Consider the following 113,474-nt stretch of genomic DNA (forward strand, 5'->3'; position numbering starts at 1 on the left):
ATCGTAATGCTCCCGGATTTGCTCACACTGGACTCCAAACGATTCGGAGTCGACAGCATGAGTCATCTAGCAAAAAGCGGACATTTCAACTTTGCTAGATCCGGACATTACAACTTTGCCCTAACAGGGTGGGCGGCTCCACTCGAACCGACATGATCCTGCGGCTCTTGTGCCGCCCACGCGTTCAACAGGCGTCCGCGTACCAAGCTGCCTCGCTGGTCCGCCGGCCTGGCTTGAACGCGTGGGCGGCGGACCAGCCGGCGGCTGATCGGGGCTCAGGGTGGAGCCGCCCACCCTACGGGTCATTCAAAGGTGGCGGGTGTCGGCGGGCGGCGCCACCCAGTTGTCGTTGCGGCCGTCCAGGTAGCGTACCGGGGCAGCCAGCAGTTCCTCGACCGGCAGGTCGTCCAGGCTGGCCAGCACCACCGCGTGGAAGGCGCCCAGCGCCGGCGAGTCGCCGGTCGAGAAGGTGTTGATGCCGCAGTGCCTGCAGAAGTAATGCGCATCGCGGCGCGTGTGGTAGCGGTATTCGCGCAAGGTATCGCTACCGGCGAGCAGCCGGAATGCCGAGGAAGGCACCTGCGCCGCCCAGAAGCGCATCTTGCTGCAGATCGTGCAGTTGCACTTGCTGGTGCCGGCACCCAGGTCGATGTCGGCTTCGAAGCGTACGCTGCCGCAGTGGCAGCTGCCGTGGTAGGTCTTCATGCTGTGGCCAGAAAGCTCACGTCGTATGGCCGATCTGGTCGCAGAACTCCTGCAGCAGGCGCTCGCCCTCGGGCCAGGGACCGTGGCCGGAATCCGCGTTCACGTGGCCGGCCTCGCCGATGTGCACTAGGCGGCTGCCCCAGGCGTGGGCGAAGGCGGTGGCGCGTGCCAAGCTGAGGTAGGGATCGTTGTCGCTCGCGAGCACCATGCTGGGAAAGGGCAGGGGAGCAAACGGAATCGGCGCGAAGCCGTTGCTCGGTGCCGGATAGCTCGGCGCCTCGACGTCGCTCGGGGCCACCAGGAAGGCGCCGGCCACCTTCAGCGGCGAACGGCTGGCCGCCCAATGCGCCACCAGCATGCAGCCGAGGCTGTGCGCGACCAGGATCGGCGCGCCTTTGCAGGCGGCGATGGCGGCGTCCAGCTCGGCCACCCATTCGTCGCGCTCCGGGCAGTTCCAGTCGCGGTGCTGGGCCTTGATCCAGGCGGGATAGCGCTCCTGCCACTGGCTCTGCCAATGCTCGGGACCGGAATTCCACAGGCCCGCCAGGATCAGTACGTCGCACTTCATCGCGCCTCCGCCATTAGGAAAAGATGAACGGCGATTGTACGTCGAAAGCGGCAGGCCGGTTTCAGGCTCCGGTTTTTTCGGCCGCGACCAAGGGCCTGCGCGGCGCCAGCAGCCGCGCGAACAGGGCCTGGAACAGGTGGCGGCGGTGTTCGGTGAGCGCGCCGAGGGCGAAGGTCGTCGCCACGATCGCTGCGCCGAGGCCCAGCAGGGCCGCACCAGAGCTGCGCTCGTGCGGGTAGGCCGCCAGCCACAGCCCGATGACGATCGCATGCGACAGGTAGAGCGTGAAGGTGTACGAGGCCAGCAGCCGCACCGCCGGTGCGATGCGCTCAAGCGCCGTGAAGCCGGCATCGCGCGCGCAGGCGAAGTTGAGCAGGACGATGGCGCAGACCACATAGTCGCCGAGGAAGCGGTCGGCACTGCCAAGTGGCAGCCCGGAGAAGGGCCACCAGGCGATGCCGGCCATGCGCAGCGGCTCTTCCAGGCGCAGGCCTACCCAGGTGGCGAGCAGCGCCAGGCTGGCCAGCCATCCGGCCCGGGCCGCATTGCGGCCGAGCCAGGGACCATGGCTGCGCCGGTACAGCCAGGCGCCGGCCAGCCATACCGGCAGCAGCAGCCACAGCTTGTAGCCCATGACAAGCAGCGCCAGTCCCACAAGGGCGATGCGGCGGCGGCCCTGCAGGTAGCAGGCCAGCCCGAACAGCAGGTAGTACCAGGCCTCGTAGTTGAGCGACCAGTAGGGCTCCATGTAGGGAGGCACTTCGCCCAGGGTCCAGTGCTGGCCGAGAAAGAGCAGGTGGAATGGTACGTACACGTACAACTTGTCGAGCGCGTAGCCATGGGGCGGGACCAGGTCGGTGAAGGCGCGCACGGCCAATGCACAGGCCAGTCCCAGCAGCAGGACCGGCAGCGCCACCGAATACAGGCGCGACAGGCGCGCCACTGCGTACGCGCGCGCGGACGGCCGGCGCTGCGCCGTCGTCGCCGCGATCACGAAGCCGGACAGGACGAAGAACACGATCACCGCCTCGCGCCCCATCTCCGGCACCAGGCCCCAGGCGCCCTTCGGGATGACCCTGAAGTACTCGACATGGGCGAGCACCACCATGACCGCGGCGAGGAAGCGGGTCAGGTCGAGATAGACGGAAAAGGGCTGCGCGAGCGCAGGCGGCGCGGATTGCATTGTTTCTTTAGATTATGGAAACAATGCGATCATACACCGCTCGGCCCGCCTGGCTCAAAGTGCGGTTCGGAGGGCAAACAATTCAGGGAACAGCACCACGTCGAGCATCTTGCGCAGGTAACTGGCGCCCGAGGTGCCGCCGGTGCCGGTCTTGAAGCCGATGATGCGCTCGACCGTGCTCACATGGCGGAAGCGCCAGAAGCGGAAGGCGGTCTCCAGGTCGACCAGCTTCTCGGCCAGTTCGTACAGCGCCCAGTGGTGTTCGGTGTCCTGGTAAACCGCCAGCCAGGCCGCTTTCACGCTCTCGTCGCCCACGGTCGGCCGGGTCCAGTCGGCGGCCAGGCGCTCAGGGGCGATGGTGAAGCCGCTGCGCGCCAGCAGCATCACCGCCTCGTCGTAGACCGAAGGCGCGTGCAGCTCGCGTTCCAGGATGGCATGCGCCTCGGGCGACTTCTCGTGCACGCCCAAGAGGTTCGGGTTCTTGTTCCCGAGGATGAATTCGAGCTCGCGGTACTGGAAGGACTGGAAGCCCGAGGACGCGCCAAGGTAGGGGCGGATCGCCGTGTATTCGGGCGGGGTCATGGTCGCCAGCACGTCCCAGGCATGCACCAGCTGGTCCATGATGCGGGCCACGCGCGCCAGCATCTTGAAGGCCGGCGGCAGGTTGTCCTCGCGAATGTGGCGGCGCACCGCCTGCAGCTCGTGCAGCATCAGCTTGATCCACAGCTCGCTGGTCTGGTGCTGGATGATGAACAGCATCTCGTTGTGGTTCGGCGAGAGCGGATGCTGGGCGGCCAGGATCTGGTCGAGGCCCAGGTAGTCGCCGTAGCTCATCGATTCCTTGAAATCGAGCTTGGCGCCGTGCCACTCGGCCGGCTTGGTATTCGCTTTGTCGTCCATGTCGGCCTCAGGTCACTGCGCTGCGTTCGGCCCGGGTATCGTAGGCTTCGCGGTCGAGGATGTCCTTCAGGATCGCCACCGCATCCCAGACGTCGGCGAAGCTGGTGTAGAGCGGGGTGAAGCCGAAGCGCATGATCTCGGGCTCGCGGTAGTCGCCGATCACGCCGCGGGCAATCAATGCCGCCATCACCGCGTAGCCGTGCGGATGGGTAAAGCTGGCCTGGCTGCCGCGCCGCGCGTGTTCGCGCGGCGTCACCAGGCCGAGCGGATGGTCGCCGCAGGTCGATTCGACCAGCTCGATGAAGAGGTCGGTCAGCCCCAAGGACTTCTCGCGGATGGCCGCCATGGTGGTCTCCTCGAACACCTCCAGCCCGCACTCGACCAGCGCCAGCGACAGCACCGGCTGGGTGCCGCACAGCGCGCGCCCGATACCTTCGCAAGCCGCAAAGCCGTGCGACATGGCGAAGGGCTTCGCATGGCTCCACCAGCCCGTGAGCGGATGGGCAAACGCCGCCTGGTGGCGCTGCGGCACCCAGATGAAGGCCGGGGCCCCGGGACCGCCGTTCAGGTATTTGTAGGTGCAGCCGACCGCGAAGTCGGCTTTGGCCGCATGCAGGTCGACCGGCACCGCGCCGGCCGAGTGGGCCAGGTCCCAGACGGCGAGCGCGCCGGCGGCGTGCGCGTGGCGGGTCAGCTCCGCCATGTCGTGCAGGTAGCCGGTGCGGTAGTTGACGTGGGTGAGCATCAGCACCGCGCAGTCGGCGTCCACCGCCGCCGGGATCTCGTCCACCGAATCGACCAGGCGCACGCGGTAGCCGCGATCCAGCCACTGGGTCAGGCCTTCGGCCATGTAGATGTCGGTGGGGAAGTTGCTGCGTTCGGTAACGATGGTGCGGCGTCCGGCTCCCGCTCCTTCAGCCTGCAGCTTCAGGGCCGCGGCCAGCGCCTTGAACAGGTTGAGCGAGGTGGTGTCGGTGACCACGACTTCGCCCTCGTTGGCGCCAATCAGCGGCGCCAGGCGATTGCCGAGGCGCTTGGGCAGGTCGAACCAGCCGGCCGTGTTCCAGCTCTTGATCAGGTCCTGGCCCCATTCGCGGCTGACGACTTCCTGGGCGCGCGCCAGGGCGGCCTTCGGGCGGGCGCCGAGCGAATTCCCGTCCAGGTAGATGATGCCGTCGGGCAGGTCGAAGCGCTCGCGCAGGGTGCGCAGCGGGTCGCGTTGGTCGCTCGTGACGCAGTCGGCGCGTGTCGTTACAGCGGTCATGCAGCTTCCTTCATGGGTAATTGACGCAGGATGGCGCGCACCGGGCTGGCGTCCATGCCGGCGAATTTCAGGGGCAGGGCGACCAGCTCATAGTCGCCCTCGGGGACCTCGTCCAGCACGATGCCCTCCAGGATCGCCATCCCGCCGGCGCGCACCGCATGGTGGGCGTCCAGGGTCTTCGAATCCTGCGGGTCGAGCGAGGGGGCGTCGGTGCCGACCAGGATCGCGCCGCGGCTGGCCAGCAAGGCGATCGCGGCCGGGCTGATGGCGGGGAAGGCCGGGTCCCAGGCCTGCCGGGGCGCCCTGGCGTAGGTACGCAGCAGCACGCGCGGCGGGACGCCATCCAGCTTGCCCTCGAGGTGGGTCGGCTCGACCGTGCTCACGCCGGTGCAGTGGATCACGCGGCAGGCGCCGATGTAGGGCAGCAGGTCGACCTGGTCGATCGACTTGCCGGCCGGGTCATAGTGGCTGGGGGCGTCGGTATGCGCGCCGAGATGGGTGGTCATGGTCATGCGGCTGACGCGCACCGGGCAGCCATCCTTGATCGCCCAGGTCGGGGCGGCCTCGAACGGGGTGTCGCCTGGCCAGACGGGAATGCCGTTCGATATCGTCGGGCTGATGTCCCAGATGCGTAAAGATTCCATGCTTGCCTTGGATTAGTTGAGGCTTGAAGCTTTTGTTAGTCTCGCAGTGTAGCAAGTTCCCCGGCCTGCCGCCTGCCTTTGTTGGCTTGCCGATAACTTTTTGGCGCACAAAAAAATTTTCAAAAAATTTTCTCAAGAACCCTAAAGTTCTCCAAACCGCTGCCGTTACCCGTACCAGAAGCGCGGTAAAGGGTTTTGAAAAATATTTTCGACAAACCCTCAAGTTCTCACTAGGCGCTCCGTTAATGAAGTGGAGAAGGGCAGCAAGATTTGAAAAAATATTTTGCGAAAACCCTAAAGTTCTCCGAAAGCTTGACGTAAACCGTATCAAGCGCACGACAGAAGCAGTCTCGAGCGCGCACAATTCGGCGGATTTTCCGCAGCTCCCCCAGCCCCCGTTTTCATAGGGGCGCCAGAGTGATCCAGCAGGGTTTGTCAGACAAACTCCTACGGGTCATGCCGTCATTTCGCGGACGAAAAATACAGAGTTCGTCCAATACCGAAAAAGTTTCCTCACAGTCAGAATCTATCTCAACGGCAACACCTCAGTAGCAACTGAGTCGCCGATCAACGGATACGGAGAGATAGAAAAATGACGATGAACGACATGATGGCTGAAATCCGCGACGCCAACCTGAGCTACCTGATGCTGGCCCAGCAGATGATCCGCGCCGACAAAGTCACCGCCATTTTCCGTCTCGGCATCTCCGCCGACATCGCCGAGCTGATCGAAGGCATGAGCAATGCCCAGATCCTGAAGCTGGCAAGCGGCAACATGATGCTGGCCCGTTTCCGCTTCGACGACACCGCCATCCTGTCGATGCTGACCAGCCACACCAAGGAGCGCAGCCTGGCCCAGTCGCACGCCGCCATCCTGATGGCTGGCCAGCCAGTTGAAGAGATCGTATAAAATCCCGCTGACGCGGTCCCGTCGGGGCTGCATGGCAAGTTACACGGGCGGGAGTGGCAATGAGCAAGAAGAGTGTCGTATCGGAAGCGCAGGAAATCCAGCTTGCGATCGAACTGATCAACCTGGGGGCGCGCCTCCAGCTGCTCGAAACCGAAGTCTCGCTGTCGCGCGAGCGCCTGCTCAAGCTGTATAAGGAACTGAAGGGCGTCTCTCCGCCCAAGGGCATGTTGCCGTTCTCGACCGACTGGTTCCTGACCTGGCAGCCCAACATCCATTCCTCGCTGTTCATCAACATCCATAACTTCCTGGTCGAACATGCCGGCGCCAGCGGCGTCCAGGCGGTGATGAAGGCTTACCAACTCTACCTCGAACAGATGCCGCCCGAGCCGGGCGAAGAGCCGCTGCTGTCGCTCACCCGCGCCTGGACCCTGGTGCGCTTCTTCCAGAGCGGCATGCTGGTGCTGGCCCCGTGCCAGAAATGCCAGGGCAAGTTCGTCGTCAATGCCCTCGACCTGAACGCCGGCTACCTGTGCGGCCTGTGCCACATGCCTTCGCGCGCCGGCAAGACGCGCAAGGCCAAGGATGCCAAGGACGCGGCCGCTGCTGCGGCCAAGCAGGGCGAATAACATGGTTCTTCGTAGGGTGGGCGGGTTTCCCGCCCACGCGGCGATCGTTATCGGCCAGTTTATCGCGCCGCATGATCTTGCTACCAGCTATCACCGCGTGGGCGGCAGAGCCGCCCACCCTACATGAAGCCCGCGGTGGCGGCACTGCTGTTGCAGGTCGCCGCTTTCCCGCTGACCCTGGCACTTACCTGGTTGCTGGCCACTGCCGGCATCCCCATGTCCTACCTCTCCGTGGCCGTGATCCAGGGACTGGCCGCCGCAGGCCTGAGCTGGTGGCGCGGCCTGGCGAGCTGGTGGCACGCGATCCAGCTGCTGTTCCCGGTCGCGCTGTTCGGCGCCGTTCAACTGGCGATCCCGCCGCTGGTCTTCCTGGCCGTCTTCCTGTTCCTGCTCCTGCTCTATTGGTCCACCTACCGTACCCAGGTGCCGTATTACCCGTCCAACCGGCGCGTCTGGGAGGCGGTGGCCGGACTCCTGCCGGACAAGCAGCCGGTGCGCGTGATCGACATCGGCAGCGGCCTGGGTGGCCTGGTGCTGGACCTGGCGCGCCGCGGCCCGGCGGTCGAGGCCATTGGCATCGAGCTGGCGCCGCTGCCCTGGCTGGTGAGCCGGCTGCGCGCGCGCCTGGCGCGTAGCCGCGCCCGTTTCATCCGCGGCGACTACGATGCCCTCAATTTCGGCGAATTCGACCTGGTGTTCGCCTACCTGTCGCCGGCCGCGATGCCCGCCCTGTGGCGCAAGGCCGCGCGCGAAATGCGGCCCGGTTCGCTGCTTCTCAGCTACGAATTCATCATTGACGATCGTCTACCTAACCGTATCGTCTATCCCACAGAGGGCGGCCCGGCCCTTCATATCTGGCACTTTTAGACGACAAAACCGGCCTTTCTGCTTGCCGGTGAGCCATTCTCCCGCTAGAGTGGTTCCCTGCGTCAACTTTGCCTGAAATCACTATTATTGAGTCGCCCGGACGAAACATTCCCGGCATTTCTGGAGCGGAATTCCCTTGTTAGTCATTCTTGGTTACATCGTCGTCTGCCTCTGCGTCTTCGGCGGCTTCGCCCTGGCCGGCGGCCACCTGGCCTCGCTGTGGCAGCCGATCGAACTGCTGATGATCGGCGGCGCCGCCCTGGGCGCCTTCTTCGTCGGTAACACCATGAAGTCGGTCAAGGCGACCATGAAAGCCCTCCCGGGTGTGTTCAAGGGCTCGCAGTACACCAAGGACATGTACATGGAGCTGATGGCGCTGCAGTTCGACGTGCTGTCGAAGGTGCGCAAGGAAGGCCTGATGTCGATCGAAGGCGACATCGAGGCGCCGGAAGCCTCGCCGCTGTTCTCGAAGTACCCGGCGGTGCTGGCCGACCACCACATCGTCGAATTCATGACCGACTACCTGCGCCTGATGGTGTCGGGGAACATGGACGCGATGCAGATCGAAAACCTGATGGACAACGAGATCGAGACCCACCACCACGAGGGCGCGATCCCGGCCCACGTGATCGCCAAGGTCGGCGACGGCCTGCCGGCCTTCGGTATCGTGGCGGCGGTGATGGGGGTGGTCCACACCATGGAATCGGTGGGCCTGCCACCGGCCGAGCTGGGCATCCTGATCGCCAAGGCGCTGGTCGGCACCTTCCTCGGCATCCTGCTGGCCTACGCCTTCGTCACCCCGCTGGCCAGCGTGCTGGAGCAGAAGCTGGAAGAATCGACCAAGATGTTCCAGTGCGTGAAGGTCACGCTGCTGGCGAGCCTGAACGGCTATGCGCCGGCGCTGGCCGTCGAATTCGGCCGCAAGGTGCTGTACTCGACCGAGCGTCCGAGCTTCGCCGAACTCGAAGAGCACATCAAGAAGAAGAAGTAGAGCGTGATGCTGCTTTCAGATCAACTGCAGGAATCGAGACGAGGAGGGGACCATGGCTGACGACAACATGCGTCCCATCGTCGTCAAGCGCATCAAGAAGGTCCAGGGCGGCCACCATGGCGGCGCCTGGAAGATCGCCTACGCCGACTTCGTGACCGCGATGATGGCCTTCTTCCTGCTCATGTGGCTGCTCGGCTCGACCGCCAAGGGCGACCTGGAAGGCATCTCAGAATACTTCAAGACGCCGCTCAAGGTGGCGATGGCGGGCGGCTCGGGCGCCGGCGACTCCTCGTCGGTGATCAAGGGCGGCGGCACCGACCTGTCCCGCCGCAACGGCCAGGTCAAGAAGGGCGACATCGACCCGACCTCGAAGACCTACAACCTGGAGGCGGCCAAGGCCCAGATCGCGCGCGCCGAGGCCGAGCGCCTGCAGTCCCTCAAAATGAAGATCGAATCGGTCATCGAGGTCAATCCGCTGCTCAAGAAGTACAAGAACCAGCTGCTGCTCGACCTCACCAGCGAAGGCCTGCGCATCCAGATCGTGGACGAGCAGAACCGCCCGATGTTCGAGCTGGCCAAGGCCGAGCTGCAGCCGTACACGAAAGAGATCCTGAATATCATCGGCATGGTGCTCAACGAGGTGCCGAACAAGATCGGCCTGTCGGGCCATACCGACGCCACCCCGTATTTCAGCCATGCCGGCTACAGCAACTGGGAGCTGTCGGCCGACCGCGCCAACGCCTCGCGCCGCGAACTGGTGCGCGGCGGCCTGGGCGACGACAAGGTGCTGCGCGTGGTCGGGCTGGCCTCGGCCGCCAACCTCGATCGCAAGGACCCGTTCAACCCGATCAACCGGCGCATCAGCATCATCGTCATGAACAAGAAGACCGAGGAAGCCGTGCAGCGCGACGCCGCCTCGCTCGAGGTGCCGGCGCAGCAGCCCGCGGCGGCGGCCGAAGCGGTCGCGGCGAACGCCGGTATGCCGGCCGCAGGCAAGTAGTCCAGCAGGAGACTCGAATGAAAAGAAAAAAGATTCTCGGATCACACGTCAAGCGCCTGCTGTCCGGTGTGGCCATCCACGGACGCCGCCACCTGACCGAGGTCGAGACCGACCTGCTGCAGACCGAGCTGCTGCTGGAAGAAGCCATCGACAAGCTGACCAGCAGCTTCATGGCCATCCACACGGCGGTCGGGGCGCGCCAGGAAGCGATCAACCGCCTGCTGGCCGGCGAGACGCCGAGCGCCGAAGACAGCGCGAACCTGGCGGACATGTCCGGCGAGATCGGCCAGCACGTGAACTCGGCCATCACCAGCATGCAGTTCCAGGACATGACCAGCCAGCTGATCGACCGCACGCTGCGGCGCGTGACCGGCCTGCGCGATTTCCTCGGCACGCTCAGCGAGCATGGCGCCGAGATCGCACCGGAAACCGACAGCGACGAGATCGTCGAACGCCTGGGCAAGGTCAGCATGGCGCTGGCGATCCAGTCGCTCGAGCTGCGCAGCATGCTGCGCAAGTCGGTCGACCAGCAGCACCTCGAGAGCGGGGACATCGAACTCTTCTGAGTGCGCCGCCGGTACTGAACAACACGACACTTCGCCACTTAACATTCAACCGGAACATACCGGATAAAACAGCAGGAGCAAAACATGGCAAAAACGATTCTCGCGGTCGACGATTCCAGTTCGCTGCGCCAGATGGTGGCCTTCAGCCTGAAGGCGGCTGGCTACAACGTGGTGGAAGCCGTGGACGGCCAGGATGGCCTCGACAAGGCAAAGCTGCAGAGCGTGGACCTGGTCCTGACCGACCAGAACATGCCGCGCATGGACGGCCTGGCGCTGATCAAGACCCTGCGCACGCTGCCGACCTACGCCAAGCCCCCGATCCTGATGCTGACCACCGAGTCGTCCGACGAGATGAAGGCCAAGGGTCGCGCCGCCGGCGCCAACGGCTGGCTGGTCAAGCCTTTCGATCCGCAGCGCCTCATCGAGGTCGTGAAAAAAGTCATCGGTTGAACCGATGATGCGCCCGGTAATCGAGGAAACAGCACCATGACGATCGACATCAGCCAGTTCTACCAGGTCTTTTTCGACGAGGCAGAGGAACTGCTCGCCGAAATGGAGCGGCTGCTGCTGGCAGTCGACGTGGCCGCGCCCGACCCGGAAGACCTGAACGCGATCTTCCGCACCGCCCATTCCGTCAAGGGCGGCGCCTCGACCTTCGGCCTGTCCGACATGAGCGAGGTCACGCACGTGCTCGAGTCGCTGCTGGACCGCATCCGCAAGGGCGAGATGGCGCTGACCTCGAACCACGTGGACGCCTTCCTGGCGGCCAAGGACAGCCTCAAGATGCAGCTCGACGGCCACCGCCACGGCGCAGCCGTCGACCAGGAAGCGGTCGCCAACGTGCGCATGGTGCTGCACGACCTGGCCGAAGGCCTGGTGCCGCACGCACCCGTGGTGGCGCCGTCGTATCTCACCGCCGAGGCGAAGGTACACCAGCCGACTGAGGGAGCGCACCGCTACAAGATCGAGCTGCCCCCGGTCGAGCAGCGCGACATCAGCGCCCTGGTCGACGAGCTGGGCCTGATGGGGCGCGCCAAGGTGACGCCGCTGGAGGGCGGGCGCAGCGCTATCATCATCACCACGCACGAGAGCCTGGATGACATCATCGCGATCTGCTCCTTCGTGCTCAATCCGGAAGACCTGAAGATCTTCGAGGCCCCGGCCTTGACGCCCGAACAGCGCGCCATCGAGGCCGCCGAGCGCAAGCGCATCGAGGACCAGCAGGGCTACGGCTTCTTCGACGCCGACGACGAGGGCGCGGCCGCGGCAAGCGGCGGCGACGAGCTGTCGGACGACGAGCGCGGCTACGGCTTCTTCCAGCCGATCGAACAGATCCGCGCCGCGGCCGGCATCACGGGTGAACCGAAGCCGGCTGCCGCGCCGAAGGGCCCGGAACCGCTCGAGCTGTCCGAAACGGCAAGCGAGCTGGCGCTTGAAAAGAAGGCCGCCGCCAAGAAGGACCCGCACGCGGAATCGTCCTCGATCCGGGTGTCGGTCGAGAAGGTCGACCAGCTGATCAACCTGATCGGCGAACTGGTGATCACCAACGCCATGCTCGAGCAAAGGAGCGGCGGGCTGGATCCGATGACCCACGAGCGCCTGCTCAATTCCATCAGCCAGCTGGGCCGCAACACCCGCGAGCTGCAGGAAGCGGTGATGTCGATCCGCATGATGCCGATGGACTTCGTGTTTTCGCGCTTCCCGCGCATGGTGCGCGACCTGGCCAGCAAGCTTGGCAAGAAGGTCGACTTCATCACCAACGGCGCCGCCACGGAGCTCGACAAGGGCCTGATCGAGCGCATCGTCGATCCGCTGACCCACCTGGTGCGCAACTCGATCGACCACGGCATCGAGATGCCGGCCGCACGTGTTGCCAGCGGCAAGTCGGAGGCGGGGCGCCTGTTCCTGTCGGCCGGCCACCAGGGCGGCAATATCGTCATCGAAGTCTCGGACGACGGCGCCGGCCTGAACCGCGAACGGATCCTCGCCAAAGCCAGCCAGAACGGGCTTTCGGTGAGCGAGAACATGAGCGACGAGGAAGTCTGGCAGCTGATCTTCGCGCCGGGCTTCTCGACCGCCGAGCAGGTGACCGACGTGTCGGGCCGCGGCGTCGGCATGGACGTCGTCAAGCGCAACATCGCCTCGATGGGCGGCAGCGTCGACATCCGCTCTGCGCGCGGCTTCGGCACCACGATCTCGATCTCGCTGCCCCTGACGCTGGCCATCCTGGACGGCATGTCGATCCGCAGCGGCGAAGAGGTCTACATCCTGCCTCTGTCCTTTGTCGTCGAGTCGCTGCAGCCGGCGCTTGCCGACATCCGCGAGATCGCGGGACGCGGCCGCGTGCTGAAGGTGCGCGGCGAATACCTGCCCCTGATCCCGCTGTACCAGATGTTCGAGATCCAGCCGCGCATCACCGACCCCTCCGAGGGGATCGTGGTGATCCTCGAGACCGAGGGCAAGAAGGCCGCGCTGTTCGTGGACGAACTGGTAGGCCAGCAGCAGGTGGTGGTGAAGAACCTGGAAGCGAATTACCGCAAGGTGGCCGGCATCTCGGGCGCCACCATCCTGGGCGACGGCGGCGTCGCCCTGATCCTCGACGTAGCCGCGCTGGTGCGCTCCTCGCGCCAGCTGCTGGGCGACACCGTCGTATCGTGAAGCTTTTTACAAAACATTAACCCCAAGAGGACGTGAACATGTCTACTGTACAGAACAACAAACCGGCCGACGGCGCCATCGAAGGCGCCGGCAGCGAGTTCCTGGCCTTCACCCTGGGCTCCGAGGAATACGGCATCGATATCCTCAAGGTGCAGGAGATCCGCGGCTACGAAGCGGTGACCCGCATCGCCAACGCACCGGAATTCATCAAGGGCGTCATCAACCTGCGTGGCATCATCATCCCGGTGGTGGACATGCGCATCAAGTTCAAGCTGGGCACCCCGGTGTACGACCAGTTCACCGTCGTGATCATCCTGAACATCGGCGGGCGCATCATGGGCATGGTGGTGGACAGCGTGTCGGACGTGACCACGCTCACCCCGGACCAGATCAAGCCGGCGCCGGAAATGGGTACCGCCTTCAATTCGGACTACATGATCGGCCTGGGCACGGTGGACGAGCGCATGCTGATCCTGGTCGACATCGACAAGCTGATGTCGTCCAGCGAGATGGGCCTGATGGACAAGCTGGCAGCGTGATTTTGTATGGTGGGCGGGAAAACGCCTACCCTACAACAGCCGGCACAAGCAACACTGATAGCAACGAAGAGGCAATAACGTGCCGCAGCAACGAACCGATACGGCCAAGGAATTCGATTTCACGCGCAGTGATTTCGAGCGGGTCCGCGCGCTGATCTACCAGCGCGCCGGGATATCCCTGGCCGACAGCAAGCAGGAGATGGTCTACAGCCGCCTGGCGCGGCGCCTGCGCGCCACCGGCATCCAGTCCTTCGTGCGCTACCTCGACGACCTGGAAGCAGGCCGGATGGCGACCGAATGGGAAGCCTTCACCAATGCGCTGACCACCAACCTGACCTCGTTCTTCCGCGAAGCCCACCACTTCCCGCTGCTGGCCGAGCACCTGGCCGGGCTGCAGCGCCGCGACGGCAAGCCGCTCACCATCTGGTGTTCGGCCGCGTCCACCGGCGAGGAACCGTATTCGATCGCGATGATCGCCTGCGAGGCCTTCAACAGCTTGAGCCCGCCGGTACAGATCGTCGCGACCGATATCGACACCAATGTGCTGGCGGTCGGCGCCACCGGGGTCTATCCGATGGAGCGCGTCGACAAGGTGGGCGCGGAGCGCTTGAAGCGCTTCTTCCTGAAGGGGAAGGGCGCCAACGAGGGCATGGCGCGGGTGCGTCCGGAACTGCGCCAGCTGGTGAGTTTCCGCCAGCTGAACCTGCTGGCGAACGAATGGCCGGTGGAAGGGCAGTTCGACGCGATCTTCTGCCGCAACGTGATGATCTACTTCGACAAGGACACCCAGCGCAAGATCCTGGCGCGCTTCGTGCCCCTGATGAAGCCCCATGCCCTGCTGTTCGCCGGGCATTCCGAAAACTTCCTGTACGTGTCGGATTCGCTGCGCCTGCGCGGCAAGACGGTGTACGAACTCGATCAGGCCGCGCGCCGCCACCCGTTCTAAAACACCGACATGAACAACCAGTTCGCCACCAACGTCTACTACGACCGCACCTTCGACTGCGACGCCGCCAAGATCCTGCCGGGCGAGTACTACTACACCGGCAAGAACATGCTGATCGTGACCGTGCTCGGTTCCTGCGTGTCGGCCTGCATCCGCGACCGCATCACCGGCCTGGGCGGCATGAACCATTTCATGCTGCCCGACGGCGGCGACGCCGGCAGCCCGGTGTCGGCCTCGATGCGCTACGGGAGCTTCGCCATGGAGATCCTGATCAACGACCTGCTCAAGGCGGGCGCGCGCCGCGAGAACCTGGAAGCCAAGGTGTTCGGCGGCGGCGCCGTGCTGCGCGGCTTCACCGCCATGAACGTGGGCGAACGCAATGCCTCCTTCGTGGTGGACTTCCTGAAGACCGAACGCATCCCGGTGCTGGCCTCGGACCTGAACGACGTCTATCCGCGCAAGGTGTACTTCTTCCCCAAGACCGGCAAGGTGCTGGTGAAGAAGCTGATGCAGACCCAGAACGATACGCTGGCAAAACGCGAGCTCGATTACGCCAAACGACTCAAGGTCGAACCGGTCGGCGGCGACATCGACCTGTTTTGACCAGGGAAGAACAAGACCTGAAAGGACGACACATGACAATCAAGGTGTTGATCGTCGACGACTCGGCGCTGATCCGCAGCGTGATGAGCGAAATCGTCAACTCCCAGCCCGACATGGAAGTCGTGGCCACGGCCCCCGACCCCCTGGTCGCGCGCGAGCTGATCAAGCGCCACAACCCGGACGTGCTGACCCTCGACGTCGAGATGCCGAAGATGGACGGCCTCGATTTCCTGGAAAAGCTGATGCGCCTGCGCCCGATGCCGGTGCTGATGGTGTCCTCGCTGACCGAGCGCGGCTCGGAGATCACGATGCGCGCGCTGGAACTGGGCGCGGTCGACTTCGTGACCAAGCCGAAGCTGTCGATCCAGACCGGAATGCGCGAATACACCGAACTCATCGCCGACAAGATTCGCGCGGCAAGCCGCGCGCGCATCAAGCGCATGGTCCCGGGCAGCAGCCCGGCGCCGCAGCTGTCGGCCCTGCGCAGCCCCCTGATCTCGTCGGAAAAGCTGATCATCATCGGCGCCTCCACCGGCGGCACCGAGGCGATCCGCGAATTCCTGATGCAGATGCCCTCGGACTGCCCGGGCATCCTGATCGCCCAGCACATGCCGGAAGGCTTCACCAGCTCCTTCGCCAAACGCCTCGATTCGCTGTGCAAGATCAGTGTGAGCGAATCGCAGGGCAACGAGCGGGTGCTGCCCGGCCACGCCTACATCGCGCCGGGCCATTCGCACCTCCTGCTCACCCGTTCCGGCGCCAACTACATGACGAAGATCGAGCAGAGCCCGCCGGTCAACCGGCACCGTCCCTCGGTGGACGTGCTGTTCCGCAGCGCCGCGCAGGCGGCGGGCAAGAACGCTGTCGGTGTTATCCTGACCGGCATGGGCAAGGACGGGGCCGCCGGCATGCTGGACATGCGCACTGCGGGCGCGCACAATTTTGCCCAGGACGAGGCAAGCTGCGTCGTGTTCGGCATGCCGCGCGAAGCGATCGCGCTCGGCGCTGCCCACGAAGTAGGCAGTTTGCAGGCCTTGCCGGGCATGGTGCTCGAGCACCTGGCCTCGCAGGGCAGCCGGGCGTTGCGTGTTTGATCCGGATGCGCTTGTATTGATGCCATTTTATCGCCGTACGGCAACAAAAATGCTATTCTTGAGGCTGATCCCACGGTCGCGCGGTTTTGTTCAGCGCTCACCTACTAAACCAAAGCAAAAGATTCAAAACGGAGTAATTCATGGCTGATCCAAAGTTGCGTTTTCTGGTTGTTGACGATTTCTCGACGATGCGCCGCATCGTCCGGAATCTGTTGAAGGAACTGGGTTATGCCAATGTCGACGAAGCAGAAGACGGCGTGATGGCGCTGGCCAAGCTGCGCAGCGAACCCTTCGACTTCGTGGTGTCGGACTGGAACATGCCGAACATGGACGGCCTGACCATGCTGCAGAACATCCGTGCCGATCCCGCGCTGGCCAAGCTGCCGGTGCTGATGGTGACCGCCGAAGCCAAGAAGGAAAACATCATCGCGGCCGCGCAGGCAGGCGCCAGCGGCTACGTGGTCAAGCCGTTCACGGCCGCCACGCTGGACGAGAAGCTCAACAAGATCTTCGAAAAGATGGACAAGGCGGGCTGACATGAGCGAGCAGACCGTGGCGCAGGTCGAGACCTCCCATGAGGAGGTCCTGAGCCGGATCGGGCACATGACGCGCGCGCTGCACGAAAGCCTGCGCGGCCTCGGGCTCGACAAGCTGATCGAGAAGGCGGCGAGCGATATCCCCGATGCGCGCGACCGCCTCGACTACGTGGCGCGCCTGTCCGAACAGGCTGCCAAGCGCGTGCTGGACGCCACCGACGCCGCCGGCCCGGTGCAGGATGCGATCGAGACCCGCTCCGGCGAGCTCGCCGGCGCCTGGCAGGCCTTGCTGGACCAGGGTGCTTCGGAACAGGACTGGCGCGCGCTGGCGCAGCGCACCATCGCCGGCCTCGACGAGTCCCGTGCCGGGGCCTGCGCGACGCGTGCCCAGCTGATGGACATCATGATGGCCCAGGACTTCCAGGACCTGACCGGCCAGGTGATCGGCCGCATCACGGGTATCGCCCAGAACCTCGAGAAGCAGCTGGTGCAGGTGCTGATCGACTTCGCGCCGAGCGAGATTCGGCGCGAGATCGACAATGGCTTGCTCAACGGCCCGCAGATCAAGCCGGAAGGCAAGAGCGAAGTGGTTGCCGACCAGGGCCAGGTCGACGACCTGCTCGACAGCCTCGGTTTCTAAGGCGCGCGGGCCACGGGGCCGCCCGCGCACCGTCACACGTTTCATCACGCGCCACATGCATCAAACTAACTTCATCGTCCGCGAACCGCTGCTCGACCCCAGGCAGCGCGTCATCGGCTACGAGCTGTCGTGGCAGCATCACGACGGCAAGGTCCCGAGCGACCAGGAACTGGAAGACCTGGTCGCCTTCGTCGCCGAGCACGTCAACCATGCCGAGCACGGCTGGCTGCTGCGCGACAAGGTCCTGTTCCTCGATGCCGTGCCGGAGATGCTCTCCCTCGATGCGCTGCACGCGCTGCCGCCGGAGCGCACCGTCCTGACCCTGAATATCCGCAAGCTGACCGACCCTGACGTGCGCGCGGCGGTGCAGGCAGTGCGCGTGGGCGGGGTAGGGGTGTCGATCCGCGGCGCCGACCTCAAGCTGCTGGGCCGGAACTTGGCGCCCTATGCCTCCTACGTCGAGGTGCAGTTCGCCGGCAGCGACGTCGCCACCCAGGCCCGCACCTATGCCGCCGCCAGGCATGCCGCGGTGCGCATGGTGGGCCGTCCGGTGGCCACCTGGGCCGACTTCGACGCCTGCGCCACCCTCGGCCTGGATGCCTTTGTCGGCAAGCTGCACCTGACCCCGCGGCCGGGCAACCCGGTCAAGGGCATGAACCCGACCCAGAGCACCATCCTGCAGCTGATGCAGCTGGTGCAGAACAACGAGGACCTGCCCAAGCTCGAGAACATCCTGAAGCGCGATCCGGCGCTCACCTACAAGTTGCTCAGCTACATCAATTCCGCGGGCTTCGGGGCTGCGCGCAGGGTAGAGTCGCTGCGCCAGGCGATAGCCCTGATGGGCTATGCGCCGCTGTACCGCTGGCTGGTGCTGCTGCTTGCGACGGCCAGTTCGAGCGGTTATTCGCCGGTGCTGATGGAGACCGCAGTGGTGCGCGGCCGCCTGGCCGAGCTGCTCGGACAAAAGGCGCTGCGCGGCGAGGGCGAGCACCTGTTCGTGGCCGGCATGTTCTCGCTGCTGGACCGGCTGCTGGGCCTGCCGATGCAGGAGGTGCTGGAGACGGTGCCGCTGCCCGAGGAAGTGGTCAGGGCGCTGGTGTCGCGCGAAGGCAGATATGGGCCTTACCTGGCCCTGGCCGAGGCTTGCGAACTCAATTCGAAGCTGGTGGCGGGGCTGGCGGAGTCGCTCGACATCTCCCCGCTGGAAGTCAACAAGGCGCACCTGTCGGCGCTGGCCTGGGCGCAGTCGGTGGCCGCCTAAAAGCGAACGTCGACTTGGGTCCCGGCCTTCGCCGGAACGACGGTCTCCGAGCTAACAGAACGTTGTTGAGGCACGCGACTTTAGTACGTCGTTCCGGCGAAGGCCGGAACCCAATTTCGTAGCAAACCGCTTGCGCTCAGCGCGCAACCGCCCGCCGCTCCGGCGTCCCGGTGGTCACGAAGCGTTCCAGGGTCTGCTGCATCTGCATCGAGATGCTCGCGAAGCTGCAACCGATCTGCACCTGCTCCCCCAGCAGGAAGGTGCGGAAGGGCCGCAGCAGGCGCACTTCGAGGTCGGCGGTGATCGCCAGGCTCGGCCCCAGTTGCAGGCGCACGCCTTCCAGCTTCTTCCCCACGTGCAGCCCGAAGCATTGCTCGGGCGTCGCACGCAGCCCCACGCCGCCTTGCGAGAAGTCGTACAGGGGCAGTTCCATCTCGGCGCCCTTGATGCGGAAGCTCGCCAGGTAATGGACGCCCACCGGCGTCTCGACCCGGCGCGCGGCGCGGCGGTTCAGTACCAGGCAGGAGGGCGGGAATTCGGCCTGGACGTGCAGCTTGTTGGCGGGCGCCGGTTTCCAGGACTGGTCGAGTTCGAACTGCAGCTTGGCATTGCCGCCCAGCGAAGCGACCAGGGTGGCCTTGCCGGCCGGCGGGCGCTCGCTGCCGGTGAAGTCGATCACGAAATGCGGCAGCTCCGGGTCGACTGATTCGATGCGCGCCAGCAGCGGCTCGATCCAGCCTGCCGGGAACACCGTGATCGGCTCGCCGGACAGGGACAGCGCGGTCAAGGCCTCGCCGATATCGAAAGGATCGCGCATTTCATGCGGCTCGGCGGTGCTGCCGATGCGGCTGAGCGCGTCCGACTGCCGCGGCGGGCCCTTGCGGTCGATGGGAGTGGAGGTTTCGTTCACGGCAACTTTCCTTGCGAGATTCCTTCATGCCGCGCGAAAACCGGCTGGTTTCCGCGCACGTCAAGTATAAGGCTAGTCCGACTGGTATTGCAATTTAGCAAGCAAAGATAGCTGTTTGTTACTTCTAGATTTCCAGGTTGTCGATCAGGCGCGTGTTGCCGAGCTTGGCTGCGGCCAGCACGACCAGCGGCGCGCCCGCTTCCAGGTCGGCCATGCCGGGCGCCTGCAGGTCGATGCGCTTGCGGATCGAGACATAGTCCGGCTTCCAGCCGCGCGCGGCCAGGAAATCCATGGCCTGGCGCTCGACGGCGGCGACGTCGCGGCTGCCCGCGCGCATCGCCTCGGCGACGGCATTGAGCTGCTGGTACAGCGCCGGGGCCTCGCGCCGCTCCTCGCTCGAGAGGTAGCCGTTGCGCGAGGACAGGGCCAGGCCGTCCTCGGCACGGAAGGTCTCGGCGCCGATGATCTCGGTCGGCAAGGCGAACTGGCGCGCCATGTTACGGACGATCATCAGCTGCTGGTAATCCTTCTTGCCGAACACGGCCACGCGCGGCTGCACGCAGGAGAACAGCTTGGTCACCACGGTGCAGACGCCGTCGAAGAAACCGGGGCGGAACTCGCCTTCCAGCGTATTGCCCAGGCCCTCGGGCGGACGCACGCGGTATTCCTGCGGTTCCGGGTACATGTCCTTCTCGGTCGGCGCGAACAGCACGTAGACGCCTTCCTTTTCCAGCTTGGCCACGTCGTCCTGGAAGGTACGCGGGTACTTGTCGAAATCCTCGTTCGGGCCGAACTGCAGACGGTTGACGAAGATGGACGCCACCACCGGGTCGCCGTGCCGGCGCGCCAGGCGCATCAGCGACAAATGGCCTTCATGCAGGTTGCCCATCGTCGGCACAAAGGCGGTGCGCAGCTGGCCGCGCAGCTGGTCGCGCAGTTCGTCGATGGAGGAAATGATTTTCATGGGGGTAACGGAATAGGAATAAAGTAACCGGCTCTTCAAGCCGGGGAATAGGCCAGGCGCACATAGATCGGCGCAAAGGGTTCGGCCTGCGTGATCTCGATCAAGGTTTCCTTCGCCAGTTCGAGCATGGCGACAAAGTGTACAACCACGATCGGAATCGTGTGCTGGCCGGCGAACAATTCGGAAAATTCGACGAAGCGCTGCGACCGCAGGGTGCGCAGGATGGCGGACATGTGCTCGCGCACCGAGAGCTCCTGGCGGCTGATCCGGTGGTGCTGGGTCAGTTTGGCGCGGCGCATCACATCCAGCCAGGCGCGCTGCAGGTCCCAAGGATCGACGTCGGGCAGGCTGGGGGCCAGGCCCTGTTCGACGAACAGCTGCGGGCGCACGAAGTCGCGGCCTTCCTGGGGCAGGGCGCCGAGCGCCACCGCCGCCGCCTTGATCTGCTCGTAGTCCAGCAGGCGGCGCACCAGTTCGGCGCGCGGGTCGCCGACGTCCTCGACCAGGTCCTCGTGCCTCTTGGGGAGCAGCATCCTCGACTTGATCTCGATCAGCATCGCCGCCATGAGCAGGTACTCGGCGGCCAGTTCCAGGTTGCGCTGGCGAATCTGCTCGACGTATTCCAGGTATTGCAGGGTCACCTGCGCCATCGGGATGTCGAGGATGTTGAAGTTCTGCTTGCGGATCAGGTACAGCAGCAGGTCGAGCGGACCTTCGAAGGCGTCGAGGAAGACCTCGAGCGCGTCCGGCGGAATGTACAGGTCGTTGGGCAGGCGCGTCAAAGGCTCGCCGTACAGGCGAGCGATGGCCGCCTCGGCCGCATCGGCCGCTGCGTTCAGGTGCTCGTCGTGGATAGTCGGAGGAGCCCCATCCTGCGGGGGATCGGCCGCGTTTGGCGCGGCCTGCTCGGGCAGCATGGGGCTTACCTCAGCCTCAGACCTTGGACTGGTACGGGTAGGCTTGCTGGCGCAGGCGCGACGCGTTGATGCGCTCCTGTTCGTCCAGCGACAGCGGGGCCTTGTCCCACAGCAGGGCGCGGCCTTCCACCTGGCGCTCTTCCATGCCCGGGGTCTTGGCTTTCAGTTCCTTGATGAACTTGGTGTGCTCGGATTCGTACAGCGAGTGTTGTTTCTTGAAGAACATGATTTCCAGAATGAAGTAGCAAACAGACGGGGCAGATTCTTCAGCCCCGGCCCGTTCGCGTCAAGTTTACTTGTGCAGTTCGTTCAGCTGGCGGGCGATGATGTCGTGGTTGAGCCACAGCACCGGGGCGATCTTTTCCGATGCGCCATGGAACATCAGCGGGCCGGCGCCTTCCAATACAAGGCTCGACAGGTGGTCGGTGATCAGCGCCTTCTTGTCCTTGTGCAGGTTGGTGATGGCTTCCGAGGTGCCGATCATGACTTCGGCCAGTTCCGGGGTGTTGTCCATCGGCCAGGCTTCGAAGTTGCGGAAGTGGGCGCTGGTCGCGTCGTTGTTGTAGTGCTCGATGGTGTCGAGCAGCGACTGCAGCGAGATGCCGTCGCCCAGCAGGTCCTGGCAGATTTGCCATTGCTGGTCGGCCCATGCTCCGCCGCCTTCCTTCTTCAGCGCGACCAGCAGCGGGAACAGCGACAGCTCGACGCCCACGAAGATGTCCGAGGAGTTGGTGCGGATTTCCGGGCAGTTGAACACGGTGGCGTAGATGCCATGGTTCCAGGCCGCCTGGGCGATCGACTCCAGGCGCATCTTGGCGTAGCCCTGGGTGTAGTTGGTGTAGGTCTGCCAGGTATACTCGCCGCCGATCAGGATCTCGGTGCCGTGGTAGCCGTAGGCGGTATAGCGCACTTCGCCGCCGGCCTTGGTGACGCGCTCGCGGATCGTGCTTGACGCATCGATCAGGTACTTGAGCGTGTTGGCGGTGACTTCGTCGAAGTTCATCAGGATCAGCTTGCCCAGGTCGCTGTCGAGCAGGGCGCGCGAGGATTCGAAGCGCTCGCCGCGGCCCTTGTAGATGCGGTTGGCGATGGCCAGGAAGGCCTTGATCTTCGGGATGCCGCCGGCCATGGTGTGGGCGAAGAAGACGTTGGCGCCTTCCGGGATCAGCTTGTCGATCTCAGCCATCGCCTGGGCGGCGCTGGTGGTGAAGCGGCGCACGCCGGCTTCGCGGCAGCGCTCGATCTTGTCCCAGTCCAGCTTGTCGTCCTGCCAGGTCTTGAGCTTGACGTCCGCCAGCAGTTCGGTCGGGTTCTGCTCGCCTTCCGGGGCGTCCATGTCGAAACCGGCCATCAGCGGCACGTTGACGATCTTGCCGCCGAGCTTCTCTTCCGCCTCGGCGTGTTCTTCCGCGGTGAGCGCGCGCAGGGCGCCGGACTCGTCGCGGCGGCCGACGGTGATGCCGACGATGCTCATGCCGGCAGCGCGCGCCTCGTCGATCAGGCCGTTCACATAGCCGCGGCCGAACAGCTCGCCGAACAGGACGAACACGTCGCCCTTGCGGAACACGTTGGCTTGCGGGATATGGCGGAGAGGAGTGAATTCGGTCATCTTATTATCTACCTATCTTGTATGGTCTGAAGAAGGCCTGCCGGCAAGGGCCGGTGGAAGCACGAGTTTCAGAAAAATAACACGTCATTATAACGCCGCGGATGGGCGTGGGCGTTGATTTTGGCGGTGGGGAAGAGGGCGGGAATGCCGGGCTCCCTCGTGTCGGGAACCCGGCGCGGGTGTGGCTTAGCGAATACGCATGCCCGGCTGCGCGCCCGGCATCGGATCGAGCAGGTACAGGCCCGGATTGGCCTTTTCGTCGGCAGCGGACGCGCACAGCACCATGCCCTCCGACACGCCGAACTTCATCTTGCGCGGCGCCAGGTTGGCGACCATCACGGTCAGCTTGCCGATCAGGTCTTCCGGCTTGTAGGCCGACTTGATGCCCGAGAACACGTTGCGGTAGCGGCCTTCGCCCACGTCCAGCGTCAGGCGCAGCAGCTTGCCGGCGCCTTCGACGTGTTCGCAGTTGACGATCTTCGCCACGCGCAGGTCGACCTTCAGGAAATCGTCGATCGAGATTTCCGGCGCCAGTTCCTCGATGTCGCCGGCCGGCGCGGCTTGCGTGCTCGGGGCGGCGGCTTCCGCGGCTGGAGCGGCAGCTGCTGCAGGAGCGGCTGCCGGTGCGGCCGGCTTGTCGAACAGGTTCTCGACCATCTTCGCATCGACGCGCTGCATCAGGTGGCTGTAGGCGCCGATCGTGCGGCCCAGCATGGTTTCGTAGACGGCCGCGCCGTGGGTGTCGAGCCAGCTCAGCTCGCTATCGCCCAGGAACTCGGTGACGCGCGCGGCCACCTGCGGCAGCACCGGCGACAGCATGATGGTGAGCTGGCGGAACAGGATCAGCGCGGTGGTGCAGACGTCGTGCAGTTCAGCAAGCTTCGACTCATCCTTGGCCAGCAGCCAGGGCTTGTTCTCGTCCACGTACTGATTGACGATGTCGGTGATCTCCATGATCTCGCGCATCGCGCGGCCGTACTCGCGCGCTTCGAACGCGGCCGCGATGCTGGCCTGGCGCTCGGCGCCGTCGATCATCAGGGCCTTGCAGATCCAGCCCTTGGCGTTATCGGACAGGCTGTCGGCCAGCTTGCCGTCGAATTTCTTGGCGATGAAGCCGGCGCAGCGGCTGGCGATGTTGATGTATTTACCGATCAGGTCGCTGTTCACGCGGGCCACGAAGTCGTCGCCGTTGAAGTCGAGGTCTTCGACTTTCGCATTCAACTTGAACGCCAGGTAGTAGCGCAGCCATTCCGGGTTCATGCCCAGCTCCAGGTAGCGCAGCGGAGAGATGCCGGTGCCGCGCGACTTCGACATCTTTTCGTTGTTGACCGTGAGGTGGCCGTGCACCGCGACCTTCAGCTTGTCGATGATCGGGTGCTGCGAGAAGTTCAGCATCGCCGGCCAGAACAGCAGGTGGAAGGACACGATGTCCTTGCCGATGAAGTGGACCTGCTCGGCGGCCGGGTCGTTCAGGAAAGCGTCGTAGTCGATGCCCTGTTTGCTGAAGTAGTTCTTCAGCGAGGCCAGGTAGCCGACCGGCGCGTCCAGCCACACATAGAAAAACTTGCCCGGCGCGTCAGGAATCGGGATGCCGAAATAGGGCGCGTCACGCGAGATGTCCCAGTCGGCCAGCTTTTCGCCGGACTCGCCCAGCCATTCCGAGACCTTGTTGACCATTTCCGGCTGCAGGCGGCCCGGGGTGTTCAGCCATTCCTTCAGGAAGGCGAAGCAGCGCGGGTCGGACAGCTTGAAGAAGTACTGTTCCGAGGGCTTGAGGATCGGGGTCGAGCCGGTGAAGACCGAGAACGGATTGATCAGTTCGGTCGGCTGGTAGGCGGCGCCGCAGACTTCGCAGTTGTCGCCGTACTGGTCCTTGGCGTGGCAGACCGGGCACTCGCCCTTGATGTTGCGGTCGGCCAGGAACATGCCCTTGACCGGGTCGTAGAAGCGGTCGACGGTCTTGGTGACGATCAGGCCGGCGTCGCGCAGCTTGCGGTAGATGCCCTGCGAGAGTTCGACGTTTTCCGGCGAATCGGTCGAGTACCAGTTGTCGAAGGCGATGTGGAAGCCGTTCAGGTACTGCGGGCGGCCGGCGGCGATCTTGGCCACGAATTCCTGCGGCGTGATGCCTTCTTTTTCGGCAGCGATCATGATCGGGGTGCCGTGGGTGTCGTCGGCGCAGACGAAATGCACCTGGCGCTGGATACCATTATCGCGCTGCATTCGCTGGAACCGGACCCAGATGTCGGCCTGGATGTATTCCATCATGTGGCCGATATGGAAGGCAGCGTTGGCGTAGGGCAGGGCAGTGGTGACGAACAGCTTGCGGGTCATGGTGGTCGAAGCGCTTTGGTTATATGGAAAGAAGCATTTTACCAGCGGAAGGCGGCACCTGCGCAGCGGCCGGCGCCGGGTTTGCCAAAGCAACAAGAAGCGAGCGGCATTTTGCGCTACACTTCGCCCCTATAACCTGGAGAAACACATGAGCATCACTGAGAACGATGTCAAGGCAGCATTGTCGGCAGTCATCGATCCGAATACCGGGAAGGATTTCGTTTCTTCCAAATCCATCAAGAACATCAAACTCAGCGGCGCGGACGTCTCCTTCGACGTCGAGCTGGGTTATCCGGCGGCCAGCCAGGTCGCCGGCATCCGCGACAGCGTCGTGGCTGGCGTGAAGGCGCTGCCCGGCGTCGGCAACGTGACGGCCAGGGTCTATACCAAGATCCTGTCGCACGCGGTCCAGCGCGGCCTGAAGGTCATGCCGAACGTGAAGAACATCATCGCGGTCGCCTCGGGCAAGGGCGGCGTGGGCAAGTCGACCACCGCCGTCAACCTGGCCCTGGCACTGTCGCTTGAGGGCGCCAGCGTCGGCATCCTGGACGCGGATATTTACGGTCCGTCGCAGCCGATGATGTTGGGCATTAACGCCCGCCCCGAAAGCACGGATGGCAAGACCATGGAACCGCTCGAGAACCACGGCGTGCAGGTGTCCTCGATCGGCTTCATGATCGATCCGGACGAGCCGATGGTCTGGCGCGGCCCGATGGTCACCGGCGCGCTGCAGCAGCTGCTGGAGCAGACCAACTGGCGCGATCTCGACTACCTGATCGTCGACATGCCCCCGGGCACCGGCGACATCCAGCTGACCCTGTCGCAGAAGGTGCCGGTGACGGGCGCCGTCATCGTCACCACCCCGCAGGACATCGCCCTGCTGGACGCGCGCAAGGGCCTCAAGATGTTCGAGAAGGTCGGCATCCCGATCATCGGCGTGGTCGAGAACATGAGCACCCACATCTGCTCCAACTGCGGTCACCATGAAGAAATCTTCGGGGCGGGCGGCGGCGAGAAGATGTGCCGCGACTTCGGCGTCGACTTCCTCGGCAAGCTGCCGCTGAACCTGTCGATCCGCGAGCAGACCGATTCCGGCCGCCCGACCGTGGTGGCTGATCCGGAAGGCCCGGTCGCGAGCGTATACAAGGAGATCGCGCGCAAGGTCGCCGTCAAGGTCGCCGAGAAGGCGAAGGACATGACCAGCAAGTTCCCGAGCATCGTCGTCAAGAACGACTGATTTTTTTACCATCTGGTAAAAAACGATGCGCGTTTCTAGCATCCGCGAGCGCCTGGCCCTGCTGGGCGCGCTGCCGCTGCACCAGGAGCGCGTGCTGCGCGACTGGGTGCAGGGCGCCGCGCACGAGCGCGGACGGCGTCCCGCCTCCGACTTCCTTCCTAAATCCGTACGCGAGGCCTTGCCCGCGCTGGATGCCGAACTGGCCGGCCTGGTGCGGCTGGTCTCCAGCCACCCGGGCGAGGATGGTTCCGAACGCCTGCTGGTGGGCTTGGGCGATGGCCAGATGGTCGAGTCGGTGCTGCTGCCGCGCGACGGTGTGTGCTTCTCGAGCCAGGTCGGCTGCGCAGTCGGCTGTACGTTTTGCATGACCGGCCGCGAAGGCCTGCTGCGCCAGGTGACGAGCGGCGAGATCGTGGCCCAGGTGGTGCTGGCGCGCCGCCGCCGGCCGGTGAAGAAGGTCGTCTTCATGGGCATGGGCGAGCCGGCCCACAACCTCGACAATGTGCTGGAAGCGATCGAGCTGCTCGGCATCGAGGCCGGCATCGCGCACAAGAACCTGGTGTTTTCCACCGTGGGTGATCCGCGCGCCTTCGAGCGCCTGCATGACGCGCGCGTGAAACCGGCGCTGGCGCTGTCGCTGCACACCACCAAGCCGCTGCTGCGCGCCGAGCTGCTGCCGCGCGCGCCGCGCCTGACTCCCTCGGCACTGGTCGAGCATGGCGAGCGCTATGCGCGCCTGAGCGGCTATCCGATCCAGTACCAGTGGACGCTCTTGGCAGGCGTGAACGACGGCGCGGACGAGATGGACGGCATCGTGTCCCTCCTGCGCGGCAAGTACGCCATCCTCAACATGATTCCCTATAACATGGTGCCCGACCTGGCGTACCAAAGGCCGAGCTGGGAACGCGCCCGCGCGCTCGCGGCCGGCCTGCACGCGCGCGGCGTGCTGACCAAGCTGCGCGATTCGGCCGGGCAGGACGTCGACGGCGGCTGCGGCCAGCTGCGCGCGCGGGCCGGGCGCACGATCGCCTTGCGGCGGGATTGACACCGGACGCCGGCCGGCGCGCTGCGCCGGCGGAGTCGGAAATGGCGAACCCCGTTCGGCACCGAACATCTTTCCAGCAACTTTCTGTTCGAAAATAAAGCTCACAGGAATCTTCCTGCCTACACTCGGAGTTTGGAGCGTGGTGCATGGGATGCTTGATGAGCGATAACAGCAGACAGCGGTGGCGCGGGCGTTACCTGGACGCGGCGCACCTGTTCGTACCGGGCAGGCTGCGGCAGGATGCGACCGCGCTCGCGCGTGCCGAGAACGTGGTCAACGCGGCCCTGATGGCGGCCACCGCCGGTCCGCTGTACGCGCTGGCCTACTGGATGCTGGGCCTGCGGCTGGCGGCCGCCGAGATCCTGGCCTGCTGCCTGGTGATGCTGATGGCGCCCCCGGTGTTGCGCCTGACCGGCAGCATCGCGCTGGCGCGCGAACTGTTCCTGTGCGCGCTGTTCTTCAATTTCACCTGGCTGACCTGGCACCTGGGCGGCATCCATGCGCCCACGGCCAGTTGGCTGATCACCGCGCCGGTGGTGGCCATGTTCCTGGGCGGGGTGGCCAGCGGCGTGTTCTGGCTGATGGTGAGCTGCGCCGCCGCCGCCGCGATCTGGGGCGTGAGCGCCTTCGGCCTGGCGGCGCTGCACACCCCGAGCCTCGACATGCCGCTGCTGCACCTGATCTGCAACCTCGGCCTGTACGTGGTGGTGCTGGTGTTCGTGCTGCTGTTCGAACTGACCAAGACCGAGGGCTTCGTCAAGCTGCAGCGCGCCCTGGCCACCATCAATGAACTTGCGATCCGCGACGAGCTCACGGGCAGCCACAACCGCCGCTTCCTGCTCGGCCTGATCGACCGCGAAAAGGAGCGCGCCGACCGCAATGGCCGCCCGTTCTGCCTGTGCCTGTTCGACATCGACTTCTTCAAGCGCATCAACGACACCTATGGGCATGCGGCCGGCGACCTGGTGCTGCGCCGCTTCGCCGAGGCGGTGCAGGGACAGGTGCGCGGCACCGACGCCTTCGGGCGCTACGGCGGCGAGGAGTTCCTCCTGATGCTGCCCGAGACCCCGGCGCCGGACGCGCTGGTGCTGGCCGAGCGGGTGCGGCGCGTGATCGCCGGCCTGCGCTGCAGCGGGCAGGAAACCGGCGGCAGCGAGATCAGCTTGACGGTATCGGTCGGGGTGGTCGAATACCGTCTCGGCGAGGTCGTGGCCCAGGCCATCGCGCGCGCCGACGAGGCGCTGTACGTGGCCAAGTCCCTGGGGCGCAACCGGGTCCAGTGCCATGACGACGACGAGCGCCTGCCGGTGCTGCCCAAGCTGGCGGTCGAGCAGGCCGGGGCGGAGGGCCCCGGCAGCGGCCCGCGGGTGAGCGCCGGACGCCTGCAGGGTGGCGCCCAGTGCGACCAGCTCACCGGGCTGCTCAACCGGAACCTGCTGCGCGACCGCCTGCGCCACGCCATGGACCGCGCCAACCGCAACCGCCGCCTGGTGGCGCTGCTGCTCCTGAACATCAACGGCTTCAAGGAGATCAACGACGAATTCGGCTACGAGGCCGGCGACGAGCTCCTGGCCCAGGCCGGCGCCGCGATCCGACGCTGCCTGCGCGATTCCGACACGGTGGCGCGCTGGGGCGGCGACGAATTCATCGCGCTGCTGGAAGACCTGAGCTTCGAGTCCGACGCCCAGGTGGTGGCCGAAAAGGTCCTCGACCGCTTCGGCCTGCCCCTGAGCGTGGCGGGACGCGAATGCTTCGTCACGCTGGCGGTGGGCGTGGCCCTGTATCCGGCAGCCGACTGCGACCTCGACGCCCTGCTCAAGCGCGCCGACATCGCGATGCGCGGCGCCAAGCGCGGGGGCGAGCACAGCGTCCGGGTGTATTCCGGCGACACGGTGCAGCCGCAGAGCGAGCGCCTGGCCCTCAAGAACGGCCTGCGCGACGCCCTCGCGCAAGGCCAGCTGTTCCTGGAATACCAGCCGCAGATCGACCTGGCCTCCCGGTGCGTGGTCGGCGTCGAGGCCCTGCTGCGCTGGCAGCATCCGGTGTACGGGCGGGTCGACCCCGGCCGCTTCATTCCGCTGGCCGAGGAGACCAGCATGATCGTCCCGATCGGCGACTGGGCGCTGCGCACCGCCTGCCTGCAGAACCGCGCCTGGCGCGCCAGCGGCCTCCCCGAGATCAAGACCGCGGTCAACCTGTCGGCGCGCCAGCTCAAGGAGCCAGGGCTGCCGGCGCGGGTGCTGGCGATCCTGCATGAAACCGGGATGCCGGCGCGCTGCCTCGACCTCGAGATCACCGAGGGCATGCTGATCGAAGACCTGGCCGGCAACTGCGCCCTGATGAGCGGGCTGCGCCAGGCCGGCGTGCTGGTCTCGATCGACGACTTCGGCACCGGCTACTCGAGCCTGAACTACCTGTCCGAGCTGCCGATCGACATCCTCAAGATGGACGGCCTGTTCGTGCGCCGCCTGGGCGCGGCCGGGGCGGGTGCGGGCAGGTCCTGCGGGCGCTCGTTCGCGATCGCCGAGGCCATCGTGTCGATGGCGCACCGCCTCGGCCTGAACGTGATCGCCGAGGCGGTCGAGACGCCCGAGCAGTTGGCCGACCTGTGCGCGATGGGATGCGATTGCGCCCAGGGTTATTACTTCGCCCGCCCGCTGCCGCCCGCCGAGGTGGCGGCGATGCTGGCGCGCCAGGTCGAGGCCGCGCCCCTCGTCCCGGCCTGAATTCCCGTCCATGTCGCTTGTCTGCTCATCTCTTGTACCGGAGGATGCCGTGCTGAATGAACCGATTCCCTTTGATCCCGCCCACGACCTCGACGCGCTGGCCGCGTCGGGCGCGCTGGGCGGCAACGTCGCCCTGTTCCGCCAGCCGCGCGGACGCGACCTGCTGCGCCGCGCCGCGCCGCTCGACGACTGGTGCGCGCTGCGCGCCCGCCACGGCGTCTGGCCCTATGGCCGCACCCTGGACGGCCCGCCGGCGCCGCTGGCCACCGTCGAGCGCCGCCAGGGCATCAACTTCGCTTCGCAAGATTACCTGTCGCTGTCCGCGCACCCGGCCGTCATCGACGCGGCCATGCGCGTGATGGCCGAATGCGGGCCGCACAGCGCCGGCTCGGCCATCCTGCTCGGCAACAGCCGCTATTCGGGTGCGCTGGAGGAGGCGATCGGCCAGCTGCTGGACTGCAGCCATGTCGTGCTGTTCCCGACCGGCTGGGGCGCGGCCTTCGGCGCCGTGACCGCCCTGGTGCACGGCAGCGACCACGTGCTGATCGACGCCCTGGCCCATGCCTCGCTGCGCCAGGGCGCGCACGCGGCCACCCGCAACGTCGCAGCGTTCCGCCACAACGACTGCGACCACCTGCGCGAACTGCTGGCCAGCCTGCGGGCGGTGGATGCCAACGGTGCGATCCTGGTCATTACCGAAGGCCTGTTCAGCATGGATGCGGACAGTCCCGACCTGCCGCTGATGCAGTACCTGTGCCGCGAGTACGGCGCCACCCTGCTGGTGGACGTGGCGCACGACCTCGGGGCCGTGGGGCCGGGCGGTAGCGGCGTAGTCGGCGCCCAGGGGATGCTGGGCAAGATCGACATCGTGATGGGTGCCTTTTCCAAGACCTTCGCTTCGAACGGCGGCTTCGTGGCCTGCCTTGAACCCAGCGTGCGGCGCCAGCTGCAGCTGTTCGCGGGGCCGCACATGTTCTCGAATGCGCTGTCGCCGGTGCAGGCCGCCACCGTGCTGGAGTGCCTGCGCATCGCGACCGGCGAGGAAGGCGAGCGCCTGCGCGCCGACCTGATGCGCAACGCGGTCGAGCTGCGCGCCCTGTTGCAGGAGGAGGGCTTGCGCTGCCTGGGCAACCCATCGCCGATCGTCCCGCTGTTGCTGGGCCCCGAATCCGCCACGCGGATCGCCGGCATGCTGCTGGCGCGCCGGCAGGTGTTCGTCAATCCGATGGAATTCCCAGGCGTGCCCCTCGGCGCGGCGCGCCTGCGCCTGCAACTGATGGCCCGGCATACGCCGGCCCAGGTCCGGCGCGCCGCGCGCCAGCTGGCCGAGGCGGTACGGCGCGCCCTGGCGGCGCCGCGGCCGCTGCTGCAGCCGTCCACGCAGGCCTGAAGCAGGGCGGGTGCGCGCATGGGTGCGTGAGCCAAGGACGGCGGGGTAAAATAACTCCTTTACCTTTCTTGCATCCAGACATGACCGTCCGCACCCGTTTTGCACCTAGCCCGACCGGCTACCTCCACCTGGGCGGCGCCCGCACCGCGCTGTATTCCTGGGCCTATGCACGCCACTTCGGCGGCACCTTCATCCTGCGCATCGAAGACACCGACCTCGAACGCTCGACGCCGGAAGCCGTGCAGGCGATCCTGGACGGCATGCAGTGGCTCGGCCTGTCGCACGACGAAGGCCCGTTCTACCAGATGCAGCGCATGGACCGCTACCGCGAGGTGGTGGCCTCGATGCTGGAGCAGGGCACTGCCTACCTGTGCTACTGCTCGCCGGAAGAAGTCGAGGCGATGCGCGAGCGCATGCGCGCAGCCGGCGAGAAGCCGCGCTACGACGGCACCTGGCGTCCGGAGCCGGGCAAGACCCTGCCGCCGGTCCCTGAAGGCGTCAAGCCGGTGGTGCGCTTCAAGAATCCGCTGGATGGCGAAGTCACCTGGAACGACGTGGTCAAGGGCCCGATCACGATCGCCAACAAGGAGCTCGACGACCTGATCATCGCGCGCCCGGACGGCACCCCGACCTACAACTTCTGCGTGTCGGTGGATGACTGGGACATGAAGATCACCCACGTGCTGCGCGGCGACGACCACGTGAACAACACGCCGCGCCAGATCAACATCCTGCGCGCGCTCGGCGCCGAGCTGCCGCAGTACGGCCACCTGCCGATGATCCTGGGCGCGGACGGCCAGAAGCTGTCCAAGCGCCACGGCGCGGTCAGCGTCATGCAGTATCCGGAGCAGGGCTACCTGCCGGAAGCGATGCTCAACTACCTGGCGCGCCTGGGCTGGAGCCACGGCGACGACGAGATCTTCTCGATGGAGCAGTTCACCGAGTGGTTCAACCTCGAGCACCTGACCGCGTCGGCGGCCCAGTTCAACCCGGAGAAGCTGGCCTGGCTGAACAACCATTACATCAAGCAGGCCAACAACGAGCGCCTGGCCGGCCTGGCTCGCCCGGTGCTGCAGCAGCAGGGCGCGCAATTCGAGAACGCACCGGCGCTGCCGACCGTGATCGCGCTGGTGAAGGACCGCACCAATACCATCAACGAGCTGGCCGATACCGCCATGTTGTTCTACCGCGAACCGCAGCCCGATGCCGCGCTGCTGGCCCAGCACCTGACCGATGCGGTGCGCCCGGCGCTGGCCGCTTTCGCGGAGCGCTGCAAGGATGTGGAATGGAACAAGGCTGCGATCGCCGCCATGTTCAAGGAGGTGCTGGGCGCACACGGCCTGAAGATGCCGCAGATCGCCATGCCGCTGCGCCTGATCGTCACCGGTCAGCTGCAGACGCCGGCCATCGATGCGGTGCTGGAACTGTTCGGCCGCGACGTGGTGTTAACCCGTATCGCAAAGTACCTCTAAATTGTTTTTTTGCGGAGCGCGCATTTTCTCGAAATGGGTATTTGCGAAATGCAAGGCGCTCCGCTATAATGCTCGCACTTCAGCAGCACACGGTAGCAAACAGGCAGTACGAAGTAGTTTGCGATAGTGTGAAAAGAGGGGGTATAGCTCAGCTGGGAGAGCGCTTGCATGGCATGCAAGAGGTCAGCGGTTCGATCCCGCTTACCTCCACCACTCTGGAGTGCGGCAGTAATCAGGTCGCGGTAGTAAAGTAGTACGGTAGTTCAAGGTCCCCATCGTCTAGAGGCCTAGGACATCACCCTTTCACGGTGAGTACCGGGGTTCGAATCCCCGTGGGGACGCCAGCGTGCAACCAGCGGCACGCAGTAGTAGATGTAGTAGCAGTATGTTAGAATGTTGTTTTCCCGTAGGGGGTATAGCTCAGCTGGGAGAGCGCTTGCATGGCATGCAAGAGGTCAGCGGTTCGATCCCGCTTACCTCCACCACGTAGGAAAAACAACAGTTCTGACAGTCCGGGTCCCCATCGTCTAGAGGCCTAGGACATCACCCTTTCACGGTGAGTACCGGGGTTCGAATCCCCGTGGGGACGCCAAGAATTTGGCAGCAAGATTGACACCGCGGTGTGGTGCAATTCGTAGTAAACAGCAGCAAGTACAGTTCAAGGTCCCCATCGTCTAGAGGCCTAGGACATCACCCTTTCACGGTGAGTACCGGGGTTCGAATCCCCGTGGGGACGCCAGCATAAAACCGGAGTAGACCAACGCGCTTGCGCGGAGAGGTGCTCCGGTTTTTCATTTTGTCCAACGCTTTCGCGTATCGACATGCCATTCACTCCAGCTCTTACCCTCGCCCTGTTCTGCAAGGTCGTCGACAACTACGGCGACATCGGCATTTGCTGGCGCCTGGCGCGCCAGCTGTGGCGCGAACACGGCGTCCACGTCAGCCTCTGGGTCGACGATCTCCACAGTTTCCGCCGCATCTGCCCGGAGGTCGACGTCGCCGCCGCCGCGCAGACGGTGCAGGGCGTGCTCGTTCGTCACTGGCGCGACCAGGAGGGCAGCTTCGCGCCGGAAGAGGTCGCGGACATCGTGATCGAATTCTTTGCGGTCGACATTCCGCCCGGCTACGTCGCGGCCATGGCGCAGCGCACGCCGCGACCGGTGTGGTTCAACCTCGAAGGCCTGACGGCGGAAGAGTGGGTGGAGGGCTGCCACCGCCTGCCGTCCATGCATCCGCGCCTGAAACTGACCAAGCATTTCTTCTTCCCGGGTTTTACCGCGAAGACCGGCGGCGTGCTGCACGAAGCCGGGCTCGACGAGGAACGCTTGGCCTTCCAGGCCGACCCTGCCGCGATGGCGGCCTTCCTCGGCGGCCTCGGCCTGAGTGCGGCCGAGATGCAAGCCCTGAAGGTCTCGCTGTTCTGCTATCCGCATGCGCCGGTCGCCGAGCTGCTGCGCGCCTGGTCGGAAGGCTCCCGGCCGGTGACTTGCCTGGTGCCGGAAGGTGTTGCCGCCGAGGCGGTCCAGGCATGCATGGGGAGCGGCGCGCGTGCCGGCGACAGCGCGACGGCCGGCGCGCTCACCGTGCGGGTGCTGCCTTTTGTGCCCCAGCCCGACTACGACCGGCTGCTGTGGGCCTGCGACCTGAATTTCGTGCGCGGCGAAGATTCTTTTGTCCGCGCCCAGTGGGCAGGGCGGCCTTTTGTCTGGCACATCTATCCGCAGGACGAGAACCTGCATCACAAAAAACTGCGCGCCTTCCTCGCCCGCTATGCGGGCACGTTGCCGGCGCTCGAACGCTTTTCGCTCGGATGGAATGGCGCGATCGATATCGATCCGATGCCGGTCGCGTGGCAGGACTTGCAAGGCGAATTGCCCCGCATTGCCATTCGTGCAGAAGAATGGCGGAGGGAAGTGCTCGCCCATGGCGATTTGACGACGAAGCTGCTCCAATTCGCCCGTGAACTGAGGCTCGCTGCGCAAAATCCGGTATAATGCGCGGTTAGTTTGTAACGAATACCACAGGATCAAACGTAGGCTCCCAAGCTTTCTTCGCTCATAGCCACCGCTGATTTAATGCAACTTACTTTTTACGTAAAACTACTATGAAATTCGCTAAAGAAATCCGTGTTGGCAACATCATTATGGTCGAAGACAAGCCATTCATCGTGCTGCGTTCGGACGTGAACGGTTCGAGCCGCACGGGCTTCACCTACAAGTGGAAGATGAAGAATCTTCTGACCAACGCCCCGCTGGAAAACGTGTTCCGCGGCGACGACAAGTTCGACGTGGTCGTGCTGGACAAGAAGCCGGTGACCTACTCGTACTTCGCCGACCCGCTGTACGTCTTCATGGACGAAGAGTACAACCAGTACGAAATCGAAGAAGAGAACATGGGCGACGCCATCAACTACCTGAAAGACGGTATGGAATGCGAAGCCGTGTTCTACGACGGCAAGGCCATCTCGGTCGAACTGCCGACCACCATCGCACGCCTGGTCGTGTACTCGGAGCCGGCCGTCAAGGGCAACACCTCGGGCAACGTCCTGAAGGAAGCCAAGATCGAGAATGCCATCGAAGCCAAGCAGCACACCGTGATGGTGCCGCTGTTCGTCAGCACCGATGACGTCATCGAAATCGACACCCGTACCAACGAGTACAAGAAAGTCGTTCGTAACTAAGCGTCGAACGCCCAAGGAAAAACGCTGCTTCGGCAGCGTTTTTTTTCGCCCGTACGCGGCAGGGTGATATCACCGGCGACGTGTCACATGAGTAATTTTTACTGCTATGCTCATGCATTATTTGACATGGAGACGTGTATGAAACGCAGGGATTTCGTTCGGCTCGGAGTAAGCGCAGGCATGGCGGCGGGCGCCACCGCGGCAAGCGCACCGGCGCTCGCCGCGACCAAGGCACCGGGCGGGGCGGCAGCGGGCATCCTGGATGCCGGCATGCACGAACAGCAGGCCCAGATGGCGACCGGCAAGCTCACGTCAAGCTCCCTGGTGCAGCAATACCTGGCGCGCATCGCCGCCGTCGACAAGGCCGGCCCGCGCCTGAATTCGGTGATCGAAACCAATCCGGATGCCCTCAGGATCGCGGCCGAGATGGACCGCGAACGCGCTGGCGGCCGGCTGCGCGGTCCGCTGCACGGTATCCCGGTCCTGTTGAAGGACAACATCGCCACTGCCGACCGCATGAGCACCAGCGCCGGTTCGCTCGCCCTCGACGGCGTGCGCGCGGTGAAGGACGCGCACATCGTCACGCTGCTGCGCAATGCCGGCGCCGTCATCATCGGCAAGACCAACCTGTCCGAATGGGCCAACATGCGCTCCACCAAGTCGGTGAGCGGCTGGAGCGGCCGAGGCGGGCAGACCAAGAATCCCTACGCGCTCGACCGCAATACCAGCGGCTCCAGCTCGGGCTCGGGCGCCGCCGCCGCCGCCAGCCTGGCCACCCTGACCGTCGGCACCGAGACCGACGGCTCGATCGTCTCGCCGTCCTCGTCCTGCGGCATCGTCGGCATCAAGCCGACCCTGGGCCTGCTCAGCCGTAGCGGCATCATCCCGATCGCCCATTCGCAGGACACGGCCGGCCCGATGACCCGCAGCGTGGCGGACGCGGCCCTGATGCTGGCCGCCATGGCCGGCTCCGATCCCGACGACAAGGCGACCGCCGACAGCAAGAACCGCGTGGCCGACTATGCGGCGGCCCTGCGCCTTGACGGCCTGAAGGGTAAGCGCATCGGCGTGGCGCGGAACTTCTTCGGCAGCAATGACGCGGTCGACGCGATCATCGAGAAGGAACTGGCGGTCTTGAGGTCGCAAGGCGCCACCCTGGTCGACGTGAAAGTGCCGAACGTCGACAAGTACAACGAGAGCGAGCTGCAGGTGCTGCTGTACGAATTCGCGCCGGGCCTGGAGGCTTGGCTCAAGAATTACGCGCCGCACGCGCCGGTCAAGAACATGGCCGACGTGATCGCGTTCAACGACAAGAACGCGGCGCGCGAGATGCCGTACTTCAAGCAGGAACACCTGGTCGCGGCCCAGGCCAAGCCGGGGCTGGACGCGCGCGAATACCGCGAAGCCCTGGCCAACGACCTGCGCTATTCGCGCGACGAAGGCATCGACCAGGTGATGAAGGAGCACAAGCTCGACGCCCTGGTGGCGCCGACTGGCGGTCCGGCCTGGCTCACCGACTACGTCAACGGCGACCACTACGGCGGCAGCTTCTCGAGCCCGGCCGCGGTGGCGGGCTATCCGCACATCACGGTGCCGGCCGGCTTTACGCGCGGCCTGCCGGTGGGGATCTCGTTTGTCGGCGGGGCGTGGAGCGAAGCGTCCCTGATCGGGATGGCCTATGCCTACGAACAGGCATCGAAGCGCCGCCGCGCGCCGGTGTATCCCGCGACTATCAACGTGAAGCTGTGATCAGCGTACGTTCTGCCTGGCCTTGGCGAATTGCGGCCCCCACAGCGGGTGGCCCTGTTCGCCGGGGCTGAGGTCGAAGGACGCATCCAGCCGCAGCGCCCGTTCGAAGGCCTGGCGGCATGGGGTGGGGCGGTTGGTCACGCAATAGCTGAACGCGGTGTACTTGAGCGCGCTGACGCGGTTGCGCACCGAGCCGCTGTTCATGTCGTTCGAGCTCAAGCGCTTGATCGCGCCGTTGAAGTCGCCGTCGTGGTACAGGGCGATGCCTTCGCGCAGGGCGGCGTCGTCGCGGTTCGAGGCCGGGCGCTCCGGACGCGGGGCCGGGCGCTCGTTGCGCTCGGCACGCTCGGCGCGCGGGTGGGAGCGGTCGTCCACGCGCGCGCGGGTGCGCGGCGGATCGTTCTTGCCCATGATGGAATTGAGCTGCGAATTCAATTCGGCGCAGCCGCCGAGCAGCATCACGGCGCCGAGCAGGCAGGCACGCAAGCCATGGTTCGGGATGCGCAGGTTCACTCCACCTCCTCTTCAGTAAAATCCAGTTCGATGGTCGCCGATGCGCCCTTGACGGCGTTGACCATCACGGTGTGCTCGGGGAAATTCGGGTTGACGATGCGGATCGTGTGCTGGCCGGGCGCCAGCGTCAGGCGCTTGAGCGGCGGACTGGCGCCGTGGTCGACGCCGTCGACCTGCACCATGGCCCAGGGTTTGATCACCAGTTTATAGGTAGCGCCTGCCGCGGCTGCTACCGGGCGCGCCGTGGCCGGCTGGCCAGTCGCCGCTGGGGTCTCGGTGGCCGGCGCCGCCGGGGTGGGAAGTGCGGCAGGATCGCTTGCGGCGAGGATGGGCGGATCGGACAGGCCGGCGTCCGCTCCCGCCAATGCCGGGGCAGGTGTTTCAGGCGCCGCGGCTGCCGTGTCGCCGTCGCCCGGCAGGGCCAGCGTGACGGTGTCGCGCGAGTCGGCCCCGTGCAGCAGGGCGAACAGGGCGCCGAGGGCAGCCAGCAGGACGGTGGCCGCGGCAACCAGCAGCAGCCAGCGCTTCAGTCCGCTGCTTTCGCTGACGGGCGCGGGTTCGCTGAGGAAGGACACCGTCGGCTCCGGCGGCACCGGGGACAGCGCCTGCGCGGGAACGGGCGGACCGAGCGGCACGATGCCGAGCAGGTTGCGCAATTGTTCGATGCTGTGGGGGCGCTGTTGCGGATCGGGCGACAGGCAGCGGTCGACGGCGGTCACGAAGCTGTCGCTGTACTGGTCCCCGCTGTTGCCGGACAGCCGCCCCTGTAGCGGCGCCGCGGGCGGATATTCCCGGGTGATGGCGTAATGGACCACGGCGGCCAGGTCGTGCATGTCGCCCGCCTCCGACCAGGCACTGCCCACGTCCGGCGAGGGCAGGAGCATCGGGTCGCCGGAGTCGAGCACCAGCACCGTGTCGGGGCTGATGGGGCGGTGCGGCATCTGCATCGCGTATTGCAGTTCGAGCGACTGCAGGATCTGGCGGAAGATGCGCCGGCACCAGACTTCGTTGACGAGTTCATGGTTGAACTCGACGACTTCGCGCACGGTCCGGCCGTCGGTCTGCTGTTGCTGGGTTACGGGAGTGCTGGTCATCATGGCGTCGAGCCGCGCCCTGACACGCAGGAAGCTGTCCGGAATGTGTCCCGGCGCGGTATTTGTATTTTGACAAATAATGCCAGATTTGCCGCGCCGGTGGCGCTGCTGAGCCAACCGTGCGCGGCTGTTACAACTTCGTTACAACTCTGCCGTAAAGCCTTATACGTCGAGGAAGCGCATCTTGAAGTAGCGGCCCTTGATCACGCCGAATTCCGGACCCGGCGCCTGGCGGTCGTTCAGCTTGGCGACTGCCGCGTGGGCGGCATGGCGGTCGAGCGCCACGTAGCTGGCGAACTCGCCGACGTTGATCTTGCCGACCTGTTCCTTGGTCAATCCGGCGTCGCCGGTGAGCGCGCCGAGGATGTCGCCCGGGCGCAGCTTGGCCTTCTTGCCGCCGGCGATGTGCAGGGTCAGCATCGGGGCCGGCGCGGCAGCTTCGGGGTGTTCGCCCAGCTCGTCGAGCTTGTGCCATTCGGCCGGCGCGTCCTGGTATTCCTCGATCAGGCGCACCCATTTCTTTTCGTTCGGCGCGGCCAGGGTCAGCGCCAGGCCGCTTTCACCGCCGCGGCCGGTGCGGCCGATGCGGTGCACGTGCACTTCCGGGTCCTTCGAGACGTCGGCATTGATCACGGTGTCGAGGTTGGCGATGTCGAGGCCGCGCGCGGCGACGTCGGTTGCTACCAGTACCGAGCAGCTGCGGTTGGCGAACAGCACCAGGATCTCGTCGCGCTCCCACTGTTCCAGTTCGCCGTACAAGGCCAGTGCCGAGAAGCCCTGCTCGCGCAGGTGATCGGCCAGCTCGCGGCAATGGGCCTTGGTGTTGCAGAAGGCGAGGGTGGAAACCGGCTGGTAGTGCTTGAGCAGCTGCGCCACCGCTTCGTCGCGGCCTTCGAAGCCGATCTCGTAGAAGCGCTGTTCGATCTTTTCCGCGCTGTGCTGGCTCTCGACCGCCACTTCGAGCGGATCGACCAGGAAGCCGGCGGTGGCGAAGCGGATGTCGTCCGGATAGGTGGCCGAGAACAGCAGGGTCTGGCGGCGCTGCGGGCAGGCAGAAACGATGCCTTCGATCTCGTCGTAGAAACCCATGTCGGTCATGCGGTCGGCCTCGTCCAGCACCAGGGTCTGGACTTTCGACAGGTCGAGGGTGTGGCGGCCCAGGTGGTCGCGGATGCGCCCCGGGGTGCCGACCACGATGTGGGCGCCGTGCTCGAGCGAGGCGATCTGCGGGCGCATGGCGACGCCGCCGGTCAGGGTCAGGATCTTGACGTTGCCGACGCCGCGCGCCAGGCGGCGCAGCTCGTTCGCGACCTGGTCGGCCAGTTCGCGTGTCGGGCACAGCACCAGGCCCTGCACCGCGAACCAGGCCGGGTTGAGCTTGTGCAGTACGCCGATGCCGAAGGCGGCGGTCTTGCCGCTGCCGGTCTTGGCCTGGGCGATCAGGTCGCGTCCTTCCAGCACCGCCGGCAGCGAGGCGGCCTGGATCGGCGTCATCCCGTGGTAGCCCAGGGTGGCAAGGTTGGCGAGGAAGCGCGGCGCCAGTGGCAGCGAAGTGAAGGGTTGCGTGTTCATGGGTGTCCTGCCAGGGTTTGGCCAAGTGTAGCCATATGGCGGACTACGCCGAGGCCGGCGCCCACACCGGCAGGCCGGTCAGGTCGAGGTTCTCGTCGCGGCGCCAGACGGGCAGGCCGGTGGTGTCGGTTTCTTCGAGCAGTTCCAGCTGCTCCTGTTTCAGCGAGGCGCGACGCGCACGGGGAGCGGTGCGCTTCGGTTCGACAACGGGGTCAAGCGGTGCGGCCGGCTCGAAGCCCGGCAGGTCGATTGTCGCGTTGTCTTTCTTGTCTCTCATCTGCCTGGATGCTGCGCTGCGTCGTTTTTGCTGCCGCAGAAAACAAAAGCCCGGCTACAAGAGTCGGGCTTTTATCGGTATTTGGTTGCGGGGACAGGATTTGAACCTGTGACCTTCGGGTTATGAGCCCGACGAGCTGCCAGACTGCTCCACCCCGCGTCTGAGAAAAAGATTATAGCGCGGATCGGCGGCTTGTGCAATCTTCGATTGCTCGCAGGCGCCACAGCGATGTCACTTCGCGCGAGCGGGCCGCGTGCAGCGGATCGTCGGGGTCGCTTGCCTTGCCGTGGGTCGGGCGGACGTCGTGGCGGGCAACAACGTCGAGCCCGGCATCCCTTATCCAGCCCAGCAATTGTTCGCGCGTGCGCAGCCCGAGATGCTCGGCCAGGTCCGACAGGATCAGCCAGCCTTCGCCGCCGGGTTCCAGGTGCTGCGCTAGGCCGCCCAGGAAACCCTTGAGCATGCGGCTGTCGGGATCGTAGATCGCATATTCGATGGCCGAGCTGGGCTTGCCGGGCAGCCAGGGCGGATTGCACACCACCAGGGGAGCACGACCTTCGGGGAACAGGTCGGCCTGGATCACCTCGACCTGGGCGGCCAGGCCGAGCCGGGCGATGTTCTCGCGCGCGCAGCCGAGTGCCCGCGCATCCATGTCGGTGGCGAGCACGCGCTCGACGCCGCGCCGCGCCAGCACCGCCGACAGCACGCCGGTGCCGGCGCCGATGTCGAAGGCCAGCTTTGCAGCCTTGGGCAGCGGAGCCTGGGCCACCAGCTCGACGTATTCCCCGCGCACCGGCGAAAACACGCCGTACCACGGGTGGATGTTCGCATCGAGCGCGGGGATGCGCACGCCCTTGCGGCGCCATTCGTGGGCGCCGATCACGCCCAGCAGCTCGCGCAACGATGAGACATAGGGAGTCTCCGCCGGACCGTAGGCCTCGAGGCAGGCCTCGCGCACGTCGGGTGCGCGGCGCAGCGGAATCACGTGGCCGGCCTCGAAGGGGATCAGGAGCATGGCGAGCGTGCGGGCACGCTGCAGCTGCTGCAGGCGGTGGCGGTGGAACTGTTCGCTTGGTGTCGCCGGCGCCTTGCCCGCCTTGGCGCGGCGCGCACGATCGCTCTTGTGCTCGATGCGGCGCACCAGGGCGCTCAGGAGCTGGCGCGCGTTCTGGAAGTCGCCGCGCCACAGCAGGGCGGTGCCTTCGAGCGCCAGCCGGTAGGCGGTGTCGGCGTTCATGGTGTCGTCGGCGACGACCACCTTCTTCGGCGCCGGCCAGCCGCTTTCCGAGCGCCAGGACGCCGAGCGCGCGGCGCCGCCTTCCTGCCAGTTCAGTTGCCCCATCGTGTCGCTCATCGATGGCCGATCAGTGATGGTGGTGCCAGTTGCCGTCGGCCGATTCGAGATAGGACTTGACCGCGTCCGGGCTGCCGGTGGCGTGGCGCTTGGGCTCGCCGCATTCGCAGACGCCCAGGTAAGGCTGGATGTGCGAGCAGGCCGAGACCTTCTGCAGGGTGACCTTGACCGGTTTGGCGCACTTGGCGCACTTGAAAGTAAGGAAGCGAGCTGGCTTCATGGGAGTGTCTGTGTGAGTTTCGGGAAGAGCGGCATTCTACACCCGCACCGGCTACTCGACCACGACCGCGCTGCTGCCGCCTCCCGCCGGGCGCACCAGCACCTTGGTGGCGATGCGCTCGGTCATCTCCTGCACGTGCGAGATCACGCCCACCTTGCGGCCCAGCGATTGCAGCGCGTCCAGCGCATCCATCGCCACGCCCAGGGTGTCGGTGTCGAGGCTGCCGAAGCCCTCGTCGATGAAGAGCGACTCGACCCGCACCCGGTTCGAGGACAGCGAGGCCAGGCCGAGCGCCAGGGCCAGCGACACCAGGAAGGATTCGCCGCCGGATAGGGAGTTTACCGAGCGCACTTCGCCGCCCATGTCCTGGTCGCGCACCATCAGGGCCAGCGAGGGCGCGCCGTTGTGGCTGACGCGCTCGAGGCGGTAGCGCCGCGCCAGTTGTCCGAGGTGGGCATTGGCGTAGCCGAGCAGCACGTCGAGGGTGAATTGCTGGGCGTAATTGCGGAACTTCTTGCCGTCGCTGGAACCGATCAGCTCGGACAGCTTGCCCCAGCGCTGCTCTTCGAGCTGCTGGCGCTCGATCTCGGCCAGCACCGCCTGCGCCTGCACGCGCCGGGTGTCGTCCTGGCCGATGCGCATGCGCAGTTCGGTGGCCAGGTCGTGGGCCGCGCGGCGCTCGCTTGTCAGGGCTTCGACGGCGGCGGCCACGGTTTCAAGGCTCAGGCCGCTTTCGGGCGCGCCTTCGGCGTGCAGCCCGCGCTGGGCGCGGCGCTCCGCCAGCACGGCGGTGGCGCTGGCGACCTGGGCGTCGAGCGCCCCCAGTGCGCTACGTTCCTGCGCCAGCCAGGTGCCGCCGACCGCCAGCAGGCGGCCGAGTTCGGCCGAGTCCTCGATCGGATCGAGGCCCTTGATGAAGGCCGATTTGCGGTAGTCCTCCAGCCAGTCGGCCAGCGCGGCAGCAGCCTTGACACCGGCGGCGTCCAGATGGGCGATATGCTCGGCCAGCTGGGCCAGCGCGCTGCGGGCGCTGGCTTCGCGCTGCGCGGTTTCGGTGGCGGCCGCCTGGCGTGCAGCCAGGTGATTGCGGGCGGCGCCGACGGCGGCCTGCAGTTCCTGTTCCACCTCCGCCACCGGCCGGCCGCTCCACAGGGCGAGGCGCTGGGCGCGCTTGTCCTTCAGTTCGGCGTCGATCCGGTTGAACTCGGCGGCCACCCCGGCGCCGTGGCGATCGGCCTGGGCGATGCGATCGAGCGCGCCGGCAAGCTCGGCCTCGAGCGTGGCGAGGGCGGCGCTGCTGCGGGTCTGCAGTTCGGTCTGCTGCTGCCATTGCGCGGCCTCCTGGGCGCGGCTTTCGCGCCAGGCGGTGCTCTGGCGGCGCCAGGCCTCCTGCCAGCCGTCGCCGCAGGCATGCGACAGGACCGGGTCGAGCTCGGCCAGCAATCCTGCCAGCTGGGCGGCGACGGCGTCGCGCTGGACCGCCGCGGCCCGCAGCTCGGCCTGCAGGCGTGCGCCGGCCTCGCGGGCGCTATCGAGGGCCTGGCGCAGGCCGGCATGTTCCTGCTGCGCCTTGTCGTAGGCGGCCTGGGCGGCGTCGCGCGCCTGTGCGGCGCGGCGCAGGGCGGCGACGCGGCCGTCCAGCGCCGCCGCGGCGGCGCGCGACGCCTCGCGGGCGTCGGCGAACCAGGCCCGGCGCAACGTATCGTCCTGGCCCTCGGCGGCGGGGACCTCGGCCGCGAGGGGCTGCGCGGCCCACTCTGCCTCGAGCTCGTCGAGCAGCTTGCGCAGGGTGCCGCGCTCGTGCTGCAGTCCGGCGAGCCGGTCGCTAGAGGCGGCCAGGGTGGCGGCCTGCGCCGCCTGCACGGCTTCGTTGTCGCGCAGGCGAGCCCGGCAGTTGCCGACTTCGGCGCGCAGGTTCGCCAGCATGGCGTGCAGCATGTCCTCGCGGCCATCGTCGCGGTAGGGATGCTGGTGCGAACCGCAGACCGGGCAGGGCGCCTCGTCGTGCAAGCTCGCGCGCAATTGCTCCACGTTGGCGGCGCAGGCCAGCTCCGCCGCCGCCAGCGATTTCTCGGCCTGCTGCAGCGCCGCCGTGAGGACGGGGCCGGCGCCGCGTGCTTCCTCGAGCAGGCGGCCGGCGGCGGCGCGGGCCGTATCCACCCGGTCGAGTTCGCCCGCGGTGTCGGCATATTCCTGCCGTGTCGTGACCAGCGCCGTCCAGGCTTTTTCGGCAGCGGCGAGGCGTTCGCGGCGCGCATCCAGGGCCTGGCGTTCGCTGTCCAGCGCCTGCGGATCGACGGCCTCGAGGACCGCCATCGCTTCGCGCCGCGCCGTGTCGAGGGCATCGAGGCGCTGGGTGGCGCCCGTCAGCGCCTGGACGGCGGCCTGTTCGTGCGCGCCGGCTTGCTGGGCCTGACGGCTCACCGTCTCCAGCGCGGTTGCGGCGCCGGCATCGAGCGCGACCGATTGCGCGGCCTGGGCCAGCAGCTTGTCCCAGCGCGGCCACTGGGCCGCCATCGGTTCCAGCCGTGCGTGCAGCGCCAGCCAGCCGGCGGCGCGCTCGCGCTGGCCTTTCGCGGTCTCGTGTTCGGCGGCCTTGGCAGCGTGCACGCTGCGCGCCTGGCGCGCCTCGGCACGGGCCGCTTCCAGTGCGTTGGACGCCTGGCCGTGCGCGGGCGCAAGGGCGGCAATCGCGGCATCGAGCGCCTTGGCAGTGTCGAGCTGGGGCGCCGCGGCACGCAAGGCGCTCTCGGCGGCATCAAGGGCAGACAGGGCGGCGTCGACGTCCAGCACCGCCTGGCGGCGTGCATCCAGCGCCGTCGCAAGCGCACTTTCCAGCTTGCCGGTCGATTCGGCCGCCGCCTTGTGTTCTTCCTGCAGGCGCTGGACTTCCGCGACCTGCGGCCGGGCCGGCTGCACCGCATCGAGGGTGGCGAGGCGCTGGCGCCGCCCGGCCGCCTCCTGCTGCGCGGCCTGCGCCGTCGCCAGGCTTTCCACGGCCTGGGCTTCGCTGCGCTCCAGCTTGGCGGCTTCCTGGTGCCAGCGCAGTTCGCCTTCGAGGGCCGCGCGGCGCGCATCGACCGCTTCCAGCGCCAGCTCGGCATTCACGCGCTCGGCTTCGAGCTTGTCGCGTTCGTCGGGCGCCATCGGGGCCTGGTTGGCCAGCTTCGCGGACAGGGTCCGGGTGCGTTCCTGCTCGGCTCGGTAGCGCTCGAAGGCGCGCCGGGAAATGTCGCTGTAGATCGTGGTGCCGGTGAGGGTTTCCAGCAGCTCGCCGCGTTCGTTCTCGTCGGTCTTGAGGAAGGCCGAGAATTCGTTCTGCGCCAGCAGCACGGCGCGCGTGAACTGTTCGAAGGACAGACCGATGCGCTGGACGATTTCAGCCGCCACTTCGGTCTTGGTGCCGCCCAGCGGATCGAGCTCGGGCAGGCGGTGCAGGGTCATCTTGGACGGCTGCAGCGCGCCGCTCGGCTTGCCGTAGGCGCGGCGCACGCTCCAGCGGGCGCGGTAGCGGATGTCGTCGTTGCCGGCGAAGTCGACCTCGGCCCAGGCTTCGGCGGCGCCGCGCCGCAGCAGGGTGCGCGGGTCGAGCGCCGAGACGGTGTCGCCGCCGACGTCCGGCAGTTGGCTGCCGGCGCGCTTGAGCAGGCGCGGCGTGGCGTCGTACAGCGCCAGGCACAGGGCGTCGAGCAGGGTGCTTTTTCCCGCGCCGGTGGGGCCGCTGATGGCGAACAGGCCGCTCGAGGCGAGCGGCTCGATTTCGAAGTCGACCAGGAATTCGCCGGCCAGCGAAGCCAGGTTCTTGCCGCTGATGCGCAGGATCCTCATGCCGCGTCTCCACCCAGGGCCGTGGTGAGCTCGGCGAAGGCGGCCAGCTGCTCGGGAGGGGCTTCGTCTCCGTAGCGCTGTGTCCACAGGCGCCGGAAGATGTCGTCCGGCTGCAGCTGGGCCAGCTGGTCGAGGCTGAGGGCTTCTTCGACGCTGTCCGGCGCGGCGTGGCGGCGCGTCGGTTCGATCTTGGCCAGGCGCACCGGCTTGCCGCTGAGCGCCGCTTCGACCCGCGCGCGCAGGCCCGGCTCCGGACCTTCGAGCAGCACGCGCACCTCGAGGAAGGGCTGCTGGTGCGGCGGCGCCTCGGGAAGTTCGAGCGCGTCGAGCGCGGCCAGCACCTCGTCGATCGGCGCCGGCTGGCTCGGTACGCGCAGCAATTGCACCGCGCGCGGCACGGGCAGCGGCGTCACCGACTTCGCGGCTGGGCCGTCGAGCTCGATGCGCAGCACCTGGTGCTGGTAGCCGACCTCGGAGAAGGACAGCGGCAGCGGGCTGCCGCAATAGCGCCGGTGCTCGTGGCCGCCGACGCGCTGCGCCAGGTGCAGGTGGCCCAGCGCCACGTAGGCGACCGCCGGATCGAACATCGAGGCCGGCAGCGCCTCGGTGCCGCCGATCACGATGCGGCGCTCGGAATCCTGGGACGACTGGCCGTCCACCATGTGGCAGTGGCCCATGGCGACGATCGCTTCATTCCCCGTGCAGCGCGACTGCGCCAGCGCGAAGGCTTGCCGGTAGAGCAAGGCGGTGCCGTGCAGGTAGGGATCCAGCGCCGTCGATGCATCCTCGGCCGCCGCGCGCGGCACGTCGCCCGGGCGCAGGAAGGGAACGGCCAGGCACCATGCCGCCACCGTCCCGTCGCGCCGGCGCAGGGGCACCAGCAGGCGCTCGAGGTCGACGCTGCCGTCCGGCGCGCGTGCAACGTTGCCCACCACGATGGTGCCGTGCGCTTCCAGCAGCGGCGTGGGCGCTTCGAGCCGCCCCGGCGAATCGTGGTTGCCGGCGATGACCACGACCTGCAGGTGCGGCACCCTGCTGCGCGCCTGCTGCAGGAAACGGTACAGCTGGCGGTGGGCGGCTGCCGACGGATTGGCGTTGTCGAAGATGTCGCCGGCGATGAGCAGCACGTCGATCTCCTCCGCCGCGAGCGTCGCAACCAACCAGTCGAGGAAGCACGCATGCTCGTAGGTCCGGTCGAAGGTGTGCAGGGTCTGGCCCAGGTGCCAGTCGGAAGTATGAAGCAGCCGCATGGTGATTATGGAAAGTCGGGTCGGCGCTCACTATAGCGCAGACTCCTCGCGTTGCCCAAGAAAAGACTGTGTTTTTTTACAGTAGTATTGGTTTGCTATTAAAATAAGGACATGAGCGCGATCAAGCCGGATTTCGAACTTTCTTTAAGCGGCGCCCGAGCCCTGCACCTGGCCGCGCAGGACATGCTGGCGCCGCGCGGCCGCCGTGCGGCAAAGCTTGACGTGCTGGCGGCGATCCGGCGCATGGGCATGCTCCAGATCGATACCATCAGCGTGGTCGCGCGCAGTCCTTACCTGGTGCTGTGGAGCCGCCTGGGCGACTACGACCCGGGCTGGCTCGACGAACTGCTGGCCGAGGGCCGCCTGTTCGAATACTGGGCGCACGAGGCCTGCTTCCTGCCGATCGAGGATTACGGCCTGTACCGCCACCGCATGCTCGACCCGCAAGCCATGGGCTGGAAGTATTCCGCCAACTGGATGCGCGAGCGCGCCGACGAGGTCGCGGCCCTGCTGGCGCACGTGCGTGAAAAAGGTCCGGTGCGCTCGTCCGACTTCGAGCGCAGCGACGGGAAAGGAGGCGGCTGGTGGGAATGGAAGCCCGAAAAGCGCACGCTGGAAGTGCTGTTCACCGCGGGCCACTTGATGATCGCACGCCGCCACAACTTCCAGCGCATCTACGACCTGGCCGAACGCGTGCACCCGAGCTGGCACGACGGCCACCTGCCGCCGCTGGAGGACGTGCGCCGCAGCTTCGTGCTGCAGGCAGTGCGCGCCCTCGGGCTGGCCAGGGCCGCGTGGATTCCCGATTATCACCGCACCCGGCGTCCGCACCCGGACCCGGCGGCGCTGGCGGAGCAGGGCCTGCTGCTGCACGCACGGGTCGAGGGCTGGCGTGACCCGGTCTACATCCATCCCGAACATGCGATGCTTGCGCGCCAGGCGGAGGAGGGCAGGCTGGCGCCGCGCCTGACGACGCTGCTGTCGCCGTTCGATCCGATCGTCTGGGACCGCCACCGCGCGCTCGAACTGTTCGGCTTCGACTACAGGCTCGAATGCTATACCCCGGCGCAAAAGCGGCGCTACGGCTACTTCACGCTGCCGATCCTGCGCCGCGGCGCGCTGGTCGGCCGGGTCGACGCCAAGGCCCACCGCAAGGCCGGCGAATTCGAACTGCGCAGCGTTCACCTGGAACCGGGCGTGCGCCTCAGCGAGCGCCTGGTCGAGGACGTGGCGGGCGCCGTACAGCGCTGCGCGCGCTGGCATGGATGCCCCAGGGTGCGGGTGATCCATGCCGTGCCGGAAACCTTCGGCATGCGCCTGGCTGCAGCCTTCGAGGCTTCCGGAACCGTCGGGTTGTCGTAATCGTGCTTTGACATCGCAACAACTAAAAAGTCTCCAATGTCCACCGGTCCGGGCTTGCGCCACCTCAAACCCGAGCAGGGGCATCTCTCTACACTACGAGTTCCCAGAGGCCGGCCATAACAATAAAAGCTGCCGCCCACCCCGACAAAAAAAGCTTCCCCAGCCAAGACTCGCGGCCCGCGCCAGGCCTCGCCTTGGCGAAGCTATCCTGAGAGGAGACAAGATGCTGACGTCCACCTACACGCTGGTTACCCTGTCCATCGAGCAAGCCAGCGCGCGCATCGGCCTGCAGTCCCTGCTGGAACGTTGGCAACCGGGCGCCTGGCAGCATGCCATGCCGACGCCGCGCGAGGTCAAGCTGGCCTGCGATGCCTTGCGGGTCGCCTTCGACAACTGCTACTGGCGCAAGCTCGACAAGTTCGTGGTCCCGGCCCTGCGCCGCGCCCGCGCGGCTGACGACGCAGTTGCCGGACTCCTGGCGGAACTCGATGCCCTGACCCTAGCCGCTATCGAGGCGCGCGCCGACGCCCATGCGGCGGCAGCCGTGCATGACGCAGGCTTCGGCGCCGCGCTGGAACGCTGCTGCAACCTGCTACTCGAGCGCCTGGAGCGCGAGGAGCGCGAGCTGTTCCCGCTGGCGCGCGTCCATGTGCCGAGCGAAGTCTGGTTTGCGATCGCCAACCAGATGCTGGCCCAGGATGCCTGGCAGAATGAGAATCCTGGCTATGGCCCCGGGCAGGTCGCGGCCGGCGCCATGGTCAGGAATCCGGTCAAGCAAGGCGCGGTGTCGTTCCTGCCGCACTATGCCGCGCACTGAAGCGCGCGGCAAGCGCCACCATGGTTCTTTGCTATGATGGGGGTTTTGGAAGTGCGATTTCATCATGTTCGAATTCCTTTTCAAGCGGCAGGGTGGCGACAAGCCGGCCGGCGCTTCCGGTGAGAAACCGGGCAGCGTGCCGGCGACGACGAGCCCGTCCGCGCCGTCTGGCGGGCCGAAGGGCGCGGATGCCGGGGCGCCGACCCCGCGCGAGCAGCAGGCCGAACAGCTCAAGCACCTGAACGGCGACGAGGAAACCGCCGTCGCCTTCATCCTTTCCTCCGAATTCTCCGAACTGCGCCTTACCGCCGCCGAGCTGGTCCACAGCCGGCCGCAGCTCGAACGCGTGCATGCGGCGATGCGCAATACCGATCGCCGCGTCGCCAAGCTGATGCAGTCGCGCCTGGATGCGATCCGCCACCATGACGCCGAACTGCGCCGCGGCCAGGAAGCCCTGGCGCATGCCAGGGCGCTGCTCGGCGACGAGCTGCTGACCCCGAACCACGTTGCCGAGCTCGACCGCAAATGGGCGGTCATCACCGCGCCGGAACTGGCGCCGGAGTTCGATGCCGTCCGCGCCGAGCTCGGCAAGCGCCTGGAAGACCAGGTGCAGTTGCAACGCGCCATGATCGACCGCCTGGCCGCGCTGCGCCAGCTCGAGCCGGGCGTCCTCGAGGCCGCCGCCTTTGCCGAACGCCTCGACGCCTTGTCGCGCGAGCAGGCCGCCGCACTGGTCGCGCCGGGCCACGCCTCGCTGCCGCGGGCGCTGGTGGCGGAAGTCGCCACCGAGCAGGCGCGCCTGGCCGCCAGCCTGGCCACCATCGAACAGGACCGCGCCGCGCTGGCCGCGCGCGAGGCTGCGCTCGCGCAATGGCAGGCCCAGCCGGTGGCGGAGCTGAAGGCCGAACTCCTCCGCAAGGAATGGCAGCGCCTGCCGGCATTGCCCGCCAACGGATCGGGCGCACAACTGCAGGGGCGCTTCGACGAGCTGCTGGCCAGCCTGCCGCAAGAGGCGCCCAAGCCGAAGCAGGAGCCGGCCAGGCCGGCCGCGGCCGCGCCCGCCGCGCCGAGAGCCCCCAAGGCCCAGAACAAGGGCGCCGACCAGCACTTCCTGGACCGGCTCGACGCGATGGAAGCGGCGCTGCAGCAGGGTTCCCTCGGCACCGCCGCCGAACTCGACAAGTCGCTCAAGGAAAGCAAGGACAAGGGCATGCGCCTCACGCCAGCCCAGCTCGAGCGCCTGAACCACGTGCGCGCCGAGCTCAAGCGCCTGTCCGACTGGGCGCGCTGGGGCGGCAACGTCTCGCGCGAAGAACTCATCAAGCAGGTCGAGGTCCTGTCCACCCAGAACCTGGCCATGGGGGAATTGGCCAAGAAGGTCGGCAGCATGCGCGAACGCTGGAAGGCGCTCGACAGCCTGTCGGGGCCCGCGCCGCGCTCGCTGTGGGAGCGCTTCGATGCCGCCTGCACGGCGGCCTATGCGCCGGCCGCCGCCCACTTCCGCCACCTGGCCGACGAGCGCCACGCCAACGCCGCGCGCGGCCAGGCCCTGGTCGAGGAAGCCCAGGCCGAGATCGCGCGCCTGGAGTCGGGCGAGGCCGACTGGAAACACGTGTCCGGCACCGTGCAGCGCCTGCGCACCGCCTGGAGCCACCTGGGCGCGATCGACCGCAAGGACAAGAAGCGCCTCGACGCGCTGTTCTCCGACGCGCTGAGCACGCTCCAGCGTCCGCTGGAAGAACAGCGCAAGGGCGAGATGAGCGTGCGCGAGCAGCTGATCGAAGAAGCGCTGGCCCTCGACCCGCACGACCGTCACGCCGTCGACGCGCTGCGCGAACTGCAGGCGCGCTGGCAGGAGCATGCGCGCGCGCTGCCGCTCGAGCGCAAGGCCGAGCAGGCGCTGTGGCAACGCTTCCGCGCCGCCTGCGACGCGCTGTTCGCCAAGCGCAAGGAGCACGCCCATGCGGCGGACGCCGAACGGCGCGCCCATGAAACCGCCAAGGAGGCGCTGTGCGCGCGTCTCGAAGCCGCCGCGCCGGATGCGACTCCCGCCACCGCCGGCAAGCTGCTGCGCGAGGCGGCGGCCGAGTGGGCGGCGATCGGGCCGGTGCCGCGCGCCCACGAGGCCCGCATCGAGAAGCGCTACCACGCCGCGCTGGCGGCGGTGCAGCACCATGCCGACGTGGCGCGCCGCGCCGCCGGTCTGGCACTGGCCGGCGCCGTGCGCGACAAGCTACGCCTGATCCAGGCGCTGGAAAACGCCATCGTCAATCCCGACGCCCACACCAATCCTTCCGACTGGCGCGGGCGCTGGGACGCGCTGCTGCCGCTCGAAGGCGGCTACGAACCGGTGCTGCATGCGCGCTTCGAGGCCGCCCTTGGCGCGCTCGAAGGCGACCGCAGCGGCCACGCGCGCCAGCTGGAAGCCAATCGCGAACGCCTGCTGCACGAATTGCTGCGCCTGGAAATCTCGGCCGGCATCGACAGCGGCGCCGAATTCGCGCGCGAGCGTCTCAAGCTGCAGGTCGAGGTGCTGCAAAGCTCGCTCAAGTCCGGTCACAAGTCGGGCCACGGCGCGGGGCAGGGCGCCGCTGCCAAGGGCTTGCACGAGCTGCTGGCGCTGCCGGCGCTGCTTGACGCCCGCACCGAACTGCGCATCGAGCAATTGCTGACGCGCTACGCGAAGGACGGCCGATGAATGTGCCAATGCGCGTGCCGGCATCGGCCCAGGTGACCGACATCCGCGTGCAGGAAGCGGACTTCGACCTGTCGCGTGAACTCGCTGCCCTGCGCGCGGGCGACGGCCGCGTGGGCGCCGTCGTCAGTTTCGTTGGCACCGTGCGCGACCTGAATGAAGGTTCCGCCGTGTCGGAGATGGAGCTGGAGCACTATCCAGGCATGACGGAAAAGGCGCTGGAAGAGATCGTGGCCCAGGCCAGGGCGCGCTGGCCGCTGTTCGGCGTGCAAGTCATCCACCGCGTCGGTCCCTTGAAACCGCTCGACCAGATCGTGCTGGTGGCCTGCAGCTCGGCGCACCGCGGCGAGGCCTTCGCCGCCTGCGAGTTCATCATGGACTACCTGAAGACCGACGCGCCGTTCTGGAAGAAGGAGCAGACGCCGGAAGGAGCGCGCTGGGTCGACGCGCGCGCCAGCGACGATTCCGCCAAGCGCAAGTGGGCTGAAGCTTGAGCTGGCTGGCGGTCGGCGCCGGGGCGGCGATCGGCGCCTGGCTGCGCTGGGGGCTGGGCCTCTGGCTGGGCAGCCTGCACGCCTACGTGCAGGTGGGGACGCTGGCCGCCAACCTGGTCGGCGGCTACCTGGTCGGGCTGGCGCTGGGCTTCTTCAGCGCCTATCCCGGCCTGTCGCCCGAGTGGCGCCTGTTCGCCATCACCGGTTTTCTCGGCGGCCTGACCACCTTCTCCAGTTTTTCCGGCGAATCGGTGCTGCTGCTCCAGCGCGGCGAATACGGCTGGGCGCTGGCCCATACCCTCCTGCACCTACTCGGCTCGATCCTGTTCTGCGTGGCCGGCTTCGCCACATGGCGCGTCCTGCGCGGCTAGCGGTATTACGGGCTGCTACCCCCTGCATAGATCAATCGTGCTGCTCGAGGAGCGTGATAAGTTTGCGGCTAGTTCATTAACTTGAGGAAACAGCCATGCAAACCGTCCAGCGTCCTACCGCCGCCTTCGTCGGTGCTTCCTGGGGTGCACTCCTGATCGGCGGCAGCGCTTACCTGATCGGCCTGTGGAATGCCCAGATGCAGCTGAACGAGAAGGGTTATTACCTGACCTTGCTGCTGTTCGGCCTGTTTGCAGCGGTATCGCTGCAAAAGACGGTCCGTGACCGCAGCGAGGGCTTGCCGGTGACCGGCATCTACGCCGGCCTGTGCTGGGTGTCGCTGATCTCGGCCATCCTGCTGCTCACGGTCGGCTTGTGGAACGCCACCCTGGCGCCGAGCGAGAAGGGTTTCTACGCCATGTCCTTCGTGCTGAGCCTGTTTGCCGTGGTCGCCGTCCAGAAGAACGTGCGCGACCTCGGCGGCGCGCGCCCTGGCGAGCCCAAGGCCGCCATGGAATGAGGACGCGGCTTGCCGTGCAAGGAGAGCTGTGTTGCACATCTTGAAAAGCAGACAGACATCCCAATTTTGCTCCTCAGTGAAGAACACCACTAGGGAGCAATACCATGCGGCAAGACAAACTGACGACCAAGCTCCAGGAAGCACTGGCGGATGCCCAGAGCCTGGCGGTCGGCAACGATAACCAGTACATCGATCCGGTCCACCTGCTCGTCGCCCTGCTGAACCAGGACGACGGCGGTGCCCGTTCACTGCTGCAGCGCGCCGGCGTCAACGTCGGCGGCCTCGCCAACGCGCTCAAGTCGGCACTCGAACGCCTGCCCCAGGTCTCGGGCACCGGCGGCGACGTGCAGGTCTCGCGCGAGCTGGTGGCGCTGCTGAACCTGGCCGATCGCGAAGCGCAGAAGCGCGGCGACCAGTTCCTCGCCTCCGAGATGGTCCTGCTGGCGCTGACCGAAGACAAGTCGGAGGCCGGCCGCCTGGCGCGCGAGCACGGCCTGGCGCGCAAGGCGCTCGAATCCGCCATCTCCGCCGTGCGCGGCGGCGAATCGGTGAATTCCCAGGATGCCGAAGGCCAGCGTGAAGCGCTGAAAAAATACACCCTCGACCTGACCGAACGTGCCCGGATGGGCAAGCTGGACCCGGTGATCGGCCGCGACGACGAAATCCGCCGCGCGATCCAGGTGCTGCAGCGCCGTTCCAAGAACAACCCGGTCCTGATCGGCGAACCGGGCGTGGGCAAGACCGCCATCGTCGAAGGCCTGGCGCAGCGCATCGTCAACGGCGAAGTGCCCGATTCGCTCAAGGGCAAGCGCGTGCTCTCGCTCGACATGGCGGCCCTGCTGGCCGGCGCCAAGTACCGCGGCGAGTTCGAGGAACGCTTGAAGAGCGTGCTCAAGGAGCTGGCCCAGGACGAAGGCCAGACCATCGTCTTCATCGACGAGATCCACACCATGGTCGGCGCCGGCAAGGCCGAGGGCGCGATGGACGCCGGCAACATGCTGAAACCCGCGCTGGCGCGCGGCGAACTGCACTGCGTCGGCGCTACCACCTTGGACGAGTACCGCAAGTACGTCGAGAAGGACGCCGCGCTGGAGCGCCGCTTCCAGAAGATCATGGTCGACGAGCCGAGCGTGGAGGCGACCATCGCCATCCTGCGCGGCCTGCAGGAAAAATACGAGCTGCACCACAAGGTCGAGATCACCGACCCGGCCATCATCGCCGCGGCCGAGCTCTCGCACCGCTACATCAGCGACCGCTTCCTGCCGGACAAGGCGATCGACCTGATCGACGAGGCGGCGGCCAAGATCAAGATCGAGATCGACTCCAAGCCGGAAGTCATGGACAAGCTCGAGCGCCGGCTGATCCAGCTGAAGATCGAGCGTGAAGCCGTGCGCAAGGAAACCGACGAAGCGTCGATGCGCCGCCTCGAGCTGATCGGCGAAGAGATCGCGCGCCTGGAACGCGAGTACAACGACTACGAAGAAATCCTCAAGTCCGAGAAGGCGGCGGTGCAGGGCACCACCCACATCAAGGAAGAGATCGAGCGCCTGCGCCACCAGATGGAGGAAGCCAAGCGCCAGAGCAACTGGCAGCGCGTCTCGGAGCTGCAGTACGGCCGCCTGCCGGAACTGGAAGCCCAGCTGAAGAAAGCCGAAGAGGCCGCCGAAGGCGCGGACGGCGAGGCAACGAAGCCGAAACTGCTGCGCACCCAGGTCGGCGCCGAGGAAATCGCCGAAGTGGTGGCGCGTGCCACCGGCATCCCGGTGTCGCGCATGATGCAGGGCGAGCGCGAAAAACTGCTGCACATCGAGGATGAGCTGCACAAGCGCGTGGTCGGCCAGGACGAGGCGATCGAAGCGGTGTCGGATGCGATCCGCCGCTCGCGCGCCGGCCTGTCCGACCCGAACCGCCCCTATGGTTCCTTCATGTTCCTGGGCCCGACCGGCGTCGGCAAGACCGAGCTGTGCAAGGCGCTGGCCGCCTTCCTGTTCGACACCGAGGAATCCCTGATCCGCATCGACATGAGCGAGTTCATGGAGAAGCATTCGGTGGCCAGGTTGATCGGCGCGCCGCCGGGCTACGTGGGCTACGAGGAGGGCGGCTACCTCACCGAAGCGGTGCGCCGCAAGCCCTACAGCGTGATCCTGCTCGATGAAATCGAGAAGGCGCATCCGGACGTGTTCAACGTGCTGCTGCAGGCGCTGGACGACGGCCGCATGACCGACGGCCAGGGCCGCACCGTGGACTTCAAGAACACCGTGATCGTGATGACTTCGAACCTGGGTTCGCACAAGATCCAGTCGATGGACACCGACGAGCCGGGCGTGGTGAAGCTGGCCGTGATGGCCGAGGTGCGCGGCCACTTCCGCCCCGAGTTCATCAACCGCATCGACGAGATCGTGGTGTTCCATGCGCTCGACGAGAAGAACATCGGCGCGATCGCCAAGATCCAGCTGCAAGGCCTGGAAGAACGCCTGGCCAAGATGGAGATGACGCTCGACATCGACGACGAAGCCTTGCAGAAGATCGCGGAAGCCGGCTTCGACCCGATCTACGGCGCCCGTCCGCTCAAGCGCGCGATCCAGCAGCAGATCGAGAATCCGCTGTCGAAGGCGATCCTGTCGGGCCGCTTCGGGCCGAAGGATACGATCCCGGTGCGGGTACGTGGGGGGAACCTCGTGTTCGGCGAGCAGGTGGAGCTGGCCAAGTAAGCATCGGCCTGCCCTACACAGGAAAAACGGCGCGTCCCGCAAGGCACGCGCCGTTTTTTCATGCTCAAAAAATCAGGCCTGTTTGCGCTTCCTGCGCGCCATCCAGCCCACCAGGCCCAGTCCGCCCAGCATCATCGCGTAGGTCTGCGGCTCCGGGACCGGCGCGATGCTCTGCGACAGCAGGCTGCCCACCTTGCGTTCGCCCTCGCCGAAGAAATTCACCTTCAGGTGCGGCGCTTCCAGGTCGGGCGCGCCGCCGCTGAAGCTGAACTGGAACACCATGTTGTCCGCCAGGGCCACGCGCTCGCCGGAGAAGCACAGGCTGCGTCCCGCATGGGCGCCGCCGGCGCAGCCGTTCGCGTTCAGTTCGTTGGACGACAGGGTCCAGTCGGTCGCCAGGCCGGGGGCCGACACCAGGGTCACGTCGGAGAAGCTGCCCAGGTCCTTGAGCTGGAGGGCGCCGATGGAGCTGGCCTCGAGCCAGTCTCCGCTGCGATTGGCGGCATCGATTTCCAGGGTCAAGAGATTACCGCTCCAGGTCGAGGTGAAGGTCACGCCCTGGTAGGTGAGGGAGCCGGCCTGGGCCGCGGCGGCGACGCCGGCGGCCAGTGCAAGGGCAGCCGATGCTTTGCAAAATAAGGTCTTCAATTCAATCTCCTAAGTGACATTGAACGACCGGGCCTTCGCGTCGGCGAACGGCCCGGACTCGCGTACGGATGAGCACGCGAGTCCAGACTAGTCCGCTCGTATTGACCTTTATGTTAGGCGATTAACCAATGGCTGAGTTAGCGCCGCGGCGCTGGAATGTCAGGCCGTACGGCGGCGACGGCGCGCCAGGACCATCACGGCCAGGCCGGCGCCGACGATGGCCAGGGATTGCGGTTCAGGCACCTCGCTGGACCCGCCGTCGGCAGGCTCGACGATGGGGGTGTTGCCGGTGTCGGCGTTGCCGCCGCCTGGAACGACGATGGGGGACGCCGGGAACAGCGCCGGATCCAGGGGAGCCGGCTGCGTCGCGACCGGCAGGTTGCCGCCGGTCTCGGCCGCGCCGCCACCTCCCTGCGTGCCGCCGGCCGGCGCGGGATCAGGCGTTTGCACCGGTGCTGGTTCGGCAACGGGAGCGGGCGCCGGAGCAGGAGCCGGAGCCGGAGCCGGAGCCGGAGCCGGAGCCGGGACGGGCGCCGGCTTGGTCTCCGCCTGCCATGGGAAATCCATCGACAGCAGGCTGCCGACCTTGGCGCCGCCGGCGTTCACGAAGTGCACCTTCAGGTGCGGCGCGGCGAGGTCCGGGCTGCCTTCGAAGGTGAAGGTGAACACCATGTTGTCGGCCAGGTCGACGGCGTCGCCGCTGAAGCACAGGCGGGCGGCGCCACCCTTGCCTTTGCCGGCGCAGCCGGAAGCGTTCAGTTCCGCCCTCGACAGCGCCCAGTTGGCGCCGGTCGAGCTGCTCATCTTCACGCCCGAGAAACTCCCGACCGTCTTGATCGCCAGGGCATCGATGGCGCTCGCGGCGGCCCAGCCGCCGCTGCGTTTGGCGGCGTCGATTTCGAGCCTCAGGACATTCCCAGTGAAAGTCGACGTGAACACGACGCCGTCTTGTGTGATGACACCCGCCGACGCATTGGTTGCGGCAACAATGAAGAGGCTGCTAACTGCGAGACGGAGGAGGGTGCGCATAATCACTTTCGATAATTTGTTGAGTTTTTTGACGAATCTGATGATTGCATCATGTCATTACAAATTCGTCTAGTCAACAATTATTTGAGGAAATTGATGATTGAATGCATTTGCGCAACAGCCTTCCGAAGACTTTGTTTTACATGGTGAAATGCACATTCCGCCTGACGAAATTTGCAGCAAAGCCAGCGCCTTCCTTCATTCCCATTCTGAGAAATTTTATATCACATCATGAAACGCAACTTGTAAGTCATTGAAATAAAGCGATAAAAAAATCTTTTGATGTCTTATATAAGAGTTGTTGTGCTGCGCACAAACTGATCTATGATTTACCCAACGGATTCCTTCGCAACTTAGTCCTCAATCAGGAGAATCAGCATGGCAACTCGTGAACAACAGATCAGTGAACTCCAGCAAGACTGGGAAACCAACCCGCGCTGGAAAGGTGTGACGCGCAACTACACGGCCGAGGATGTGGTCCGCCTGCGCGGCTCGATCCAGATCGAGCACACCCTCGCCAAGCGCGGCGCCGAGAAGCTGTGGGACCTGGTCAACAACGAACCCTACGTGAATGCCCTGGGCGCCCTGACCGGCAACCAGGCCATGCAACAGGTGAAGGCGGGCCTGAAGGCGATCTACCTGTCGGGATGGCAGGTGGCAGGCGACGCCAACGTTGCCGGCGAAATGTATCCCGACCAATCACTGTACCCGGCCAATTCGGTGCCGCTGGTGGTGCGCCGCATTAACAATACGTTCCAGCGCGCCGACCAGATCCAGTGGTCCGAGGGCAAGGACGACATCGACTACTTCGCGCCGATCGTGGCCGATGCCGAAGCCGGCTTCGGCGGCGTGCTGAACGCCTTCGAGCTGATGAAGGCCATGATCGATGCCGGCGCCGCCGGCGTGCACTTCGAGGACCAGCTGGCGTCGGTCAAGAAATGCGGCCACATGGGCGGCAAGGTGCTGGTGCCGAGCCGCGAAGCGGTCGAGAAGCTCAACGCCGCGCGCCTGGCAGCCGACGTGATGGGCACGCCGACCCTGGTCATCGCCCGCACCGACGCCGAAGCGGCCGACCTGCTCACCTCGGACGTCGACCCGATCGACCAGCCCTTCTGCACCGGCGAACGCACCGTGGAAGGCTTCTACCGCGTCAAGCCGGGCATCGAGCAGGCCATCTCGCGCGGCCTGGCCTACGCGCCCTTCGCCGACCTGGTGTGGTGCGAGACCGGCAAGCCCGACCTGAACTTTGCCAAGCAGTTCGCCGAAGCCATCCATGCGAAATTCCCGGGCAAGATGCTGGCCTATAACTGCTCGCCTTCGTTCAACTGGAAGAAGAACCTGGACGACGCCACCATCGCCAAGTTCCAGAAAGAGCTGGGCGCAATGGGCTACAAGTTCCAGTTCATCACCCTGGCCGGCTTCCATGCCCTGAACTACAGCATGTTCAACCTGGCGCACGGCTATGCCCGCCGCGGCATGTCGGCCTTTGTCGAGCTGCAGGAAAACGAGTTCGCCGCCGCCGAAAAGGGCTTCACCGCCGTCAAGCACCAGCGCGAAGTCGGCACCGGTTACTTCGACGCCGTGACCCAGACCATCCAGCAGAACCAGAGCTCGACCACCGCGCTGCATGGCTCGACCGAGGACGAGCAGTTCTTCGACGAGAAGAAGGTCGCGTAAGCGCCGCCCGTCATACTTACCTCTGTGACTTTGCCGCAGCGCCCGCAAGGGCCTGCGGTTTTTTTCGTCGGCCCGAGAAATTGCTTTGTAGTGGATAATGGCGCCATTGCGCCGTCGTAGAACACGGCACCGACTTTTTTCTCAGGAATTCCAGCTTATGTTGAGCTACCGCCACGCCTTCCACGCGGGTAATCACGCCGATGTCCTCAAACACTTCGTCCAAGTGCAGCTGCACCTGTACATGAACCAGAAGGACGTCGCCTACACCTATATCGATACCCACTCCGGCGCCGGCGTGTATGCGCTCGACAGTTTCCAGGCCACCAAGACCGGCGAGTACGACACCGGCATCGGCCCCCTGTGGAACGCGACCAACGTCCCCGAGGCGCTCAAGCCCTACCTCGACCTGGTCAAGGGCATGAACCCGAGCGGCAAGATGCGCTACTACCCGGGTTCGCCCTACGTGGCCGACCAGATGTCGCGCCTCGATGACCGCCTGCGCCTGTTCGAGCTGCACCCGGCCGACGTCAAGATCCTGTACGAGAACGTGCGCAAGGCCGAGGCGCACCGCGCCGAGCAGGGCGAGCGCGCGCGCGGCAAGCGCGTCCTCATCGAGCACGGCGACGGCTTCCAGAGCCTCAAGAAGCTGTTGCCGCCGCCTTCGCGCCGTGCGCTGGTGCTGGTCGACCCGCCGTATGAAGTAAAGGACGACTACAAGAAGGTGCGCGACGCGCTGGAAGAAGCGCTGGGCCGTTTCCCGGCAGGCATGTACGCGGTCTGGTATCCGGTGCTGCAACGCATGGAATCGCGCCAGTTCCCTGACAAGCTCAAGCGCCTGCCGGCCAAGGAATGGCTCAATGTGACCCTCACCGTGTCGACGCCGGGGCCGGACGGCATCGGCCTGCACAGCAGCGGCATGTTCATCCTGAATCCGCCCTACACCCTGGAGGCGATGCTGCGCGAAACCATGCCTTATCTGGTGCAGGTGCTCGGCAAGGATGCCGGCGCGCGTTTCACCATTGAAACCGGCACCCAGCTGACCGGCGCCGCTTCCGCGCGCCTGGCCGGCGAAGGACCGCGCGCCCCGGTTGGCAATGCACGCCGCGCCAGCCCGCTGTCCGGCAAGGGCAGCCTGCGCCTGCCGGGACAAAGCATGGTGCGCGAGGGCGAAGAGGCGGCGCCGGCCGCGCCGAAGACGGGTGCGCGCCGCGTCTGGCACCCGGACGGCAGCGTCCAGGGCAAGGCGGGCGGGGCGGGCGGGGGAGGCAAGCGTCCGCCTGCCGCGGGCGGCGCCGCGGGTGCACGCTCGGCGGCGGCGCGCGCGGACGGTCCGCGCACCAACGGGCCACGCACAGCAGCTCCGCGGCCGGCTGGTCCACGCACCGGCGGCAAGGGCGGCGGCAAGCGCTGATCCGCAAGTTCGATATAAAAATGCTAATAGTTTCGGATTTGTAGTATAGTCTCCGAGGCAGGCGTTCGCGCCTGTCCGGCGCGTCTATCCGGGCCGAAACAGTTTCCAGGAGTTTTGTAGATGCATGCCGAAGCAACGGCAGCGGCATCCGTGCCGTCCAACGATTTTTTTCTCGCACGTCAGCCTATCCTCGGCCGTGACCAGCATCTCGTGGCATTCGAGCTGCTGTTCCGTGCCGCCGGCGAGGACGACGATGCGAAACTGACCGACAACGCTGCGGCGACGGCGGCGGTGATCTCGCACGCCTCGCAGCTGGGCATGGAGCAGGTGGTCGGCGAGCAGCTCGCCTTCGTCAACGTCGACGAGGTCGTCCTGATGAGCGACTTCGTACGCTTCCTGCCTCCGCATAAGGTTATCCTCGAAATCCTGGAAACCGTCAAGCCGACTCAGGCTTTGCTGGCGCGTGTCGCCGAGCTGAAGGAGCTCGGTTTCAAGTTCGCGGTCGACGACGTGGTCGAGCATTCGCCCGAGCTCGACCGCCTGGTTGGCCTGGTCGACGTCATCAAGGTCGACGTCAAGCTGGTGCCGCCGGAAGCGCTGAAGGGCCTGGTGTGCTCGCTCAAGTCCACCGGCAAGAAACTGTTGGCTGAAAAGGTCGAGACCATCGACGAATTCAAGCTGTGCATGGAGCTCGGTTTCGAATACTTCCAGGGCTATTACTTTGCCCGTCCCGTCATCTTGTCGGGCAAGAAGATCACGCCCTCGGAAATGACGATCCTGCGCCTGCTGGAGCTGCTGAGCTCGGATGCGGACGCCCAGGTGATCGAAACCGCGGTCAAGCGCGACGCCCTGATCAGCCTGAACCTGCTGCGCCTGGTGAACAGCCGCGCGGCGCCGGGGCCGCAGATCGAGTCGCTGTCGCAGGCGCTGCACCAGCTCGGACGGCGCCAGCTGCAGCGCTGGCTGCAGATCCTGCTGTACACGACCGCGGGCGGGGTCGAGCTGGCTTCGCCCTTGCTGCAGCTGGCCACGACGCGCGGCAAGCTGCTCGAGCTGATGACCCTGGCCCGCTACCCGAACGATGCGGCCAGGGCCGATCGCGCCTTCACGGTGGGGATCATGTCGCTGGCCGATGCGCTGTTCTCGATCCAGATGCGCGACATCCTCGACAACGTCGAGGTGGCAGACGACGTGCGCATGGCGCTGCTCGACCGTGAAGGGGAGTTCGGGACCATGCTGCGCGTGGCCGAGCTGCTCGAGGCGGCGGAGGGCGGGTGCAAGCTGTATAACGCGCTGCGCAAACTCGGCCTGTCGGTGGCGCAGATTCGCGAGATCGAGCTGAAGGCTTTCGACTGGGTGCGCGAGCTGACCCACGAAGTGCACTGAGGGAATGGTGGCCGGCCGTGCCCGGCCGGCCCTGCCGACTTACTGCGCCAGGAACAGGAACACCGTCGGCTTCTTGTGAAAATCCGGCCCCTTGCCGGCCGCCAGCGCCGCCTTCCATTTTGCAGCCGTCATCGTGCGGACCGACTCGCTGGCCAGCGACAGGTCGGTTGCCACGCAAATCAGGGTCCCCGGCTGGCAGGCGCTCACAAGGGCCTCCAGCATCTGCCCGTTGCGGTACGGCGTCTCGATCAACAGTTGTGTTTGCTTCTCGCTGCGCGAACGCCCCTCCAGCTGCCCGATGCGTTTGGTGCGCTGGGCGGCCTCAAGCGGCAGATAGCCGTTGAAGGCGAAGCTCTGGCCGTTCAGGCCGCTCGCCATCACCGCCAGCAGCAGCGAGGACGGCCCCACCAGCGGACGTACCGGAATCCCGTGCTGGTGGGCCAGGCGCACCAGGTCCGCGCCCGGGTCAGCCACGGCCGGCACGCCCGCTTCCGACACCAGTCCCGCATCGCGTCCCGCCAGCAGCGGGCCAAGGAGCTGCGCGAGCGCGGCCGGCGGCGTGTTCACGTTCAGTTCGGCGATCTCGATTTCCTGCAAGGGTTTGGCCAGCGGATGGTCGATGGCGACCAGTTTCAGGAAAGCGCGCGCGGTCTTGGCGTTCTCGGCGACGAAGTAATCGAGCCTGGAAGTCAGGGCCTGCACCTGCGTCGGCAGCAGGGCGGAGAGGGCGCCGGAGGAGGCGTCGGTGGGGCCAAGGGTGTTCGGGATCAGGTAAAGGGTGCCGGGCATCGTTAAGAAAAAATAAGAGGTGTTACACGCCGAAGAAGGAAACGCCGGCGCGGCGCAGCATGCCGGTCAGGGCGATCAGGGGCAGGCCGGTGAGGGCGGTCGGGTCGTTCGACTCGATCCGTTCCAGCAGGGCGATGCCCAGGCCCTCGTTCTTGGCGCTGCCGGCGCAGTCATAGGGCTGCTCGATTGCTAGATACGCATCCAGCTCGGCATCGGGCAGGTCGCGGAAGTCGACGAAGACCTGCACATTCTCGACCTGGGCGGCTTGCAGCGGGTCGGCCACGCGGCTGTCCCACAGGCACAGTGCCGTATGGAAGACCACGCGGCGCCCACGCATCAGCTGCAATTGCGCCAGCGCACGCGCATGGTCGCCGGGCTTGCCGATCTGCATGCCGTCGAGCGTCGCCACCTGGTCGGAGCCGATCACCAGCGCACCCGGAGCGCGCGCCGCCACCGCGGCCGCCTTCTCGCGCGCCAGGCGCAGGGCGGTATCCTGTGGCGCTTCGCCGGGGCGGGGTGTTTCGTCGATGTCGGGTGCGATCGCCTCGAAGGGCAGCTGGAGGCGCGACAGCAGCTCGCGCCGGTAAGCGGAACTGGAGGCAAGAATGAGGCGCGAAGGCGCCGAACTTGGTATCATTGCGGTCTGGCGAATAAGGAAAACTATAAGCTAAGCTAATAGATCATATATCTCCGTCAAGTAAACCCGATAAATCATATCGGGTACAACGCGCAGCGCTCAAAAACGACGTAAGTCTTTGACTCTGCGGGGAGAAGCCTGTTATTATCGCAGGTTTTCCGGGGAAGTTTTCCAAATGAGCGCTTTTGTCATTGACGCCTTCGAGTTTTGCCGGAATAGCGGACACCGCGAGGGCACGACCCCTGTCGCCGAGATGACCCGTCTGGCCGCCGATTGCGCCGACAAGTCCGGCGAGATCCACTGGTCGATCGACGGCGGCCTGACCAAGCAGGGCTACCCATCGATGACCCTGGCGGTCGCCGGTCCCGTGAAGCTGGTCTGCCAGCGTTGCCTGACACCGATGGATTACGAAATCGATTCGTCCACCATGCTGGTGCTCGGCAAGGACGACGAAGATGCGGACGGGATCGAGGAAGTCCTCGACGACGAGAGCATCGACGTGATCGTCGGCAGCCGCGAGTGCGATATCCGCCAGCTGCTGGAAGACGAAGCCCTGCTGGCCCTGCCGCAGGCACCGAAGCATGAGGTATGTCCGGACACCAAGCTCCTGGACGCCCTGAAGACCGAGAAGGTCTCGCCGTTCGCGGCACTGAAAAATCTCAAGTCCGAATAAGCAGTACAGAATCAAGTAGTACCGCAGCACCCCCGCAGTACGACTGAAAGAACGTGTCAAACGCGTGCAGTAGTCGAGTATGGCAGTAGGCAGTTGATGTAGCAGCGTTAAAACATGTCGGCGATGGATGAATAAGAAATTGCCGCTGGGATACTCGATCTGCAAGTATTTGCAAATCGAATGTGTTAGAATTTTAGAACTTATGTATTAGGAGTCATCATGGCAGTTCAGCAGAATAAGAAGTCCCCGTCGAAGCGCGGCATGCACCGTTCGCACGATTTCCTGACCGCACCGAACCTGGCAGTCGAGCCGACCACCGGCGAAACCCACCTGCGTCACCACATCAGCCCGAACGGTTTCTACCGTGGCCGTAAAGTCCTGAAGACCAAGAACGACGAGTAATCGACGTCTTGTCCTTTAGTACCATGGAAGCGGTGCAACGTATGTCTGCGTGGCGCCGCTTTTTCTTTTCCGTTTTCAGCGGCTGCAACAACTTTGCACTCCGTCATTTTGAATTGCGCGGACAGCGGCTGGCTACGCGCCATGCCCCATCCCAACTTGCCGCCCGCATCGCGTGAGCCGGCATCCCCCGACAAATGACAATCACAATTTCCATTGACTGCATGGGCGGCGATCACGGCCCCTCAGTTACCATTCCGGCAGCCGTCTCGTTTCTAAAAAAACAAGCTGACGTCCACCTCATCCTGGTGGGTCTCGAAGACGTCCTGCGCGCCGAGCTCAAGAAGCATGGCGCCGAGTCGAACGCCCGCATCACCGTTAAAAACGCCACCGAGGTCGTCACCATGGACGACCCGCTCGAGATCGCCCTGCGCAAGAAGAAGGATTCGTCCATGCGCGTGGCGGTCGAGCTGGTCAAGGACGGCAGCGCCAATGCCAGCGTGTCGGCCGGCAATACCGGCGCCCTGATGGCCGTCTCGCGCTACGTGCTCAAGACCATGGCTGGCGTCGACCGTCCGGCGATCTGCTCGATCATGCCGAACCAGAAGGGCGGCCCGACCTACATGCTCGACCTGGGCGCCAACGTGGACTGCGAACCGCACCACCTGCACCAGTTCGCCATCATGGGCTCGGTGCTCTGCTCGGCCATGGAAAACAATCCGCGCCCGAGCATCGGCCTGCTGAACGTCGGCACCGAGGAAATCAAGGGCAACGACGTGGTCAAGGCCACCGGCCAGCTGCTCAAGGCCGACCACGAGCGCGGCAAACTGAATTTCCACGGCAATGTCGAAGGCAACGACATCTTCAAGGGCACGGTGGACGTGGTCGTGTGCGACGGTTTCGTCGGCAACGTCACGCTCAAGGCCGTCGAAGGCCTGTCGCGCTTCGTCAAATCCGTGTTTACGGAAAATATCTTGTCGATGGCCGGCGCGCTGCTGGCCCGCAAGTCGCTCAAGAAGCTGAACCCGGAGCGCTACAACGGCGCCAGCCTGCTCGGCCTGAAGGGCCTGGTCTTCAAGAGCCACGGCGGCGCCAACGCCTTCGCCTTCGAATGGGCGATCAAGCGCGCCTACGACGCCGCCAAATACGACGTACAAGAGCAGCTGTCGGCCCTGATCGCCGAACTGATGCCGCCCCCGCCCGACGCCCAGCAGCGCCAGGCTTGACCAAACCAGCAGGATGGTGGAAGAGATGACTGTCTACAGCAAGATCACCGGTACCGGCAGCTACCTGCCGGCCAAGCGCGTCACCAACGATCAACTCGCGGCCCAGCTGGCCGAGCAGGGGATCGAAACCTCCGACGAATGGATCGTGACCCGCAGCGGCATTTCGAGCCGCCACTACGCCGCCAGCGACGAGAACGCCTCCGACTTGGCCGTGAAGGCCGCGCGCAATGCATTGGAAGCGGCCGGCTGCCTGCCTGCCGACATCGACCTGGTGATCGTTGCCAGCTCGACCCCCGACTTCCACGGCAGCTTCCCGAGCACCGCCTGCATCGTGCAGCAGAAGCTCGGCATGCTGAATAACAGCGCCGCGTTCGACGTGCAGGCCGTGTGCAGCGGCTTCGTGTACGCGGTCTCGACCGCCGACGCCTTCATCCGCGCCGGCGTGTACAAGCGCGTGCTGGTGATCGGCGCCGAAGTGTTCTCGCGCATCCTCGATTTCACCGACCGCACCACCTGCGTGCTGTTCGGCGACGGCGCCGGCGCCGTGGTGCTGGAAGCGTCGGAAGAGCCCGGCGTGCTGGCCACCAAGCTGCACGCCGACGGCAGCCAGTCGCACATCCTGTCGATCCCGGGCAACCTGGCCGGCGGCGCCGTGGCCGGCAGCGGCTTCCTGTACATGGATGGCCCGGCGGTGTTCAAGCTGGCCGTCACCGTGCTGGAAGAGGTCGCCAAGGAAGCGCTCGAGCACGCCAAGATGCAGCCCTCGGACATCGACTGGCTGATCCCGCACCAGGCCAACCTGCGCATCATGAAGGGCACCGCCAAGAAGCTCGGGCTGCCGATGGAAAAGATGGTCGTCACCGTCGACCAGCACGGCAACACTTCGGCCGCCTCGATCCCGCTGGCGCTCGACGCCGCCGTGCGCGACGGCCGCATCAAGAAGGGCGACAATGTGCTGATGGAAGGCGTCGGCGGCGGCTTCACCTGGGGCGCGGTGCTCGCCCGCATGTAATGTAGGGTGGGCGGGGTGATTTCGGGCAATGCCCGGAATTACGAACGCCCACGCGGTGATTGTTATCGGGTCTGCATTCGGGCGCGATGATATTGCCGCTACCTATCACCGCGTGGGCGGCGGAGCCGCCCACCCTACGGATCGTGGCGGCGCGGATGTTTCGGTGGCCGCCCATATTCGAAAGAGAGAACAAGAACATGAGCAAATTCGCATTCCTGTTTACGGGCCAGGGCGCCCAGGCCGTCGGCATGCTGAACGGCTTCGCCGGCAACCCGGTCGTCGAGCAGACCGTGCTTGAGGCGTCGGATGCCCTCGGCTTCGACATCGGCAAGCTGATCGCCGAAGGCCCGAAGGAAGACCTCGACCTCACCACCAACACCCAGCCCGTCATGCTGACCGCCGCGGTCGCCGTGTACCGCGCCTGGATCGCCGCCGGCGGCCCGCTGCCGTCCATCGTTGCCGGCCACAGCCTGGGCGAATACTCGGCCCTGGTCGCCGCGGGTGTCATTCAGTTCAAGGACGCGGTGCCGCTGGTGCGCTTCCGCGCCCAGGCCATGCAGGACGCGGTGCCGGTCGGGCAGGGCGGCATGGCCGTCGTGCTGGGCCTGCAGGCCGACGACGTGCGCGCCGTCTGCCTGGAAGCCGCGCAAGGCGAAGTGGTCGAAGCCGTCAACTTCAACGAGCCGACCCAGATCGTCATCGCCGGCCACGCCGGCGCGATCGACCGCGCCTGCGAGATCGCCAAGGCCAAGGGCGCCAAGCGTGCCATGAAGCTGGCGGTGTCGGCGCCGTTCCATTCCTCGCTGCTCAAGCCTGCTTCGGACCGCCTGCGCGACTACATGGAGAACATCGCTTTCTCGGCGCCGCAGATCGACTTGATCAACAACGTCGACGTCGCTATCCTGCACGATCCTGCCGCGATCAAGGACGCGCTGGTGCGCCAGGCCGCCGGTCCGGTGCGCTGGGTCGAGACCATGCAGAAGATGGCGGCGGAGGGTGTGACCCAGGTCATCGAATGCGCCCCGAGCAAGACCCTGATCGGCATGGCCAAGCGCATCGATGCGGCGCTGGTCGGCGAGGCCCTGGTCGACCAGGCTGCGCTGGAACGCGTGCTGGCCTCGCTCAGTGCGGCTTGAAGGGCGGCTTGAGATCAACACCAAAGAAAAGGAATAGCATGAATCTGGAGAACCAAGTCGCCCTCGTCACCGGCGCATCGCGCGGTATCGGCAAGGCCATCGCGCTGGAACTGGCGCGCCAGGGCGCGAAGGTCGTCGGCACCGCCACCAGCGCGGCCGGCGCCGAGGCGATCAGCGCCTACCTGGCTGAATTCGGCGGCAAGGGCGTGGTCCTGAACGTGACCGACGCGGCCCAGTGCGGCGCCATCGTCGACGAGGTGCAGAAGGGCTTCGGCAGCCTGTCGATCCTGGTCAACAATGCCGGCATCACCCAGGACAACCTGGCCATGCGCATGAAGGACGAGGAGTGGGACAGCGTCATTTCCACCAACCTGACCGCCGTCGGCCGCCTGTCGCGCCTGGTGCTGCGCGGGATGATGAAGGCCAAGCACGGCCGCATCATCAACATCACCTCGGTGGTGGGCGCCTCGGGCAACCCGGGCCAGATGAACTACGCCGCGGCCAAGGCCGGCGTGGCCGGCATGACCCGCGCGCTGGCGCGCGAGATCGGCAGCCGCAACATCACCGTCAATTGCGTCGCGCCGGGCTTCATCGACACCGACATGACCAAGGCACTGGGCGACGACCAGCACAGCGCACTGCTGGGCCAGATTCCGCTGGGCCGCCTCGGCCAGCCGGAAGACATCGCCCACGCAGTCAGCTTCCTGGCCGGCCCGACCGCCGCCTATATCACGGGCACCGAGCTGCACGTGAATGGCGGCATGTACATGAATTAAGGCGCTAGAATGCCGGATTATCAGCGCTCGCGAAGATAATCCGGCGTGTACGCCACTTTTAGCAGTAATTTCGGTGGAAATAAGCGTAATCGCCGAAAGTAGTTTTTCATCGCGCAAACCTGATAAAATGCGCGCACTTTCCGCAACACACACCTTAATGGAGCCATAACATGTCGGATATCGAACAACGCGTTAAAAAAATCGTCGCTGAGCAACTGGGCGTTGCAGAAGCAGACATCAAAATCGAATCCTCGTTCGTTGACGACCTCGGCGCTGACTCGCTGGACACCGTGGAACTGGTGATGGCACTGGAAGACGAGTTCGAAATGGAAATCCCTGACGAGCAGGCTGAGAAGATCACCACCGTCAAGCAAGCCATCGACTACGCCACCGCGCACGTCAAGGCCTAAGCTGTCGCTTTAAAAGTTTTTGGGAGAATCGCTTGAGCCGTTCACGCAACCGCCGTGTCGTCGTTACCGGCCTGGGCTGCATTTCACCTATCGGCAACACCATTGCCGAGGCGTGGGACGCGGCGCTGGCCGGGAAGTCGGGCATTGCCAACATTACCAAGTTCGACGCGACGCCGTTCACGACGCATTTCGCCGGTGAAGTGAAGAACTTCAAGGTGGAAGACTACCTGCCGGGCAAGGAAGGCCGCAATATGGATAGCTTTATCCATTTCGGCATGGCAGCCGGCATCCAGGCCCTGCAGGATTCCGGCCTGGTCGTGACCGAGGAAAACGCGGACCGCATCGGTGTGACCATCGGTTCGGGTATCGGCGGCCTGCCGATGATCGAAGCCACCAAGGAAGAGTACATGAATCGCGGCCCGCGCCGCATCTCGCCCTTCTTCGTGCCGGCATCGATCATCAACATGATCTCGGGCGATCTCTCGATCAAATTCGGCCTGCGCGGCCCGAACCTGGCGATCGTCACCGCCTGCACCACCGGCCTGCACTGCATCGGCGCCGCTGCTCGCCTGATCGAGTACGGCGATGCCGACGTGATGATCGCCGGCGGCGCGGAATCGACCGTGTCGCCGCTGGGCCTGGGCGGCTTCGCCTCGGCACGCGCGCTGTCGACCCGCAATGACGATCCGGCCACCGCGTCCCGTCCGTGGGACAAGGACCGCGACGGCTTCGTGCTGGGCGAGGGCGCCGGCGTGATGGTGCTCGAAGAGTACGAACACGCGGTCGCACGCGGCGCCAGGATCTATGCGGAAGTCATCGGCTTCGGCATGAGCGCGGACGCCAACCACATCACCTCGCCGGTCGAGGATGGCAGTGGCGCGGCGCGCTGCATGGTGGCGGCACTGAAGAACGCCGGCCTGAACGCCGGCGAAGTCCAGTACGTCAATGCGCACGGCACCTCGACGCCGCTGGGCGACGTGGCGGAAGTGCGCGGCATCAAGCGCGTCTTCGGCGACCACGCCAAGACCGGCCTCGTCGTGAACTCGACCAAGTCGATGACCGGCCACCTGCTGGGTGGCGCGGGCGGCCTGGAATCGGTGTTCACCGTGCTGGCGATCCACAACCAGGTGTCGCCGCCGACGATCAACATCTTCAACCAGGATCCGGAGTGCGACCTGGACTTCGTGGCCAACACGGCGCGGGACATGAAGATCGACTACGCGGTCAAGAACTCCTTCGGCTTCGGCGGTACCAACGGTACCCTCGTCTTCGCAAAAGTCTGAAGATAATCTGACAAGCGGGTCTGAACCAGACCACGCCCATTCCGGTCTAACCGGAATGGGCGCCCTGCAGCCGTCGTCGTTCGGTCCTGCGCAATCCCCCCCGTACCTCCTCCGTCGCCCCCGGGCTGCGGCGCCCTTTCCTTTTCTCGCCAAAGAGCCATGTCGATCGCGCTGAGCGTCGTCATTGCGCCGTCGCGCCGCCTGCGTTGCCTGCTCGCCGGCTTCGGCGCTTCCCTGATCGCGGCCGCGTGCGCCGTGGGCTTCGCCACGTCCGCGCGCTTCGCGGCCGCGCCCTGTGTGGCGGCTGCGCTGCTGTTCGCGGCAGCATGCGTGCTGCATGCCGCGCTGCGTGCTGCAACGGTGCATCGCATTGATATTTCTGGACCCGGCCAGCTACGCCTGACGGTACAACAGGGTGTGCGGCAGGACAAACGCGAAGGCTCGCCGGCGAGGCTGTCGGCCGGCTCCACGCTGTGGCCGCGGATGTTGATGCTGTGCCTGGAGGGGACTGAGGGCGGCGCCGTCGGAGCGGCGAACGGGGGTGCACAGGGTTTGCGGCTACGGCGCCGGCCCGGTTCGCGCGCAGCCGTACGGACGCCGGTTGCCGTCCTGCCGGACAGCCTGCCGCCGGAGGCATTTCGTGCCCTGGCGGTGGCGCTCGGCGCCGGCGTCCAGGCTGGGGGCGGGTCAGCGGCGGAGCACAAAATACTTTGAACTTATTGCAGCGGGCCAACTCTTATGCAGGAGGGCCGCTGCAGCCGATGGGGCAGGGTCCGTGACGACAGAACGCGAGGGAGATCAGGTTTTGGTGGAGCGCGTCCAGGCTGGCGACCGGGCCGCGTTCGACCTGCTCGTGGCCAAGTACCAGCGCCGCCTGATGCGCCTGGTGTCGCGCCTCGTGCACGATCCGGCGGAAGCCGAAGACGTCGTGCAAGAGACCTTCATCAAGGCTTTCCGCGCGCTGCGCCACTTCCGCGGCGATTCCGCCTTCTACACCTGGCTGTATCGCATCGGAATCAACACGGCCAAGAATTTCTTGGTCACACAGGGCCGCCGTGCGCCGACCTCCACCGAGGCCGACGCCGAGCGGGCAGAGGGATTCGACGACGCAGACAGCTTGCGCGACATAAACACACCCGAATCGGTGTTGGCGAGTAAGCAGATTGCCCACACAGTCAATGCGGCAATGGAAGCACCGCCGCTGGAATTGCGAACGGCAATTGTTCTGCGAGAAATAGAAGGATTGAGCTACGAAGAAATCTCCGAGGTGATGGCGTGTCCGATAGGAACCGTACGCAGCCGGATTTTCCGTGCACGCGAAGTCATTGCCGAGAAATTGCGCCCATTGCTCGATTTCCCGGTTGACAAACGTCGGTAGGTAGCAGGATCGTACAGAGACGGGACAACACAAACAGACCGACGTCGACGGGTTACCAGATGGACACGAACAAGAAGATACGCGAATACATATCGGCCTTTGCGGACGGCGAACTGCCGGACGCCGACCTTGAGCTCGCGCTGGCGGCCCTGCGCGATGCGGACGGGCGGCAGACATGGGATCTCTACCACCGCATTGGCGACGCCTTGCGCGCCGAGCCGCTCGAGGCGGAACTCTCGCCCGGTTTCTCGCTGCGCCTGGCCGACCGGCTGGCCGCCGAACCGGCGCCGCTGCGGCGCGCGGCAGGGCGCCCGGCGACAGCGGCCGATGCGCTGGCGGCGATCGCACCGGCGGTCGTGGCGGGGGCGGAATCGCTGGGCGGCAGCAAGATGGCCGGGCAGGGCGCGACACCGCGCGACGCGCCCGTTGCCGATACGAGCCCGGCGGCCGTCAAGCGCCTCTAGCCTGACGGCCGGCCGGCCAGCACAAGACGCCGGCGCATGCATCGCTGATATGTGCGGCATATCACACAGCTCATCTGATTCATTCCGTATATAAGTCCTTCGGCTTGTTCCACATCCCTTTTCCACCTTCGATGTGGGCGCGGCATGCCCGCGTACGGCGCGACAAAGCGCGTATTTTGGCTTACCATAAAGTCAATCTCAGCCTTCCACCGCCAAGCCCATGACCCGTCAATCCAAGCATCGTCCACTCCGCGTGTTCCTGCCGGCCCTGCTGGTCGCAGCGAGCTGTGCCTTCCTCCCCCACACCGCCATGGCTGCGGCGCCGGTACAGACCCCGGTCGTCACCGGCCTGCCCGATTTCTCCGACCTGATCGACAAGGTCGGCCCGGCCGTGGTCAACATCCGCACCACCGAGCGCGTGCAGCGCGGCCAGGGCATGCCGGGCGAGGAGGAAATGCAGGAATTCCTGCGCCGCTTCTTCGGCGGCCAGATTCCGCGGGGCGGCGGGCGCGGCCAGGGCCGTCCGGGCGGACAGGGCGGCGCCGAGGAGCAGGTCACGCGCGGCGTCGGTTCCGGCTTCATCGTTTCCGCCGACGGCTTCGTGCTCACCAATGCCCACGTGGTCGAAGGCGCCGACGAAGTCACCGTCACGCTCACCGACCGGCGCGAATTCAAGGCCAAGGTGCTGGGCGCCGACCGCCGTTCCGACGTGGCCCTGCTCAAGCTTTCGGCCAGCAACCTGCCTTACCTGCGCACCGGCGACTCCAGCAAGATCCGGGTCGGCGAATGGGTGGTGGCGATCGGCTCGCCTTTCGGCCTCGACAACACCGTCACCTCGGGCATCATCTCGGCCAAGTCGCGCGACACCGGCGAATACCTGCCGCTGATCCAGTCCGACGTCGCGGTCAACCCGGGCAACTCGGGCGGCCCCCTGATCAACATGCGCGGCGAGGTCATCGGCATCAACTCGCAGATCGCCACGCTCTCCGGCGCCTACAACGGCATCTCCTTCGCGGTGCCCATCGACGAGGTCATGCGCGTCGCCGACCAGCTGAAAACCACGGGTAAAGTCACGCGCGGGCGCCTGGGCGTGCAGATCAGCGAAGTCACGCGCGACGTCGCCGAGTCGCTCGGCCTGGGCAAGGCGCGCGGCGCCGAAGTGTCGATGGTCGAAGCCGGCGGCCCGGCGGAGAAGGGCGGCATCAAGGTCGGCGACATCATCCTGAAATTCAACGGCCAGCCGATCGAGACCACCCGCGACCTGCCGCGCCTGGTCGGGGCCACCAAGGTCGGCAGCCGCGCCACCGTCACCGTGTGGCGCCGCGGCACCCAGCTCGACGTGCCGGTGACCATCGTCGAACTGCAGGAAGAGCGTTCCCCGACCGCCCGCCCGACGCCCAAGAAGCCGACCCCGGGCGCCGCGCCGAACGCGCTCGGCCTGGTGGTCTCCGACATCCCGGCGGCGGCGCGCGCCGAAGCCGGCGTCGACGGCGGCGTGCTGGTCGAGAATGCCGAGGGCAGCGCGGCCACGGCAGGCATCCGTCCGGGCGACATCATCTCGCAGGTGGGCAATAGCCCGGTGAACAACGTGGCCCAGTTCAACGGCCTGGTCGCCAAGCTGGATCCGAAGAAGCCGGTGGCCCTGCTGGTGCGGCGTGACGACGTCACCCAGTACATCGTCGTGAAGCCGCGTCAATGATGGGGGCGGTTCCGTTCACGCTGTACTCGCGCAGCTACTGCCACCTGTGCGAAGACATGCTGCAGGCCTTGCTGGCCCTGCAGCAGCCCGGTGAGCGCTTCGAGGTCGCCGTGGTCGACGTCGATGCCGACCCGGCGCTGGTGGAGCGTTTCGACGAGCTGGTGCCGGTGCTGTATGGCGACCCGGAAGGCGAGGAGCTGTGCCATTACTTCCTCGACCCGGTGGCGGCGCGCGGCTGGGCCGAGGCCTGCGCCCGGGCTGCCGCCTGATCCGCAAACCCTGCCATTGTCTCCCGGATAATCAAAAACGGGCCTTTCTACCCTTCGCCGCCCCCAAAACCGGGCTTTCCGGCGCGGAATCCGGTAAAATGCCGGGGTCGGAAAAGCGCCGGCCGATCGCAAGCCTGCCGGCCACGCTTTTCATTCGCTTCATCGAGCGCTTCGACCGGGGGCCGGCATGCCCTCACGGAGCGCTTTTTTGCATTGCCCCTATTCGTTGTCGTAGCCTGCCGCGCTGCCCGCGGCCTTTTTGGTTTTTGAGCTTTGTTAATGAACAACATACGTAACTTCTCCATCATTGCCCACATCGACCACGGCAAATCGACCCTTGCCGACCGTATCATCCAGCTGTGCGGCGGCCTGTCGGAGCGCGAGATGGACGCGCAGGTGCTCGACTCGATGGACCTGGAACGCGAGCGCGGCATCACCATCAAGGCCCAGACCGCGGCGCTGCAGTACAAGGCGCGCGACGGCCAGACCTACAACCTGAACCTGATCGATACCCCGGGCCACGTCGACTTCTCCTACGAAGTCTCGCGCTCGCTGTCGGCCTGCGAAGGCGCGCTGCTGGTGGTCGACGCCTCGCAAGGTGTGGAAGCCCAGACCGTGGCCAACTGCTACACCGCGCTCGACCTGGGCGTGGAAGTGGTGTCGATCCTGAACAAGATCGACCTGCCGCACGCCGACCCGGACAACGCCAAGAAGGAAATCGAGGACGTCATCGGCATCGACGCGTCCGACGCCACGGTGTGCTCGGCCAAGACCGGCCTGGGCGTGGAAGACGTGCTGGAAACCCTGATCGCCAAGGTGCCGCCGCCCAAGGGCGACAAGGACGCGCCGTTGCAGGCCCTGATCGTCGACTCCTGGTACGACCCCTATGTGGGCGTCGTGATGCTGGTGCGCGTGGTGAACGGCACCCTGCGCCCGAAGGACAAGATCCTCCTGATGGCAACCGGTTCCGTGAACCTGGTCGAGAACATCGGCGTGTTCACCCCGCGCTCGGTCTCACTGCCGGAACTGTCGGCAGGGCAGGTGGGCTTCATCATCGCCGGCATCAAGGAACTGACCGCCGCCAAGGTGGGCGACACCGTCACCCTGGCCGCCAAGCCGGCACCAAGCCCGCTGCCGGGCTTCAAGGAAGTCCAGCCGCAGGTGTTCGCCGGCCTGTTCCCGGTGGAAGCCAACCAGTACGACGCCCTGCGCGATTCGCTGGAAAAGCTCAAATTGAACGACGCCGCCCTGATGTACGAGCCGGAAGTCTCGCAGGCGCTGGGCTTCGGCTTCCGCTGCGGCTTCCTGGGCCTGCTGCACATGGAGATCGTGCAGGAACGCCTCGAGCGCGAGTTCGACATGGACCTGATCACCACCGCCCCGACCGTGGTGTACGAGGTCGAGATGCGCGACGGCAGCATGGTTCGTGTCGACAACCCGTCCAAGATGCCGGAGCCGTCCAAGATCAACGAAGTGCGCGAGCCGATCGTCGACGTCAACCTGTACATGCCGCAAGAGTACGTGGGTGCGGTGATGACCCTGTGTAACGGCAAGCGCGGCGTCCAGATGGACATGGCCTACCACGGCCGCCAGGTCAAGCTGCACTACGAGATCCCGATGGCGGAAATCGTGCTGGACTTCTTCGACCGCCTGAAATCGACCTCGCGCGGCTATGCCTCGATGGACTACGAGTTCAAGGAATACCGCGCCGCCGACGTGGTGAAGGTCGACATGCTGATCAACAGCGAGAAGGTCGACGCGCTGGCGATCATCGTGCACCGCGCCAACGCCCCCTACCGCGGGCGCCAGGTGGCGGCCAAGATGCGCGAACTGATCCCGCGCCAGATGTTCGACGTGGCGATCCAGGCCGCGATCGGCGCCACCATCATCTCGCGCGAAAACGTCAAGGCGCTGCGCAAGAACGTGCTGGCCAAGTGCTATGGCGGCGACATTTCGCGTAAGAAGAAGCTGCTCGAGAAGCAGAAGGCCGGCAAGAAGCGCATGAAGCAGGTCGGTTCGGTGGAGATCCCGCAGGAGGCCTTCCTGGCCATCCTCCAGGTGGAAGAAAAATAAATGGACATGCAACCCATCCTGAGCAATTTTGCTCTGATCCTGTTCGTCCTGATGGTGGTCACCGGGGTCATCTGGTGCCTGGACGTGTTCGTGCTCGCCAAGGCGCGCCGCCGCAAGGCCGACGCCGCCCTGGCCGAATACGACGCCCGCACCAGCAAGCTCACGGCCGACGGCATCAAGGTCGACAGCGGCAACGGGCGCGCCGCCATCGAGCAGGCGCACCTGCGCCAGCCGACCTGGATCGAGTACTCGGGCAGCTTCTTCCCGGTGATCGCGCTGGTGTTCATCCTGCGCTCCTTCCTGTGGGAGCCGTTCAAGATCCCGTCCTCGTCGATGGTGCCGACCCTGCTGGTGGGCGACTTCATCCTCGTGAACAAGTACGCCTACGGTGTGCGCCTGCCGATCGTCAACAAGAAGGTGATCGAAGTGGGCGACCCGCAGCGCGGCGACGTCATGGTGTTCAAGTATCCGAAGGACATGGGCCAGGACTACATCAAGCGCGTCATCGGCGTGCCTGGCGACACCATCACCTATGAAGACAAGCGCTTGACGGTGAACGGCAAGCCGGTCCAGTACACCCCGATGGACGACTACCTGGACGACCAGCACCCGATCTACCACAAGCAGTTCGTCGAACATCTGCCTGGCAAGGAGAACGGGGTGGCGCACCGCATCCTGAACACCGAGGGCAAGCGCACGATCGATCTCGGCGCTGTGGACAATTTCCCGAATCGTGAAGCCTGCGACTATTCGTACGATAAATTTACCTGTATCGTACCTCCAGGCAACTATTTCATGATGGGCGATAACCGCGACAACAGTGCCGACAGCCGCTATTGGGGCTTCGTGCCGGATAAAAACATTGTTGGCAAGGCGATCGTTGTCTGGATGAACTTCGGCAATCCGAAACGGATTGGCGGCATCCAGTAATCCGGGAGATCCACAATGCGTCACCAAGCACCCAGCAAGCAAGCCGGCGTTTCCCTGACCGGCCTGATCCTCGTCCTGGCCGTGATCGGCGTGATCGCCGTGTTCGCGCTCAAGCTGCTGCCGACCTGGTTCGAGTACAGCGCGATCAAGGAAGCGATTCAGCGCGCCAAGGAAGCTGGCGGCACGCCGCGCGAAATGCAGGTAGCCTTTGACAAGAACGCCGGCATGAACAACGTCACCGCCATCAACGGCCGCGACCTGACCATCACCCGCGACGACGGCGAGACGCAGATCAGCTTTGCCTACGAGAAGCGGGTGCCGCTGGTGGGCAATGTGAGCTTGGTGATCGACTACGCGGGTACGACCGACCCGAGCGGCGCCAATGCCGCCAAAGAAGCAGATGGGGCCGCAACCGCGTCCCAGTAACAGGCAATAGACTCCGGGCACTGGGTGCCTGGTGAAACCATGACAGCACAATGAATCTACAGTTATTGCAAACACGCTTGGGTTACACGTTCCGGGACACCGGCCTGCTCCAGCAAGCCCTGACCCACCGTAGCCATAGCGCGCTGCATAACGAACGCCTGGAATTCCTGGGCGACTCGATCCTGAACTGCGTCGTGGCCTCGATCCTGTACGAGCGCTTCACCAAGCTCGACGAAGGCGATTTGTCGCGCCTGCGCGCCAACCTGGTCAAGCAGCAATCGCTGTTCGAGATCGCCCAGAAGCTCGAGCTGTCGCAGTTCCTGCGCCTGGGAGAGGGCGAACTGAAATCGGGGGGCTTCCGCCGTCCCTCGATCCTGGCCGACACCCTGGAGGCCCTGCTGGGCGCGATCTTCCTCGACACCGGTTTCGATGCTGCGCGCGACGTGATCCGCGCCTTCTACATTCCGCTGCTCGACTCGGTCGATCCGCGTACACTGGGCAAGGATGCCAAGACCCTGCTGCAGGAATTCCTGCAGAGCAAGAAAATCTCGCTGCCGACCTATAACGTGGTGGCCACGCACGGCGCCGCCCACAGCCAGGAATTCGAGGTCGAGTGCCTGGTGCCGAAGCTGAACGTGCAGGTCTTCGGACGCGGCGGCAGCCGCCGCGCCGGCGAACAGGCCGCCGCCCGGCTGGCGCTGGAAGCGGCGCAGGGGGTACTGGCCAAGGCGCCGGCGGCCCGCAAGAGCAAACCGCGCGCCGCCCAGCTGAAGCTGGCAGGCATTGGCACGGTCCAGTCCGACGGGGCCGCAGGAACAGAACAAACAGGCAGCAAATCCGCATGAGCACCACCATGAATAATATCGACAGCAACGACACCACCGACACCACCGGCACCCCGGAGAACTTCCGCTGCGGCTATATCGCCATCGTCGGCCGCCCCAACGTCGGCAAGTCGACCCTGATGAACGTGCTGATCGGCGCCAAGGTGTCGATCACCTCGCGCAAGGCCCAGACCACGCGCCACCGCATCACCGGCATCCAGACCCGCGACGACGCCCAGTTCATCTACGTCGACACGCCGGGCTTCCAGACCCGCCATGCGAACGCGCTGAACAAGACGCTGAACAAGACCGTCTCGAACACGCTCACCTCCTCGGACGTGATCCTGTTCCTGGTCGAAGCCGGCACCTTCGGCCCGGCCGACCAGCAGGTGCTCGACCTGCTGCCCAAGAACGTCCCGGTGGTCCTGGTCATCAATAAGTCGGACCGCATGAAGGACAAGGCGGTCTTGATGCCGTTCGCGCAAAAGATCGCGGCGCTGCGCGACTTCACCGCCATCGTGCCGGTCTCGGCCAAGATGCGCTTCCAGGTCGACGCGCTGGAAAACGAGATCAAGCGCCACCTGCCGCAAAACGCCCCGATCTTCGGGCCGGACGACATCACCGACCGCAGCGAGAAGTTCCTGGCCGCCGAGATCGTGCGCGAAAAGGTGTTCCGCCTGCTGGGCGACGAGCTGCCGTATACCAGCACCGTGGTGGTGGAGCAGTTCCTGCAGGAAGGCAACCTGCGCCGCATCTTCTGCGCCATCCTGGTCGAGCGCGACACGCACAAGTCCATGATCATCGGTAACAAGGGCGCGCGCCTGAAAGAAATCTCGACCCAGTCGCGCCTGGACATGGAAAAGCTGTTCGACGGCCCCGTGTACCTGGAAATCTGGGTCAAGGTCAAATCCGGCTGGGCCGACAACGAAGCGGGCCTGCGCGCCTACGGTTACGAATAAGCGCTTGGAGGCCGTCCCGACCGCATGCCAGATCAAGCACAACCAGACGACCTCATCGACGCTCCGGAACCGAATATTCCGGTAGCGGCCAAACGCAGCCGGCCGCCCGTGCGCGACACCCGCGTCAGCGGCCAGCCCGGCTTCGTCCTGCACAGCTATCCTTACAAGGAAACCAGCCTGATCGTGGACATGTTCACGCGCGACTTCGGCCGCGTGGGCGTGGTGGCGAAAGGCGCCAAGCGGCCGCTCTCCAAACTGCGCGGCGTGCTGCAGACCTTCCAGCCGCTGTCGGTCTCGTTCAGCGGCAAGTCAGAGCTGCGCACCCTGATCGACGCCGAATGGGTCGGCGGCATGCTGCCGCTGGAGAAGACCGCGCTGCTGTGCGGCTTTTATCTCAACGAGCTGCTGGTCAAGCTGCTCGCGCGCGACGACAAGCACCCGGCCTTGTTCGACCACTACGTCGCGACATTGAACCAGCTGGCCCACGGCGAACCGCCGCCCATCGTCTTGCGAAAGTTCGAACGGGCCTTACTTAAGGAAACTGGGGTCGCCGCCGACCTGGCGCGCTCGACCACGACGCGCGGCCCGGTCGACCTGGCGCGCGACTACGTGGTGGACCCCGAGAAGGGCGCGCGCGAAGCCGTGCCCGCCGACGTCTGGCCGGTCGTCCTCGGCAAGACCCTGCTCGACATGGAGCGCGAGGATTACAGCGACCCGGTCACGCAGGCGCAGAGCAAGCAGCTGATGCGCTTCCTGCTGGCGCACCACCTAGGCGGCGCGCCGTTGAATACGCGCCAGATTTTGATCGACCTGATGCAACTATAAAGACCACACATGAGCTTCCTGCAACCCCTTGGCTCCGTCATCGACCTCGGCGTCAACATCGACCACATCGCCACCGTGCGCAATGCCCGCGGCACCACGTATCCGGACCCGATCCGCGCGGCCCTGCTGGCCGAGCAGGCGGGCGCCGACCTGATCACCCTGCACCTGCGCGAAGACCGCCGCCACATCAAGGATGCCGACGTGATCGCGCTGCGCCCGCAACTGGCCACGCGCATGAACCTGGAAGCGGCGGTCACCCGCGAGATGATCGACTTCGCCTGCCAGGTCAAGCCGCAGGACGTGTGCCTGGTGCCGGAGCGCCGCGAGGAAGTCACCACCGAGGGCGGCCTGGACGTGATCCGCTACTACAAGGAAGTGGAAGCGGCGGTGCAGCAGTTGAAGAGCGAAGGCATCCGCGTGTCGCTGTTCATCGATGCCGACGAAGGGCAGATCGAAGCAGCTGCCGCGGTGGGCGCCACCGTGATCGAACTGCACACCGGCCGCTATGCCGAAGCCGAAGGCGAGGAGGCGCTGCGCGAGATCGAGCGCATCAAGCTCGGCGTGCGGGCGGGCGCCTCGCGCGGCCTGCGCGTGAACGCCGGCCACGGCCTGCACTACACCAACGTGCAGCCGATCGCGGCCATTGCCGACATCCACGAGCTCAACATCGGCCACGCGATCGTCGCCCACGCCCTGTTCGCGGGCTGGGAGAACGCGGTGCGCGAGATGAAGGCCATCATGGTGGCGGCGCGCCTTGGCGTGCAATACGGGGCAGGGGCCTGAGATGATCTACGGGATCGGCACCGACATCGTCCAGATCTCGCGTGTCGAGGCGGCGCTCGCGCGCAGCGGCCCGCGCTTCGCCGAGAAGATCCTCGGCCCCGAGGAACTGGCGAAGTACCATGCGCGGAGCAGCAAGAACGCGGTGCGCGGACTGCGCTTCCTGGCCACCCGCTTCTCCGCCAAGGAGGCGTTCTCGAAAGCGATCGGGCTGGGCATGCGCATGCCCATGACCTGGCGCTCGGCCCAGATGCTCAACGCACCCAGCGGCAAGCCGGTCATCGTGTGCAGCGGGGCCCTGGAAGAATTCATGCGCGCCAATGGTTTGACGGCGCAGGTGAGCGTCAGCGACGAGGCCGATTATGCGGTGGCCTTCGTGATCGTGACCAAGGACGTGGCCGCATAAAGTACAAGTAGGCAGGACGTGAGCAAGGAAGACGAGGGGACCGTCGCCTATGTGGCGAGCGGCGGGGCGGCGATGCCGGTCCCGGCAACGAAGCCGGCGCGCATCGGCGCCGCCAGACCCAGGATCAGGAAGATTGAGGCCGCCGCGCCACGCGTGCGGCCGGACAGTTGGCAGGCCATGAAAGAAGAACTGAAAGCGACTTTGAAGGGCGACGCGGCGCAACCGGTGCAACCGACCGAAGCGGCGCGCGAGCAGGTGCTGGCGACTGTGGCAAAACTGCCCGGCCTGCCGGGCGTGTACCGCTATTTCGACGCCAACGGGAACGTGCTCTACGTCGGCAAGGCGCGCAACCTCAAGAACCGGGTGTCGAGCTACTTCCAGAAGAACCTGTCGAGCCCGCGCATCGCGATGATGGTGTCGCAGATCGCGCACCTGGAGACCACGGTGACGAGCAGCGAGGCCGAGGCGCTGATCCTGGAAAACAACCTGATCAAGTCGCTCAAGCCGCGCTACAACATCCTGTTCCGCGACGACAAAAGCTACCCCTACATCCGGATCACGGGCGGCGAGGCGCCGCGCCTGGGCTACTACCGCGGCGCGCTGGACAAGAAGAACCAGTACTTCGGGCCTTTCCCCAGCGCCTGGGCGGCCAAGGAATCGATCCAGCTGCTGCAGCGGGTCTTCCTGCTGCGCACCTGCGAGGACAGCGTCTACAGCAACCGCACGCGTCCCTGCCTGCTGCACCAGATCGGCCGCTGCAGCGCGCCTTGCGTCGACCTGATCACGCCGGAAGACTACAAGCGCGACGTCGACAACGCGGCGCGCTTCCTGCGCGGGCGCCAGAGCGAAGTGCTGGAGGACCTGGAGCAGAAAATGCAGTCCTACGCGATGGAGCTGAAGTTCGAGCAGGCCGCCAGCGTGCGCAACCAGATCCAGGCCCTGTCGAAAGTGCTGCACGCGCAGAGCATGGAAACCGTGGGCGACGCCGACGTCGACGTGATCGCCGTGGTGGTGCAGGGCGGGCGCGCCTGCGTCAACCTGGCGATGGTGCGCGGCGGACGCCACCTGGGCGACCGTGCCTATTTCCCGACCCACGTCGGCGAATCGCTGGGCGAGTGCCCGATCGAGGTCGAGGTGCTGTGCGCCTTCCTGGCCCAGCACTACGCGGGCCAGTTCATTCCGGGCACCCTGATCCTGAACATCGAGTTCGACCAGCCCGAGCTGATCGTGGCCTTGTCGGAGCAGTGCGGCCACCGCATCAACCTGATCTTCCAGCCGCAGGGGCAGCGCCGCCAGTGGCTGGAGCTGGCCTGCAAGAACGCCGAGATCGCACTCGCGCGCCTGCTCTCCGAGCAGGGCTCGCAGCAGGCGCGCACGCGCGCGCTGGCCGAGGCGCTGTCGCTGGACAGCGAAACCCTCGACGAGCTGCGCATCGAATGCTTCGACATCAGCCACACGGCGGGCGAAGCGACCCAGGCCTCCTGCGTGGTGTTCCACCACCACCAGATGCAGAACGGCGAGTACCGCCGCTTCAACATCAACGGCATCACGCCGGGCGACGACTACGCCGCGATGCGCCAGGTGCTGCAGCGCCGTTACGAGAAGGTGGCCAATGGCGAAGGCGTCATGCCCGACATCGTGCTGGTCGACGGCGGCAAGGGCCAGGTCGAGATGGCGCGCCAGGTATTCGAGGAACTGGGCCTGGACATCGCGATGATCGTCGGCGTGGCCAAGGGGGAAGGGCGCCGCGTGGGCCTGGAAACCCTGATCTTCGCCGACGGCCGCGCGCCGCAGGAGCTGGGCAAGGAATCGGCCGCGCTGATGCTGGTGGCCATGATCCGCGACGAGGCGCACCGCTTTGCCATTACCGGCATGCGCGCCAAGCGCGCCAAGGCCAGACAAGCCTCGCGCCTGGAAGAGATCGAAGGCATCGGCGCCAAGCGCCGCCAGCGCCTGCTGGCGCGCTTCGGCGGCCTGCGCGGCGTGATCGACGCCAGCGTGGAAGACCTGATGTCGGTGGAGGGCATCTCGAGTACGCTGGCGGAGGAGATATACAGGCAGCTCCACTGAGTTACTGGACCGGGGCTTTTGCCCCGGTTTTGTTTTCGGGGTGCGCAAAATTGGATCCCGGCCTACGCCGGGATGACGGTCTTTCGTGCGAAGGTCTGAACAACTTTGTGGCCCGCTACTTGAGCACGTCATCCCGGCGCAGGCCGGGATCCAAGTTCGTTATGCAGCCACTAACTCGACCGTGCACCCCATACAGACGAGTCACCTAGTCCAATTTGCAATACCCATGTAGACTGTCGCCCAAACTTTTCATTCCCGTAATCAGCGTTTTTCCTATGCCTTTCAACATCCCGATTCTCCTGACCTGGCTACGTGTAGCGCTGATTCCCCTGGTTGTAGGCGTCTTCTATCTCCCGACCCACTGGCTGCCGCTGGCCGACCGCAACCTTGCCGCGACCCTGGTCTTCATCATCGCCGCCGTCACCGACTGGTTCGACGGCTTCCTGGCGCGCCGCTGGAACCAGACCTCGGCCTTCGGCGCCTTCCTCGATCCGGTCGCGGACAAGCTGATGGTGGCCGGCGCATTGCTGGTGCTGGTGCAGCTGGACCGCGTGAACGCCATCATCGCCTTCATCATCATCGGCCGCGAGATCACCATCTCCGCCTTGCGCGAATGGATGGCCCAGATCGGCGCCACCAAGTCGGTGGCGGTGAGTTCGCTCGGCAAGATCAAGACCGCCGCCCAGATGACGGCGATTCCGATGCTGCTGTTCCATGACGTGCTGTTCGGGATCGACACCCTGTACTGGGGCGAGTACTTCCTGTGGCTGGCCGGCGGGCTGACGGTCTGGTCGATGTTCTACTACCTGCGCCGGGCGTGGCCGCTTATTAAGGAAAAGGCAGGAAACTTGTAAGAAATGTTCCGTGTCATCCTTGACGTACGGAATAGAATCTCTATAATGCCTGCCTGTTGCGACAACAACGCAGCAGAATGAAAGACAAAGCGGGAGTAGCTCAGTTGGTAGAGCGCAACCTTGCCAAGGTTGAGGTCGAGAGTTCGAGACTCTTCTCCCGCTCCAAGTTTTTCAGGTGACACGATCAGTTGCACGATTGAGAAACTTGAGAAAATGTCAAAGTTCTGCGATAATCGTTGTTCTGTACGCGGGAGTAGCTCAGTTGGTAGAGCGCAACCTTGCCAAGGTTGAGGTCGAGAGTTCGAGACTCTTCTCCCGCTCCAGTTATCTTCGGATGGCTCGGTGCGACAGGCGTAAGTAAGACTCAATGCGGGAGTAGCTCAGTTGGTAGAGCGCAACCTTGCCAAGGTTGAGGTCGAGAGTTCGAGACTCTTCTCCCGCTCCAAAGGTTTTACGACAGGTAGGACTCCAATGCGGGAGTAGCTCAGTTGGTAGAGCGCAACCTTGCCAAGGTTGAGGTCGAGAGTTCGAGACTCTTCTCCCGCTCCAAATTCAGAGAAGACATTGCTTCTCGGTTGATACGGCACATAACCGGCCGGGTCAGCTGTTCCAAGATTACCTCTGGCGAGGTAGCAAAGCGGTTATGCAGCGGCCTGCAAAGCCGTCTAGACGGGTTCGACTCCCGTCCTCGCCTCCAGATCGTATCAAGCACGGGCCCTGTTCAGGGCCCGTTTGCTTTTCCGGCCCCAGCTTTCCGCCATTCGAGTCATATAGATATGCGTGGCTTTGCGCCAGCACACAGCCGAACGCAGCCATCGGTCTAAGATAGGTTCTGGCGAGGTAGCAAAGAGGTTATGCAGCGGCCTGCAAAGCCGCCGAGACAGGTTCGATTCCTGTCCTCGCCTCCATATACCAAGTTCGTTCTCTCCGCCGGCCGCTGATGATACAGCCGTCCAGGCATTGCGCCTGCCGTGCATGGATCCAATGCGGCGTTTCGCAGGCTTCCCGACACCATAGTTATTCCGGCGGATTGCCCGTTCCTCCGCCACCCCCTACGATGCGTTGTCGTCCAAACACTCATCGGGAAAATGCCAGTATCGAGCAGCAGGGCCGCTTCTCCAGGCTCCATCACAATTGGATACGGTGTTGTCAACGCAGCGGCGCGTCCGTTCTACCCGTTGGCCTCAGGTCTCGCTGTAGTCGTGCTGTTCGTATGGGTGGCGAGCGCGCTTGAATGGACGGTGCATCCACATATCGATCCGCGCTGGTTTGCGCATGAGGCGATTTTCGGTGTGCTTGCGGCTGTATTCACTGGTTTCCTCTACAAGTCAGCTCGGGATTGGATGGCATTGGATCCGCTGCGCAGTATCTGGCCGGTGGCAACGGGACTCGTATGGCTCGCTGGACGAGGGGCAATGTTAGCGGCGCCGCATCCTGCTCTCGCTGCGATCGACTGTGCGTTCCTGTTTCTGGCCCCTTTGCCGTTTTATCGGGTTCTCAAACGGTCGCGAATGTTGAAACACGTCGTTCTGGTTGACTTGCTGTGCTTGCTGGCCCTGTTGAATTTCCTCTACCATGCAGCAATACTGGGCCTGTCTCGGCTCGCCCCCGGCGCACTGGTCGGGACAGCCGCCTTGGTCAGCGTCGTCCTGGCAATAGCATGCGCTCGACATGGTGGAGCGGATCGGCAACGCGCTGCGGCAGCCGTCGTTCAATCTCGGCGCAGCGATTCCTGAACCGGCTGCGCGCTGTCCCTTGCGTGATCGGGATTGTCCCCGTCGCAGCAAGCATGGGGGCGACACGGACTGGCGACGCGATTCCCTTATGGCGTCCGCTCGCGGCGGCCTAGGAAAGCAATGCCACGCGTTGCATCTGCACCCAGACTTTGCGCCCCGGCACGATACCGAATTCTTGCAGGAGTCGTGCTTTGACGCGCGCCAGGAAGGGTGTCGGCCCGACCCGTAACTGCACCAGTACCTCATCCATCGCGTCGTTCGCGGCGGCCACCGCCGTGATCTCGGCAGGAAGGGCGTTGGCACTGCCGGATGTCGATGGATCGATCAGCGACAGGCCAATGTCGCGCGCATCGACGCGGCAACGAAGCCGGCTGCCGATCGCCTCCGCGCGGCGCCCAACCGTAAGCATGCCTCCCGGAAAACTCAGCGAGGACAGGTCGCCGGCGTCGTGCCGTGTCAGCACGGCGTCGAACACGGCGCCGATCTCAGGCCCGACATGCGGCGGCAGGTCGACCCGTGCCAGCGTTTCGCCCAATGGCCCGCTGGCAAGCACTTTTCCTTCATCGAGCAGGACCAGGTGGTCAGCCAGTCGCGCCACCTCGTCCGGCGCATGGCTTACATAGACGATTGGAATGGCCAGCTCGTCACGCAGCCGCTCCAGATAGGGAAGGATCTCGCGCTTGCGTCTGAAGTCGAGCGCGGCCAGGGGCTCGTCCATGAGCAGGACGCGCGGCGAGGCCAGCAATGCGCGTGCAATGGCAACCCGCTGGCGTTCGCCGCCGGACAAGCGCGCAGGACGCTGGTCCAGCAGCGCCGCGATACCGAGCAGCTCTGTAATCGCGCCGGGGCTGAGACGGCGCTCGTGCACCGGTACCCGCTTGAAGCCGAATTCGAGATTGCCGCGCACCGTCAAATGATCGAACAGGCTGGCTTCCTGGAATACATAGCCGAGCGCCCGCCGGTGCGGAGGGACGAACAGCTTGCGTCCATCGTCCTGCCAGACCTCGTCGCCAAAGGACACGCGTGCACCGGCGATTCGGTCGAGGCCTGCAATCACGCGCAAGCAGGTGGTCTTGCCCGATCCGGAATGCCCGAACAGGGCGCTGATCCCGTCCTGCGGCAACGCAAGGTCGATGTCGAGCGCAAAGCCGTCCGGCTCGACCGCTGCGCTGGCGCGTAGCGCCACATTGAACTGTACCCGTAAGCCATTCATGTGCGCGGTTTCCGTATCGATTGGGGATAGAAGGTGTAAAGGGCGAACAAGACCACGAAGCTGAACACGAGCATGCCTCCCGCAAGCCAGTGCGCCTGCGTGTAGGCCATCGCTTCGACATGGTCATAGATCTGGACAGACACGACACGCGTCTCGTTCGGGATATTCCCGCCAATCATCAATACCACGCCGAATTCGCCGACCGTATGGGCAAATCCAAGCACGGCTGCGGAAAGGAATCCCGGCCGGGCCAGCGGCACCACCACGGTCCAGAAACTGTCCCATGGACTTGCGCGCAGCGTCGCCGCGACTTCGAGGGGGCGCCTGCCGATCGCGTCGAAGGCGTTCTGCAGGGGCTGCACCGCGAACGGCAGGGAGTACACGACCGAGGCCAGCACCAGGCCCTCGAAGGTAAATGGTTTGATGCCCATCCCGAGGGCCACGCTGATGCGGCCAAGCGGGCCTTCAGGCCCCAGCGCGAGCAGCATGTAGAAGCCGAGCACGGTGGGCGGGAGTACGATCGGCAGCGCGACCAGGGCGCCCACCACGGGTTTCAAACGCGAGCGCGTGCGCGCTAGCCACCACGCCAGCGGCGTGGCGACCAGCAACAGCAGGAGGGTGACCAGCGTCGCCAGTTTCACGGTCAGCCAGACCGCGGCGAGATCACCGGCAAGCGGATCGATGTCTTCCATGCTCCGCTACTCGTAACCATGGAAGCGGATGATCCGACGTGCCTCGTCGGAGCGCAGGTAGGCTGCCAGCTCCCAGGCCGCCGGGTTGGCCGCGCCCTTGGCAAGCACGACGGCGTCCTGGCGGATCGGCGCATGCAACTCGGCCGGCACGACCCATGCCGATCCACCGATGAAACTGCCACCCCGGTAGACGTCGGACATGGCCACGAATCCGAGGGCAGCGTTGCCGGTCTTGACGAATTGATAGGTCTGGGCGATGTTTTCCCCTTGGACCAGCTTGCTTTTCAGTCCATCGAGCAGGCGTAGCTGTTGAAGGACGTCCACGGCGGCTGCGCCGTAGGGCGCCGTCCTGGGATTGGCGATCGCCAGGTGCGTGAACCCGCGGTTTGCCAGCACGGCTCCCTTTGCATCGACCAGCGAAGCCTGCGCCGACCACAGTACCAGCCGGCCGGTGGCATAGTTGAAAGCTGTGCCGGGCACGCCCAGGCCTTCAGCGACCAGCCTGGCGGGCGTCGCGGCGTCGGCCGCCAGCAGCAGCCCGTAAGGTGCGCCATGCTTGACCTGTGCGTAGAACTTGCCGGTCGCGCCGAAGGCAAGGACGGTTTTGTGGCCACTCTTTTTCTCGAAAGCCTGCGCAATCTTCTGCATGGGCGCGGAGAAATTCGAGGCTACCGCCACGTGTACCTCGGCAGCATCGGCGGAAGGGGCCGCACCGACACATGCCAGTGCGACGAGCAGGATTGGGAGAAAATTTTTCATCGTATGCTGGAGGTCGGCAGCGAGCTCAAGCCCGGGCACCTGCCCGCCACTTCGCCATGCCGGCCTCGTCGGAGGCCCGTGCCTCCACCCAGTGCGCGCCATCCGCCCTCATTTCCTTTTTCCAGAAAGGGGCCCGGGTCTTGAGGTAGTCCATGACGAACTCGCAGGCGGCGAATGCCTCGCCGCGGTGGCGCGCCGCCACTGCCGCGAGCACGATCTGGTCGCAGCCGCGCAGGGCACCGATCCGGTGGATCACCAGGATGTCGGCGACCGGCCAGCGCCGGCTAGCTTCCTGGGCAATGGCTTCCAGTGCTGCCTCGGTCATGCCGGGATAGTGTTCGAGTTCCATGTGTGAGACGGCGTTGGCGCCGTTCATTTCACGCACCGTGCCGACGAAGGCCACCACGGCGCCAACGCCGGGCTGGCCGGCTCGCAAGGCGGCGATCTCGGTAGACAGGTCGAAGTCCTCGTGCTGTACGCGTACGGGCATGTCAACCCCCGGTCACGGGAGGGAAGAAGGCAAGCTCGGCGCCATCGTGCACCGGGCTGTCGAGGCTGCCCAAGACCTGGTCGACCGCGACCCGGAACGCGCTGGGGTCGGACAGGGCTTCGGCCCAGGCGCCGCCGCGCGCGCGCAGCGCTTGCAGCACATCCGCGGCAGTGCGGGTACTGTCCGGCAGCGTCAGGTTGTCGGAGGAGACCCCGAGGGGCTCGCGCAGGCTGGCGAAGAGCCGCAGTTTGATGTGCATGGTGGTCGAATGCGGAGCGAATGGTTTCGGTGGAAGCGTTTGCCGACATTCTAGGGAGATCGCCGGCGCATGGCTGTCGGCATGACGGCTTACGCCGACCTAGTCATTCCGGCCTACGTGCCAGGCTGAATGGTCGAGTTCGTCCGCAAGAGAGGCGTGCGACAATATCCCGCATTACACCGGCCGAGTCCAGGCAACAGAGGTCATCATGGAATTCCCCACCTACCCGCCGCCTGCATTGTCCGACGAGCTGTGGACGGTGCTGGCTGCACGCCGCAATACATCGCTGCGCCGCTTGCAGGCGCCCGGCCCCGACGAGGCGGGCCTGCAGCGCATCTGCGAGGCGGCAGGGCATGCGCCCGATCATGCCAAGCAGCGTTCGTGGCGCCTCGTTTTGATTCCGGCGCATAAGCGCCATGAACTGGGCGATGCCTTCGTGGACGCTCTGGTGCAGCGCGAGCCGGACGCAGATGAAGACGCGCGCAGCGCTGCCCATGGCAAGGCCTTCCACGCGCCCTGCCTGCTGGTCGCCGTTTTGCGCGCCGATCCAGCGCTTGCAGATGTTCCTGTGGCCGAGCGCCTGGTGTCGCTGGGGTGCGCGGTGCAGAACATGCTGATCGCGGCGCAGGCCCTCGGCATTGCCAGCGGCCTGGCCAGCGGCGCCGCGCTGGCCGCTTCCGGCATGCGCCGCCTGCTGGGGCTGGAGGCGGGCGAGCAGGCAGTGTGCTTCATCGGCTTCGGCAGCGCCGAGTGCGTCAAGGCGGCGCGCCCGCGCCCGCAGCCCGCGCACTACCTGACGGTGCTGTGAACGGGCCGCGCGGGCGCGCCAGGGGCTGCTAGACGCCGCCGCACGAGCCGCAGCAGCTGCCCGAGCGGGCGGCGCGCTGCTGCAGGGGGAAGCCCGAGCGCGAAATGCTGGTGTCGATTTCCTGCGGCGAGGTCAGGTCGTCGTCGTACTGCAGGTCCACCCGGCTGCTGCCTGCAGCCAGCTCGACGGCGCGGATGCCCGGCATGGACCGTAGCACGCCCAGCATCTTGTCGATGCTGGCGTGATCGAGGACGGCGTTCAATTGAAGTGAGTGTTCCATCTTGGCTCCTTGGGAATCGGTATCGGGTGCATTCATCGTAGCCGCGCCACGCGCGCAGTTCCTTAAAGCAGTTCAGGTTTTTCGCATGTGCATTCCCGGTCAACCGCAGCTGCCGATGTAATTGCACTCGGTGCAGCGCGCGCAGCCGTCCACCTTCTGCAGGGTGCGCGCGCCGCACTCGGGGCATTTCTCGGCCGGGCGTGCCGGCGCCGCGACCGCGTCGGCCTGCGCCGCCATCGTCCCCGCCGGGTCCGCGTGTGCGCTGCCGCGCAGCCGCAGCAGGCGGTCGAGCTGGGGCACCGGCACCTGATTGCCGTAAGCGTCCAGGAAACCGCGCCCGATCAGGATCCGCTGCAGCATGAAGGCGATGGCGGCCACTTCCGAATCGTGGTACACCGGTACCTGGACGCCGTCCTCGCGGGTGAGATGACCGCAGCGCACCGGTCCCTTTTCCCATACCACTTCGCGCATGTCGCCGAGCGCCTTGGCGATCGAGCTGCCAGCGCGCGCGGCCATCGACAGCAGGCGCATGGTCGAGGTGATCCATTGCTGGCCGTCGCTGCGCTGGTTGGCCGGCATGAAGAACTCGAAGGGGCGCTCGATCCTCACCGGGTGCCCGTCCAGCATGCCGTCGACCTGGATGAAGCTGATGGTGAGGTAGACCGCCTTCTTGCCCTCCTGGGTGCTGTACTCCACCTTGGCGGTCACCGACTCGAGCTCGCCGATGGGGCGGCTTTCGAAGCGCCGGCGCAGCGGGTCGGTGTCGGCGGAGCAGGCCAGCTCAGGGGCGGAGGTGGGGGCAGGAGCGGACGGCGCCGGCACGACGCTCAGGACGCTGCCGATGACGCTGTTCGGCCGATAGGTGGCCAATCCCTTAAGCCCGGCCCGCCAGGCTTCGGTGTACAGGTCCTTGAACCCCTCGTAGGGATAGTCGGCCGGCACGTTGACGGTCTTGGAGATAGCGGTATCGATAAAGGGTTGTACCGCCTCCATCATGCGCAGGTGGTCGTGCGCGGACATCTCCAGGGCCGTCACGAACTGTTGCGGCAGCGCGCCGTCGCCGACCTCATGGCCCAGGTGACGGTACAGGCGCCAGGCGTGGTCCGCGACCTCGTAGGTCCGGGTGCTGTCGTCCGGCATGCGCTTCTTGCGGTGGTACACCCACGAAAAGGCCGGCTCGATGCCGTTCGAGGCATTGTCGGCAAAGGCAAGCGAGATCGTTCCGGTCGGCGCGATCGACAGCAGGTGCGAGTTGCGGATGCCATGCAGTGCGATCTCTGCGCGCAGGCTTTCGGGCAGGCGCTGCATGAACTGTCCGTCCAGGTAGCGCTGCGCGTCGAACAGCGGGAACGGGCCTTTCTCGCGTGCCAGCGCGATCGACGCGGCATAGGCGGCGTCGCGCAGTTCGCAGGCAATGCGGGCGGCCATGGCGCGCCCTTCTTCACTGTCGTAGCGGATCCCGAGCATGACCAGCGCGCTGCCCAGGCCCATGAATCCCAGGCCCACCCGGCGCTTGTCGCGGCCTTCGGCGGCCTGCGGCGGCAGCGGCCACTGGGTCGCGTCGAGCGCCAGGTCGAGCATGCGCACGCCGATCGCGGCGACCTCGCGCATGGTATCGAAGTCGAAGCGCGCCTCGGCGCCGAACGGCTGGCGCACATAGCGCGTCAGGTTCAGTGAACCGAGGTCGCAGCAGCCGTAGGGCGGCAGGGGCTGCTCGCCGCAGGGATTGGTGGCCGCCAGCCGCTCGAGGTAGTAGAGGTTGTTTTCCGCGTTCATGCGGTCGATGAACAGGACGCCCGGTTCCGCATGATCGTAGGTCGAGCGCATGACCTTGTCCCACAGTTCGCGGGCGCGCACCCGCCGGTACGTCCACAGGCCGTCGTCGCGCCGGAAGGCACCGTCGGCCAGCGCATCCGGCCCCGGTTCGGCCTGGTGCCGCAGTTCGAACTCGCCGTCGGCCAGCAGGGCCGCCATGAATTCGTCGCTCACGCCGACCGACAGGTTGAAGTTGCTGAAGGCGCCGCCGTCCTTTGCCGCGATGAAGCGCTCGACGTCGGGATGGTCGACACGCAGCACGCCCATCTGGGCGCCGCGCCGGGCGCCCGCCGACTCGACCGTGCGGCACGAAGCGTCGAACACTTCCATGTACGAGACCGGCCCGGAGGCCCGCGAATGGGTGCCGCGCACGACGCTGCCCGCCGGGCGGATCGGACTGAAGTCGTAACCGACGCCGCCGCCGCGCCGCATGGTTTCGGCCGCTTCCGCCACCGCGGTGTAAATGCCGGGCAGGCCGTCATGGCTGCCGGTGATCGAGTCGCCCACCGGCTGCACGAAGCAGTTCATCAGGGTCGCCTTGATGCCCAGGCCAGCGGCCGAGTTGATGCGGCCGGCAGGGACGAAACCCTGTTCCTGGGCCCACAGGAAGCGCTGTTCCATCTCCTGGCGCAAGGCTTCGGCCTCGTGGCCTGCCAGGGCGCGCGCGACGCGCGCGCGCACCTCGCCGATACTGGTCTCGTTTCCTTTGGCGTACTTCTCGCGCAGTACGTCGACCGACACCTCCTGGGGTGCCATGGTCGCTGCGAACATCTGGTCATTGGCGTTCATGGTTCTCGCGATAGAGGGATCCGCACGGGATCCGGTTGGTTGATCTGCAACGCCATCCACTATCCGCGTAAAGCCGCGATGCCGCCTTAAACTGGTTCAAGAAAAGAGGGGAGCAAGGGTGTCGGCGACTACCTCGGCGGGCGTCGGCGCATCCGGGAAAGCGGGCAGCGGATCCCGGTGCAGCAGTGCGGCTTGCGCGGCCACGCGCGCCACCATCGCCTCGGCCTGATCGGGGTCGAAACCGGCATGGTAGCGCTTCCTGACGCCGTGCTCGCCGAGTTGCCAGTGCGTGTCAGGCTCGACGCCGTGGCGCGCCAGGCAACTCTTCGCGCACACCAGCGGGCAGCCGTCGATCGTCACCACCGGACGCCCGGACTTGGCGAGCTTCACCAGGGACGGCACGTCGCCGCCGACGCCGGCGATGCAGGACATCTCGGCCACGCCGAGGCGGTCCAGCGCGAGGGCGATGTAGTTGGCCATCTGCGCCGCGCTCGAACAGCCCGAGCACGAGTACACAAGCGGGATGCTGGCGCGGTCCTTAGGCATGGGACGCTCCCTGCCGTGAGGCGCGCAGCGAACCCGGGCGGCGAGGTAACAGGCCGTCCAGCGAGAACAGCGGGTGCTCGATCGCGTCCAGGGTGTTCTTGACCAGCAGGCCCAGCTCGGTATCGCCTTCCATCACCAGCCGGCGGCTGAAGAACAGCGTATCGGGATCTTCCTTGCGTGCGGCAAGCAAGGCGAAATCGCGCAGGCTGGCGCTGATGCTCAGGTCGGCCTCGCCCGAGCGTCTGGCCGGGGCGAAGGCGCGGCCGCGCCAGACGAAGTCGAAGGCGATGCCGGCGTCCAGCGCGCGCAGGCGCAGTCGCTTGCCGGCCAGGCCGGCGCGCACGTCCTCCGGCAGGTGCCGGACCAGGATCCGGTTGAGTGCCGCCGCGAACAGGCAGGAACCCGGATAGGCGGGCAGCAGCGACAGGAGGCGGCCGACGGGGGGCGGCAGGAGTTGCGGTGCATGGTGCATGATTGTCCTCATGGTTGTCCACGTGATGGCCGCGTTCATGCGGCCTGTTTGTCCAGCCCGGGCAGGCCATGCCAGAAGCCGTCGCAGGCCGCCGCCGGCATCAGCGGCGCCATCTGCCGGGCCGCCTCGCGTCCGTCCAGGCGGCCGTGCAGTGTGGCGTGCGCCAGGTCGACGATGGCGCGCATGTGCGCCGCCTGGGGACTGAGGCGCACGACGTCCACGCCCATGGCGCGCATGACGTCGAACTGGTCGAGCAGGTTGTAGACCAGGGCCGACTGGGTCTGGATGCCGTTCAGGACCAGGAAGGGCTGCTTCTCGCGTGTTTCCATGAGCAGGCCGTCGGGATGGTCGATGCAGCTGAAGCGGCAGTCGTCCTTGGGGAGATTGCGGTGGCGCGCCGTGAAGCAGCGCGCCGAGAATGCCAGCGGCAGGCGGCCGTAGGCGAATACTTCGGTCTGCAATGCCGGAGGCTTCTCTTCGAGCAGGGCCGCCAGGCCACTGCGCGACATCTCCAGCGGCATGACCCAGCGGGTGGCGCCGGCATTGGCCAGGATCGCCAGCGACTGCGCGCTGTAGAGGTTCAGGTGCGGCCCGGCGACGAAGGGCAGGCCGTTCATGCAGTGAACGGCGCCGAAGTCGTTGGCCTCGACCAGGTGGCGGCCGTTGGCGGCGATCCGGCGCAGGATGCCGAGGTCCGGGCCCGATTCGATCAGCACCTGGGTCGACAGCACCACCTGCTTGCCTGCCGCTTCCAGCATGGCGGCCAGCGCCAGCCAGTCGGCCAGGCGCAGTTCGTGGCGGCGCGAGCAGACGGTTTCGCCAAGGTAGACGATGTCGACCGGCGTCGCCGCCATGGTTTCGTAGAACGTGAACACGGTGTCGCGCGGCCAGTAATACTGGATGGGGCCGAGGGCAATTTTCATCGTAGGCTCCGGATCGTTCATTTCCATGGGCGGTGATAGGCGCCCAGGGTGTGCTGCTGGCCCTCCGCCACCTTGTCGAGTTCGGCCATCCAGGCCGGACGCACGGCATAGCGCTGCCGTTCGGCGCTGCACAGGTCGATGGCTTCGCGCCAGACGCGCGTCACCTGCGCGACGTAGGCGGGACTGCGCTGGCGCCCCTCGATCTTGATGGCGCGCGCGCCCAGCTTGATCAGCTTCGGCAGGATTTCCAGGGTGTTCAGGCTGGTCGGCTCCTCGACCGCGTAATAGGTGTCGCCATCCACGTCGAAACGGCCCTTGCACAGGGTTGGATAACCGGCGTGCTCCGAGGCGTCGTAGCGGTCGATCAGCACCTCGTTCAGGCGCGCCTCGAGGCCCGCCGGCGTGTGCTGCCAGCGCACCGCCTTGGCCGGCGAGCACACCCCGTGGGTGTTGGGCGACTCCCCGGTCGCATAGGACGACAACTGGCAGCGGCCCTCCACCATGACGCACAGGCTGCCGAAGCCGAACACCTCGATCTCGACCGGCGTGTTGCCGATCACCTGCTCGACCTGGGCGAGCGAGAGCACGCGCGGCAGCACCGCGCGGGCGATGCCGAAATGGCGGTGGTAGAAGTTGATCGCTTCCGCGTTCGTGGCCGAGCCCTGTACCGACAGGTGCAGGCGCAGATCGGGATGCACGCGCGCGACATATTCCATCAGGCCCGGATCGGCCAGGATGACGGCGTCGATGCCGGCCATGGCGGCGCGGTCGATGGCCTGGCGCCATACGTCCCAGGCGCCGGGTTGCGGATAGGTGTTGAGGGCCAGGAAGACCTTGCGGCCGCGCCGGTGGGCATACTGGATGCCGTCGGCGATGGCGGCGTCGCCGAAGTTCAGGCCGGCGAAATTGCGCGCATTGGTGGCGTCGCGAAAACCGAGGTAGACGCAGTCGGCGCCGTTGTCGACGGCGGCCTTGAGCGCGGGGAGGCTGCCGGCAGGGCAGACGAGTTCGACCGGCGCGCGCGCCGACGGCGCGCGGCTTGCATCGGAAGGGGTGAGTGACATGGATAGCGGGACGGGTAGTGCTCGGCCAGGGGCCGTGCTGTCGATCGATGCCGGCAGCGTGCCGGCCCTGCGGGAAAGCCTCCGTTCTCCCATGTCACGACTATAGCGGCGAGGTACCCGGCGCGCCTTAAACTGGTTCAAGAACCGGGCAAGGAGCGCGTTAGAAGAAGCGCACCGGCTGCCCGTCCGGATCGAAGGCAGCGAAGCGATCGATGGCGCCGCGGTGCACGGCATCGATCATCATCTTCAGGGCGCGCTCGACGTCCTGGCCGCCGGGCGGCTGGCCGTCGCGGCCCGGCAGGGCGGCCACGAACACCATGTCCCAGGGCTGGCCGGTCTGGCGCGACTCCTCGGCCAGGGCTGCGAAGCTGGCCAGTTCGGCGGCCGACTTGTCGACGCACATCACGGGTGTCAAGGCGCCGCCCCGGCCGGCATCGAAGCGCTTTTTCTGTCCGGGAGAATGCGTTTGCGGCAGCTCGGCGGCGGCGAACACGAACAGCAGTTGCTGCGGTTCGTCCTGGGCGCCGGCGGCGGCAAGGAAATCGGAGAAGTCGTTGAGTTGCATGATAGGGGGGCGAAAAAAAAAGGTCAGTCTGCCACGGTGGGCCGGATCAGTGCGCGAGATAGCGTCCGGGCCGGTGGTTGATCGCCAGGGTCAGGTTGAGCACGGCGGTGCCCGCCAGTGACAGCATCCAGGACGCTGGCGTGAGCAATGCGAGCGAAGCCAGCAGGATGAGCGCGTCGATCGCGAGCTGCACCAGGCCGGCGCGCCAGCCGAAGCGTTCCTGCAGCCAGATGCAGAGGATGTTGAACCCACCCAGGCTGGCCCGGTGGCGGAACAGCATCAGGAGGCCCACCCCGACCAGGACGCCGCCCATCAGGGCGGCGTAGATAGGATGCACCCGGCCCAGCTGCAGCACGCCCGGCAGCAGCTCTGTGCCGAGCGAAAACAGCAGCACTGCGCCCAGGGTTTTGAGCGTGAAGCGCCAGCCCAGCTTGCGCAGGGCGAAGGCATAGAAGGGCAGGCTCAGGACAAGGAAGATCTTGCCGAACCCGATGCCGGTCGCGTAGTGGAGCAGCAGGCACAGTCCGGCGACGCCGCCGGTGACCAGGCCGGCGCTGTTCATCAGGGTGACGCCGAGCGACACCAGCATGGCGCCGCCGACCAGGGCCTGCAGGTCGTCCAGCACCGAGTGCGGGACGCTGCGTTCGGCGATGGATTGTCCGGCGCCGGCCATGGCCTTACTGCACCAGCGGCGTGTCGGCGCCTTCCAGGGTCACGCCGGTGATCTCGGCCCGTCCCACCAGCAGTTGCAGGTACTGGTGCACGCCGCGCTGCCAGGCGGCGGTGCCGAGGTAGTCGGCGATCTGGGCACGCACCGCCTCGAAGGGCAGCAGGCGACCCTCGACCCGGCGCTGGACCTGGACGATGTGCAGGCCGAAGCGGGTTTCCAGCAGGCGCTCGGCCAGCTGGCCTTCGCCGAGGCGGAACAGCAGCTTGTCGAACTCGGGCACGCACTGGCCGCGCGAGAGCTGGCCCAGGCTGCCGCCGACCGCGCCGGACGGACAGTTCGAGTACTGGCGCGCCAGTTCGTCGAAGCGCTCGGGCGCGGCGCGCAAGGCTTCCAGCACTGATTCGGCGGTGGCGCGCACCAGTTCCAGCGGCACGCTGGGCGTGACCTGGAACAGGATGTGGCGCGCCTCGACCATCTCGCCGTTGGTGAAGCGCTGCGGATGGTTGCGGTAGTACTGGGCGCAGGCGGCTTCGTCGGCCTGCGGCACCCGTATTTCGCGCGCCAGCAGGGTTTCGATGCAGGTGTCGTCATCCTCGCCCTGGATCCCGAGGCGCGCCGCTTCCTGCAGCAACAGGGTGCGCAGCACCACTTCGTGTACCGCTTCCTTGAGCGGATTGGCCGCGTCCTGGTGATGCGGCAGTTCGCGTTCGATGACGCTGTCGTCGATGTCGACGCCGTTGATGGAAAGTCCCATGATGTCTCCTTTAGCCTTCTCAGCGCGGGCGGACCAGCTGGAAGGCGCGGCCCAGGTAAGCCACCGCGCCGAAGCCGCTCCATACGTGCACCAGGCGAGTGAACGGGAAGATGACGAACAGCGACATTCCCATGAACAGGTGCAGCTTGAACACCAGCGGCGCATCGACGATGAAGCCGGCGGCATCGCCGCGGAAAGTGACGATGTGCTGGGCCCAGCTCATCAGGAGCACCATCATGTGGCCGTCCATGTGGCCTGCCGACACGAAGATCGAGCTCAGGCCCAGCAGCAGGGTGCCGAGAATCCACAGCAGGACGATCTTGTCCTTGAAGGTGGTGGCGCGGCGCAGGCGGTCGTTGGCGATGCGGCGCGCCAGCAGCAGCACGATGCCGACCAGGCACAGGGTGCCCATGATGCCTCCGGCGACCATGGCGAACAGCTGCTTGGCGCCGTGCGGAACGCCGAGGCTGTCCCAGACCCAGACCGGGGTGAGCAGGCCGGCGGCATGGCCGAAGAACAGACCGATGATACCGATGTGGAACAGCGGGCTGCCCCAGCGCAGGCTGCCGCGGTGCAGCACCTGGGTCGACTCGGACTTCCAGGTATATTGTTCGCGATCGAAGCGGATCAGGCTGCCGAGCAGGAAGATCGCCAGCGCGATGTAGGGGTAGATCCCGAAGGTGAATTGGTGCAGGTAGTTCATGATGGTCTCCTGGGCATTCGGCGGTCAGGCGGCGGCGCGCGCCTGGCGGTGGGCGCCTTGCGGGTAAAAGTTGATCGGTTGCGTGCCGTTCGCGGCCGGCTTGAGCAGCGGTTCGACGCCGTCGGCACCTGGGCCGAAGGTTTCCAGGGCTTCGTCCATGTCCTTGATCGGCGGCTCGGAGAGTTCCTCGGCCTGGACCGGCGACAGGCTTTCGAGCACGTCGAACACGCCGGCATATACGCTGCCGTTGGCAGCGAGCTTGCGGCCGATGTGGGCCAGCACGTGAACGGCGTCGCCCAGCAGGCGCCCGGCGGCCCCGTCGTCCTGGAGCTGCGACAGGAATTCCAGGAACAGCGGCACGTAGTCGGGCAGCTCGTCCGGGCACATCTCCAGCCCGTGCTTCTTGTACTCTTCCATCAGGTCGACCATGGCCTGGCCGCGGTCGCGCGACTCGCCATGGATGTGCTCGAACAGGTGCAGCGAGTGCGTCGGCGTGCGGTCGAAGGTCTGCACGTATTCCTGCTGCAGCGTGATCATGTCGTTCTCGGCCAGGTGCGCCAGCAGCGAGGCCACGCGGGCGCGCATCGGCACCGGCAGGCCGGCTTCGAGCTCGGGCAGGGCGGCGACCAGCTCCGGCTCGGGGTAGGTCAGCAGCGCCGACAGGATTTGGTAGTGTTGCATGTCGATTCCTCGTTTTCCTTGCCCGCCCCCGGGGGCGGGGGCGGCGGTTGGGATGCATCTAGCGCCTCAGGCGCCTTCCATCTCTTTCTTCTTGCGCGACTTCGGCATCGAGACGAAGTGCACCGAGCCCTGTTTCTTCTTGCCGAACAGGGAGGCGTCGCTGACGCCGTCCGAGCAGCCGTTGCCGAAGGAGAAGCCGCAGGATCCCTTCTCGTTGAAGCTGTCCTCGGCCATCTCCTTGTGGCTGCTCGGGATCACGAAGCGGTCTTCGTAGTTCGCGATCGCCATGATGTGGTACATGTCCTCGACCACGGCTTTCGAGAGGCCGGTCTGCTTCAGCACGGCGAGGTTCTCGACACCGTCGACCGACTTGCTGCGCATGTAGGCGCGCATCGCCAGCATGCGGTCCAGCGCATGGACCACCGGTGCTTCCTTGCCCGCGGTGAGCAGGTTGGCCAAGTAGCGCACCGGGATGCGCAGGCTCTGCGTATCCGGGATGATGCCGTTCATGCCCATCTTGCCGCTTTCGGCCGCGGCCTGGATCGGCGACAGTGGCGGGATGTACCACACCATCGGCAGCGTGCGGTATTCCGGATGCAGCGGGAAGGCGATCTTCCACTCGACCGCCATCTTGTACACCGGCGAGCGCTTGGCCGATTCGAGCCACGAATCCGGAATGCCCTGGCGGCGTGCTTCCTCGATGACCTTTGGGTCATGCGGGTCGAGGAACAGGTCGAGCTGGGCTTCGTACAGGTCCTGCTCGTCGGCTACCGAGGCGGCGGCCTCGATCTTGTCGGCGTCGTACAGCAGCACGCCCAGGTAGCGGATCCGGCCCACGCAGGTTTCCGAGCACACGGTCGGCTGGCCGGCCTCGATGCGTGGGTAGCAGAAGGTGCACTTCTCGGCCTTGCCCGACGACCAGTTGTAGTAGATCTTCTTGTACGGGCAGCCCGAGATGCACATGCGCCAGCCGCGGCACTTGTCCTGGTCGATCAGCACGATGCCGTCGTCCTCGCGCTTGTACACCGAGCCGGACGGGCAAGAGGCGACGCAGGCCGGGTTCAGGCAGTGCTCGCACAGGCGCGGGAGGTACATCATGAAGGTGTTCTCGAAGGTCGAGTACATCTCTTTCTGCACGTTGTCGAACAGCTTGTCCTTGCTGCGCTTGGCGAACTCGCCGCCCAGGTCGTCTTCCCAGTTCGGGCCCCATTCGATCTTGTCCATTTTCTTGCCGGTCAGGACCGAGACCGGACGGGCGGTCGGCGGCGTCTCCGACAGCGGCGCGTTTTGTAGGCGCTCGTAGTCGTAGGTGAAGGGCTCGTAGTACTCGTCGATCGCCGGCAGGTTCGGGTTGGCGAAGATGTTGGCCAGGATCTTCAGGCGCGAGCCCTGACGCGGTTCGATCTTGCCCGAAGCGGTACGCTTCCAGCCGCCGTTCCACTTGTCCTGGTTTTCCCATTCCTTCGGGTAGCCGATGCCCGGCTTGGTCTCGACGTTGTTGAACCACGCGTACTCGACGCCGTCGCGGCTGGTCCAGACGTTCTTGCAGGTCACCGAACAGGTGTGGCAGCCGATGCACTTGTCCAGGTTCAGGACCATGCCGATTTGTGCTCTGATTTTCATTTCAATTCCTCATTCATCCTGGCGCCTTAGGCATTCTTCGGTGCCGGCATCCTTGCCAGCGCGGGTTCGCGTTCTTCTTTCGGGGCCTTCGGCTGCGCTGCCGGCCTGGCTTGCGCCGGCCCCGGACCGCGCGTGATCTCGTCGCTGTTCGGACGCGATTCGTCGCGTGCGCCTTCCATCCACTCCACGTCGCGCATCTTGCGCACCACCACGAATTCGTCTCGGTTCGAACCGACCGTGCCGTAGTAGTTGAAGCCGTACGACAGCTGGGCATAGCCGCCGATCATGTGAGTCGGCTTGGTCACGGCGCGGGTCACCGAGTTGTGGATGCCGCCGCGCTTCTTCGACATCTCCGCGCCCGGCACGTTGACGATCTTTTCCTGGGCGTGGTACATCAGCGTCATGCCTTCGGGGACGCGCTGGCTGACCACCGCGCGGGCGGTGAGCGTGCCGTTCACGTTGAACACCTCGATCCAGTCGTTGTCCTCGATGCCGGCGGCTTTCGCGTCGGTTTCCGACAGCCACACGTGCGGTCCGCCGCGCGACAGCGTCAGCATGCGCAGGTTGTCCGAGTAGGTCGAGTGGATGCCCCACTTCTGGTGCGGCGTGATGAAGTTCAGCGCCAGCTCCTTGTTGCCGTTCGGGCGACGGTTCATGATCGCCTCGGTGGTCTTGGTGTTGATCGCCGCCTTGTACACGCACAGTCCCTCGCCGAAGTCGCGCATCCACAGGTGATCCTGGAAGAACTGCTGGCGGCCGGTCAGCGTGCGGAACGGAATCAGCTCGTGCACGTTGGTGTAGCAGGCGTTGTAGCTGACCTCTTCGCTCTCCAGGCCCGACCAGGTCGGCGAGGAGATGATCTTGCGCGGCTGGGCCTGCACGTCACGGAAGCGGATGCTGTCGTGTTCGCGCGGTTTGGCCAGGTGCGTGTGGTCGCGTCCGGTGATCTTGGACAGCGCATCCCAGGCCTTCACGGCCACGTGGCCGTTGGTTTCCGGCGCCAGCGTGAGGATCATCTCGGCCGCATCGATCGCGGTGTCCAGGCGCGGCTGGCCCTGCGACACGCCTTCTTCCTGGACGGTGCGGTTGATGCCGCGCAGGGTCTCGACTTCGTGCCCGGTCTTCCAGCCGATGCCCTTGCCGCCGTTGCCGGCCTTCTCGAGCAGCGGTCCCACCGAGGTGAACTTCTTGTGGATGTCGCGGTAGTTGCGCTCCACGACTGTCATGGCCGGCATGGTCTTGCCGGGGACCGGTTCGCACTCGCCAAGACGCCAGTCCTTCGGATCGAAAGGCTGACCCAGTTCGCCCGGGGTGTCGTGCATCAGCGGGGTGAGCACGAGGTCCTTGCGGGTGCCGAGACGGGCGCCGCCGATCTCCGAGAACTTGGCGGCGATGCCCTTGTAGATCTCCCAGTCCGACATCGATTCCCACAGCGGCTGCACGGCTTCGGACAGCGGGTGGATGAACGGGTGCATGTCGGAGGTGTTCAGGTCGTCCTTTTCGTACCAGGTCGCGGTCGGCAGCACGATGTCGCCGTACAGGCAGGTGGTCGACATGCGGAAGTCGAGCACCACCAGCAGGTCGAGCTTGCCTTCGGCGGCCGGACGTACCTTGACGTCACGCGGCTTGATGCAATCGGTCTCGTCGCTCAGCAAGGCGTTCTGGGTGCCGAGCAGGTACTTCAGGAAGTACTCGTGGCCCTTGCCCGAGCTGCCCAGGATGTTCGAACGCCACACGAACATATTGCGCGGGAAGTTCGCCGGATTGTCCGGGTCGTCGCACGAAAAATTCAGCTTGCCGGCCTTGATCTGCTCGACCGCGTACTGGGCCGGATCCATGCCTGCCGCTTCGGCCGCGCGCGTCACCTCGAGCGGATTGGTCTCGAGCTGCGGCGCCGACGGCAGCCAGCCCATGCGCTCGGCCTTGGCGTTGTAGTCGATCAGGGCCATCTCTTCCATCTTGCCGTCGGCGGTCGGGCACAGGATTTCCGAGGTGTGCAGCTTCTCGTGGCGCCACTGGCTGGTGTGGGCATAGAAGAACGAGGTCGAGTTCATCTGGCGCGACGGACGGTTCCAGTCCAGCGCGAAGGCCAGCGGGGTCCAGCCGGTCTGCGGGCGCAGCTTTTCCTGGCCCACGTAGTGGGACCAGCCGCCGCCGCTCTGGCCGATGCAGCCGCACATCATCAGCATGTTGATGATGCCGCGGTAGGTCATGTCCATGTGGTACCAGTGGTTCAGCGCCGCGCCGACGATGACCATCGACTTGCCGCGGGTGCGGTCGGCGTTGTCGGCGAACTCGCGCGCCACCGTGATGACGTCCTGCGCCTTGACGCCGGTGTGCTTGACCTGCCAGGCCGGGGTGTAGGGAACGTCGTCCTCGTAGCCCTTGGCGGCGTTCGGGCAGATGCCGCGGTCGACGCCATAATTGGCCATCGACAGGTCGAACACGGTCGTGACCATGGCTTCGCTGCCGTCGGCCAGGGTGATCTTCTTGACCGGCACGTTGCGCAGCAACAGGTCGTCGGCATCCTTGCCGCCGAAGTAGGGGAAGCCGACCGGCACGATGCCGTCGTTGGCGTCGATCAGCGACAGCTGGGGATCGATCGGGTTGCGCGTCGAGCCTTCCTTCTGCTCGAGGTTCCACTTGCCGGCCTCGCCCCAGCGGAAACCGATCGAGCCGCTGGGGGCGACGATCTTGCCGGTGGCCTGGTCGAGCACCAGTGTCTTCCATTCCGGGTTGTTGGTTTCGTTCAGGTTGTCGGCCAGGTGCGAGGCGCGCAGGAAGTAATCCGGCACCAGGGTGCCGTCGCGTTCCTTGAGCATCACCAGCATCGGGAAGTCGGTGTACTGCTTGGCGTACTCGGTGAAATAGGCCGATTTGCCGGTTGCGTGGTATTCCTTCATGATGACGTGGCCCATGGCCATCGCCAGCGCGGCGTCGGTGCCCTGCTTGGGGGCGAGCCAGATGTCGCCGAACTTGGCCATCTCGCCGAAGTCGGAAGACACGGCCACGGTCTTGGTGCCCTTGTAGCGCACTTCGGTGTAGAAGTGGGCGTCCGGGGTACGGGTCATCGGCACGTTCGAGCCCCACACCATCAGGTAGGTCGAGTTGTACCAGTCGGCCGATTCCGGCACGTCGGTCTGCTCGCCCCACACCTGCGGGCTGGCCGGCGGCAGGTCGCAGTACCAGTCGTAGAAGCTCATGGCCACGCCGCCGATCAGGCTCAGGTAGCGGGTGCCGGCGGCATAGCTGACCATCGACATGGCGGGAATCGGCGAGAAGCCGATGATGCGGTCCGGACCATACTTGTCGATCGTATGGGCATTCGCGGCGGCGATCATCTCGTTGACTTCGTCCCACTTGGCGCGCACGAAGCCGCCCTGGCCGCGGATCGACTTGTAGCTGGCGGAGCGCTCCGGATCCTGGGTGATCCACTCCCATGCACCGATCGGGTCGCGGGTGAGGCGCGCCTCGCGCCACATCTGCATCAGGCGGCCGCGCACCATCGGGTGCTTGACGCGCTGCGCCGAATAGACGTACCACGAGTAGCTGGCGCCGCGCGGGCAGCCGCGCGGCTCGTGGTTCGGCAGGTCCGGGCGGGTGCGCGGGTAGTCGGTCTGCTGGGTTTCCCAGGTGATCAGGCCGTTCTTGACATACACCTTCCAGCTGCAGGAACCGGTGCAGTTCACGCCGTGGGTCGAACGCACGATCTTGTCGTGCTGCCAGCGCTGGCGGTAGGCGTTTTCCCAGGTGCGGTCTTCAATGACCACCTCACCGTGGCCGTTCGAGAACGTTTGCTTGGCTTTGCCGAAAAATTTCAGTCGGTCCAGAAAGTGACTCATGGTTTCTCCATCGACGCGCCGGCGGCGCGCTTCGCTAATGTGATTTCACTGTTGCCAGTCTACGGAGCGGCTTGTCCGTTGAGTATTCGTAAGAAGTCGGTCCGGCGCCGGATTTGGGACTAGTGCGCCTACACCTTTCGAACTAGCCCCGCGGTGCTCCGAGAGCACGAAGGCCGCTGCCTGAAGCCTCAGGCAGCGGCCTTCGCCGCAGCGCGCCGGTCAGCCCGGCACGCCACTCCCGCCGGTCGTGCGATCAGCAGGGCATTTCCGCGCCCTTGCGCGAGTAGAACCACCAGGTCACGGCAATGCAGCTCATGTAGAAGCCGATGAAGCACCACAGGGCGGCGTCGGCGCTGCCGGTCAGGGCGATCGAGGTGCCGTAGCTCTTCGGGATGAAGAAGGCGCCGTAGGCGGCGATGGCCGAGGTGAACCCGAGGACCGCGGCAGCCTCCTTGTTGGCGCTGGCGACGGCCTGGGCTTGCACGGCTTCCGGCTGGCCGGCAGCAGCGCGCTGGTGCAGGCTCAGGAAGATCACCGGGATCATGCGGAAGGTCGAGGCGTTGCCCACGCCGGTGCAGGCGAACAGCACCAGCGACATGCCGAAGAAGCCGGCGAAGCTGCCGGGATTGCCGCCGCCGGGCAGGAAGTGCAGCACGCCGAGCACGGCGCCGATCATGGCGACGAAGGTCCAGACGGTCACGCGGGCGCCGCCAAGCTTGTCCGAGATCCAGCCGCCAGCCACGCGGGACAGGGCGCTGACCAGGGGGCCGACGAAGGCGTACTGCAGCGGATTCACGTCCGGGAACAGGGTGCTGGTGAGCAGCGGGAAGGCTGCCGAGTAGCCGATGAACGAACCGAAGGTGCCGATGTAAAGCCAGCACATCAGCCAGTTATGCTTGCGCTTGAAGATCACGGCCTGCTCCGAGAACGAGGCCTTGGCCGAGGCTAGGTCGTTCATGCCGAACCATGCGGCCAGGGAGCTCAGGAGAATGAAGGGCACCCAGATGAAGCCGGCGTTCTGCAGCCAGACCTGCTTGGTTTGGGCGGCGCCTTCCACGACCTTGCTCCAGGTCTGCGGCTCGCCGCCGAACACGGCGGCGGTGATCACCAGCGGCACCACGAACTGCACCGCCGACACGCCCAGGTTGCCCAGGCCGGCATTCATGCCCAGGGCGTAGCCCTTCTGCGCCTTCGGGAAGAAGAAGCTGATGTTGGACATCGACGAGGCGAAGTTGCCGCCGCCAAAGCCGCACAGCAGGGACAGTACCAGCATGGTCGGGTAGCTGGTGGTCGGGTCCTGGACGGCGAAACCGATGCCCAGCGCCGGGATCATCAGCGAGGCCGTCGAGATCGCAGTCCATTTGCGGCCACCGAAGATCGGCACCATGAACGAGTAGAAGATGCGCAGGGTCGCGCCGGACAGGCCCGGCACCGCGGCCAGCCAGAACAGCTGGTTGGTGCTGTACTTGAAGCCGATCGCCGGCAGGTTGACGACGACGACGCTCCAGACCATCCAGATTGCGAAGGCCAGCATCAGGGCCGGGATCGAGATCCAGAGGTTGCGGCTGGCGGTGGCCTTGCCGCGGTGTTGCCAGAAGGCGGGGACCTCGGGCTCCCAGGTCGATATCAGGTAGCTGCTCACAATGTTCTCCTGTGTGCGTTTTTAATTGGTTGATGAAAGGTGGGTAGGATCAGGCTGCCCTGCGTACCGGGGCGGCCGGCGCCTTGGGCGCAATTGCCGCCGGCTGGGTGCGCTCGGGTTTGAACGAGAAGTGCATCCAGACCAGCGAGACGCAGACGGTGCCGTAGAGCAGCATGAACGAGCTCGAGCGGATGCCGGTCAGGTCGACGATGGCGCCGAACAGGATCGGCAGGATGAAGCCGCCCAGGCCGCCGGCCAGGCCGACCACGCCCGAGACCGCGCCGATGTTGTCGCTGAAGTCGTCGGCAATGAAGCGGAACACCGAGGCCTTGCCGATCGCCATGGCCACGCCGACCACGAACAGCAGGGCGGTGAAGGCGATCGGGCCGAGGCCGATCTGCATGTCCATGACGCCCTCGACGGTCTTGACACTCATGGTGGTCTGCGGATACGACAGGATGAAGAAGCAAACCCAGCAGACCCACATCACCCACCAGGTGACCTTGTAGGCGCCGTACTTGTCCGAGATCCAGCCGCCCAGCGCGCGCAGCACGCCGCCCGGCAGCGAGAAGCAGGCGGCCAGCAGCGCGGCCAGCTTCAGGTCGAAGCCGTATTCGCCGACGTAGTACTTGGTCATCCACAGGGCCAGTGCCACGTAGCCGCCGAACACGACCGAGTAGTACTGGCAGTAGCGCCACACCCGTGGGTCCTTCAGCACGCGCATCTGCTGGGCGAACGATTCACCGGAGGGCGTCTTGTGCGCCGGGTCGGAATACGAGAAGAACCAGAACAGCAGGGCGGTGGCGACCATCGCCCCGGCATACACCTTGGGCAGGTACTGCCAGCCGGCCGCGGCGATGATGGCCGGTGCCACGAACTTGGTCAGGGCCGAGCCCGAATTGCCGGCGCCGAACACGCCCATGGCGAAACCGCGGCGTTCCTTGCCGAACCAGCGGGCGACATAGGGCGTGCCGACCGAGAACGAGCCGCCGGCCAGGCCGACGAACAGGCCCAGCACCAGGAAGTGCCAGTAGGCGGTCGCGTAGCTGATCAGGTAGATCGGCAGCGCGCAGGCGAGCATCAGGATGAAGAAGACGATGCGGCCGCCGAAGCGGTCGGTCCAGATGCCGAGCGGGACGCGGGACAGCGCGCCGCTCAGCACCGGGGTGGCGATCAGGAGGCCGAACTCGGTCTCGTTCAGGCCCAGCTTGGCCTTGATGGGGATGCCCAGGACGGCGAACATCATCCATATGGCAAAACAGATCGTGAATGCAAAGGTACTGCTGACGAGGACCGCGACCGGTCGTTTATCAGTGCTCATGTTTTTCTCCTGAAACGCACTTTTCGATAGTTCAAAGCCTACGTGGAAGCGGTATGCCCAACTATTGGCCGGAGGGCGATATTCATTTGGGCAAGAGAGCTAGTGCGGCTAGTCACAAATAGCTAGCAGCCCCAGGCGGGGGGGCGTCGTGATTCGTCCACCTTGAGCCGGCGCAAGCGTGTAGGATGGCGACATTTCCACGAAGCCCAACGCCATGCAGAACCCATTGAGCCTGGAACAACTGAGCAGCATCATCGATATTGCCGAGAACGCCGTCGTCTGTACCGACGAGGCGCAGCGCATCGTGTTCTTCAACCAGGGCGCACAACGGGTGTTCGGCTGGGCCGCCGAGGAAGTGGTCGGCCAGAACCTGGAACTCCTGATTCCCGCGCGGTTCCGCCCGGGACACGGCGAGCGCGTCGCCGGTTTTCGCCATGGCGAGCGGCCGGCGCGGCGGATGGGCGAACGCGGCACCATCTATGCGGTCCGCAAGGACGGCAGCGAGTTTCCGGCCGAGGCCACGATCTCGAAATCCGAGGCGGATGGGCGCGTCATCCTGACCGCGATCCTGCAGGACATCTCCGAGCGCAAGGCCTACGAGCGCGAACTGGAAATGGCCAAGGACAGGGCGGAGGCCGCGATGCAGGCCAAGAGCATGTTCCTGGCCAATATGAGCCACGAAATCCGCACGCCGCTGAACGCCGTCATCGGCATGACCAGCCTGCTCCTGCACACCGACATCAACGAGGAACAGCGCGATTACACGGAAACCATCCGTTCCAGCAGCGAAGCGCTGCTCTCGATCATCAACGACCTGCTCGACTACTCGAAACTGGAGGTAGGGCGGCTCGACCTCGAACGCCATGCCTTCGAGGTGCGGCGCTGTGTCGAGGACGCGCTCGACCTGCTGGCGCCGGCCGCCAGCGAAAAGAATCTCGACCTGGCCTACATGCTCGAGCCGGGAGTGCCGGCGACGATCCTGGCCGACGCCACCCGCCTGCGCCAGATCCTGGTGAACCTGCTGTCGAATGCGATCAAGTTCACCCACCATGGCGAAGTCGTGGTCACGGCCTCGTCCGTCGTGCGCGAGGGTGGCGCCTGCCGGCTCGCCTTTGCCGTGCGCGATACCGGGATCGGTATCCCGGCGCATCGCCTCGAGGACGTCTTCACCTCGTTCACCCAGGTGGACGCCTCGACCACGCGCAAGTACGGCGGCACTGGACTGGGATTGACGATCAGCAGGCGCCTGGCCGAGATGATGGGCGGCGACCTGAGCGTGGAGAGCGAAGTGGGGCGCGGCTCGACCTTTACCTTCGCCATCGAAGCCGAGGCCTTTGACGAGCAACTGGCCGAGAACGTCCTGCGCGACCGCGCCATGCACGTGCGCGGGCGGCGCATCCTGATCGTCGACGACAACGCGACCAACCGGCGCATCCTGATGAAACAGACATTGCTTTGGGGAATGGAGCCGCTGGCGGCGGCCTCCAGCGTCGAGGCGGTCGACCTGGTTCGCGACGGCCATCCTTTCGACGTCGCCATCCTCGACATGCAGATGCCCGACATGGACGGCGCCCGCCTCGCGCTCGAGCTGCGCAAGCACCGCGACCGCAAGGCGCTGCCGCTGGTGTTGCTGACCTCGGTCGGCCAGCGTCCGCGCGCCGATACCGATACCGATGCCGACGACGAGGCCATGGGCGCGTTCTCGGCCTGGCTCAACAAGCCGATCAAGCCGGCCGCCCTGCTCGAGGCCTTGCAGCAGGTACTCGGCGAACGTGGCGGCCGCGCAGAGCGGGCCCCGCTGGCGCCGGCGCTGGCGCCGCAGGCCGGCGCGGAAGTGGACATCCTGGTTGCGGAGGACAATACGATCAACCAGAAGGTCATCAAGCAGTTGCTGCGCCACCTCGGCTACCGGGGCGACGTGGTGGCCAACGGCCTGGAAGCGCTCGAGGCGCTCGACCGCCAGGAGTACCCCGTGATCCTGATGGACATGCAGATGCCGGAGATGGACGGCCTGGAAGCGACGCGCCGGCTGCGCCAGCGCTTCCGCGGCGCCAATGCGCCCTACATCATCGCGATGACGGCCAACGCCATGCCGGGCGACCGCGAACGCTGCCTGGACGCGGGAATGAACGACTACGTGCCCAAGCCGATCGAGCTCGAGGTGCTGGACGGAGCGCTGGCGGCGGCGGTCGAGCACGTGACGGCACGCCGGCGCGACGGTGCGGTCATCAATGCCTCACGGATCGACCAGTTGCGCACCATCGATGACGGCGCCTCGCTGCTGGATGAAGTGATCGGGTCGTTCGTCGGCGAGGTCCCCCAACTGCTGGACAAGCTGGCCCATGCGGTAGAGACGCGGGACGGTCCCTTGCTCGCATCGACCGCGCACTATTTGCAGTCGAGTATAGACTTCGTCGGCGCCAACCGCATGCGGGTGCCATGCATCAATCTCGAGCTGATGGGCAAGGGCGAGCATTTCGAGGACGCCGGCGCGCAACTCGGGGAGCTCAGGCGCACCTATGAAGAAGCAAGTTCGGCATTGCTGGCGCTGTCCGGCCGGGCCAGCTGAGATGGCTCAGGACTGGCGCTCGGAATGGCCGCTCAGTCCCTGCTCGACGGCGAACACCGCAGCCTGGACCCGGCTGGACAGGCCCAGTTTCTTGAGGATGTTCTGGACGTGGATCTTGACCGTGCTTTCGGCCAGGTCGAGCACGCGGGCAATCAGCTTGTTGCTTTCGCCGCGCGCCAGGCAGGCAAGAATTTCGCGTTCGCGCGGCGTGAGCTTGTCGAGTTCGGACGGCGGGGCCGGGGCCCTGGGTTCGCGCTGCTTCTGCAGCTGCGCCATCAGCTTGCCGGTCATGGATTCGGCCAGCACCGATTCGCCGGCGGCGGCGCGTTCGATCGCGCGCACCAGGTAGTCGGCGTCGATGTTCTTGATCAGGTAGCCGCGCGCCCCGCCCTGGAGTGCGGTCGCGAGGTCTTCCGCCTCCTCGGAGACGGTCAGCATGATCACGACGGCCTCGGGCCAGCCCTGCAGGATCAACTGCAGCGTTTCGACCCCGGACATGCCCGGCATGTGCAGGTCGAGCAGGATCACGTCGGGCTTGAACTGCATCGCCCGCTTGACCCCGTCGATGCCGTCGGATGCCTCGCCGACCACGGCAAAACGCGGGTTGCGCTGGAGTAAAGAACGCACCCCGCTGCGGAACAGGGGATGGTCGTCGACCAGCAGGACTTGAATTGGCTCGCTTGATTCGGCCATGCAATTACTCCAATTTTAGTCAGGCAAGCCGGCGCTGCGCACTAGGCACATGCAGGCTGATAGTTGTGCCGGCGCCGGGCCTGGATTCGATGGCCAGGTCGGCGTGGATGTGCCGGGCCCGCTCGTGCATGATGTGCAGGCCCACGTGCTCGCCGGCTGCGTCGGATGCGACGGATGAGTCGAATCCGACGCCATTATCGCTGATCGAGAGCGAAAAGTCTTGGCCGTCCCGGACACGGACCAGCACGTTGTCGGCGCGGGCATGCTTGCGGATGTTCGACAGGGCTTCCTGCACAATGAACAGGATCTGCAACTGCTCCTCGCGCGCGAACGGCGGGCCGCCGCTGCCCTCGGCGACGAAGCTGGCCTCGTGCCCGGTCTGGTCGCGGAATTTTCGCACCGCCTTGCGCAAGGCGCCATTCAAGTCTTCTTCTTCCAGGCGGCTGCGGAAGTTCTGCAGCAGTTCGCGCACATCCTCGTAGCTTTCCTTGACGCCGGCACGCAGCGCCGGCACGATCTCGGCGGCCTCCTGCTGCTGGCCGTTGCGCAGCGACGCCTCCAGCATCTGCACCTGCAGGTTCAGGAAATTCAAGCCCTGGGCGATGCTGTCGTGCAGGCCACGGGCCACCATGTTGCGTTCTTCCGAAATCGCCATCTCACGTTCGCGGGCGGCCAGGCGGATGTTCTCGATCGCCGTGCCCAGCAGCCGTCCCAGGGTGTCGAGCAGGGCGGTGCCGTGTGCGTCGAAGTGTCGTTCGCTGCGGAAATGCAGGCTGAACACGCCGAGGTGCTGGTCTTGCGCGAAGATCTGGAACACCGACACGGTGACGAAGCCTTCCGCCGCGCACTGGGAGACGGCCGGCGCGGTGGGCAGCGGCGGCAGGCTCCCCAGCCAGTGCACCACCGCTTCCTTGCGTTGCGCGGCCTCCCCGCACAGGCAGTCGCCGACCGGCATGCAGCGCTCGGCCTCGGCCATCGCTTCGGACAAGCCTTGCTGGACTACCAGGTGCACCTTGTCGCTGCCGCTGTCGACCAGCCGCACGGAGCCGGCGTCCGCCCCGAAATAGCGAACGATCCGCTCCAGGAAACCTTCGCACATCGGTTCCAGCGGCTGGCGCCGCTGCAGGAAGGCGGCGCTGTCGTAGAGCAGCGCCAGTTCGCGGTTCTGTTCTTCCAGCGCGGCGGTCTTGTCGCGGACCTTGCGTTCCAGCTCGCCGTAGAACTGCTGCAGGCGGTCGGCCATCTGGTTGAAGCCGGCCGCCAGTTGACCGAACTCGTCCTTGCCGTCGACGTCCAGGCGCACGCCGAACTCGGTATCGGCCATGCTGCGCAGGCCGGCGTGCAGGCGTTCGACGGGGGCCACGATCAGGCTGAACATCATGTAGACCAGCACCACCGTGCCGCCCACCGCCAGCGCCATCAAGGCCAGCTGCGAGGAGCGCAGCCAGAACGTGCGCACCTCGTTATCGCGTTCGATCAGTTGCACGACTTCGTCGATCCCGGCGA

Annotated in this window: 106 protein-coding genes and 12 tRNA genes (1 of these 118 running past the window's edge); 70 read left to right on the forward strand and 48 right to left on the reverse strand. The window is 65.7% G+C overall.

Annotation, left to right across the window (positions count from 1 at the left end; genetic code table 11):
- Nucleotides 1-306: 306 nt before the first annotated feature.
- The 6 genes from FG94_RS03690 to kynB all read right to left on the reverse strand — a co-directional run bounded on the left by FG94_RS03690 (nt 307) and on the right by kynB (nt 5,264).
- Nucleotides 307-705: a GFA family protein gene (locus tag FG94_RS03690; protein WP_036207274.1), complete on the reverse strand. Its 399-nt coding sequence runs from the start codon at nt 703-705 to the stop codon at nt 307-309.
- Nucleotides 706-721: 16 nt separating this feature from the next.
- Entirely contained in the window at nt 722-1,273 is a 552-nt protein-coding gene (locus tag FG94_RS03695) for an alpha/beta hydrolase (protein WP_036207276.1), read from the reverse strand.
- 61 nt (nt 1,274-1,334) lie between these two features.
- Nucleotides 1,335-2,456, reverse strand: coding sequence for an acyltransferase (locus tag FG94_RS03700; protein ID WP_036207279.1), 1,122 nt, complete (start codon nt 2,454-2,456; stop codon nt 1,335-1,337).
- A gap of 54 nt (nt 2,457-2,510) precedes the next feature.
- Nucleotides 2,511-3,356, reverse strand: coding sequence for a tryptophan 2,3-dioxygenase (gene kynA / locus FG94_RS03705; protein WP_036207282.1), 846 nt, complete (start codon nt 3,354-3,356; stop codon nt 2,511-2,513).
- A 7-nt stretch (nt 3,357-3,363) separates the two neighbouring features.
- Nucleotides 3,364-4,620 carry a kynureninase gene (gene kynU / locus FG94_RS03710; protein ID WP_036207285.1) on the reverse strand — a complete coding sequence of 419 codons (1,257 nt, stop codon included), beginning with the start codon at nt 4,618-4,620 and terminating at the stop codon, nt 3,364-3,366.
- Entirely contained in the window at nt 4,617-5,264 is a 648-nt protein-coding gene (kynB, locus tag FG94_RS03715) for an arylformamidase (RefSeq protein ID WP_036207288.1), read from the reverse strand. The genes kynU and kynB overlap by 4 nt, the downstream gene beginning before the upstream one ends.
- A 592-nt stretch (nt 5,265-5,856) precedes the next feature.
- Here kynB and flhD point away from each other — a divergent pair.
- The 15 genes from flhD to FG94_RS03790 all read left to right on the forward strand — a co-directional run bounded on the left by flhD (nt 5,857) and on the right by FG94_RS03790 (nt 18,501).
- Nucleotides 5,857-6,174 (forward strand): flagellar transcriptional regulator FlhD, encoded by a 318-nt coding sequence (flhD, locus tag FG94_RS03720; protein ID WP_027863769.1) that lies wholly within the window; start codon nt 5,857-5,859, stop codon nt 6,172-6,174.
- A 59-nt stretch (nt 6,175-6,233) separates the two neighbouring features.
- Nucleotides 6,234-6,800, forward strand: coding sequence for a flagellar transcriptional regulator FlhC (gene flhC, locus FG94_RS03725; protein ID WP_036207291.1), 567 nt, complete (start codon nt 6,234-6,236; stop codon nt 6,798-6,800).
- Nucleotides 6,801-6,923: 123 nt separating this feature from the next.
- Nucleotides 6,924-7,667, forward strand: a complete 744-nt coding sequence (locus tag FG94_RS03730) for a class I SAM-dependent methyltransferase (protein WP_036207294.1) — start codon at nt 6,924-6,926, stop codon at nt 7,665-7,667.
- Nucleotides 7,668-7,803: 136 nt separating this feature from the next.
- On the forward strand, nt 7,804-8,658 hold the full coding sequence (gene motA, locus FG94_RS03735; protein ID WP_036207297.1) for a flagellar motor stator protein MotA: 855 nt from the start codon (nt 7,804-7,806) through the stop codon (nt 8,656-8,658).
- Between the two features lie 52 nt (nt 8,659-8,710).
- Nucleotides 8,711-9,658, forward strand: coding sequence for a flagellar motor protein MotB (gene motB, locus FG94_RS03740; protein WP_036207300.1), 948 nt, complete (start codon nt 8,711-8,713; stop codon nt 9,656-9,658).
- Nucleotides 9,659-9,675: 17 nt separating this feature from the next.
- Nucleotides 9,676-10,224, forward strand: a complete 549-nt coding sequence (locus FG94_RS03745; RefSeq protein WP_036207302.1) for a hypothetical protein — start codon at nt 9,676-9,678, stop codon at nt 10,222-10,224.
- Nucleotides 10,225-10,308: 84 nt separating this feature from the next.
- Nucleotides 10,309-10,674, forward strand: coding sequence for a response regulator (locus FG94_RS03750; RefSeq protein ID WP_036207305.1), 366 nt, complete (start codon nt 10,309-10,311; stop codon nt 10,672-10,674).
- 36 nt (nt 10,675-10,710) lie between these two features.
- Nucleotides 10,711-12,882, forward strand: a complete 2,172-nt coding sequence (gene cheA, locus FG94_RS03755; RefSeq protein WP_036207308.1) for a chemotaxis protein CheA — start codon at nt 10,711-10,713, stop codon at nt 12,880-12,882.
- A gap of 38 nt (nt 12,883-12,920) precedes the next feature.
- The gene (locus tag FG94_RS03760) at nt 12,921-13,421 is read left to right on the forward strand and encodes a chemotaxis protein CheW (RefSeq protein WP_036207310.1); all 501 of its coding nucleotides are present in this window, start codon (nt 12,921-12,923) and stop codon (nt 13,419-13,421) included.
- A gap of 79 nt (nt 13,422-13,500) precedes the next feature.
- The gene (locus tag FG94_RS03765) at nt 13,501-14,367 is read left to right on the forward strand and encodes a CheR family methyltransferase (RefSeq protein WP_036207312.1); all 867 of its coding nucleotides are present in this window, start codon (nt 13,501-13,503) and stop codon (nt 14,365-14,367) included.
- Between the two features lie 9 nt (nt 14,368-14,376).
- Nucleotides 14,377-14,970 (forward strand): chemoreceptor glutamine deamidase CheD, encoded by a 594-nt coding sequence (gene cheD, locus FG94_RS03770; RefSeq protein ID WP_036207314.1) that lies wholly within the window; start codon nt 14,377-14,379, stop codon nt 14,968-14,970.
- Between the two features lie 32 nt (nt 14,971-15,002).
- Nucleotides 15,003-16,064, forward strand: coding sequence for a chemotaxis response regulator protein-glutamate methylesterase (locus tag FG94_RS03775; RefSeq protein ID WP_036207316.1), 1,062 nt, complete (start codon nt 15,003-15,005; stop codon nt 16,062-16,064).
- Between the two features lie 140 nt (nt 16,065-16,204).
- Nucleotides 16,205-16,600, forward strand: coding sequence for a chemotaxis response regulator CheY (gene cheY / locus FG94_RS03780; protein WP_036207318.1), 396 nt, complete (start codon nt 16,205-16,207; stop codon nt 16,598-16,600).
- Nucleotide 16,601: 1 nt separating this feature from the next.
- Nucleotides 16,602-17,240 carry a protein phosphatase CheZ gene (gene cheZ, locus FG94_RS03785; RefSeq protein WP_036207321.1) on the forward strand — a complete coding sequence of 213 codons (639 nt, stop codon included), beginning with the start codon at nt 16,602-16,604 and terminating at the stop codon, nt 17,238-17,240.
- Nucleotides 17,241-17,295: 55 nt separating this feature from the next.
- Nucleotides 17,296-18,501, forward strand: a complete 1,206-nt coding sequence (locus FG94_RS03790; protein ID WP_036207323.1) for an EAL and HDOD domain-containing protein — start codon at nt 17,296-17,298, stop codon at nt 18,499-18,501.
- A 136-nt stretch (nt 18,502-18,637) separates the two neighbouring features.
- On the opposite strand, the gene FG94_RS03795 is transcribed toward FG94_RS03790, so the two are convergent.
- From FG94_RS03795 to metG, 6 genes are all read right to left on the reverse strand, one after another.
- Nucleotides 18,638-19,411 carry a flagellar brake protein gene (locus FG94_RS03795; RefSeq protein ID WP_036207326.1) on the reverse strand — a complete coding sequence of 258 codons (774 nt, stop codon included), beginning with the start codon at nt 19,409-19,411 and terminating at the stop codon, nt 18,638-18,640.
- Nucleotides 19,412-19,535: 124 nt separating this feature from the next.
- On the reverse strand, nt 19,536-20,375 hold the full coding sequence (panC, locus tag FG94_RS03800; RefSeq protein ID WP_036207329.1) for a pantoate--beta-alanine ligase: 840 nt from the start codon (nt 20,373-20,375) through the stop codon (nt 19,536-19,538).
- 35 nt (nt 20,376-20,410) lie between these two features.
- Entirely contained in the window at nt 20,411-21,292 is an 882-nt protein-coding gene (locus FG94_RS03805; RefSeq protein WP_036207331.1) for a ScpA family protein, read from the reverse strand.
- Nucleotides 21,293-21,308: 16 nt separating this feature from the next.
- Complete coding sequence (locus FG94_RS03810) at nt 21,309-21,518, reverse strand: DUF3460 family protein (RefSeq protein ID WP_027863751.1); 210 nt, start codon at nt 21,516-21,518, stop codon at nt 21,309-21,311.
- Between the two features lie 66 nt (nt 21,519-21,584).
- Entirely contained in the window at nt 21,585-22,901 is a 1,317-nt protein-coding gene (locus FG94_RS03815; RefSeq protein ID WP_036207334.1) for a hypothetical protein, read from the reverse strand.
- A 186-nt stretch (nt 22,902-23,087) separates the two neighbouring features.
- Nucleotides 23,088-25,235: a methionine--tRNA ligase gene (gene metG, locus FG94_RS03820; RefSeq protein WP_036207338.1), complete on the reverse strand. Its 2,148-nt coding sequence runs from the start codon at nt 25,233-25,235 to the stop codon at nt 23,088-23,090.
- A gap of 148 nt (nt 25,236-25,383) precedes the next feature.
- Between metG and apbC the strand changes: the two genes are divergently transcribed.
- The 13 genes from apbC (at nt 25,384) to FG94_RS03885 (ending at nt 37,534) form a co-directional block, all read left to right on the forward strand.
- On the forward strand, nt 25,384-26,472 hold the full coding sequence (apbC, locus tag FG94_RS03825; protein WP_036207341.1) for an iron-sulfur cluster carrier protein ApbC: 1,089 nt from the start codon (nt 25,384-25,386) through the stop codon (nt 26,470-26,472).
- A 25-nt stretch (nt 26,473-26,497) separates the two neighbouring features.
- Nucleotides 26,498-27,517, forward strand: a complete 1,020-nt coding sequence (locus tag FG94_RS03830) for an RNA methyltransferase (protein WP_036207343.1) — start codon at nt 26,498-26,500, stop codon at nt 27,515-27,517.
- 158 nt (nt 27,518-27,675) lie between these two features.
- On the forward strand, nt 27,676-30,243 hold the full coding sequence (locus tag FG94_RS03835) for a bifunctional diguanylate cyclase/phosphodiesterase (protein ID WP_036207345.1): 2,568 nt from the start codon (nt 27,676-27,678) through the stop codon (nt 30,241-30,243).
- Between the two features lie 49 nt (nt 30,244-30,292).
- Nucleotides 30,293-31,633, forward strand: coding sequence for an aminotransferase class I/II-fold pyridoxal phosphate-dependent enzyme (locus FG94_RS03840; protein ID WP_051996124.1), 1,341 nt, complete (start codon nt 30,293-30,295; stop codon nt 31,631-31,633).
- A gap of 80 nt (nt 31,634-31,713) precedes the next feature.
- Nucleotides 31,714-33,105, forward strand: coding sequence for a glutamate--tRNA ligase (gene gltX, locus FG94_RS03845; protein ID WP_036207346.1), 1,392 nt, complete (start codon nt 31,714-31,716; stop codon nt 33,103-33,105).
- A gap of 137 nt (nt 33,106-33,242) precedes the next feature.
- Nucleotides 33,243-33,318: transfer RNA gene (locus FG94_RS03850), tRNA-Ala, on the forward strand.
- Nucleotides 33,319-33,373: 55 nt separating this feature from the next.
- Nucleotides 33,374-33,449: transfer RNA gene (locus FG94_RS03855), tRNA-Glu, on the forward strand.
- A gap of 65 nt (nt 33,450-33,514) precedes the next feature.
- A tRNA-Ala gene (locus FG94_RS03860) sits at nt 33,515-33,590 on the forward strand.
- Between the two features lie 31 nt (nt 33,591-33,621).
- Nucleotides 33,622-33,697 (forward strand) — tRNA-Glu (locus tag FG94_RS03865).
- 71 nt (nt 33,698-33,768) lie between these two features.
- A tRNA-Glu gene (locus FG94_RS03870) sits at nt 33,769-33,844 on the forward strand.
- Nucleotides 33,845-33,926: 82 nt separating this feature from the next.
- Nucleotides 33,927-35,099 carry an elongation factor P maturation arginine rhamnosyltransferase EarP gene (gene earP / locus FG94_RS03875; RefSeq protein WP_036207348.1) on the forward strand — a complete coding sequence of 391 codons (1,173 nt, stop codon included), beginning with the start codon at nt 33,927-33,929 and terminating at the stop codon, nt 35,097-35,099.
- A gap of 110 nt (nt 35,100-35,209) precedes the next feature.
- On the forward strand, nt 35,210-35,785 hold the full coding sequence (locus FG94_RS03880) for an elongation factor P (RefSeq protein WP_027863741.1): 576 nt from the start codon (nt 35,210-35,212) through the stop codon (nt 35,783-35,785).
- 138 nt (nt 35,786-35,923) lie between these two features.
- Nucleotides 35,924-37,534, forward strand: coding sequence for an amidase (locus FG94_RS03885; protein WP_036207351.1), 1,611 nt, complete (start codon nt 35,924-35,926; stop codon nt 37,532-37,534).
- Here FG94_RS03885 and FG94_RS25780 read toward each other — a convergent pair whose 3' ends face one another.
- From FG94_RS25780 to FG94_RS03930, 9 genes are all read right to left on the reverse strand, one after another.
- A complete protein-coding gene (locus FG94_RS25780) occupies nt 37,535-38,047 on the reverse strand; it encodes a TssQ family T6SS-associated lipoprotein (RefSeq protein ID WP_152570833.1) in 513 nt (170 codons plus the stop codon).
- The gene (locus FG94_RS03895) at nt 38,044-39,141 is read right to left on the reverse strand and encodes a hypothetical protein (protein ID WP_229445846.1); all 1,098 of its coding nucleotides are present in this window, start codon (nt 39,139-39,141) and stop codon (nt 38,044-38,046) included. The genes FG94_RS25780 and FG94_RS03895 overlap by 4 nt, the downstream gene beginning before the upstream one ends.
- A gap of 162 nt (nt 39,142-39,303) precedes the next feature.
- On the reverse strand, nt 39,304-40,713 hold the full coding sequence (gene dbpA, locus FG94_RS03900) for an ATP-dependent RNA helicase DbpA (protein WP_036207354.1): 1,410 nt from the start codon (nt 40,711-40,713) through the stop codon (nt 39,304-39,306).
- Between the two features lie 43 nt (nt 40,714-40,756).
- A complete protein-coding gene (locus tag FG94_RS03905; RefSeq protein ID WP_036207356.1) occupies nt 40,757-40,990 on the reverse strand; it encodes a hypothetical protein in 234 nt (77 codons plus the stop codon).
- Between the two features lie 82 nt (nt 40,991-41,072).
- A tRNA-Met gene (locus tag FG94_RS03910) sits at nt 41,073-41,149 on the reverse strand.
- A gap of 13 nt (nt 41,150-41,162) precedes the next feature.
- Complete coding sequence (locus FG94_RS03915) at nt 41,163-42,344, reverse strand: class I SAM-dependent methyltransferase (protein WP_051996126.1); 1,182 nt, start codon at nt 42,342-42,344, stop codon at nt 41,163-41,165.
- Between the two features lie 10 nt (nt 42,345-42,354).
- Complete coding sequence (locus tag FG94_RS03920; protein ID WP_027863734.1) at nt 42,355-42,564, reverse strand: hypothetical protein; 210 nt, start codon at nt 42,562-42,564, stop codon at nt 42,355-42,357.
- Nucleotides 42,565-42,615: 51 nt separating this feature from the next.
- A complete protein-coding gene (locus FG94_RS03925) occupies nt 42,616-46,392 on the reverse strand; it encodes an AAA family ATPase (RefSeq protein ID WP_036207358.1) in 3,777 nt (1,258 codons plus the stop codon).
- Complete coding sequence (locus FG94_RS03930) at nt 46,389-47,642, reverse strand: exonuclease SbcCD subunit D C-terminal domain-containing protein (protein WP_036207359.1); 1,254 nt, start codon at nt 47,640-47,642, stop codon at nt 46,389-46,391. Before FG94_RS03930 ends, FG94_RS03925 begins: the two co-directional genes overlap by 4 nt.
- 111 nt (nt 47,643-47,753) lie before the next feature.
- Here FG94_RS03930 and FG94_RS03935 point away from each other — a divergent pair, with 111 nt between their 5' ends.
- The 7 genes from FG94_RS03935 to clpB all read left to right on the forward strand — a co-directional run bounded on the left by FG94_RS03935 (nt 47,754) and on the right by clpB (nt 56,610).
- The gene (locus FG94_RS03935) at nt 47,754-49,004 is read left to right on the forward strand and encodes a winged helix-turn-helix domain-containing protein (protein WP_036207361.1); all 1,251 of its coding nucleotides are present in this window, start codon (nt 47,754-47,756) and stop codon (nt 49,002-49,004) included.
- A gap of 223 nt (nt 49,005-49,227) precedes the next feature.
- Nucleotides 49,228-49,821, forward strand: a complete 594-nt coding sequence (locus tag FG94_RS03940) for a hypothetical protein (protein WP_051996128.1) — start codon at nt 49,228-49,230, stop codon at nt 49,819-49,821.
- 64 nt (nt 49,822-49,885) lie between these two features.
- Nucleotides 49,886-52,519 carry a DUF349 domain-containing protein gene (locus FG94_RS03945; RefSeq protein WP_036207364.1) on the forward strand — a complete coding sequence of 878 codons (2,634 nt, stop codon included), beginning with the start codon at nt 49,886-49,888 and terminating at the stop codon, nt 52,517-52,519.
- Nucleotides 52,516-53,010, forward strand: coding sequence for a molybdopterin synthase catalytic subunit MoaE (moaE, locus tag FG94_RS03950; protein ID WP_229445847.1), 495 nt, complete (start codon nt 52,516-52,518; stop codon nt 53,008-53,010). The genes FG94_RS03945 and moaE overlap by 4 nt, the downstream gene beginning before the upstream one ends.
- On the forward strand, nt 53,007-53,381 hold the full coding sequence (gene crcB / locus FG94_RS03955; protein ID WP_036207370.1) for a fluoride efflux transporter CrcB: 375 nt from the start codon (nt 53,007-53,009) through the stop codon (nt 53,379-53,381). The genes moaE and crcB overlap by 4 nt, the downstream gene beginning before the upstream one ends.
- A 95-nt stretch (nt 53,382-53,476) precedes the next feature.
- A complete protein-coding gene (gene yiaA / locus FG94_RS03960; RefSeq protein WP_036207372.1) occupies nt 53,477-53,899 on the forward strand; it encodes an inner membrane protein YiaA in 423 nt (140 codons plus the stop codon).
- Nucleotides 53,900-54,003: 104 nt separating this feature from the next.
- The gene (gene clpB, locus FG94_RS03965) at nt 54,004-56,610 is read left to right on the forward strand and encodes an ATP-dependent chaperone ClpB (protein WP_036207375.1); all 2,607 of its coding nucleotides are present in this window, start codon (nt 54,004-54,006) and stop codon (nt 56,608-56,610) included.
- Between the two features lie 72 nt (nt 56,611-56,682).
- On the opposite strand, the gene FG94_RS28060 is transcribed toward clpB, so the two are convergent.
- Both FG94_RS28060 and FG94_RS27090 read right to left on the reverse strand, forming a co-directional pair.
- Nucleotides 56,683-57,258, reverse strand: a complete 576-nt coding sequence (locus FG94_RS28060) for a PEPxxWA-CTERM sorting domain-containing protein (RefSeq protein WP_036207378.1) — start codon at nt 57,256-57,258, stop codon at nt 56,683-56,685.
- A 159-nt stretch (nt 57,259-57,417) separates the two neighbouring features.
- Entirely contained in the window at nt 57,418-58,287 is an 870-nt protein-coding gene (locus FG94_RS27090) for a PEP-CTERM sorting domain-containing protein (RefSeq protein ID WP_152570834.1), read from the reverse strand.
- Nucleotides 58,288-58,665: 378 nt separating this feature from the next.
- On the opposite strand from FG94_RS27090, the gene aceA reads away from it, so the two are divergent.
- The 3 genes from aceA (at nt 58,666) to FG94_RS03990 (ending at nt 62,761) form a co-directional block, all read left to right on the forward strand.
- The gene (gene aceA, locus FG94_RS03980) at nt 58,666-59,964 is read left to right on the forward strand and encodes an isocitrate lyase (RefSeq protein WP_027863723.1); all 1,299 of its coding nucleotides are present in this window, start codon (nt 58,666-58,668) and stop codon (nt 59,962-59,964) included.
- A 157-nt stretch (nt 59,965-60,121) separates the two neighbouring features.
- On the forward strand, nt 60,122-61,375 hold the full coding sequence (locus FG94_RS03985; RefSeq protein WP_051996130.1) for a 23S rRNA (adenine(2030)-N(6))-methyltransferase RlmJ: 1,254 nt from the start codon (nt 60,122-60,124) through the stop codon (nt 61,373-61,375).
- 120 nt (nt 61,376-61,495) lie between these two features.
- Nucleotides 61,496-62,761 (forward strand): EAL and HDOD domain-containing protein, encoded by a 1,266-nt coding sequence (locus FG94_RS03990; protein WP_036207385.1) that lies wholly within the window; start codon nt 61,496-61,498, stop codon nt 62,759-62,761.
- Between the two features lie 39 nt (nt 62,762-62,800).
- On the opposite strand, the gene FG94_RS03995 is transcribed toward FG94_RS03990, so the two are convergent.
- Nucleotides 62,801-63,550 carry an SAM-dependent methyltransferase gene (locus FG94_RS03995; RefSeq protein ID WP_036207388.1) on the reverse strand — a complete coding sequence of 250 codons (750 nt, stop codon included), beginning with the start codon at nt 63,548-63,550 and terminating at the stop codon, nt 62,801-62,803.
- A gap of 22 nt (nt 63,551-63,572) precedes the next feature.
- Nucleotides 63,573-64,187: a Maf family nucleotide pyrophosphatase gene (locus tag FG94_RS04000; protein WP_036207391.1), complete on the reverse strand. Its 615-nt coding sequence runs from the start codon at nt 64,185-64,187 to the stop codon at nt 63,573-63,575.
- Nucleotides 64,188-64,362: 175 nt separating this feature from the next.
- Between FG94_RS04000 and FG94_RS04005 the strand changes: the two genes are divergently transcribed.
- The 13 genes from FG94_RS04005 (at nt 64,363) to FG94_RS04065 (ending at nt 74,912) form a co-directional block, all read left to right on the forward strand.
- Entirely contained in the window at nt 64,363-64,860 is a 498-nt protein-coding gene (locus tag FG94_RS04005) for a DUF177 domain-containing protein (protein WP_036207394.1), read from the forward strand.
- A 219-nt stretch (nt 64,861-65,079) separates the two neighbouring features.
- Nucleotides 65,080-65,262, forward strand: a complete 183-nt coding sequence (gene rpmF, locus FG94_RS04010; RefSeq protein ID WP_005666806.1) for a 50S ribosomal protein L32 — start codon at nt 65,080-65,082, stop codon at nt 65,260-65,262.
- A 194-nt stretch (nt 65,263-65,456) separates the two neighbouring features.
- Nucleotides 65,457-66,485, forward strand: a complete 1,029-nt coding sequence (plsX, locus tag FG94_RS04015) for a phosphate acyltransferase PlsX (protein WP_027863718.1) — start codon at nt 65,457-65,459, stop codon at nt 66,483-66,485.
- Nucleotides 66,486-66,510: 25 nt separating this feature from the next.
- Nucleotides 66,511-67,497 (forward strand): beta-ketoacyl-ACP synthase III, encoded by a 987-nt coding sequence (locus FG94_RS04020; RefSeq protein ID WP_036207589.1) that lies wholly within the window; start codon nt 66,511-66,513, stop codon nt 67,495-67,497.
- Nucleotides 67,498-67,694: 197 nt separating this feature from the next.
- Nucleotides 67,695-68,633, forward strand: coding sequence for an ACP S-malonyltransferase (fabD, locus tag FG94_RS04025; RefSeq protein ID WP_036207398.1), 939 nt, complete (start codon nt 67,695-67,697; stop codon nt 68,631-68,633).
- 38 nt (nt 68,634-68,671) lie between these two features.
- Complete coding sequence (fabG, locus tag FG94_RS04030; RefSeq protein ID WP_036207401.1) at nt 68,672-69,409, forward strand: 3-oxoacyl-ACP reductase FabG; 738 nt, start codon at nt 68,672-68,674, stop codon at nt 69,407-69,409.
- Nucleotides 69,410-69,579: 170 nt separating this feature from the next.
- The gene (acpP, locus tag FG94_RS04035; protein WP_020653257.1) at nt 69,580-69,819 is read left to right on the forward strand and encodes an acyl carrier protein; all 240 of its coding nucleotides are present in this window, start codon (nt 69,580-69,582) and stop codon (nt 69,817-69,819) included.
- Between the two features lie 32 nt (nt 69,820-69,851).
- Nucleotides 69,852-71,102, forward strand: a complete 1,251-nt coding sequence (gene fabF, locus FG94_RS04040) for a beta-ketoacyl-ACP synthase II (RefSeq protein WP_027863714.1) — start codon at nt 69,852-69,854, stop codon at nt 71,100-71,102.
- A gap of 159 nt (nt 71,103-71,261) precedes the next feature.
- Nucleotides 71,262-71,816, forward strand: a complete 555-nt coding sequence (locus FG94_RS04045; RefSeq protein WP_036207408.1) for a hypothetical protein — start codon at nt 71,262-71,264, stop codon at nt 71,814-71,816.
- A gap of 61 nt (nt 71,817-71,877) precedes the next feature.
- Nucleotides 71,878-72,480 carry an RNA polymerase sigma factor RpoE gene (gene rpoE, locus FG94_RS04050; RefSeq protein WP_036207413.1) on the forward strand — a complete coding sequence of 201 codons (603 nt, stop codon included), beginning with the start codon at nt 71,878-71,880 and terminating at the stop codon, nt 72,478-72,480.
- 59 nt (nt 72,481-72,539) lie between these two features.
- Complete coding sequence (locus FG94_RS04055; protein ID WP_081925775.1) at nt 72,540-72,944, forward strand: sigma-E factor negative regulatory protein; 405 nt, start codon at nt 72,540-72,542, stop codon at nt 72,942-72,944.
- A gap of 220 nt (nt 72,945-73,164) precedes the next feature.
- On the forward strand, nt 73,165-74,643 hold the full coding sequence (locus FG94_RS04060) for a DegQ family serine endoprotease (protein ID WP_036207418.1): 1,479 nt from the start codon (nt 73,165-73,167) through the stop codon (nt 74,641-74,643).
- Nucleotides 74,640-74,912, forward strand: a complete 273-nt coding sequence (locus FG94_RS04065) for a glutaredoxin family protein (protein WP_373964691.1) — start codon at nt 74,640-74,642, stop codon at nt 74,910-74,912. The genes FG94_RS04060 and FG94_RS04065 overlap by 4 nt, the downstream gene beginning before the upstream one ends.
- A 31-nt stretch (nt 74,913-74,943) precedes the next feature.
- Here FG94_RS04065 and FG94_RS28395 read toward each other — a convergent pair whose 3' ends face one another.
- A complete protein-coding gene (locus tag FG94_RS28395) occupies nt 74,944-75,075 on the reverse strand; it encodes a hypothetical protein (protein WP_267872325.1) in 132 nt (43 codons plus the stop codon).
- A gap of 116 nt (nt 75,076-75,191) precedes the next feature.
- On the opposite strand from FG94_RS28395, the gene lepA reads away from it, so the two are divergent.
- The 17 genes from lepA (at nt 75,192) to FG94_RS26425 (ending at nt 86,795) form a co-directional block, all read left to right on the forward strand.
- Complete coding sequence (gene lepA, locus FG94_RS04070) at nt 75,192-76,985, forward strand: translation elongation factor 4 (RefSeq protein WP_036207422.1); 1,794 nt, start codon at nt 75,192-75,194, stop codon at nt 76,983-76,985.
- Nucleotides 76,986-77,915, forward strand: coding sequence for a signal peptidase I (gene lepB, locus FG94_RS04075; RefSeq protein ID WP_036207425.1), 930 nt, complete (start codon nt 76,986-76,988; stop codon nt 77,913-77,915).
- Between the two features lie 15 nt (nt 77,916-77,930).
- Nucleotides 77,931-78,341: a DUF4845 domain-containing protein gene (locus FG94_RS04080; RefSeq protein WP_036207428.1), complete on the forward strand. Its 411-nt coding sequence runs from the start codon at nt 77,931-77,933 to the stop codon at nt 78,339-78,341.
- Between the two features lie 77 nt (nt 78,342-78,418).
- The gene (rnc, locus tag FG94_RS04085) at nt 78,419-79,186 is read left to right on the forward strand and encodes a ribonuclease III (protein WP_229445848.1); all 768 of its coding nucleotides are present in this window, start codon (nt 78,419-78,421) and stop codon (nt 79,184-79,186) included.
- An 8-nt stretch (nt 79,187-79,194) separates the two neighbouring features.
- Nucleotides 79,195-80,124, forward strand: coding sequence for a GTPase Era (gene era, locus FG94_RS04090; protein ID WP_036207597.1), 930 nt, complete (start codon nt 79,195-79,197; stop codon nt 80,122-80,124).
- Nucleotides 80,125-80,148: 24 nt separating this feature from the next.
- Nucleotides 80,149-80,949, forward strand: coding sequence for a DNA repair protein RecO (gene recO / locus FG94_RS04095; RefSeq protein WP_036207435.1), 801 nt, complete (start codon nt 80,149-80,151; stop codon nt 80,947-80,949).
- Nucleotides 80,950-80,958: 9 nt separating this feature from the next.
- On the forward strand, nt 80,959-81,732 hold the full coding sequence (gene pdxJ / locus FG94_RS04100; RefSeq protein WP_036207438.1) for a pyridoxine 5'-phosphate synthase: 774 nt from the start codon (nt 80,959-80,961) through the stop codon (nt 81,730-81,732).
- A 1-nt stretch (nt 81,733) separates the two neighbouring features.
- Nucleotides 81,734-82,135: a holo-ACP synthase gene (gene acpS, locus FG94_RS04105; RefSeq protein WP_036207439.1), complete on the forward strand. Its 402-nt coding sequence runs from the start codon at nt 81,734-81,736 to the stop codon at nt 82,133-82,135.
- Between the two features lie 177 nt (nt 82,136-82,312).
- On the forward strand, nt 82,313-84,205 hold the full coding sequence (uvrC, locus tag FG94_RS04110) for an excinuclease ABC subunit UvrC (protein ID WP_081925776.1): 1,893 nt from the start codon (nt 82,313-82,315) through the stop codon (nt 84,203-84,205).
- A 275-nt stretch (nt 84,206-84,480) separates the two neighbouring features.
- On the forward strand, nt 84,481-85,059 hold the full coding sequence (gene pgsA / locus FG94_RS04115; protein ID WP_036207442.1) for a CDP-diacylglycerol--glycerol-3-phosphate 3-phosphatidyltransferase: 579 nt from the start codon (nt 84,481-84,483) through the stop codon (nt 85,057-85,059).
- An 89-nt stretch (nt 85,060-85,148) separates the two neighbouring features.
- A tRNA-Gly gene (locus FG94_RS04120) sits at nt 85,149-85,224 on the forward strand.
- Nucleotides 85,225-85,306: 82 nt separating this feature from the next.
- Nucleotides 85,307-85,382 (forward strand) — tRNA-Gly (locus FG94_RS04125).
- Nucleotides 85,383-85,428: 46 nt separating this feature from the next.
- Nucleotides 85,429-85,504: transfer RNA gene (locus FG94_RS04130), tRNA-Gly, on the forward strand.
- A 28-nt stretch (nt 85,505-85,532) separates the two neighbouring features.
- Nucleotides 85,533-85,608: transfer RNA gene (locus tag FG94_RS04135), tRNA-Gly, on the forward strand.
- Between the two features lie 74 nt (nt 85,609-85,682).
- Nucleotides 85,683-85,756, forward strand: a tRNA-Cys gene (locus FG94_RS04140).
- Nucleotides 85,757-85,893: 137 nt separating this feature from the next.
- Nucleotides 85,894-85,967, forward strand: a tRNA-Cys gene (locus tag FG94_RS04145).
- Nucleotides 85,968-86,147: 180 nt separating this feature from the next.
- Complete coding sequence (locus FG94_RS26425) at nt 86,148-86,795, forward strand: NnrS family protein (protein WP_081925777.1); 648 nt, start codon at nt 86,148-86,150, stop codon at nt 86,793-86,795.
- Nucleotides 86,796-86,904: 109 nt separating this feature from the next.
- Here the strand turns inward: FG94_RS26425 and modC are convergent, their stop codons facing one another.
- The 5 genes from modC to FG94_RS04175 are packed head-to-tail and all read right to left on the reverse strand — an operon-like array spanning nt 86,905 to nt 90,208.
- A complete protein-coding gene (modC, locus tag FG94_RS04155) occupies nt 86,905-88,008 on the reverse strand; it encodes a molybdenum ABC transporter ATP-binding protein (RefSeq protein WP_036207450.1) in 1,104 nt (367 codons plus the stop codon).
- Nucleotides 88,005-88,700, reverse strand: a complete 696-nt coding sequence (modB, locus tag FG94_RS04160) for a molybdate ABC transporter permease subunit (protein ID WP_036207453.1) — start codon at nt 88,698-88,700, stop codon at nt 88,005-88,007. Before modB ends, modC begins: the two co-directional genes overlap by 4 nt.
- A 6-nt stretch (nt 88,701-88,706) precedes the next feature.
- On the reverse strand, nt 88,707-89,459 hold the full coding sequence (gene modA / locus FG94_RS04165) for a molybdate ABC transporter substrate-binding protein (RefSeq protein WP_036207455.1): 753 nt from the start codon (nt 89,457-89,459) through the stop codon (nt 88,707-88,709).
- 25 nt (nt 89,460-89,484) lie between these two features.
- A complete protein-coding gene (locus FG94_RS04170; RefSeq protein ID WP_036207458.1) occupies nt 89,485-89,949 on the reverse strand; it encodes a molybdenum cofactor biosynthesis protein MoaE in 465 nt (154 codons plus the stop codon).
- A gap of 1 nt (nt 89,950) precedes the next feature.
- The gene (locus tag FG94_RS04175) at nt 89,951-90,208 is read right to left on the reverse strand and encodes a MoaD/ThiS family protein (protein ID WP_036207461.1); all 258 of its coding nucleotides are present in this window, start codon (nt 90,206-90,208) and stop codon (nt 89,951-89,953) included.
- Between the two features lie 208 nt (nt 90,209-90,416).
- On the opposite strand from FG94_RS04175, the gene FG94_RS04180 reads away from it, so the two are divergent.
- Nucleotides 90,417-91,016, forward strand: coding sequence for a nitroreductase family protein (locus FG94_RS04180; RefSeq protein ID WP_036207464.1), 600 nt, complete (start codon nt 90,417-90,419; stop codon nt 91,014-91,016).
- 28 nt (nt 91,017-91,044) lie between these two features.
- On the opposite strand, the gene FG94_RS04185 is transcribed toward FG94_RS04180, so the two are convergent.
- From FG94_RS04185 to FG94_RS04255, 15 genes are all read right to left on the reverse strand, one after another.
- Nucleotides 91,045-91,296, reverse strand: a complete 252-nt coding sequence (locus FG94_RS04185) for a hypothetical protein (RefSeq protein ID WP_152570835.1) — start codon at nt 91,294-91,296, stop codon at nt 91,045-91,047.
- A 99-nt stretch (nt 91,297-91,395) separates the two neighbouring features.
- Nucleotides 91,396-93,900 carry an adenosylcobalamin-dependent ribonucleoside-diphosphate reductase gene (locus FG94_RS04190; RefSeq protein WP_051996132.1) on the reverse strand — a complete coding sequence of 835 codons (2,505 nt, stop codon included), beginning with the start codon at nt 93,898-93,900 and terminating at the stop codon, nt 91,396-91,398.
- Between the two features lie 96 nt (nt 93,901-93,996).
- Complete coding sequence (locus FG94_RS04195; protein WP_036207468.1) at nt 93,997-94,446, reverse strand: putative zinc-binding protein; 450 nt, start codon at nt 94,444-94,446, stop codon at nt 93,997-93,999.
- On the reverse strand, nt 94,439-94,918 hold the full coding sequence (locus tag FG94_RS04200; protein WP_051996134.1) for an SCP2 domain-containing protein: 480 nt from the start codon (nt 94,916-94,918) through the stop codon (nt 94,439-94,441). The genes FG94_RS04195 and FG94_RS04200 overlap by 8 nt, the downstream gene beginning before the upstream one ends.
- 35 nt (nt 94,919-94,953) lie before the next feature.
- On the reverse strand, nt 94,954-95,841 hold the full coding sequence (locus FG94_RS04205) for a U32 family peptidase (protein ID WP_036207470.1): 888 nt from the start codon (nt 95,839-95,841) through the stop codon (nt 94,954-94,956).
- Nucleotides 95,842-95,858: 17 nt separating this feature from the next.
- Complete coding sequence (locus FG94_RS04210) at nt 95,859-96,905, reverse strand: peptidase U32 family protein (RefSeq protein WP_036207473.1); 1,047 nt, start codon at nt 96,903-96,905, stop codon at nt 95,859-95,861.
- Nucleotides 96,906-97,065: 160 nt separating this feature from the next.
- The gene (locus FG94_RS04215; protein WP_036207476.1) at nt 97,066-97,470 is read right to left on the reverse strand and encodes a hypothetical protein; all 405 of its coding nucleotides are present in this window, start codon (nt 97,468-97,470) and stop codon (nt 97,066-97,068) included.
- 46 nt (nt 97,471-97,516) lie between these two features.
- Nucleotides 97,517-98,143, reverse strand: coding sequence for a YitT family protein (locus FG94_RS04220; protein ID WP_051996136.1), 627 nt, complete (start codon nt 98,141-98,143; stop codon nt 97,517-97,519).
- A gap of 4 nt (nt 98,144-98,147) precedes the next feature.
- Entirely contained in the window at nt 98,148-98,894 is a 747-nt protein-coding gene (locus FG94_RS04225) for a peptidylprolyl isomerase (protein ID WP_036207479.1), read from the reverse strand.
- Between the two features lie 19 nt (nt 98,895-98,913).
- On the reverse strand, nt 98,914-99,597 hold the full coding sequence (gene narI / locus FG94_RS04230) for a respiratory nitrate reductase subunit gamma (RefSeq protein ID WP_027863683.1): 684 nt from the start codon (nt 99,595-99,597) through the stop codon (nt 98,914-98,916).
- Nucleotides 99,598-99,621: 24 nt separating this feature from the next.
- Nucleotides 99,622-100,278 carry a nitrate reductase molybdenum cofactor assembly chaperone gene (narJ, locus tag FG94_RS04235; RefSeq protein ID WP_036207482.1) on the reverse strand — a complete coding sequence of 219 codons (657 nt, stop codon included), beginning with the start codon at nt 100,276-100,278 and terminating at the stop codon, nt 99,622-99,624.
- 66 nt (nt 100,279-100,344) lie between these two features.
- Nucleotides 100,345-101,901 (reverse strand): nitrate reductase subunit beta, encoded by a 1,557-nt coding sequence (gene narH / locus FG94_RS04240; protein ID WP_027863681.1) that lies wholly within the window; start codon nt 101,899-101,901, stop codon nt 100,345-100,347.
- A 26-nt stretch (nt 101,902-101,927) separates the two neighbouring features.
- Nucleotides 101,928-105,743 (reverse strand): nitrate reductase subunit alpha, encoded by a 3,816-nt coding sequence (locus FG94_RS04245; protein WP_081925778.1) that lies wholly within the window; start codon nt 105,741-105,743, stop codon nt 101,928-101,930.
- Nucleotides 105,744-105,996: 253 nt separating this feature from the next.
- Complete coding sequence (locus FG94_RS04250) at nt 105,997-107,385, reverse strand: NarK family nitrate/nitrite MFS transporter (RefSeq protein WP_036207485.1); 1,389 nt, start codon at nt 107,383-107,385, stop codon at nt 105,997-105,999.
- Between the two features lie 49 nt (nt 107,386-107,434).
- Nucleotides 107,435-108,706, reverse strand: coding sequence for a nitrate/nitrite transporter (locus tag FG94_RS04255; RefSeq protein WP_027863679.1), 1,272 nt, complete (start codon nt 108,704-108,706; stop codon nt 107,435-107,437).
- Nucleotides 108,707-108,920: 214 nt separating this feature from the next.
- Between FG94_RS04255 and FG94_RS04260 the strand changes: the two genes are divergently transcribed.
- Entirely contained in the window at nt 108,921-111,275 is a 2,355-nt protein-coding gene (locus FG94_RS04260) for a response regulator (protein WP_081925779.1), read from the forward strand.
- Between the two features lie 6 nt (nt 111,276-111,281).
- Here the strand turns inward: FG94_RS04260 and FG94_RS04265 are convergent, their stop codons facing one another.
- Both FG94_RS04265 and FG94_RS04270 read right to left on the reverse strand, forming a co-directional pair.
- Entirely contained in the window at nt 111,282-111,968 is a 687-nt protein-coding gene (locus FG94_RS04265; protein ID WP_027863678.1) for a response regulator, read from the reverse strand.
- Between the two features lie 19 nt (nt 111,969-111,987).
- Nucleotides 111,988-113,474 carry the 3' portion of a type IV pili methyl-accepting chemotaxis transducer N-terminal domain-containing protein gene (locus FG94_RS04270; RefSeq protein ID WP_229445850.1) on the reverse strand. It continues 493 nt past the right edge of the window, so only the last 1,487 of its 1,980 coding nucleotides appear in the window; its start codon lies beyond the right edge, outside the window; its stop codon occupies nt 111,988-111,990.

The sequence above is a fragment of the Massilia sp. LC238 genome (assembly GCF_000735635.1).
GTDB classification, from domain to species: domain Bacteria; phylum Pseudomonadota; class Gammaproteobacteria; order Burkholderiales; family Burkholderiaceae_D; genus Telluria; species Telluria varians.

Bases quoted from the DNA above. Each gene is read 5' to 3' on its own strand.
- FG94_RS04005 (WP_036207394.1), top strand. From the start codon at position 64,363: ATGAGCGCTTTTGTCATTGACGCCTTCGAGTTTTGCCGGAATAGCGGA.
- lepB (WP_036207425.1), top strand. From the start codon at position 76,986: ATGGACATGCAACCCATCCTGAGCAATTTTGCTCTGATCCTGTTCGTC.
- fabG (WP_036207401.1), top strand. From the start codon at position 68,672: ATGAATCTGGAGAACCAAGTCGCCCTCGTCACCGGCGCATCGCGCGGT.
- FG94_RS03925 (WP_036207358.1), bottom strand. From the start codon at position 46,392: ATGAGGATCCTGCGCATCAGCGGCAAGAACCTGGCTTCGCTGGCCGGC.
- FG94_RS26425 (WP_081925777.1), top strand. From the start codon at position 86,148: ATGCCAGTATCGAGCAGCAGGGCCGCTTCTCCAGGCTCCATCACAATT.
- FG94_RS04185 (WP_152570835.1), bottom strand. From the start codon at position 91,296: ATGGAACACTCACTTCAATTGAACGCCGTCCTCGATCACGCCAGCATC.
- FG94_RS04195 (WP_036207468.1), bottom strand. From the start codon at position 94,446: ATGCCTAAGGACCGCGCCAGCATCCCGCTTGTGTACTCGTGCTCGGGC.
- narH (WP_027863681.1), bottom strand. From the start codon at position 101,901: ATGAAAATCAGAGCACAAATCGGCATGGTCCTGAACCTGGACAAGTGC.
- clpB (WP_036207375.1), top strand. From the start codon at position 54,004: ATGCGGCAAGACAAACTGACGACCAAGCTCCAGGAAGCACTGGCGGAT.
- cheZ (WP_036207321.1), top strand. From the start codon at position 16,602: ATGAGCGAGCAGACCGTGGCGCAGGTCGAGACCTCCCATGAGGAGGTC.
- FG94_RS03915 (WP_051996126.1), bottom strand. From the start codon at position 42,344: ATGAGCGACACGATGGGGCAACTGAACTGGCAGGAAGGCGGCGCCGCG.
- FG94_RS03940 (WP_051996128.1), top strand. From the start codon at position 49,228: ATGCTGACGTCCACCTACACGCTGGTTACCCTGTCCATCGAGCAAGCC.
- lepA (WP_036207422.1), top strand. From the start codon at position 75,192: ATGAACAACATACGTAACTTCTCCATCATTGCCCACATCGACCACGGC.
- FG94_RS03835 (WP_036207345.1), top strand. From the start codon at position 27,676: ATGAGCGATAACAGCAGACAGCGGTGGCGCGGGCGTTACCTGGACGCG.
- kynA (WP_036207282.1), bottom strand. From the start codon at position 3,356: ATGGACGACAAAGCGAATACCAAGCCGGCCGAGTGGCACGGCGCCAAG.
- FG94_RS04255 (WP_027863679.1), bottom strand. From the start codon at position 108,706: ATGAGCACTGATAAACGACCGGTCGCGGTCCTCGTCAGCAGTACCTTT.
- FG94_RS04225 (WP_036207479.1), bottom strand. From the start codon at position 98,894: ATGGGACTTTCCATCAACGGCGTCGACATCGACGACAGCGTCATCGAA.
- FG94_RS03810 (WP_027863751.1), bottom strand. From the start codon at position 21,518: ATGTTCTTCAAGAAACAACACTCGCTGTACGAATCCGAGCACACCAAG.
- cheD (WP_036207314.1), top strand. From the start codon at position 14,377: ATGAACAACCAGTTCGCCACCAACGTCTACTACGACCGCACCTTCGAC.
- FG94_RS03760 (WP_036207310.1), top strand. From the start codon at position 12,921: ATGTCTACTGTACAGAACAACAAACCGGCCGACGGCGCCATCGAAGGC.
- FG94_RS03700 (WP_036207279.1), bottom strand. From the start codon at position 2,456: ATGCAATCCGCGCCGCCTGCGCTCGCGCAGCCCTTTTCCGTCTATCTC.
- cheY (WP_036207318.1), top strand. From the start codon at position 16,205: ATGGCTGATCCAAAGTTGCGTTTTCTGGTTGTTGACGATTTCTCGACG.
- FG94_RS03880 (WP_027863741.1), top strand. From the start codon at position 35,210: ATGAAATTCGCTAAAGAAATCCGTGTTGGCAACATCATTATGGTCGAA.
- modC (WP_036207450.1), bottom strand. From the start codon at position 88,008: ATGAATGGCTTACGGGTACAGTTCAATGTGGCGCTACGCGCCAGCGCA.
- FG94_RS04180 (WP_036207464.1), top strand. From the start codon at position 90,417: ATGGAATTCCCCACCTACCCGCCGCCTGCATTGTCCGACGAGCTGTGG.
- FG94_RS03995 (WP_036207388.1), bottom strand. From the start codon at position 63,550: ATGCCCGGCACCCTTTACCTGATCCCGAACACCCTTGGCCCCACCGAC.
- acpS (WP_036207439.1), top strand. From the start codon at position 81,734: ATGATCTACGGGATCGGCACCGACATCGTCCAGATCTCGCGTGTCGAG.
- kynU (WP_036207285.1), bottom strand. From the start codon at position 4,620: ATGACCGCTGTAACGACACGCGCCGACTGCGTCACGAGCGACCAACGC.
- FG94_RS03990 (WP_036207385.1), top strand. From the start codon at position 61,496: ATGCATGCCGAAGCAACGGCAGCGGCATCCGTGCCGTCCAACGATTTT.
- cheA (WP_036207308.1), top strand. From the start codon at position 10,711: ATGACGATCGACATCAGCCAGTTCTACCAGGTCTTTTTCGACGAGGCA.
- FG94_RS04065 (WP_373964691.1), top strand. From the start codon at position 74,640: ATGATGGGGGCGGTTCCGTTCACGCTGTACTCGCGCAGCTACTGCCAC.
- uvrC (WP_081925776.1), top strand. From the start codon at position 82,313: ATGAAAGAAGAACTGAAAGCGACTTTGAAGGGCGACGCGGCGCAACCG.
- gltX (WP_036207346.1), top strand. From the start codon at position 31,714: ATGACCGTCCGCACCCGTTTTGCACCTAGCCCGACCGGCTACCTCCAC.
- FG94_RS04080 (WP_036207428.1), top strand. From the start codon at position 77,931: ATGCGTCACCAAGCACCCAGCAAGCAAGCCGGCGTTTCCCTGACCGGC.
- fabD (WP_036207398.1), top strand. From the start codon at position 67,695: ATGAGCAAATTCGCATTCCTGTTTACGGGCCAGGGCGCCCAGGCCGTC.
- FG94_RS04175 (WP_036207461.1), bottom strand. From the start codon at position 90,208: ATGCACATCAAACTGCGGCTCTTCGCCAGCCTGCGCGAGCCCCTCGGG.
- aceA (WP_027863723.1), top strand. From the start codon at position 58,666: ATGGCAACTCGTGAACAACAGATCAGTGAACTCCAGCAAGACTGGGAA.
- FG94_RS04220 (WP_051996136.1), bottom strand. From the start codon at position 98,143: ATGGCCGGCGCCGGACAATCCATCGCCGAACGCAGCGTCCCGCACTCG.
- FG94_RS03935 (WP_036207361.1), top strand. From the start codon at position 47,754: ATGAGCGCGATCAAGCCGGATTTCGAACTTTCTTTAAGCGGCGCCCGA.
- FG94_RS03695 (WP_036207276.1), bottom strand. From the start codon at position 1,273: ATGAAGTGCGACGTACTGATCCTGGCGGGCCTGTGGAATTCCGGTCCC.
- FG94_RS04060 (WP_036207418.1), top strand. From the start codon at position 73,165: ATGACCCGTCAATCCAAGCATCGTCCACTCCGCGTGTTCCTGCCGGCC.
- pdxJ (WP_036207438.1), top strand. From the start codon at position 80,959: ATGAGCTTCCTGCAACCCCTTGGCTCCGTCATCGACCTCGGCGTCAAC.
- modA (WP_036207455.1), bottom strand. From the start codon at position 89,459: ATGAAAAATTTTCTCCCAATCCTGCTCGTCGCACTGGCATGTGTCGGT.
- narI (WP_027863683.1), bottom strand. From the start codon at position 99,597: ATGAACTACCTGCACCAATTCACCTTCGGGATCTACCCCTACATCGCG.
- FG94_RS03805 (WP_036207331.1), bottom strand. From the start codon at position 21,292: ATGCTGCCCGAGCAGGCCGCGCCAAACGCGGCCGATCCCCCGCAGGAT.
- FG94_RS03775 (WP_036207316.1), top strand. From the start codon at position 15,003: ATGACAATCAAGGTGTTGATCGTCGACGACTCGGCGCTGATCCGCAGC.
- panC (WP_036207329.1), bottom strand. From the start codon at position 20,375: ATGAAAATCATTTCCTCCATCGACGAACTGCGCGACCAGCTGCGCGGC.
- flhC (WP_036207291.1), top strand. From the start codon at position 6,234: ATGAGCAAGAAGAGTGTCGTATCGGAAGCGCAGGAAATCCAGCTTGCG.
- FG94_RS28395 (WP_267872325.1), bottom strand. From the start codon at position 75,075: ATGAAGCGAATGAAAAGCGTGGCCGGCAGGCTTGCGATCGGCCGGCGC.
- narJ (WP_036207482.1), bottom strand. From the start codon at position 100,278: ATGCAACACTACCAAATCCTGTCGGCGCTGCTGACCTACCCCGAGCCG.
- FG94_RS04205 (WP_036207470.1), bottom strand. From the start codon at position 95,841: ATGAAAATTGCCCTCGGCCCCATCCAGTATTACTGGCCGCGCGACACC.
- FG94_RS03730 (WP_036207294.1), top strand. From the start codon at position 6,924: ATGAAGCCCGCGGTGGCGGCACTGCTGTTGCAGGTCGCCGCTTTCCCG.
- FG94_RS03745 (WP_036207302.1), top strand. From the start codon at position 9,676: ATGAAAAGAAAAAAGATTCTCGGATCACACGTCAAGCGCCTGCTGTCC.
- recO (WP_036207435.1), top strand. From the start codon at position 80,149: ATGCCAGATCAAGCACAACCAGACGACCTCATCGACGCTCCGGAACCG.
- apbC (WP_036207341.1), top strand. From the start codon at position 25,384: ATGAGCATCACTGAGAACGATGTCAAGGCAGCATTGTCGGCAGTCATC.
- FG94_RS03830 (WP_036207343.1), top strand. From the start codon at position 26,498: ATGCGCGTTTCTAGCATCCGCGAGCGCCTGGCCCTGCTGGGCGCGCTG.
- FG94_RS04215 (WP_036207476.1), bottom strand. From the start codon at position 97,470: ATGCAACTCAACGACTTCTCCGATTTCCTTGCCGCCGCCGGCGCCCAG.
- modB (WP_036207453.1), bottom strand. From the start codon at position 88,700: ATGGAAGACATCGATCCGCTTGCCGGTGATCTCGCCGCGGTCTGGCTG.
- FG94_RS04020 (WP_036207589.1), top strand. From the start codon at position 66,511: ATGACTGTCTACAGCAAGATCACCGGTACCGGCAGCTACCTGCCGGCC.
- FG94_RS04265 (WP_027863678.1), bottom strand. From the start codon at position 111,968: ATGGCCGAATCAAGCGAGCCAATTCAAGTCCTGCTGGTCGACGACCAT.
- FG94_RS04200 (WP_051996134.1), bottom strand. From the start codon at position 94,918: ATGCACCATGCACCGCAACTCCTGCCGCCCCCCGTCGGCCGCCTCCTG.
- FG94_RS04170 (WP_036207458.1), bottom strand. From the start codon at position 89,949: ATGCCCGTACGCGTACAGCACGAGGACTTCGACCTGTCTACCGAGATC.
- FG94_RS03905 (WP_036207356.1), bottom strand. From the start codon at position 40,990: ATGAGAGACAAGAAAGACAACGCGACAATCGACCTGCCGGGCTTCGAG.
- FG94_RS04245 (WP_081925778.1), bottom strand. From the start codon at position 105,743: ATGAGTCACTTTCTGGACCGACTGAAATTTTTCGGCAAAGCCAAGCAA.
- FG94_RS03790 (WP_036207323.1), top strand. From the start codon at position 17,296: ATGCATCAAACTAACTTCATCGTCCGCGAACCGCTGCTCGACCCCAGG.
- FG94_RS03945 (WP_036207364.1), top strand. From the start codon at position 49,886: ATGTTCGAATTCCTTTTCAAGCGGCAGGGTGGCGACAAGCCGGCCGGC.
- FG94_RS03750 (WP_036207305.1), top strand. From the start codon at position 10,309: ATGGCAAAAACGATTCTCGCGGTCGACGATTCCAGTTCGCTGCGCCAG.
- dbpA (WP_036207354.1), bottom strand. From the start codon at position 40,713: ATGAACACGCAACCCTTCACTTCGCTGCCACTGGCGCCGCGCTTCCTC.
- era (WP_036207597.1), top strand. From the start codon at position 79,195: ATGAATAATATCGACAGCAACGACACCACCGACACCACCGGCACCCCG.
- FG94_RS03930 (WP_036207359.1), bottom strand. From the start codon at position 47,642: ATGCGGCTGCTTCATACTTCCGACTGGCACCTGGGCCAGACCCTGCAC.
- FG94_RS04045 (WP_036207408.1), top strand. From the start codon at position 71,262: ATGTCGATCGCGCTGAGCGTCGTCATTGCGCCGTCGCGCCGCCTGCGT.
- FG94_RS04190 (WP_051996132.1), bottom strand. From the start codon at position 93,900: ATGAACGCCAATGACCAGATGTTCGCAGCGACCATGGCACCCCAGGAG.
- FG94_RS04000 (WP_036207391.1), bottom strand. From the start codon at position 64,187: ATGATACCAAGTTCGGCGCCTTCGCGCCTCATTCTTGCCTCCAGTTCC.
- FG94_RS27090 (WP_152570834.1), bottom strand. From the start codon at position 58,287: ATGCGCACCCTCCTCCGTCTCGCAGTTAGCAGCCTCTTCATTGTTGCC.
- FG94_RS04260 (WP_081925779.1), top strand. From the start codon at position 108,921: ATGCAGAACCCATTGAGCCTGGAACAACTGAGCAGCATCATCGATATT.
- FG94_RS03815 (WP_036207334.1), bottom strand. From the start codon at position 22,901: ATGACCGAATTCACTCCTCTCCGCCATATCCCGCAAGCCAACGTGTTC.
- acpP (WP_020653257.1), top strand. From the start codon at position 69,580: ATGTCGGATATCGAACAACGCGTTAAAAAAATCGTCGCTGAGCAACTG.
- FG94_RS03895 (WP_229445846.1), bottom strand. From the start codon at position 39,141: ATGACCAGCACTCCCGTAACCCAGCAACAGCAGACCGACGGCCGGACC.
- FG94_RS03885 (WP_036207351.1), top strand. From the start codon at position 35,924: ATGAAACGCAGGGATTTCGTTCGGCTCGGAGTAAGCGCAGGCATGGCG.
- motB (WP_036207300.1), top strand. From the start codon at position 8,711: ATGGCTGACGACAACATGCGTCCCATCGTCGTCAAGCGCATCAAGAAG.
- flhD (WP_027863769.1), top strand. From the start codon at position 5,857: ATGACGATGAACGACATGATGGCTGAAATCCGCGACGCCAACCTGAGC.
- rpmF (WP_005666806.1), top strand. From the start codon at position 65,080: ATGGCAGTTCAGCAGAATAAGAAGTCCCCGTCGAAGCGCGGCATGCAC.
- kynB (WP_036207288.1), bottom strand. From the start codon at position 5,264: ATGGAATCTTTACGCATCTGGGACATCAGCCCGACGATATCGAACGGC.
- yiaA (WP_036207372.1), top strand. From the start codon at position 53,477: ATGCAAACCGTCCAGCGTCCTACCGCCGCCTTCGTCGGTGCTTCCTGG.
- moaE (WP_229445847.1), top strand. From the start codon at position 52,516: ATGAATGTGCCAATGCGCGTGCCGGCATCGGCCCAGGTGACCGACATC.
- plsX (WP_027863718.1), top strand. From the start codon at position 65,457: ATGACAATCACAATTTCCATTGACTGCATGGGCGGCGATCACGGCCCC.
- FG94_RS04055 (WP_081925775.1), top strand. From the start codon at position 72,540: ATGGACACGAACAAGAAGATACGCGAATACATATCGGCCTTTGCGGAC.
- earP (WP_036207348.1), top strand. From the start codon at position 33,927: ATGCCATTCACTCCAGCTCTTACCCTCGCCCTGTTCTGCAAGGTCGTC.
- FG94_RS04210 (WP_036207473.1), bottom strand. From the start codon at position 96,905: ATGTCACTCACCCCTTCCGATGCAAGCCGCGCGCCGTCGGCGCGCGCG.
- pgsA (WP_036207442.1), top strand. From the start codon at position 84,481: ATGCCTTTCAACATCCCGATTCTCCTGACCTGGCTACGTGTAGCGCTG.
- FG94_RS03920 (WP_027863734.1), bottom strand. From the start codon at position 42,564: ATGAAGCCAGCTCGCTTCCTTACTTTCAAGTGCGCCAAGTGCGCCAAA.
- FG94_RS03985 (WP_051996130.1), top strand. From the start codon at position 60,122: ATGTTGAGCTACCGCCACGCCTTCCACGCGGGTAATCACGCCGATGTC.
- metG (WP_036207338.1), bottom strand. From the start codon at position 25,235: ATGACCCGCAAGCTGTTCGTCACCACTGCCCTGCCCTACGCCAACGCT.
- FG94_RS03690 (WP_036207274.1), bottom strand. From the start codon at position 705: ATGAAGACCTACCACGGCAGCTGCCACTGCGGCAGCGTACGCTTCGAA.